The 111,768-nt window shown below is 71.7% G+C and carries 106 protein-coding genes, 1 tRNA gene and 4 pseudogenes (1 of these 111 only partly in view); 63 read left to right on the top strand and 48 right to left on the bottom strand.

The annotated features are described in order from the left end of the window. A pseudogene (locus LCH29_RS35845) lies at positions 1 to 27 on the top strand (antibiotic biosynthesis monooxygenase) (its annotated part extends 105 nt beyond the left edge of the window); the annotation flags it as partial. A 338-nt stretch (positions 28 to 365) separates the two neighbouring features. Here LCH29_RS35845 and LCH29_RS35840 read toward each other — a convergent pair. From LCH29_RS35840 to LCH29_RS35830, 3 genes and pseudogenes are all read right to left on the bottom strand, one after another. After that, complete coding sequence (locus LCH29_RS35840; protein WP_446465850.1) at positions 366 to 659, bottom strand: putative quinol monooxygenase; 294 nt, start codon at positions 657 to 659, stop codon at positions 366 to 368. Positions 660 to 823: 164 nt separating this feature from the next. Beyond that, positions 824 to 989: pseudogene (locus LCH29_RS35835) on the bottom strand (IS5/IS1182 family transposase); the annotation flags it as partial. A 71-nt stretch (positions 990 to 1,060) separates the two neighbouring features. Continuing rightward, complete coding sequence (locus LCH29_RS35830; protein ID WP_446465849.1) at positions 1,061 to 1,957, bottom strand: arginase family protein; 897 nt, start codon at positions 1,955 to 1,957, stop codon at positions 1,061 to 1,063. A gap of 130 nt (positions 1,958 to 2,087) precedes the next feature. Here LCH29_RS35830 and LCH29_RS35825 point away from each other — a divergent pair, with 130 nt between their 5' ends. The 5 genes from LCH29_RS35825 (at position 2,088) to LCH29_RS35805 (ending at position 6,336) form a co-directional block, all read left to right on the top strand. Further along, positions 2,088 to 2,825, top strand: a complete 738-nt coding sequence (locus LCH29_RS35825; protein WP_446465848.1) for a response regulator transcription factor — start codon at positions 2,088 to 2,090, stop codon at positions 2,823 to 2,825. 8 nt (positions 2,826 to 2,833) lie between these two features. Continuing rightward, positions 2,834 to 3,580, top strand: coding sequence for a sensor histidine kinase (locus LCH29_RS35820; protein WP_446465847.1), 747 nt, complete (start codon positions 2,834 to 2,836; stop codon positions 3,578 to 3,580). Positions 3,581 to 3,680: 100 nt separating this feature from the next. Next, positions 3,681 to 4,925, top strand: coding sequence for a cytochrome P450 (locus tag LCH29_RS35815; protein ID WP_446465846.1), 1,245 nt, complete (start codon positions 3,681 to 3,683; stop codon positions 4,923 to 4,925). Between the two features lie 23 nt (positions 4,926 to 4,948). Further along, on the top strand, positions 4,949 to 5,149 hold the full coding sequence (locus LCH29_RS35810) for a ferredoxin (protein WP_446465845.1): 201 nt from the start codon (positions 4,949 to 4,951) through the stop codon (positions 5,147 to 5,149). Next, entirely contained in the window at positions 5,146 to 6,336 is a 1,191-nt protein-coding gene (locus LCH29_RS35805) for an NAD(P)/FAD-dependent oxidoreductase (RefSeq protein WP_446465844.1), read from the top strand. Before LCH29_RS35810 ends, LCH29_RS35805 begins: the two co-directional genes overlap by 4 nt. 34 nt (positions 6,337 to 6,370) lie before the next feature. Here the strand turns inward: LCH29_RS35805 and LCH29_RS35800 are convergent, their stop codons facing one another. The 3 genes from LCH29_RS35800 to LCH29_RS35790 form a co-directional block, all read right to left on the bottom strand. Further along, on the bottom strand, positions 6,371 to 6,709 hold the full coding sequence (locus LCH29_RS35800; RefSeq protein WP_009718330.1) for a P-II family nitrogen regulator: 339 nt from the start codon (positions 6,707 to 6,709) through the stop codon (positions 6,371 to 6,373). Next, on the bottom strand, positions 6,706 to 8,013 hold the full coding sequence (locus LCH29_RS35795; RefSeq protein WP_446465843.1) for an ammonium transporter: 1,308 nt from the start codon (positions 8,011 to 8,013) through the stop codon (positions 6,706 to 6,708). Before LCH29_RS35795 ends, LCH29_RS35800 begins: the two co-directional genes overlap by 4 nt. A gap of 143 nt (positions 8,014 to 8,156) precedes the next feature. Then, positions 8,157 to 9,617 (bottom strand): PepSY-associated TM helix domain-containing protein, encoded by a 1,461-nt coding sequence (locus LCH29_RS35790; protein ID WP_446465842.1) that lies wholly within the window; start codon positions 9,615 to 9,617, stop codon positions 8,157 to 8,159. A gap of 159 nt (positions 9,618 to 9,776) precedes the next feature. On the opposite strand from LCH29_RS35790, the gene LCH29_RS35785 reads away from it, so the two are divergent. The 3 genes from LCH29_RS35785 to LCH29_RS35775 all read left to right on the top strand — a co-directional run bounded on the left by LCH29_RS35785 (position 9,777) and on the right by LCH29_RS35775 (position 11,907). After that, positions 9,777 to 10,448 carry a hypothetical protein gene (locus tag LCH29_RS35785; RefSeq protein ID WP_446465841.1) on the top strand — a complete coding sequence of 224 codons (672 nt, stop codon included), beginning with the start codon at positions 9,777 to 9,779 and terminating at the stop codon, positions 10,446 to 10,448. Between the two features lie 59 nt (positions 10,449 to 10,507). Continuing rightward, positions 10,508 to 11,098 carry a sigma-70 family RNA polymerase sigma factor gene (locus LCH29_RS35780; RefSeq protein ID WP_446465840.1) on the top strand — a complete coding sequence of 197 codons (591 nt, stop codon included), beginning with the start codon at positions 10,508 to 10,510 and terminating at the stop codon, positions 11,096 to 11,098. Positions 11,099 to 11,181: 83 nt separating this feature from the next. Then, positions 11,182 to 11,907, top strand: a complete 726-nt coding sequence (locus LCH29_RS35775; RefSeq protein ID WP_446465839.1) for a DUF1775 domain-containing protein — start codon at positions 11,182 to 11,184, stop codon at positions 11,905 to 11,907. 99 nt (positions 11,908 to 12,006) lie between these two features. Here the strand turns inward: LCH29_RS35775 and LCH29_RS35770 are convergent, their stop codons facing one another. Together LCH29_RS35770 and LCH29_RS35765 are read right to left on the bottom strand one after the other, a co-directional pair. Then, on the bottom strand, positions 12,007 to 12,453 hold the full coding sequence (locus LCH29_RS35770; RefSeq protein ID WP_446465838.1) for a hypothetical protein: 447 nt from the start codon (positions 12,451 to 12,453) through the stop codon (positions 12,007 to 12,009). Further along, positions 12,450 to 13,091, bottom strand: a complete 642-nt coding sequence (locus LCH29_RS35765; RefSeq protein ID WP_446465837.1) for a hypothetical protein — start codon at positions 13,089 to 13,091, stop codon at positions 12,450 to 12,452. The genes LCH29_RS35770 and LCH29_RS35765 overlap by 4 nt, the downstream gene beginning before the upstream one ends. A gap of 131 nt (positions 13,092 to 13,222) precedes the next feature. Between LCH29_RS35765 and LCH29_RS35760 the strand changes: the two genes are divergently transcribed. After that, complete coding sequence (locus LCH29_RS35760) at positions 13,223 to 13,753, top strand: GNAT family N-acetyltransferase (RefSeq protein ID WP_446465836.1); 531 nt, start codon at positions 13,223 to 13,225, stop codon at positions 13,751 to 13,753. A gap of 35 nt (positions 13,754 to 13,788) precedes the next feature. On the opposite strand, the gene LCH29_RS35755 is transcribed toward LCH29_RS35760, so the two are convergent. Beyond that, positions 13,789 to 15,840, bottom strand: a complete 2,052-nt coding sequence (locus tag LCH29_RS35755; protein WP_446465835.1) for a DHA2 family efflux MFS transporter permease subunit — start codon at positions 15,838 to 15,840, stop codon at positions 13,789 to 13,791. Positions 15,841 to 16,027: 187 nt separating this feature from the next. On the opposite strand from LCH29_RS35755, the gene LCH29_RS35750 reads away from it, so the two are divergent. Together LCH29_RS35750 and LCH29_RS35745 are read left to right on the top strand one after the other, a co-directional pair. Beyond that, the gene (locus tag LCH29_RS35750; RefSeq protein ID WP_446465834.1) at positions 16,028 to 17,371 is read left to right on the top strand and encodes a peptidoglycan-binding domain-containing protein; all 1,344 of its coding nucleotides are present in this window, start codon (positions 16,028 to 16,030) and stop codon (positions 17,369 to 17,371) included. 177 nt (positions 17,372 to 17,548) lie between these two features. Then, positions 17,549 to 18,202, top strand: coding sequence for an HAD-IA family hydrolase (locus tag LCH29_RS35745; RefSeq protein WP_446465833.1), 654 nt, complete (start codon positions 17,549 to 17,551; stop codon positions 18,200 to 18,202). A 40-nt stretch (positions 18,203 to 18,242) separates the two neighbouring features. Here the strand turns inward: LCH29_RS35745 and LCH29_RS35740 are convergent, their stop codons facing one another. Continuing rightward, entirely contained in the window at positions 18,243 to 18,824 is a 582-nt protein-coding gene (locus LCH29_RS35740) for a TMEM165/GDT1 family protein (protein WP_446465832.1), read from the bottom strand. A gap of 483 nt (positions 18,825 to 19,307) precedes the next feature. Here LCH29_RS35740 and LCH29_RS35735 point away from each other — a divergent pair, with 483 nt between their 5' ends. From LCH29_RS35735 to LCH29_RS35710, 6 genes are all read left to right on the top strand, one after another. Next, positions 19,308 to 19,967, top strand: a complete 660-nt coding sequence (locus LCH29_RS35735) for an HNH endonuclease family protein (RefSeq protein WP_446465831.1) — start codon at positions 19,308 to 19,310, stop codon at positions 19,965 to 19,967. A 103-nt stretch (positions 19,968 to 20,070) separates the two neighbouring features. Next, positions 20,071 to 21,738, top strand: coding sequence for an alkaline phosphatase D family protein (locus LCH29_RS35730; RefSeq protein ID WP_446465830.1), 1,668 nt, complete (start codon positions 20,071 to 20,073; stop codon positions 21,736 to 21,738). Between the two features lie 128 nt (positions 21,739 to 21,866). Next, positions 21,867 to 23,828: an FAD/NAD(P)-binding protein gene (locus LCH29_RS35725; RefSeq protein WP_446465829.1), complete on the top strand. Its 1,962-nt coding sequence runs from the start codon at positions 21,867 to 21,869 to the stop codon at positions 23,826 to 23,828. 141 nt (positions 23,829 to 23,969) lie between these two features. Then, complete coding sequence (locus LCH29_RS35720) at positions 23,970 to 24,449, top strand: DoxX family protein (protein ID WP_446465828.1); 480 nt, start codon at positions 23,970 to 23,972, stop codon at positions 24,447 to 24,449. Between the two features lie 207 nt (positions 24,450 to 24,656). Further along, positions 24,657 to 25,322 (top strand): DedA family protein, encoded by a 666-nt coding sequence (locus LCH29_RS35715; protein ID WP_446465827.1) that lies wholly within the window; start codon positions 24,657 to 24,659, stop codon positions 25,320 to 25,322. Between the two features lie 110 nt (positions 25,323 to 25,432). Beyond that, entirely contained in the window at positions 25,433 to 26,104 is a 672-nt protein-coding gene (locus tag LCH29_RS35710; RefSeq protein ID WP_446465826.1) for a lytic transglycosylase domain-containing protein, read from the top strand. On the opposite strand, the gene LCH29_RS35705 is transcribed toward LCH29_RS35710, so the two are convergent. Continuing rightward, positions 26,085 to 26,867 carry an alpha/beta fold hydrolase gene (locus LCH29_RS35705; protein WP_446465825.1) on the bottom strand — a complete coding sequence of 261 codons (783 nt, stop codon included), beginning with the start codon at positions 26,865 to 26,867 and terminating at the stop codon, positions 26,085 to 26,087. The genes LCH29_RS35710 and LCH29_RS35705 overlap by 20 nt on opposite strands. A 265-nt stretch (positions 26,868 to 27,132) precedes the next feature. Between LCH29_RS35705 and LCH29_RS35700 the strand changes: the two genes are divergently transcribed. Together LCH29_RS35700 and LCH29_RS35695 are read left to right on the top strand one after the other, a co-directional pair. Continuing rightward, positions 27,133 to 28,134 carry an MASE1 domain-containing protein gene (locus LCH29_RS35700; RefSeq protein WP_446465824.1) on the top strand — a complete coding sequence of 334 codons (1,002 nt, stop codon included), beginning with the start codon at positions 27,133 to 27,135 and terminating at the stop codon, positions 28,132 to 28,134. A 266-nt stretch (positions 28,135 to 28,400) separates the two neighbouring features. Beyond that, entirely contained in the window at positions 28,401 to 28,988 is a 588-nt protein-coding gene (locus LCH29_RS35695; protein WP_446465823.1) for a histidine phosphatase family protein, read from the top strand. On the opposite strand, the gene LCH29_RS35690 is transcribed toward LCH29_RS35695, so the two are convergent. The 3 genes from LCH29_RS35690 to LCH29_RS35680 form a co-directional block, all read right to left on the bottom strand. Beyond that, a complete protein-coding gene (locus tag LCH29_RS35690; protein ID WP_446465822.1) occupies positions 28,955 to 29,293 on the bottom strand; it encodes a hypothetical protein in 339 nt (112 codons plus the stop codon). The two genes, LCH29_RS35695 and LCH29_RS35690, sit on opposite strands and share 34 nt — an antisense overlap. A gap of 35 nt (positions 29,294 to 29,328) precedes the next feature. Continuing rightward, positions 29,329 to 29,841, bottom strand: a complete 513-nt coding sequence (locus LCH29_RS35685; RefSeq protein ID WP_446465821.1) for a DinB family protein — start codon at positions 29,839 to 29,841, stop codon at positions 29,329 to 29,331. 210 nt (positions 29,842 to 30,051) lie between these two features. After that, a complete protein-coding gene (locus LCH29_RS35680) occupies positions 30,052 to 30,978 on the bottom strand; it encodes a phosphotransferase family protein (protein WP_446465820.1) in 927 nt (308 codons plus the stop codon). 82 nt (positions 30,979 to 31,060) lie between these two features. Between LCH29_RS35680 and LCH29_RS35675 the strand changes: the two genes are divergently transcribed. Both LCH29_RS35675 and LCH29_RS35670 read left to right on the top strand, forming a co-directional pair. Then, on the top strand, positions 31,061 to 31,717 hold the full coding sequence (locus LCH29_RS35675; protein ID WP_446465819.1) for a restriction endonuclease: 657 nt from the start codon (positions 31,061 to 31,063) through the stop codon (positions 31,715 to 31,717). 85 nt (positions 31,718 to 31,802) lie between these two features. Then, positions 31,803 to 32,276, top strand: coding sequence for a nitroreductase/quinone reductase family protein (locus LCH29_RS35670; protein ID WP_446465818.1), 474 nt, complete (start codon positions 31,803 to 31,805; stop codon positions 32,274 to 32,276). A gap of 18 nt (positions 32,277 to 32,294) precedes the next feature. Here the strand turns inward: LCH29_RS35670 and LCH29_RS35665 are convergent, their stop codons facing one another. From LCH29_RS35665 to LCH29_RS35655, 3 genes are all read right to left on the bottom strand, one after another. Further along, positions 32,295 to 32,660, bottom strand: a complete 366-nt coding sequence (locus tag LCH29_RS35665) for an MmcQ/YjbR family DNA-binding protein (RefSeq protein WP_446465817.1) — start codon at positions 32,658 to 32,660, stop codon at positions 32,295 to 32,297. Between the two features lie 139 nt (positions 32,661 to 32,799). After that, a complete protein-coding gene (locus tag LCH29_RS35660; RefSeq protein ID WP_446465816.1) occupies positions 32,800 to 33,486 on the bottom strand; it encodes an NUDIX hydrolase in 687 nt (228 codons plus the stop codon). Positions 33,487 to 33,492: 6 nt separating this feature from the next. After that, positions 33,493 to 35,022, bottom strand: a complete 1,530-nt coding sequence (locus tag LCH29_RS35655) for a hypothetical protein (RefSeq protein WP_446465815.1) — start codon at positions 35,020 to 35,022, stop codon at positions 33,493 to 33,495. A 216-nt stretch (positions 35,023 to 35,238) separates the two neighbouring features. Here LCH29_RS35655 and LCH29_RS35650 point away from each other — a divergent pair, with 216 nt between their 5' ends. After that, on the top strand, positions 35,239 to 35,910 hold the full coding sequence (locus LCH29_RS35650) for an MBL fold metallo-hydrolase (protein WP_446465814.1): 672 nt from the start codon (positions 35,239 to 35,241) through the stop codon (positions 35,908 to 35,910). Between the two features lie 54 nt (positions 35,911 to 35,964). On the opposite strand, the gene LCH29_RS35645 is transcribed toward LCH29_RS35650, so the two are convergent. Continuing rightward, a tRNA-Val gene (locus tag LCH29_RS35645) sits at positions 35,965 to 36,039 on the bottom strand. 157 nt (positions 36,040 to 36,196) lie between these two features. Here LCH29_RS35645 and LCH29_RS35640 point away from each other — a divergent pair. The 3 genes and pseudogenes from LCH29_RS35640 to LCH29_RS35630 form a co-directional block, all read left to right on the top strand. Continuing rightward, the gene (locus LCH29_RS35640; RefSeq protein ID WP_446465813.1) at positions 36,197 to 37,453 is read left to right on the top strand and encodes a hypothetical protein; all 1,257 of its coding nucleotides are present in this window, start codon (positions 36,197 to 36,199) and stop codon (positions 37,451 to 37,453) included. A gap of 87 nt (positions 37,454 to 37,540) precedes the next feature. Further along, complete coding sequence (locus tag LCH29_RS35635) at positions 37,541 to 37,762, top strand: FmdB family zinc ribbon protein (protein ID WP_446465812.1); 222 nt, start codon at positions 37,541 to 37,543, stop codon at positions 37,760 to 37,762. An 89-nt stretch (positions 37,763 to 37,851) separates the two neighbouring features. Further along, positions 37,852 to 38,418: pseudogene (locus LCH29_RS35630) on the top strand (DUF4383 domain-containing protein); the annotation flags it as partial. 307 nt (positions 38,419 to 38,725) lie between these two features. Here LCH29_RS35630 and LCH29_RS35625 read toward each other — a convergent pair. Next, complete coding sequence (locus tag LCH29_RS35625; protein WP_446465878.1) at positions 38,726 to 39,337, bottom strand: O-methyltransferase; 612 nt, start codon at positions 39,335 to 39,337, stop codon at positions 38,726 to 38,728. 91 nt (positions 39,338 to 39,428) lie between these two features. Then, complete coding sequence (locus LCH29_RS35620) at positions 39,429 to 39,896, bottom strand: hypothetical protein (protein ID WP_446465811.1); 468 nt, start codon at positions 39,894 to 39,896, stop codon at positions 39,429 to 39,431. A gap of 96 nt (positions 39,897 to 39,992) precedes the next feature. Between LCH29_RS35620 and LCH29_RS35615 the strand changes: the two genes are divergently transcribed. Continuing rightward, positions 39,993 to 40,664 (top strand): DedA family protein, encoded by a 672-nt coding sequence (locus LCH29_RS35615; protein WP_446465810.1) that lies wholly within the window; start codon positions 39,993 to 39,995, stop codon positions 40,662 to 40,664. Here LCH29_RS35615 and LCH29_RS35610 read toward each other — a convergent pair. The 3 genes from LCH29_RS35610 to LCH29_RS35600 are packed head-to-tail and all read right to left on the bottom strand — an operon-like array spanning position 40,633 to position 45,626. Further along, positions 40,633 to 41,493, bottom strand: a complete 861-nt coding sequence (locus LCH29_RS35610) for an HAD family hydrolase (protein WP_446465809.1) — start codon at positions 41,491 to 41,493, stop codon at positions 40,633 to 40,635. The genes LCH29_RS35615 and LCH29_RS35610 overlap by 32 nt on opposite strands. A gap of 34 nt (positions 41,494 to 41,527) precedes the next feature. Further along, positions 41,528 to 44,437, bottom strand: coding sequence for a phosphoribosyltransferase domain-containing protein (locus LCH29_RS35605; protein WP_446465808.1), 2,910 nt, complete (start codon positions 44,435 to 44,437; stop codon positions 41,528 to 41,530). A 1-nt stretch (position 44,438) separates the two neighbouring features. Beyond that, positions 44,439 to 45,626, bottom strand: coding sequence for an HpcH/HpaI aldolase/citrate lyase family protein (locus LCH29_RS35600; RefSeq protein ID WP_446465807.1), 1,188 nt, complete (start codon positions 45,624 to 45,626; stop codon positions 44,439 to 44,441). 223 nt (positions 45,627 to 45,849) lie between these two features. Between LCH29_RS35600 and LCH29_RS35595 the strand changes: the two genes are divergently transcribed. Continuing rightward, positions 45,850 to 46,932 (top strand): TerD family protein, encoded by a 1,083-nt coding sequence (locus tag LCH29_RS35595; RefSeq protein ID WP_446465806.1) that lies wholly within the window; start codon positions 45,850 to 45,852, stop codon positions 46,930 to 46,932. A 206-nt stretch (positions 46,933 to 47,138) separates the two neighbouring features. Here the strand turns inward: LCH29_RS35595 and LCH29_RS35590 are convergent, their stop codons facing one another. From LCH29_RS35590 to LCH29_RS35565, 6 genes are all read right to left on the bottom strand, one after another. Next, positions 47,139 to 47,864: a TerD family protein gene (locus LCH29_RS35590; RefSeq protein ID WP_446465805.1), complete on the bottom strand. Its 726-nt coding sequence runs from the start codon at positions 47,862 to 47,864 to the stop codon at positions 47,139 to 47,141. 144 nt (positions 47,865 to 48,008) lie between these two features. Further along, on the bottom strand, positions 48,009 to 49,178 hold the full coding sequence (locus tag LCH29_RS35585; RefSeq protein WP_446465804.1) for a DUF475 domain-containing protein: 1,170 nt from the start codon (positions 49,176 to 49,178) through the stop codon (positions 48,009 to 48,011). 51 nt (positions 49,179 to 49,229) lie between these two features. Next, a complete protein-coding gene (locus LCH29_RS35580) occupies positions 49,230 to 49,805 on the bottom strand; it encodes a TerD family protein (protein ID WP_446465803.1) in 576 nt (191 codons plus the stop codon). 160 nt (positions 49,806 to 49,965) lie between these two features. Beyond that, positions 49,966 to 50,541, bottom strand: a complete 576-nt coding sequence (locus LCH29_RS35575) for a TerD family protein (protein WP_055550596.1) — start codon at positions 50,539 to 50,541, stop codon at positions 49,966 to 49,968. 138 nt (positions 50,542 to 50,679) lie between these two features. Further along, on the bottom strand, positions 50,680 to 51,138 hold the full coding sequence (locus tag LCH29_RS35570; protein ID WP_009718271.1) for a peroxiredoxin: 459 nt from the start codon (positions 51,136 to 51,138) through the stop codon (positions 50,680 to 50,682). A 109-nt stretch (positions 51,139 to 51,247) separates the two neighbouring features. Further along, on the bottom strand, positions 51,248 to 51,688 hold the full coding sequence (locus LCH29_RS35565; protein WP_009718270.1) for a DUF3052 domain-containing protein: 441 nt from the start codon (positions 51,686 to 51,688) through the stop codon (positions 51,248 to 51,250). 495 nt (positions 51,689 to 52,183) lie between these two features. Between LCH29_RS35565 and aceE the strand changes: the two genes are divergently transcribed. After that, on the top strand, positions 52,184 to 54,913 hold the full coding sequence (aceE, locus tag LCH29_RS35560; RefSeq protein WP_446465802.1) for a pyruvate dehydrogenase (acetyl-transferring), homodimeric type: 2,730 nt from the start codon (positions 52,184 to 52,186) through the stop codon (positions 54,911 to 54,913). A 584-nt stretch (positions 54,914 to 55,497) separates the two neighbouring features. Here aceE and LCH29_RS35555 read toward each other — a convergent pair. Further along, positions 55,498 to 55,872 carry a peptidase inhibitor family I36 protein gene (locus LCH29_RS35555; protein WP_446465801.1) on the bottom strand — a complete coding sequence of 125 codons (375 nt, stop codon included), beginning with the start codon at positions 55,870 to 55,872 and terminating at the stop codon, positions 55,498 to 55,500. Positions 55,873 to 55,994: 122 nt separating this feature from the next. Further along, positions 55,995 to 57,596 carry an MFS transporter gene (locus LCH29_RS35550; RefSeq protein ID WP_446465800.1) on the bottom strand — a complete coding sequence of 534 codons (1,602 nt, stop codon included), beginning with the start codon at positions 57,594 to 57,596 and terminating at the stop codon, positions 55,995 to 55,997. Between the two features lie 117 nt (positions 57,597 to 57,713). On the opposite strand from LCH29_RS35550, the gene LCH29_RS35545 reads away from it, so the two are divergent. The 8 genes from LCH29_RS35545 (at position 57,714) to LCH29_RS35510 (ending at position 65,526) form a co-directional block, all read left to right on the top strand. Continuing rightward, complete coding sequence (locus LCH29_RS35545) at positions 57,714 to 58,373, top strand: TetR family transcriptional regulator (RefSeq protein WP_446465799.1); 660 nt, start codon at positions 57,714 to 57,716, stop codon at positions 58,371 to 58,373. A 124-nt stretch (positions 58,374 to 58,497) separates the two neighbouring features. Then, positions 58,498 to 59,703 (top strand): alpha/beta hydrolase, encoded by a 1,206-nt coding sequence (locus tag LCH29_RS35540; RefSeq protein WP_446465798.1) that lies wholly within the window; start codon positions 58,498 to 58,500, stop codon positions 59,701 to 59,703. 149 nt (positions 59,704 to 59,852) lie between these two features. Next, the gene (locus LCH29_RS35535; RefSeq protein ID WP_446465797.1) at positions 59,853 to 60,908 is read left to right on the top strand and encodes a DUF4429 domain-containing protein; all 1,056 of its coding nucleotides are present in this window, start codon (positions 59,853 to 59,855) and stop codon (positions 60,906 to 60,908) included. Positions 60,909 to 61,037: 129 nt separating this feature from the next. Beyond that, positions 61,038 to 62,387, top strand: coding sequence for a sensor histidine kinase (locus LCH29_RS35530; protein ID WP_446465796.1), 1,350 nt, complete (start codon positions 61,038 to 61,040; stop codon positions 62,385 to 62,387). After that, positions 62,384 to 63,064 carry a response regulator gene (locus LCH29_RS35525; RefSeq protein WP_009718262.1) on the top strand — a complete coding sequence of 227 codons (681 nt, stop codon included), beginning with the start codon at positions 62,384 to 62,386 and terminating at the stop codon, positions 63,062 to 63,064. The genes LCH29_RS35530 and LCH29_RS35525 overlap by 4 nt, the downstream gene beginning before the upstream one ends. A 14-nt stretch (positions 63,065 to 63,078) precedes the next feature. Further along, the gene (locus LCH29_RS35520; RefSeq protein ID WP_446465795.1) at positions 63,079 to 63,573 is read left to right on the top strand and encodes a GNAT family N-acetyltransferase; all 495 of its coding nucleotides are present in this window, start codon (positions 63,079 to 63,081) and stop codon (positions 63,571 to 63,573) included. Positions 63,574 to 63,587: 14 nt separating this feature from the next. Further along, positions 63,588 to 64,208, top strand: coding sequence for a hypothetical protein (locus LCH29_RS35515; protein ID WP_446465794.1), 621 nt, complete (start codon positions 63,588 to 63,590; stop codon positions 64,206 to 64,208). A gap of 127 nt (positions 64,209 to 64,335) precedes the next feature. Beyond that, positions 64,336 to 65,526 carry an alpha/beta hydrolase gene (locus LCH29_RS35510; RefSeq protein ID WP_446465793.1) on the top strand — a complete coding sequence of 397 codons (1,191 nt, stop codon included), beginning with the start codon at positions 64,336 to 64,338 and terminating at the stop codon, positions 65,524 to 65,526. 72 nt (positions 65,527 to 65,598) lie between these two features. Here the strand turns inward: LCH29_RS35510 and LCH29_RS35505 are convergent, their stop codons facing one another. Both LCH29_RS35505 and LCH29_RS35500 read right to left on the bottom strand, forming a co-directional pair. Then, a complete protein-coding gene (locus LCH29_RS35505) occupies positions 65,599 to 66,612 on the bottom strand; it encodes an aldo/keto reductase (protein ID WP_446465792.1) in 1,014 nt (337 codons plus the stop codon). A gap of 28 nt (positions 66,613 to 66,640) precedes the next feature. Further along, on the bottom strand, positions 66,641 to 67,120 hold the full coding sequence (locus LCH29_RS35500) for a MerR family transcriptional regulator (RefSeq protein WP_446465791.1): 480 nt from the start codon (positions 67,118 to 67,120) through the stop codon (positions 66,641 to 66,643). A 126-nt stretch (positions 67,121 to 67,246) separates the two neighbouring features. On the opposite strand from LCH29_RS35500, the gene LCH29_RS35495 reads away from it, so the two are divergent. The 4 genes from LCH29_RS35495 to LCH29_RS35480 all read left to right on the top strand — a co-directional run bounded on the left by LCH29_RS35495 (position 67,247) and on the right by LCH29_RS35480 (position 71,044). Continuing rightward, a complete protein-coding gene (locus LCH29_RS35495; protein ID WP_446465790.1) occupies positions 67,247 to 68,056 on the top strand; it encodes a serine hydrolase domain-containing protein in 810 nt (269 codons plus the stop codon). A gap of 158 nt (positions 68,057 to 68,214) precedes the next feature. After that, complete coding sequence (locus tag LCH29_RS35490) at positions 68,215 to 68,364, top strand: hypothetical protein (RefSeq protein ID WP_446465789.1); 150 nt, start codon at positions 68,215 to 68,217, stop codon at positions 68,362 to 68,364. A gap of 137 nt (positions 68,365 to 68,501) precedes the next feature. Then, the gene (locus LCH29_RS35485) at positions 68,502 to 70,127 is read left to right on the top strand and encodes an IS200/IS605 family accessory protein TnpB-related protein (RefSeq protein ID WP_446465788.1); all 1,626 of its coding nucleotides are present in this window, start codon (positions 68,502 to 68,504) and stop codon (positions 70,125 to 70,127) included. Between the two features lie 182 nt (positions 70,128 to 70,309). Further along, complete coding sequence (locus LCH29_RS35480) at positions 70,310 to 71,044, top strand: SDR family oxidoreductase (protein WP_446465787.1); 735 nt, start codon at positions 70,310 to 70,312, stop codon at positions 71,042 to 71,044. Between the two features lie 48 nt (positions 71,045 to 71,092). On the opposite strand, the gene LCH29_RS35475 is transcribed toward LCH29_RS35480, so the two are convergent. Beyond that, entirely contained in the window at positions 71,093 to 71,758 is a 666-nt protein-coding gene (locus tag LCH29_RS35475) for a pirin family protein (RefSeq protein WP_446465877.1), read from the bottom strand. 112 nt (positions 71,759 to 71,870) lie between these two features. Here LCH29_RS35475 and LCH29_RS35470 point away from each other — a divergent pair, with 112 nt between their 5' ends. The 5 genes from LCH29_RS35470 (at position 71,871) to fabF (ending at position 76,827) form a co-directional block, all read left to right on the top strand. Beyond that, on the top strand, positions 71,871 to 73,055 hold the full coding sequence (locus tag LCH29_RS35470; RefSeq protein WP_446465786.1) for a PucR family transcriptional regulator: 1,185 nt from the start codon (positions 71,871 to 71,873) through the stop codon (positions 73,053 to 73,055). An 89-nt stretch (positions 73,056 to 73,144) separates the two neighbouring features. After that, the gene (locus LCH29_RS35465; protein WP_446465876.1) at positions 73,145 to 74,113 is read left to right on the top strand and encodes an ACP S-malonyltransferase; all 969 of its coding nucleotides are present in this window, start codon (positions 73,145 to 73,147) and stop codon (positions 74,111 to 74,113) included. 12 nt (positions 74,114 to 74,125) lie between these two features. Next, positions 74,126 to 75,160 carry a beta-ketoacyl-ACP synthase 3 gene (locus LCH29_RS35460; RefSeq protein ID WP_446465785.1) on the top strand — a complete coding sequence of 345 codons (1,035 nt, stop codon included), beginning with the start codon at positions 74,126 to 74,128 and terminating at the stop codon, positions 75,158 to 75,160. 82 nt (positions 75,161 to 75,242) lie between these two features. Beyond that, a complete protein-coding gene (locus LCH29_RS35455; RefSeq protein WP_009718247.1) occupies positions 75,243 to 75,491 on the top strand; it encodes an acyl carrier protein in 249 nt (82 codons plus the stop codon). A gap of 70 nt (positions 75,492 to 75,561) precedes the next feature. Further along, positions 75,562 to 76,827 (top strand): beta-ketoacyl-ACP synthase II, encoded by a 1,266-nt coding sequence (gene fabF / locus LCH29_RS35450; protein ID WP_446465784.1) that lies wholly within the window; start codon positions 75,562 to 75,564, stop codon positions 76,825 to 76,827. Between the two features lie 55 nt (positions 76,828 to 76,882). Here fabF and LCH29_RS35445 read toward each other — a convergent pair whose 3' ends face one another. Continuing rightward, a complete protein-coding gene (locus LCH29_RS35445; RefSeq protein ID WP_446465783.1) occupies positions 76,883 to 77,821 on the bottom strand; it encodes an NAD(P)-dependent oxidoreductase in 939 nt (312 codons plus the stop codon). Between the two features lie 149 nt (positions 77,822 to 77,970). Next, the gene (locus tag LCH29_RS35440) at positions 77,971 to 78,465 is read right to left on the bottom strand and encodes a DUF3145 domain-containing protein (RefSeq protein ID WP_446465782.1); all 495 of its coding nucleotides are present in this window, start codon (positions 78,463 to 78,465) and stop codon (positions 77,971 to 77,973) included. Positions 78,466 to 78,791: 326 nt separating this feature from the next. On the opposite strand from LCH29_RS35440, the gene LCH29_RS35435 reads away from it, so the two are divergent. Next, on the top strand, positions 78,792 to 79,679 hold the full coding sequence (locus tag LCH29_RS35435; protein ID WP_446465781.1) for an SGNH/GDSL hydrolase family protein: 888 nt from the start codon (positions 78,792 to 78,794) through the stop codon (positions 79,677 to 79,679). Between the two features lie 4 nt (positions 79,680 to 79,683). On the opposite strand, the gene LCH29_RS35430 is transcribed toward LCH29_RS35435, so the two are convergent. After that, on the bottom strand, positions 79,684 to 82,194 hold the full coding sequence (locus tag LCH29_RS35430; RefSeq protein ID WP_446465780.1) for a beta-glucosidase H: 2,511 nt from the start codon (positions 82,192 to 82,194) through the stop codon (positions 79,684 to 79,686). Positions 82,195 to 82,321: 127 nt separating this feature from the next. Between LCH29_RS35430 and LCH29_RS35425 the strand changes: the two genes are divergently transcribed. Beyond that, the gene (locus LCH29_RS35425) at positions 82,322 to 82,948 is read left to right on the top strand and encodes a TetR/AcrR family transcriptional regulator (protein WP_446465779.1); all 627 of its coding nucleotides are present in this window, start codon (positions 82,322 to 82,324) and stop codon (positions 82,946 to 82,948) included. 6 nt (positions 82,949 to 82,954) lie between these two features. On the opposite strand, the gene LCH29_RS35420 is transcribed toward LCH29_RS35425, so the two are convergent. From LCH29_RS35420 to LCH29_RS35405, 4 genes are all read right to left on the bottom strand, one after another. After that, positions 82,955 to 85,705, bottom strand: coding sequence for an ABC transporter substrate-binding protein (locus tag LCH29_RS35420; RefSeq protein WP_446465778.1), 2,751 nt, complete (start codon positions 85,703 to 85,705; stop codon positions 82,955 to 82,957). A gap of 103 nt (positions 85,706 to 85,808) precedes the next feature. Next, positions 85,809 to 86,336 carry a DUF6299 family protein gene (locus LCH29_RS35415; RefSeq protein ID WP_446465777.1) on the bottom strand — a complete coding sequence of 176 codons (528 nt, stop codon included), beginning with the start codon at positions 86,334 to 86,336 and terminating at the stop codon, positions 85,809 to 85,811. A 92-nt stretch (positions 86,337 to 86,428) separates the two neighbouring features. Continuing rightward, on the bottom strand, positions 86,429 to 87,613 hold the full coding sequence (locus tag LCH29_RS35410) for an HTTM domain-containing protein (protein ID WP_446465776.1): 1,185 nt from the start codon (positions 87,611 to 87,613) through the stop codon (positions 86,429 to 86,431). A gap of 1 nt (position 87,614) precedes the next feature. Then, a complete protein-coding gene (locus tag LCH29_RS35405; protein ID WP_446465775.1) occupies positions 87,615 to 88,355 on the bottom strand; it encodes a DUF5819 family protein in 741 nt (246 codons plus the stop codon). 45 nt (positions 88,356 to 88,400) lie between these two features. On the opposite strand from LCH29_RS35405, the gene LCH29_RS35400 reads away from it, so the two are divergent. From LCH29_RS35400 to LCH29_RS35360, 9 genes are all read left to right on the top strand, one after another. Further along, positions 88,401 to 88,736, top strand: a complete 336-nt coding sequence (locus tag LCH29_RS35400) for a hypothetical protein (protein WP_446465774.1) — start codon at positions 88,401 to 88,403, stop codon at positions 88,734 to 88,736. 435 nt (positions 88,737 to 89,171) lie between these two features. Beyond that, positions 89,172 to 90,332, top strand: coding sequence for a mandelate racemase/muconate lactonizing enzyme family protein (locus LCH29_RS35395; protein WP_446465773.1), 1,161 nt, complete (start codon positions 89,172 to 89,174; stop codon positions 90,330 to 90,332). Beyond that, entirely contained in the window at positions 90,329 to 91,342 is a 1,014-nt protein-coding gene (locus LCH29_RS35390) for a zinc-dependent alcohol dehydrogenase (RefSeq protein WP_446465772.1), read from the top strand. Before LCH29_RS35395 ends, LCH29_RS35390 begins: the two co-directional genes overlap by 4 nt. Before the next feature lie 101 nt (positions 91,343 to 91,443). Further along, the gene (locus tag LCH29_RS35385) at positions 91,444 to 92,469 is read left to right on the top strand and encodes a hypothetical protein (RefSeq protein ID WP_446465771.1); all 1,026 of its coding nucleotides are present in this window, start codon (positions 91,444 to 91,446) and stop codon (positions 92,467 to 92,469) included. 32 nt (positions 92,470 to 92,501) lie between these two features. Continuing rightward, positions 92,502 to 93,611 (top strand): multiple monosaccharide ABC transporter substrate-binding protein, encoded by a 1,110-nt coding sequence (gene chvE, locus LCH29_RS35380; RefSeq protein WP_446465770.1) that lies wholly within the window; start codon positions 92,502 to 92,504, stop codon positions 93,609 to 93,611. A gap of 15 nt (positions 93,612 to 93,626) precedes the next feature. Beyond that, positions 93,627 to 95,195, top strand: a complete 1,569-nt coding sequence (gene mmsA / locus LCH29_RS35375; RefSeq protein ID WP_446465769.1) for a multiple monosaccharide ABC transporter ATP-binding protein — start codon at positions 93,627 to 93,629, stop codon at positions 95,193 to 95,195. Next, on the top strand, positions 95,192 to 96,424 hold the full coding sequence (gene mmsB / locus LCH29_RS35370) for a multiple monosaccharide ABC transporter permease (RefSeq protein WP_446465768.1): 1,233 nt from the start codon (positions 95,192 to 95,194) through the stop codon (positions 96,422 to 96,424). Before mmsA ends, mmsB begins: the two co-directional genes overlap by 4 nt. Before the next feature lie 48 nt (positions 96,425 to 96,472). Beyond that, positions 96,473 to 97,636, top strand: coding sequence for an aldose epimerase family protein (locus LCH29_RS35365; RefSeq protein ID WP_446465767.1), 1,164 nt, complete (start codon positions 96,473 to 96,475; stop codon positions 97,634 to 97,636). An 85-nt stretch (positions 97,637 to 97,721) separates the two neighbouring features. Continuing rightward, the gene (locus LCH29_RS35360) at positions 97,722 to 98,978 is read left to right on the top strand and encodes a pyroglutamyl peptidase (RefSeq protein ID WP_446465766.1); all 1,257 of its coding nucleotides are present in this window, start codon (positions 97,722 to 97,724) and stop codon (positions 98,976 to 98,978) included. Positions 98,979 to 98,984: 6 nt separating this feature from the next. Here LCH29_RS35360 and LCH29_RS35355 read toward each other — a convergent pair whose 3' ends face one another. The 4 genes from LCH29_RS35355 to LCH29_RS35340 are packed head-to-tail and all read right to left on the bottom strand — an operon-like array spanning position 98,985 to position 102,658. Then, positions 98,985 to 99,437 carry an NUDIX hydrolase gene (locus LCH29_RS35355; RefSeq protein ID WP_446465765.1) on the bottom strand — a complete coding sequence of 151 codons (453 nt, stop codon included), beginning with the start codon at positions 99,435 to 99,437 and terminating at the stop codon, positions 98,985 to 98,987. After that, positions 99,434 to 100,222, bottom strand: a complete 789-nt coding sequence (locus LCH29_RS35350) for an EI24 domain-containing protein (protein WP_446465764.1) — start codon at positions 100,220 to 100,222, stop codon at positions 99,434 to 99,436. Before LCH29_RS35350 ends, LCH29_RS35355 begins: the two co-directional genes overlap by 4 nt. 18 nt (positions 100,223 to 100,240) lie before the next feature. Next, complete coding sequence (locus LCH29_RS35345; RefSeq protein WP_446465875.1) at positions 100,241 to 101,557, bottom strand: jacalin-like lectin; 1,317 nt, start codon at positions 101,555 to 101,557, stop codon at positions 100,241 to 100,243. Between the two features lie 51 nt (positions 101,558 to 101,608). Further along, positions 101,609 to 102,658: a pectate lyase family protein gene (locus LCH29_RS35340; protein WP_446465763.1), complete on the bottom strand. Its 1,050-nt coding sequence runs from the start codon at positions 102,656 to 102,658 to the stop codon at positions 101,609 to 101,611. Between the two features lie 323 nt (positions 102,659 to 102,981). On the opposite strand from LCH29_RS35340, the gene LCH29_RS35335 reads away from it, so the two are divergent. Together LCH29_RS35335 and LCH29_RS35330 are read left to right on the top strand one after the other, a co-directional pair. Further along, positions 102,982 to 103,761 carry an intradiol ring-cleavage dioxygenase gene (locus LCH29_RS35335; protein ID WP_446465762.1) on the top strand — a complete coding sequence of 260 codons (780 nt, stop codon included), beginning with the start codon at positions 102,982 to 102,984 and terminating at the stop codon, positions 103,759 to 103,761. A 238-nt stretch (positions 103,762 to 103,999) separates the two neighbouring features. After that, positions 104,000 to 104,701 (top strand): FadR/GntR family transcriptional regulator, encoded by a 702-nt coding sequence (locus LCH29_RS35330; protein WP_446465761.1) that lies wholly within the window; start codon positions 104,000 to 104,002, stop codon positions 104,699 to 104,701. Between the two features lie 209 nt (positions 104,702 to 104,910). Here LCH29_RS35330 and arfA read toward each other — a convergent pair whose 3' ends face one another. Further along, positions 104,911 to 106,419: an arabinosylfuranosidase ArfA gene (gene arfA / locus LCH29_RS35325; protein ID WP_446465760.1), complete on the bottom strand. Its 1,509-nt coding sequence runs from the start codon at positions 106,417 to 106,419 to the stop codon at positions 104,911 to 104,913. A gap of 108 nt (positions 106,420 to 106,527) precedes the next feature. Continuing rightward, positions 106,528 to 106,956 (bottom strand): annotated as a pseudogene (locus LCH29_RS35320) (family 43 glycosylhydrolase); the annotation flags it as partial. Between the two features lie 178 nt (positions 106,957 to 107,134). Here LCH29_RS35320 and LCH29_RS35315 point away from each other — a divergent pair. Together LCH29_RS35315 and LCH29_RS35310 are read left to right on the top strand one after the other, a co-directional pair. Further along, complete coding sequence (locus LCH29_RS35315) at positions 107,135 to 108,532, top strand: glycoside hydrolase family 30 protein (protein ID WP_446465759.1); 1,398 nt, start codon at positions 107,135 to 107,137, stop codon at positions 108,530 to 108,532. A 155-nt stretch (positions 108,533 to 108,687) separates the two neighbouring features. Continuing rightward, positions 108,688 to 109,821 carry an FAD-dependent oxidoreductase gene (locus LCH29_RS35310; RefSeq protein WP_446465758.1) on the top strand — a complete coding sequence of 378 codons (1,134 nt, stop codon included), beginning with the start codon at positions 108,688 to 108,690 and terminating at the stop codon, positions 109,819 to 109,821. An 11-nt stretch (positions 109,822 to 109,832) separates the two neighbouring features. Here the strand turns inward: LCH29_RS35310 and LCH29_RS35305 are convergent, their stop codons facing one another. After that, positions 109,833 to 110,852, bottom strand: a complete 1,020-nt coding sequence (locus LCH29_RS35305; protein WP_446465757.1) for an NADP-dependent oxidoreductase — start codon at positions 110,850 to 110,852, stop codon at positions 109,833 to 109,835. Between the two features lie 90 nt (positions 110,853 to 110,942). Between LCH29_RS35305 and LCH29_RS35300 the strand changes: the two genes are divergently transcribed. Beyond that, positions 110,943 to 111,371 carry a MarR family winged helix-turn-helix transcriptional regulator gene (locus tag LCH29_RS35300; protein ID WP_446465756.1) on the top strand — a complete coding sequence of 143 codons (429 nt, stop codon included), beginning with the start codon at positions 110,943 to 110,945 and terminating at the stop codon, positions 111,369 to 111,371. A gap of 75 nt (positions 111,372 to 111,446) precedes the next feature. After that, positions 111,447 to 111,768 (top strand): ATP-binding cassette domain-containing protein (locus LCH29_RS35295; protein ID WP_446465755.1); only part of this gene is annotated, 322 nt, incomplete at its 3' end.

The following is a 111,768-nucleotide window of genomic DNA, read 5'->3' as shown; positions in this document are numbered from 1 at the left end:
CAGCAGGCCGCCCCGAAGCAGGGCTGACACTGGCCCTGCACACGTCGCGAACCCTCTGAACCTCTGCCAGAGGGCTCGCGGTGCTGTGTTTTCACGCGTCGCCGTAGGTCGTGTACAACTTCGACCGCTCGACGCACCAGGAGCACTGACACGGTGGCCACGCCGATGTCTCCATCGGCTTCAGAGGATCGGTAGGGAGCCTTACGCCGGTCCGGCGAATCGGGCGGGTCTGTGGTCCTGCCCGCGTTCGCCACCGACCGGCCCCCTGTTCTTGGAGGCTCGCCCCGTGGTGGCTGCCGGATCATCACAACGCCCTCGCCAGACGATTGCCCTACAGGCGAGGGCCATACCTGCGGAGGAATTCATCAGTCGAAGGGCGGCCCGGTATGCGAGATCTCGTGCTTGAGTACCTGGTCGCCCTTGATGTCGACGGATACGGAGGGGCGCGGCGCCACCGCTCGGAAGGCGTCGAGGGCCTCCTGCGACTCCCAGTGCTCGAAGTTGTTCACGCGGCCCGGCTCGATCGGGTCGGGCGAGATGGACAAGTCGAGGCAGCCTGGGCGACTGCGGGCCGCCTCCATGATGGAGTGGCACCCCTCGATGAAGCGGTCCCTGTCCTTGGGATCCACATACAACTTACCGGCCACGATCACCGACATACTGCTCTTCCCTTCTCTCGCATCCCAGGGACGTAGCCCCCAGCAAGGGTCGGCCGAATAGCTGCAACCCACGTCTGTGGACTTCCGACATCCACGAAACTCATCGCCCGGCCGGTGGTGCCGCACCATCGCGTCGGGCTCTCTTTTGACGAGCGTGTTCGCTGGTGAGTGAATCGGCGGTAGCAGATGAGGGCTGCCGAGATGCTGGCGAAGGCCAGGAACGATCGGCTTTGCGTTCGTAGGGGCGGTGCAAGCCCAGCGGCCCCCGGACAGCCAGGCCACCGTCCGCTCCACGATCCAACGGTGGCGGCCCAGCCGTTGAGACTGGTCCTTCGAGGTCGTCCAGCAGGCCGCGCCCAAGCAGGGCTGAAGCGCCACCCCGCCCACGGCTGATCGCGGGGTCAGCCGTGAGGGAAGGCCGACTCCAGCAGGTCGGCGAGGAGGGCCGCGCAGGCGCCGTCGGGGTCGAGGTCGGGGTCGTAGATGGTGAGGTTGAGGCCCACGCAGCGCTCCGACCGCACCAGGCCCCGCAGCAGCGGGGCAAGCTCCTCGGGCAGCAGCCCGCCGGGGTCGGGGCTGTCGACGGCGGGCATGACGGACGGGTCCAGCACGTCCGCGTCCAGATGTACCCAGAAGCCTTCGGTCGCGGGCGCTTCGAGGCTCCGCAGGACCGTGTCCGCGGCTTCCTCGGCGCCCCGCTTCCGGATCTCCTCGACCGTCATGTTCGCGATCTTCAGCGCGGTCAGCTCGGCCCGTTCCGTGTCGTACTCCCGGATCCCCAGGAGCTGGACGTCCTCGTCCTTCAGGTACGGGCGGAGTCCTTCGATGTCCGTCAGGTCCGCCTGGCCCCGGCCGGTCGCGAGGGCCAGCTCCTCGCCGCCCGCCGCGCCGATCCGGTCGGAGTTCCCGGGGTGCCGGAAGTCCGAGGAGCCGTCGATGACGGCGAGTCCGTACCGCCCGATGCGGCGGAGCGCCACCGAGGCGCCGAGCTGGATGGAACAGTCCCCGCCCAGCACGAGCGGGAAGTCCCCCGCCCGGACGTGGCGTTCGACCCGGTCGGCGAGCTTGCGGGTGTACGTCGCGATGGCCTCGGCGTTGAACACGCCGTCGCCCTCGCGCCAGTCGCCGCGGTCATAGCGGGGCGGCACGACGACGCCACCCTCGACCGTCCCGAGCCGCTCCAGCACCCGCTGCTCCCGCAGCGCGCCCGCCAGCTTGTAACACCCGGGCACGGTCCCTTCCCGGGGCGGCCGGAGGCCGAGGTTGGAGGGGGCGTCGATGACGACAATGCGGCGCATCCCGCCATTCTGACCGCACCGTCCGACAAGGGTCCACCGAACTGGGGGCATACGCGCCCCTGTCCTGAAGTCGTCGGTGGGGGTCGGGGCACCGGTGCCGTGGAACGGGCGGTTCAACTAGGGTCTTCTCGTGTACGGGAGTGTCAGCGAGAAGCCGGTGCCCGCCCGCGGGGACGGGCAGCGCATTCTGGTCGTGGACGACGAGTCCAGGATCGCCGAACTGCTCTCGACCACCCTGGAGCTGGCCGGGTATCAGGTCGGCACCGCGGCCACCGGGGGTGAGGCGCTGGACCGGGTGGGGCGGGAGCGGCCGGATCTGGTGATCCTGGATGTGATGCTGCCCGATGTGGACGGGTTCACGGTGTGCCGGCGGCTGGTGGCCGCGGACGAGGACCATCCGCCCGTTCTCTTCCTCACCGCACGCGACTCGCTGGATTCGCTGGTCACGGGGCTGGGCATCGGCGCGAACGACTACGTGACCAAGCCGTTCCGGATCGCCGAGGTGCTGGCCCGGGTGCAGGTGCTGCTGCGCGGGCGGCGGCGCGGGGTGCGGGCGGAGGAGCCGCCGCGGTACGCGGATCTGGTGCTGGACGATACGACCCGGCAGGCCCGGCGGGGCCGCCGCGCGCTGGACCTCACCCCGGCCGAGTACCGGCTGCTGCGCTATCTGCTGGTCAACGCCGGGCGGGTGGTGTCCAAGGAGCAGATCGGCGAGCATCTGTGGTTCAAGGACCACCGGGCTTACGGGGACAACGCCATCGAGAAGCTGATCTCCCGGCTGCGGCACAAGGTCGACGAGGCGGAACCGGCGCTGATCCACACCCGCCGTGGCTTCGGCTACTGGCTCGGCCGGCTCACCGCCGGATGAACGACCGCATGAACGACCGCATGAGCGACCGCATGAGCGACGGCCCGCACGGGGACGAGCGGCAGCAGCGGGTGGAGGTGCTGCTGCACGAGCTGCGCACCTCCCTGACGACCATCCGCGGCTGGGCCGAACTCCCGCTCCAGGGGCTCAGCGACGACCCCGAGCTGATGGTGCGCGCCCTGCGGCGGATCCAGGACGAGGCCGACCACATGTACGAGGGGATCCAGCGGGTGTTCCCCCGTGCGCACGCCACCTGGGAACGGCCGCCGCACCTGGAGCCGGTGGATCTGCGGGACGTGGCCGACGAGGCGGTCGCGGACCTGGGGCTGCTCGATCCCGAACGCCCCATCGCCCGGGAGGACTCCGGCCCGGCGACGCTCGTCGCCGATGCCCGGCTGCTGCGGCACGCCGTCCGCAATCTGCTGGGCAACGCGCTCCAGCACACCCCCGCCGGTTCCCCGGTGACGGTGGCCGTGCGCGGCCCGGTGGGCGGGCCCGGCGGGAAGCCGCGGGTCGAACTGTCGGTCGGCGACCGGGGCCCGGGCATGGACCCGCGGGCGATCGCCCGGCTGACCACGCCGTACCAACAGGACGGCCACGGCGAACCAGGCGGCGGAGGCGGCGGGCTGGGATTGACCATCGTGCGGCGGGTGGTCGACCTGCACGGCGGCGAGGTGGCCGTGAGCAGCGCGCCCGACCGCGGTACGACGGTCACTGTGGCCTTGCCCACAGTCAGGGTTTCGTCAGGCAACTGACCGGGCGGCGTCAGGTCGGCGGGGTTCGCTGGTCATCACGTCCCCGGTGCACACAGGTTCACGCTCCGCTCCTGTCGGAATCCCCCACCCGAGGAGAGACATGACCGAGACGCTGGCAGAGACCACGCCCCATTCCGACGAGCCGATCCCGGCGTACCCGATGCCGCGGGCGTCCGGATGCCCCTTCGACCCGCCGCCCACCGCGCAGGCGCTGCACGCCGAACGGCCCGTCGCGAAGGTGCGGATGTGGGACGGCAGCACGCCGTGGCTGGTGACCGGGTACGCCGACGGGCGCGCCCTGCTCGCCGACCCGCGCGTCAGCTCCCAGTCCACGCTGCCCGGCTTTCCGCATCCGAGCGCGGGTTTCCGCGAGAACGCCGAGCGGCGGCGTTCCTTCATCGGCATGGACGACCCCGAGCACGCGCGGATCCGCCGCATGGTGACCGCCCCGTTCGCCATCAAGCGGGTCGAGGCGCTGCGGCCCACCATCCAGAAGATCACCGACGATCTGATCGACACGATGCTGGCCGGGCCCGCCCCGGCCGATCTGGTGCGCACGCTCGCGCTGCCGCTGCCGTCCCTGGTGATCTGCACGCTCCTCGGGGTGCCGTACGAGGACCACGAGTTCTTCCAGGAGAAGAGCTCGCTCATGATCAACCGTTACTCGTCGGCCGAGGACATGATCAGCGCCAGCGACGCGCTGACCGACTATCTGGACGAGCTGATCGGGGTCAAACTCGCCGAGCCCGCCGAGGACATGCTCTCCGAGCTGGCCACCCGGGTCAGCAGCGGTGAGCTGACCCGGCGCGAGGCCGCCACCATGGGCGTCCTGCTGCTGATCGCCGGTCATGAGACCACGGCCAACATGATCGCCCTCGGCACCGTCGCCCTGCTGGAGAACCCCGACCAGCTCGCCGTCCTGCGGGAGACCGACGACCCGAAGGTGGTCGCCAAGGCGGTGGAGGAGCTGCTGCGCTATCTGACGATCGTGCACAATGGGCGGGGCCGGGTCGCGCTGGAAGATATCGAGGTCGGCGGCGAGACCATCCGCGCGGGGGACGGCATCATCGTCTACTCCGGCACCGGCAACCGGGACCCTGAGCTGTTCCCCGAGCCCGACCGGCTGGACATCGGCCGCGACGCCCGCCGCCACATGGCGTTCGGCTTCGGCGTCCACCAGTGCCTGGGCCAGCCGCTCGCCCGGGTGGAGCTCCAGGTCGTCTACGGCACGCTCTACCGCCGCATCCCCACCCTGCGGCTGGCCACCGGCGCCGGGCAACTGCCGTACAAGCACGACGGCCTGGTGTACGGCGTCTACGAACTGCCCGTCACCTGGGACGCGTGAGCGAAGGAGACAAGGGAGTCACCATGCGAGTGGAAGTCGATGTTCCCAAGTGTGTCGCGTCCGGACAGTGCGTGATGATCGCACCCGATGTGTTCGACCAGCGGGACGAGGACGGATTGGTCGTGCTGCTGGACGAGAGGCCCGGCGCCGAACTCCACGACGACGTACGGGAGTCCGCGATGATCTGCCCGGCGGCGGCGATCCGGGTGGTGGAGGAGGAGTGAGACGCGTCGTCGTGGTCGGCGCCTCCGCCGCCGGGCTCGCGGCGGCGGAGACACTGCGCCGGCAGGGTTACGACGGCACCCTCACCCTCGTCGGCGACGAACCCCACCCCCCGTACGACCGGCCGCCGCTGTCCAAGCAGATCCTCGACGGGCGGTGGGACGCCGGACGGCTGCCGCTGCGCGGCCGGGACCAGCTGGACGCGCTCGGGCTCGACCTGCGGCTCGGTACCGCCGCGACCGGGCTCGACCCGGCCGGGCGTACGGTCGCGCTCGCCGACGGGGCCGAGGTGCCGTACGACGGGCTGGTCGTCGCCACCGGTGTACGGCCACGACGGCTGCCCGGCGATCAGCGGGGCTGCCATGTGCTGCGCACCCTGGACGACGCGCTGGGCTTAAGGGACCGGCTGACGGCGGGGACGCGGCTGGTGGTCGTCGGCGCCGGGTTCCTCGGCGCCGAGGCCGCCGCCGTCGCGCGCGGACTGGGCGCGGAGGTCACCCTGCTGGAACCGGCGCCGGTGCCGCTGGCGCCCGCGGTCGGCGAGGACGTCGGCCGGGTGCTGTCGCGGGCGCACCTCGACCACGGCGTGGACCTGCGCACCGGGGTCACGGTGGCGGAGGTGACCGGCGGCGGGGTGCGGCTGGCGGACGGCGGGCTGGTCGCGGCGGACGAGGTGCTGGTCGCGGTCGGTTCGGTGCCCAACACCGAGTGGCTGGAGGGCAGCGGCCTCGCGTTGGGCAACGGGCTGGAGTGCGACGAGTTCAGCGCCGCCGCGCCCGGTGTGTATGGCGCGGGGGACGTCGCGTGCTGGCACAACCCGCTGTTCGGGACGGCGATGCGGATCGAGCACCGTACGAACGCCACCGAGCAGGGCGTGGCGGCGGCCCGCAATCTGCTCGCCCCGGCGCCGGAGGCGCGGCGGCCGTATCAGCCGGTGCCGTACTTCTGGTCGGACCAGTACGGGCTGCGGATCCAGGCGTACGGCCATCTGCGGGGCCATGACGAGGTGGTCGTGGTCGAAGGCTCCCTGGACGAGGGGGCGTTCCTGGCCGCGTACCGCCGCGGGGACCGGCTGACCGGGGTGCTGGCCGTGGGCGTGTCGCCCAAGGTGCTGCGCGGCCGGCGGCAGTCGATCGCCGCCGGTGCGCGGTGGGCGGACGCGGTGGACCGGGCCGCGACGGCGGCGTAACGCCCCCGTGCGGGAGGGGCGGGGCGGGCGGGGGTCAGACCGCGTCCGGTCCCCGCTCCCCCGTGCGGACGCGCACGAAGTCGTCGACCGGGACGGCCCACACCTTGCCGTCGCCGATGCGCCCGGTGCGGGCGGCGTTCACGATGGCGTCCATGACGGCGTCGGCCTCGGCGTCCTCCACGACCACCTCGATGCGCGCCTTGGGCACGAAGTCGATGCGGTACTCGGCGCCGCGGTAGACCTCGGTGTGGCCGCGCTGCCGACCGAAGCCGCTGGCCTCGGTGACGGTGAGGCCCTGCACACCGATCTCCAGCAGCGCCGTCTTCACATCGTCCAGCTTGAACGGCTTGACGATCGCCGTGATCAGCTTCATGGGGTGGGGGTCCTGTCCGGGTGATGCGGCGGGCGGTGGACGGCGTTCTGCGGCACGCCGTGGCCCAGAACCCCGTGATCATAGGCGCTCTCGGCGTGGACGGCGAGGTCGAGTCCGGACCGTTCGTCCTCCTCCGACGCCCGGAAGCCCATGGTCCGGTCGATGAGCTTCCCGATGCCGTACGTCATGACGAACGCGTACGCGCCCACCGCCAGCACCGCCACGATCTGCTTGCCCAGCTGTCCCACGCCGCCGCCGGACAGCAGCCCGGTGGGGCCGTCGGTCATCGCGGAGGTGGCGAACACGCCGATCAGCACGGTGCCCACGATCCCGGCCACCAGGTGGACGCCGACGACGTCGAGCGAATCGTCGTAGCCGAAGCGGAACTTCCAGCCCACCGCGTACGAGCAGAGCACCCCGGCCGCGAGCCCGATCAGCAGCGCCCCGGCGACGCCCACGGAGCCGCACGACGGGGTGATCGCGACCAGCCCGGCGACCGCGCCGGACGCGGCGCCGAGGGTGGTGGCGTGGCCGTCGCGGACCTTCTCGACCACGAGCCAGCCGAGCAGCCCGGTGCAGCCCGCCGCCTGGGTGTTGACGAACGCGGCGGCCGCCAGGCCGTTCGCCCCCAGCGCCGACCCGGCGTTGAACCCGAACCAGCCGAACCACAGCAGCCCGGCGCCGAGCAGCACCAGCGGCAGGTTGTGCGGCCGCATGGCCTCCTTCTTGAAGCCGATCCGCGGCCCGAGCAGCAGCGCCAGCGCCAGCCCCGAGGCCCCGCAGTTGACTTCCACGACGGTGCCGCCCGCGAAGTCCAGCGCCTTGAGCTTCTCCAGGATCCAGCCGCCCGGCCCGAACACCCAGTGCGCCACCGGAACGTATACGAGCAGCGTCCACACCGCGACGAACGCCACCCACGCCCCGAACCGGGCCCGGTCCGCGATCGCCCCGCTGATCAGCGCGGCCGTGATGATCGCGAAGGTGAGCTGGAAGGCGGCGTGGAGCAGCGTCGGCACCGACCCGGTCAGGTCCGTCGGGCCGATCCCGCGCATCCCCGCGTATTCGAGGCCGCCGAGCAGCCCGGCGCCGCCGAGGTCCTTGCCGAACGCGAGGCTGTAGCCGACGAGCAGCCAGACCACGGTGACGACGGCGATGGAGACGAAGCTCATCATCAGCATGTTCAGCGCGCTCTTGGCCCGCACCATGCCGCCGTAGAACAGGGCGAGCCCCGGCGTCATGAGCAGCACGAGGGCGGTGCTGGCCAGCAGCCAGGCGGTGTCGCCGGCATCGAATCCGGTCGGCATGTCGATAAGTCACCTTCCCAGTCGTCATGGCTCGCATCGACGGGTGCTCGATGGCCATCAGGGAAGGTTCACGTCCGGTCGTTTCCACCAGCGCACGGACGTGTTTCCTCGATGTTTCGTGTTGCGTCGGCGTTTCCTCCCGCTCACCGCCCGTATTTCCCTTTCTCTGCGGGCCGGGCCCGCCGGGCGGCGATGCGGCCTGCCGCGATGTCCACGGCCAGGAACGCGGCCAGCGGGATGCCCAGCAGCGGCAGGTAGTAGCCCACCACGGCGATCCCGACGGCCAGCGGGGCCAGGACGTACCCCGGCACCTGCCGCCAGGCGCCGCGCGGGAGGGGGCGGCCGAAGGCGCCGGTGCGGCCGCGCTGCCACCACATGCGGTAGCCCCACACGATGAGCAGGATGAGGGAGAGGGCGAGGGCCGCGAGGGCGAGTTGGTTGACGATGCCGAAGAGGATCCCGGTGTGGAGGTCGATGCCCCACCGGCTGAGCTTGGCCAGCAGCGGGTAGTCGGCGAACCGCACGGTGTCGGTGACCTCGCCGGTGGCGGGGGCGACGGCGACCGCGTCCTGCTTCTCCGGCCAGCTGCGCTGGATCTGGCTGACCGTGTACGCGGCGCTCGGGCCGGACGGCGGCACGATCTCCACCGGGTCGCCCAGGCCCTTCGCCCGGGCGGCCTTCAGCACGGTGTCGTAGCCGACGTCGGTGTTCTGGTGCCCGCCGCCCGAACCGCCCATGTCCATCCCCGGCATGGCGCCGTGACCGGCGTGTTCACCGGTGAGCCCGGAGGCCACGGCCGGGGTGGACTGGTTGACCGCGGCGCGCAGGTCGGTGACGTTCGCCCCGGCGTACGTGGACCAGGTGAGCCCGGTGGCGGACAGGAAGAACAGCCCCGCGGCCACCCATACGCCGAGGCCGCCGTGCAGGGCCAGGGTGCGGCGGCGGCCGGTGGTGGGGGCGGCGGTGTCGGCGGCACGCTTGTTACGGCGGCGGGCGAACCAGAGCAGCAGCCCGCCACCGGTGATCACCCACAGCCAGCTGGCGGCGAGTTCGCTGTAGAGGCGGCCGCTCTCACCGAGGTGGAGATCGCGGTGGAACTCGTCGATCCAGGTGCGCAGCGGCAGCGCGCCGGTGCTGCCGTACTGCTCCAGCGCGCCGCGCACCTTCGCGGTGTACGGGTCGACGAACACGGCGCGGGTGTGGCCCTCGGCGACCCCCTTCACGCCGGAGAGCATGACCCGGGTGGTGGCGGTGTCGTCCGGCGACGGGCGCACCGCGCTGATCGTGCCCTCCGGATGGGCCTTGCGGGCCGCGTCGATCTGCCGGGAGAGGGGCAGCTTGGCGTCACCGGCCGGGACGCGCAGCTCATGGCCGTAGACGAGCTTCTCGGCCTGGTAGGAGCCCGCGTACAGCAGTCCGGTGGTGGCCGCGATCAGCAGGAACGGGGCGACGAGGACACCGGCGTAGAAGTGCAGCCGCAGCACCAGGGGGCGCAGCACGGACCAGGCCGAGCGGGCGGGGGCGTCCCGGTCGGCCGCGTCGTCGACGGCGGCGCCGGCGTCAGCGGCGTCGTCGGCCGGGGCGACGTGTTCGTCGGTGGACATGGACGGCCCTCCAGGCTCGGGGTGGTGCGAGGCGTGCTCGTCCAGTAGTCGGGGCGGAGGAGGGGTGAGTTCCGAGAAGTTTTTGTGGCCTGCGTCACATGCGCGCGCGTTTTATCAACTTGGGACGAGTTCACACCGTCGACCGAGGTGGGTGACACGATGACCGGCATGACACCCGGCCCAGCTCTCCGCACCACGCGTGCCGCGATCTTCGCGGTGGTGTGCGTGGTGATGGCGGCGGTGGGCCACGCGGTGATGTCCGGCGGGTCCGTACCGGGTTGGATGCTGGGCGGGGCGTTCCTCGCCACCGCCTCCGCGGCGTGGTGGCTGACGGGGCGCCAGCGCGGGGGCGCGGTCGTGACGGGGGCGACGGTGGGGGCGCAGCTCGCACTGCACCTGCTGTTCCACTTCGCGCAGTCCGCGCCGATGACACAGGCATCCATGCGACACGGCACGCACGGCGGCGGGGGCATGAGCGGCGGCCCCGGCGCGCACGGCATGGAGGGCATGGCCGGGATGGCCGACGCGCACATGACGTCGGCGGCGGACGGCATCACCCCCGGCATGCTGCTGGCCCACGCGCTGGCCGCGCTGGTGTGCGGGCTGTGGCTGTGGTGCGGCGAGGCCGCCGCGTTCCGGCTGGGCCGCACGCTCGCGGCCGCCCTCTTCGTACCGCTGCGCCTGGTCCTGCGGCTGCTGGGCGCGGACGCCCTGCCGCTGCCGGTCCGCCGCCTTCCGGCGCGGCCGGGGGCGGGGCGGGCGCTGCGCGCGGCGCTGCTGCACTACGTGGTCGCCCGGAGAGGTCCCCCAGAGGGTCTCGTGCGCATCTGACCCGCCTGTCGCGACCGGTGACGGGCGGAAGCCCGTGACTTCCCGGAGGACATCAGGCGATGACCCCTGCCCTCGTACCGGATCGCGATCAGCAGATCACCGCATGGGCGCTGGCCGCCCGCGACGGCGACGCTGACGCGGTCGAGCACTTCATCCGCGCCACCCATCTCGACGTCTGGCGCTTCGTCGTCCACTTGAGCGGCGATGTGCACGGCGCCGACGACCTGACCCAGGAGACGTATCTGCGGGCGCTGGCCGGGCTGCCCCGGTTCGCCGGGCGCTCCTGCGCCCGCACCTGGCTGCTGTCGATAGCCCGTCGTGCGGTCGCCGACCGCTACCGCGCCGCGGCGGCCCGCCCCCGTATCGCCGAGACGACCGACTGGCGGACGGTCGCCGAACGGGCGCAGCCCGCCGGGCTGCCCGGCTTCGAGGAGGGCGTGGCGCTGCTCGAACTGCTGGCGACGCTGGACGCCCCGCGCCGCGAGGCGTTCGTCCTCACCCAGCTCCTCGGGCTGCCCTACGCCGACGCCGCCTCGGCCACGGGCTGCCCCGTGGGGACGGTGCGGTCCCGGGTGTCCCGCGCCCGCGAGCACATGACCGCGCTGCTGCGGGCGGCCGAGGACAGCCGCCCGCTGACGGCTGCCCGCTGACAGCCGTCCCTTGACAGCTGTCCACCGACAGCTGTCCGCTGACACATTTCACTATCTGTCATCTGCTTTGAGGAGTCTGTCCGATGTCAACTGTGCGTACGATGCGCCGTCTCGGTGCCGTGAGCGCCGCCGCGATCGCCGCGACGATCGCCTTCGCGGGGCCCGCGTCCGCCCATGCGGAGGTCACGGCCTCCAACGCCCAGGCGCTGGCCAAGGACGTCGTCCTCACCTTCACGGGCGAGGCCGAGTCGGAGTCCGGCGGCTTCACCGAGGTGCGCGTGGTGCTGCCCGAAGGCATCGCGCCGGGGGACGTCACGCTGGACGAGGCGCCCGAGGGCTGGAAGATGAAGTCCACGAAGGACGGCTACACCCTCAGCGGGCCGAAGCTGGCCGTGGGGACGAACGCCGTCCACAAGGTCAAGGTGCGGCAGCTGCCCGACGCGAAGTCGCTGGCGTTCAAGACCATCGAGACCTACAGCGACGGCAAGGTCTCGCGCTGGATCGAACTGCCCGGCGACGGCCCGGAGCCGGAGGAGCCCGCGCCGGTCCTCGAACTGAAGGCGGCGGCCGCCGGAGCCAAGCCCGCGAAGTCCCCCTCCCCGTCGCGGGACGCCGCGGACAAGACGTCCGGCAAGGCATCCGGCACGAGCGACAAGGCGTCCGGCGACAGCGGCACGACGGAGAAGAAGGCGGACGAGGAGGAGAGCAGCAACGCGGGCGCCGCCACCGCGATCGGCATCAGCATCGGCGTCCTGATCGTCGCGGGTGCGGGCCTGTGGGTGTTCAAGCAGCGCCGCTCGGCCGAGTGACCCGTCAGCCGCTCGCCTCCGCCGGCTGCTTGTAGAAGAAAAGGGCCGCCGCCCGGAGCGAGGTCCGGGCGGCGGCCCTGGGGAGGGGAGGCGGAGGGCTCAGACGCTGAGCAGCCGCTCCAGGACGTTGCGGTAGCCGCGCATGGCCAGGCGCAGCTCCTCCGTCTCCTCGGTGCCCGCGGCGTCTTCGTGCCAGGCGGCGCGGAGGGTGCGGCGGCGTTCGGCGAGGAGGTCGACCAGCCGGGCGGAGACCTCTTCGAGGAGGGCGTCCGCCTCTTCCACCGAGCCGCGCGGGGCGTCCACGAAGCTGCTGACCGCGTACCGCAGACGCTGGTTCAGCTTGTCGTGCTCGCTCGTCGGCAGGACGGGGAAGCTGGGCCCGTCCGGGGTGGCCGTCTGCTCCACACCGCCGCCGCCCATCGGTGGGCCCGGAGGCGGCACTTCGTGCTTCTCCAGGCCGTGCCGACGGTCGCCGTTGGTGTGCTCGGGTCCGGGGCTGTAGTCCGCCCCCAGGCCGATGTTCCGCTCGGGTCCGTGGTCCGTCATCGTGCACCGGCCTTCCCGATGTGCCAGGCGTGGGTCTTCCGCCCCGCCCTACCGGTGTGCCTGTGATGCCCCTGGGGCCCGTCGGGCGCGTGGTGGGGCGGTTTCACCAGCTCCTCGAAGAAGGGCCGGGCGTGCACCACCGCCTCCCGCAGCTCCTCCGTGTCGGCCCGGCCCATACGGGCGCGGGCGGCCGCGACGTGGACCTGCCGGTAGCCCTGCACACAGTCCGCGTGGTGCACGGACAGGGCCGCGACCTGCTCCTCGTAGCGGTCGGACGGATAGCCGCGGTCCCGCGCGAGGCGGGCGAGCAGCTGGTCGGCCCCGGCCACCGCACGCTCCGGGGACTCGATGAACTCCTCCTGGGTGCCCACCCACTCGGCCAGGTAGTGCTCGCGCAGCTCCCCGGAGAGGGGTTCGGTCTTGAGGTCCTGATACAGCCGCAGTCGTTCGTCGAGTTCGCGCTCCGCCGCCTTCGTGTCGCCCGCGTGCTCGGCGACGTTCAGGTCGTACTCGGGTCCGAAGTGGCGTCGCAGAGCATTCTTCCTGCCGCCCCCTCGCGCACGTACGACGACCGCGGCGAGCAGGGTCACCAGGACGACCGCAGCGGCAACCACGATGATGATCGCGCCAGTTGACATGGTCTGCTTCTGCCTTCCCGCAGGTGCCCCCCTGTTCGGGGGCTCTACGGCGCCGGGTAGCCCGCTCCTCCGTGCTCAAACTGCGTCAAATTCCGATACGGCCCAGACGGACACATGCCAGGATGCCTACCATGCCCCGCCCGTCCTGGGCCGTCGCCGAGCGGCCCGTCACCGACCCGGTCGCGGTCACGCTGCTGCGCGAGTACATGACCGACGTGGCCGACCGCTACTACCGGCTGCACGAGGGGCGCGACGCGACGCCCGAGGAGATCGAGCGGGCACTGCGCGAGATGCCCAGCGACGACCTGGCCCCGCCGGACGGGGTGCTGCTGGTGGCCCATCACGACGGCGACGCGGCCGGGTGCGCGGGCCTGCGGCGGCGGGACGGCCACACCGGGGAGGGCCACACCGGGAAGGGCCGCACCGCCGAGCTGAAGCGGGTGTTCCTGCGCCCCGGCAAGCGCGGGCTCGGCGGGGGCGCCGCACTGCTCGCCGCCATCGAGGCGGCCGCGGGCGAGCTGGGCGTCGTACGGATCGTGCTGGACACCCGGCGCGATCTGGTCGAGGCGCGGGCGCTGTACGCACGCCACGGCTACCGGGACGTACCGGCGTTCAGCGAGGGGCCGTACGCCGAGGTGTGGATGGCCAAGGACCTCGTGTGACGGACGCCGTACGGCTCACGGGGGCGCCGTACGGCTCACGGGGGCGGCTCGCGGCGCCAGGGGCGCTCCGCGTCGGAGCCGCACATCTCCCGCGTCAGCTCGTCCACCAGCTCGACCAGGTCCGTCGGCCGGTCCGGTGACCACCAGTCGCCCAGCAGCTCGGCCAGCGACGCCTCGCGCGCGCGGAAGAGGCGGTCCGCGACCTCCCGGCCCTTGGGGGTCAGGGTCAGGTCGAGCCCGTACCGCGCGCCGAGCCCGCGTTCCTCGATCTGGCGCGCCGCGCCGAGGATGGCCCGCAGCGGTACGGGCGTGCGCTCGGCCAGGACGGCGGGCTCGACCGAGCCGTAGTGGCGGATGCGCAGCAGCATCCAGCTGGCGGCCGGGAGCAGGTCGAGCCCGGCGCGCTCGGTGATGTCGACGTAGACCTTCCGGCGGCCCTCGCGGCTGCCCAGCAGCGACAGGGCCCGCGCGCATTCGTCGTACGAGGAGCGTTCGACGGGGTTGCTGGCCAGGACCTCGCCGCCCTCGGGCGCGGTGACGCTGGCACGCAGCGGCTCCTCCCGCAGGAACCAGGCGAGGACGAAGGCGAGCAGCACGACCGGGACCGCGTAGAGGAACACGTCGGTGATGGAGAGGGCGTACGCGTGCACCACCCCGGCGCGGTCGCCCGGTGGCAGCCGCCCGAGGGCGCGGGGGTCGGCGGCGAGCCCGCCGGGGGTGACGCCCGGCGGCAGCGGCCGCCCGCCGAGCGCGTCGGCGATCTTGGGGGTGAGGTTGCCCGCGAAGATCGAGCCGAAGACGGAGACGCCGAAGGAGGCGCCGATGGAGCGGAAGAAGGTCGCGCCGGAAGTGGCGACGCCGAGGTCCTGGTAGCTGACCGAGTTCTGCACGATCAGCACCAGCACCTGGATGACCAGTCCGAGCCCGCAGCCGAAGACGAAGAAGTAGAGGCTGGTCTCGATGGTCCCGCTGGTCTCGCGCAGCTGGTGCAGGAGCAGCAGCCCGATGCCGGTCACGGCGGTGCCCAGGATCGGGAAGACCTTGTAGCGGCCGGTGCGGCTGACCAGTTCGCCGGAGACGGTGGAGCACAGCAGCATGCCGAGGACCATCGGCAGCATGTGGACGCCGGAGAGGGTCGGCGAGACGCCCTGGACGATCTGGAGGAAGGTCGGCAGGTAGATCATGCTGCCGAACATCGCGAAGCCGACGACGAAGCCGATGACCGCGCAGAGCGTGAAGGTGCGGCTGCGGAAGAGCTTCAGCGGCAGCACCGGTTCGGCGGCCCGCCGCTCCACGTGGACGAAGGCGACCAGCAGGACCGCGCCGAGCGCCGCGAGCCCGAGGATCTGCCAGGACCCCCAGCCGAAGCTGACGCCGCCGAGCGAGGCCATGAGCACCAGGGCGGCGGCCACCCCGGCGATGAGGCCGGTGCCGAGGTAGTCGATGGTGTGGCGGGTGCGGCCGACCGGGATGTGCAGGACGGAGGCGATGACGAGGAGCGCGACGACGCCGACGGGAAGGTTGATGTAGAACACCCAGCGCCAGCTGAGGTGGTCGACGAAGAGCCCGCCGAGCAGCGGCCCCAGCACGCTGGTGCAGCTGAAGACGGCGCCGAAGAGCCCCTGGTAGCGGCCGCGTTCACGGGGCGGGACGATATCGCCGACGATGGCCATCGACAGCACGATCAGCCCGCCGCCGCCCAGCCCCTGGAGCCCGCGGAAGGCGATCAGCTGGCCCATGTCCTGGGCGAGCCCGCACAGCGCCGAGCCCGCCAGGAAGATGACGATGGCGGCCTGGAAGAGCTTCTTGCGCCCGTACTGGTCGCCGAGCTTGCCCCACAGCGGGGTGGCGGCGGTGGAGGCGAGCAGATACGCGGTCACCACCCAGGACAGGTGGTCGAGACCGCCGAGGTCGCTGACGATGGTCGGCAACGCGGTGGAGACGATGGTCTGGTCGAGCGCCGCGAGCAGCATGCCGAGCAGCAGGGCGCCGATGGCCACCAGGACCGTGCGCTTCGGCCGCCCCTGCTCGGGGCCTGGAACCAGGGGGTCCGGGACCGGAGCCGGGCGGCCGGCGTCCTGCGCCATGACGACTCCTCGGACTCCTCGGCTGCTCGCCCTCCCATCCTCTCCCCAACCCGCCCTTTTTGCCCTGTTACGGTCCGCCGGGTCGGGTGCGTCCGTGACGCACCCGGCACCCCTCCTGACGACGAACGCATGCGCGGAAGCCGATCAGATGCGCATAATCGCAGCGAATTACAGGGAGGGAAATTTCGTGACGGCAGATTCCTGCCCGCACTGCTACGCACCGTTCCGCGCGAACGGTCGGCCCAGCTGTGCGTGCGCCGCACGCGCCACCACCGCGGGCCCGGCGATCGGGCCCGTGACCGGCGACACCAGTGCGCAGACCACCGACGACCAGACGACCGACGCCCGGGCGGCCGCCCCGCGGGCCGACGACCAGCCGCGCGCGGTCCGTCCGTATCTCAGGCTCTCCGGCGAGCGCGGGAGCGGACCCCGCCCGCGCGACGTGGGGAAGTTCTTCCGTAAGTCGAAGGGCGAGACGGAACCCGCCGCAGGGGAAACCGCCGCGACGGAAGCCGCCGCAGCGCCTCGGCACGGCCGGGAGTCCGGGCAGCGGACCGGGCCGCCGCCCGGGCTGCGGACCGGCCGGGTGCCCGGCGGGGAAGGGAACGCCGCCGACGAGACCCAGGCGATCGACCGCATCGCGCCCATCACCCCGGCCGACCGCATCACCCCCGGCGGTCCCGTCGACCGCACCCGGGTGATCGACCGCATCACCGCGGCGGGCCGCCGCGACAGCGCCGCCCGGACGGCCGCCGGAGGAGCCACGGGCCCCGTCACGGGAGCCGTCACGGGAGCCGCCCACGGAGAGGGGCACGGCGGCGGGTCCGACAGCGAGACCGTCAGCAGCTCCGATGGCGGCGGTGGCCGCCGCCGCAAGAACCGCCGCAAGCCCGTCGCCACGGCGGTCGCGGGGGCCGCCGCGGTGGTCGTGGCCGGAACGCTGGCGTTCACCACCGGCCTGCTGGGCGGCAACAAGGACGGCGGCGGCAAGCGCGGCGACAGCGCGCTCGGCGATACGCAGACCAGCGTCCCGGACGAGCCACCGACCGAGGACGAGGGCGCCACCCCGTCCCGCCGCTCCACGCCGAGCAAGAAGCCCAGCGCCTCGCAGTCCCCCGCGAAGCCGCCGAGCGCGAGCCGCAACCAGGACCGCGCGACACCCCCGGCGCCCCGTACGCCCTCGGCGCCGCCCACGACCCGTCCGACCACCCCACCGGCGCCGGACCGGCCCAGCACCCCGGACAAGCCGCGGCAGCCGACCAAGCCGCCGACCACCGAACCCCCGAAGACCCCCGAGCCCACCGGCCCGCCGGTGCTGCGCGAGGGCGACAGCGGGGCCGAGGTCACCGAGCTCCAGAAGCGGCTGACCCAGCTGCTGCTGTTCATCGGTACCGCGGACGGCGAGTACGACGACGTGGTGAAGAACGCCGTCGTGGCGTACCAGGAGCGGTACGACATCAAGGGGGACCCGGAGGGCGTCTACGGCGAGAACACCCGCCGGGACCTGGAAGCCCGCACCGACGAGCCATAGAAATCGGGGGGCCGCGTCGAAAGACACCCCCGGCCCCTGGCGTACGGGCGGGCCGCTTTGTATCGTGGAGGAACAAAGTGGTTCCGCCCGTTTTCCCTGACCGGCGGGCGGAGCCACTTGTGTCTCTTCGGCCTGCCCGCGCCCTGCCCGCCTCCCGCCGCGCCCTGGAGTCCCCCCATGCCGCTCACCGCCCGCGCCCTGCTGCTCGACATGGACGGCACACTGGTGAACTCGGACGCCGTGGTCGAGCGCTACTGGCGGATCTGGGCCGCCGACCAGGGCCTGGACCCCGACGCCGTGCTCCGGGTGGTCCACGGCCGCCAGGCACACGCCACCATGGCCGCGCTGCTGCCGGACCGGCCCGTGGAACAGAACCTGGCCGACAACCGGTGGATGCTCGAACGGGAGACCACCGACCTGGACGGCGTCGTGCCGATCACCGGCGCGCCCGCCTTCATGGCCGCGCTCGACGGCCTGCCGCACGCCCTCGTCACCTCCGCCGACGACGGCCTCGCCCGGGCCAGGATGGGGGCGGCCGGACTGCCGCTGCCCGCCGTCCTGGTGACGGCGGAGCGGGTCGGGGCGAGCAAGCCGGACCCGGAGGGCTTCCTGAAGGGCGCCGCCGAACTGGGCTTCGCGCCGCACGACTGCGTGGTCTTCGAGGACTCGGAGGTCGGCATCGCGGCGGGCCGGGCGGCCGGGATGCGCGTGGTCGGCGTCGGGCCGCGCGCCGCGGCCCACGCCCCGGACGCCCATGTGACGGATCTGACACAGGTGCGGATCGAGGCGCTGCCCGGCGACGGCGGCCTGCGGCTGCACGTCGCGGACTGAGCGCCCCGACGCGCCCCGACACCCCGTAGAGCTCAGCGGCTCACGCCGCCACCGCCTCGTACAGGCTGAAGCCGCCCAGCGCCAGCATCACCAGCGCCGCGACCTTCGTGATCAGCCGCAGCGGTACGTACTTCATCAGGGTGCGGCCGCCCAGGATGCCCAGCCCCGCGACCGCCCACAGGGCCAGCACCGCGCCCAGGCCGACCGACAGCGGATCGTCGTAGCGGGCGGCGAGGTTGGCGGTCATGATCTGGGTGAGATCGCCGAACTCGGCGACCAGGATCAGCGTGAAGCCCGCCCCCGCGACCTTCCAGAAGGACTGGTCGGCGGGCTTGCTGATCTCCTCCTCGTCCTCGTCCTTCTTCATCAGCAGCATCGCCGCGCCGCCGAGGAAGAGCACGCCGACGACCGTCTGGAGCAGCCGGTGCGGCAGCAGGCCGAGCACGCTGCCCGCCGCGATGGCGATCCCGACGTGGAGGGCGAAGGCGGCGGCGACGCCCGCGAAGACGTACGAGGCGCGGTAGCGGGTGCCGAGCATCAGCCCGGCCAGGGCGGTCTTGTCGGGCAGCTCGGCGAGGAAGACGACGCCGAAGACCACGGCGGCGACGGTGAAGCTGAACACGGGCTGGATACCTCATAGGGTCGGGCCGCACCGAGGGGCCCGGGGAAAGGGGTCGCTTCGGCACGGCAGCGTCGGACACTGCGGCCGAAGGTCTCGCTGGCGTACGCGACCCGCCTGATGCGGCGGCCGCCTCGTACGCTCCGGGCGCCGGCCCGCACCTCGAGGGGCGGGCAGTATGTCGACGGTCCGGCGAGGAGCTACTCCCCTTCTGCTGCCGACCAGCCTACGGGACGCCTCCCGCGCGCCGGTCCGGGGGGCCACCACCAGCGGCGATGGGGGTGACGCGGCGGGGCACGCGGCCACGCCGCGGTGGGCGACGGCGGCTCCGGAGCGCATCCCGCGTCCCGCCTCCTTTCTGAAGCCCCTTGCGTTGACATGACCGCGTCGCCACTCTGTTACCTGGCGCCTGCCCCACGTCCACCTGGCGCCACCACGATGGCCGCGTTGGCGTGGCCAACGACCCCCCACTCCAAGGGAGTTCGCATGTCGCACATGCACGACCGTCGGCGCGTCTACGCGCGTCGCGCCGCCGTCTTCGGCGGGTTCGCCGGGCTGCTGGGCACGCTGATGCTCAGCGGACCGTCCGCCGAGGCGGCCCCGCCCACCCCGCCGAGCGCCGCCACCGCCCGCACCCAGCTGGCCGCGCTGACGGTCAAGGCCGAGGGGTCATCCGACGGTTACAGCCGGGACAAGTTCCCGCACTGGATCACCCAGAGCGGCTCCTGCAACACCCGTGAGGAGGTCCTCAAGCGCGACGGCACCAACGTCCAGACCGACTCCAGCTGCGCGGCCACCAGCGGCACCTGGAAGTCCGCCTACGACGGCGAGACCTGGACCGCCTCCTCCGACGTGGACATCGACCACGTCATCCCGCTCTCCGAGGCGTGGAAGTCCGGCGCCAGCAGCTGGACCACCGCCCAGCGCCAGGCCCTCGCCAACGACCTGACCCACTCGCAGCTGATAGCCGTGACCGACAACGTCAACCAGGCCAAGGGCGACAAGGACCCTGCCGAGTGGCTGCCGCCGCTGGCGTCGTACCACTGCATGTACGCGCGCATGTGGGTCTCGGTGAAGTCCGCCTACAAGCTCAACGTCGACTCGGCGGAGAAGGCCAAGCTGAGCGACATCCTGAGCGGCTGCTGACCGGCTGACCGGCTGACCACCCAGCGGAACCGTAACGCCGCCTCCGACGTTCCGTACCGTACGACGCGTACGGTACGGACGCGGAGCGACGGAGGAGGGCCGGATGGCCGGGCTGCGCCTGGGACCACTGCTGCGGCACGTGGACTGGGAGACGGGGACGGACGCGACCGTCTGGGTGGAGGCCGACCGGCCCTGCGACGCCGAGGTGCGCTGCGCCGACGGCGCGGGCGGCACGGCCCGCACCTGGCAGATCGCCGGACACCACTACGCGCTGATCCCGGTCAGCGGGCTGCGGCCGGGCGCCGAGACGGCGTACCGGGTGCTGCTGGACGGCGAGCAGGTGTGGCCGCTGCCGGACTCCCGCTTCCCGGATTCCACGATCCGCACGCCGGACGTGTCCGGGAACTCCGCCTCGGGTCCCGTGCGGGTCGCCTTCGGCTCCTGCCGGTGGGCCGCGCCGCCGTCCGACGCCTCGCACGACCCAGTGGGCCCCGACGCCCTGGACACCCTCGCGCACACCCTCGCCACCTCGCCCGGGGCCGCGCGCCCCGACGTGCTCGTCCTGCTGGGCGACCAGGTGTACGCGGACGAGACGTCCGCCGAGACCCGCCGCTGGCTGGCGACACGCCGCGATCTGTCGGAGCCGCCGGGCGACCAGGTCGCGGACTACGAGGAATACACGCGGCTGTACTACGAGTCCTGGCTCGACCCCGAGGTGCGGTGGCTGCTGTCCACCGTGCCCAGCTGCATGATCTTCGACGACCACGACGTCATAGATGATTGGAACACCAGCGAGGCGTGGCTGAACCGGATGCGCGGCACGCCGTGGTGGCGCGAGCGCATCCTGAGCGGCCTGATGTCGTACTGGGTGCACCAGCACCTCGGCAACCTCTCCCCCGCCGAACTCGCCGCCGACGGGCTGTATGCGGCGGTGCGGGACAGCAAGGACGGTACGGAGGCGCTGCGGGCCTTCGCCGCCCGGGCCGACGCCGACCCCGCGTACACCCGGTGGAGCTACCGCCGCGACTTCGGCCCGGTGCGGCTGCTGATGGTCGACACGCGCGGCGCCCGCGTGCTGGGCGAGGGCGCGCGGGAGATGGTGGAGGCCAAGGAGCTGGCCTGGGTGCGGCAGCAGGCCCTGGACGGGGCCGGGACGTACGACCACCTCCTCATCGGCACCTCCCTGCCCTGGCTGCTGCCGCACTTCGTGCACGACGTGGAGGCGTGGAACGCCTCGGTGTGCGGCGGGCGGCGCGGGGCGCGCTGGGCGCGGATCGGCGAGGATCTGCGGCAGCGCGGCGACTTGGAGCACTGGGCCGCCTTCCCCGAGTCCTTCGCCGCCCTGACCGATCTCATCGCCGAGGCCGGCGAGGGGACCGACGCGCCCGCCACGATCAGCGTGCTGTCGGGTGACGTCCACCACGCGTACATCGCCGAACCGGACTGGTCCCGCTGGCCGCGCCGCCCGGTCAGCGAGGTCCGGCAGCTGACCTGCTCCCCCGTGCACAACAGCATCCACGCCTCGATCCGCGTCGGCTTCCGCTTCGGCTGGAGCCGGGCGGGCCGCGCGCTGGGCCGCGTCTTCACCCGCCACGGCCGCGTCCCGGCGCCCCGGCTGAGCTGGCGCAAGACGGGCGGCCCCTGGTTCGGCAACCAGCTGATGACCCTGACGCTCCAGGGCAGATCCGCGCAGCTGCGCCTCGACCAGGCCGTCCAGGCCCCGCAACCCCATCTGGTCACGCCGCTGCGGACGTCCTGGCCGGAGGGCTAGGGAGCCTTCCCCCGGACGGTGATGTGACCGGCGTCGGGGTCGAGGACCGCGGGTGCCGCCGGAGTGATACGGGACACAACGGAGGGGGACGTTCCGGCCCGCGGGTGGAAACCCGCGGAGCGAACGGCATGATGGGCGAAATCCTGCGTCACATCTGCCCCGGGAGAAACACCTTGGCCGGAGACCCCCACGCCATAGCCATCGTCGGGGCCGGTCCCCGCGGCACCAGCGTGCTGGAGCGCCTCTGTGCCTCCGCGCCGGAGCTGATACCGGGGACCAGGCTGACCGTGCACCTCGTGGACCCGTCCCCGCCGGGCGCCGGGCGGGTGTGGCGGACGGCACAGCCGCGCGAGTTGCTGATGAACACCGTCGCCTCCCAGGTGACGCTGTTCACCGATGACAGCGTCGAATGCGACGGACCGATACGCACCGGGCCGAGCCTGTACGAATGGGCCACCACCGGCGACGACGCCCCCGCCCCTTCCCTCGCCCCGGACGACTATCCGAGCCGCGCCCTCTACGGCCACTACCTGGAGTGGGTGTTCGCCGAGGTCGTCCGCACCGCCCCCGGCACCGTCACCGTCCGCCCGCACCCGGCCCGCGCCATCGGCCTGGAGGAGACACCGGACGGCATGCAGACCCTGGCCCTCGACGACGGCACGCGGCTCGATGGACTGCGCGCCGTCGTTCTGGCCCAGGGCCATCTGCCCCGGACCCCGGACGCGACGGAGAAGCGGCTCGGCGCCCACGCGGCCCGCCACGGACTGCGCTACTACCGGCCCGCCAACCCCGCCGATGTCGACTTGTCGTCCATAGAGCCCGGCGAGCCCGTGCTGCTCCGCGGCCTGGGCCTCAACTTCTTCGACCACATGGCGCTCCTCACCGAGGGCCGCGGCGGTTCGTTCACGACCGTCGAGGAAGGGCTGGTCTACCGCCCCTCGAGCCGCGAGCCACGGCTGTACGCGGGTTCGCGCCGTGGCATCCCGTACCACGCCCGCGGCGACAACGCGAAGGGCGCGCACGGCCGTCACACCCCGTTGCTGCTGACCCCGGACGTCCTCGACACCTTCCGCAAGCGGGCGGACTCCGGCGATCCGCCGGACTTCCGCGCGGAGGTGTGGCCGCTGGTGGCCAAGGAGGCCGAAACCGTCTACTACGAGGCCCTGCTGTCCCGCCAAGACCCGGGCACCCCACCACACTTCCGGCGTCACTTTTTGGCCACTTCCCACGGCTCCTCCGAAGAGGCCGATGTCCTGCTGGCGTTCGGTATTCCGACAACCGGGCGATGGTGCTGGGAGACGATCTCCCAGCCCCACCGCGAACAAAACTTCACCACGCGTGACGCCTTCCGGCGGTGGCTGCTGACGTACGCACGTGCGGACGCGGCCCACGCCCGGCTCGGCAACGTGGCCGGTCCGGTCAAGGCCGCGCTCGACGTCCTGCGCGACCTCCGCAACGAGGTGCGGCTGATCGTCGACCACGGCGGGCTCTCCGGGGTCTCGCGCCGGGCGCATCTCGACCGCTGGTACACCCCGCTGAACGCGTTCCTGTCGATCGGCCCGCCGCGCCGCCGGATCGAGGAGATGGCCGCGCTGATCGACGCGGGGGTGCTCGACATCCTGGGTCCAGGTCTGGACGTCACGGCCAAAGCACCTGATGGCCCGTCAGATCGACCGGGCTTCGCCGCCCGCTCGACCCTCGTTCCCGGCCCTCCGGTGATCGCCCGGACGCTGATCGAGGCGCGGCTGCCGGAGCCGGATCTGCGCCGTACCGCCGACGCACTGCTGAGCGGACTGCTGCGCGACGGGCAGTGCCGACCGCACCGGGTGGAGGGCTACGAGACGGGCGGACTGGACGTCACCCCGGCCCCGTTCCGGATCGTGGACGCGCAGGGGCGCCCGCATCCGCGCCGGTTCGCGGTCGGGGTGCCGACGGAGGGCGTGCACTGGGTGACCGCGGCGGGGGCGCGCCCCGGCGTGAACTCCGTCACCCTGTGCGACACGGACGCGGTGGCGCGGGCGGTGCTGCGTCTCGCGGCGGCGCCCGAGCCGCACCCGAAATCCGCGCCGATGTGCGCCGCGGGACTCTGAGGAGCGGCCCCGGACACAGCCTCGAAGGCCCTTCCCGGGTCCCCACATTGGCAGGTTCTTGAACTTGCAACAAAAGATGAGGGGAACCTAACCTGTCGGTCCGTTGTTTCTCCGTCCCCAGGAACAAGGAGCAATCCCCTCATGTCTCCCGACACCTCCCCCCGCTCGCTCGACGGCCTGCTGGAAACCGGCAGGCCGTACGTGCTCTCCCTCTTCCGGATCGTCGTCGGCCTGCTCTTCTTCTGCCACGGCGCCTCGTCGCTGCTCGGCTGGATGGGCGGCGCGATGGGTACCGGCAAGACCGTCGAGGCGGGCGCCTGGCCCGGCTGGTACGCCGCGGTCATCCAGCTCGTCGGCGGCGCCCTGGTGATGCTCGGCCTCGGCACCCGCATCGCCGCGTTCATCTGCTCGGGCTCCATGGCCTACGCGTACTTCCACGAGCACCAGCCGGAGAAGCTGTGGCCGCTCCAGAACGGCGGCGAGGCCGCGGCCATGTTCTGCTGGGCGTTCTTCCTCATCGTCTTCACCGGCCCCGGCCCCTGGGCACTGGACCGGATCTTCGGCTCGTCCCGCGCGTCCGCGGCGGCCGCCGAACCGCAGCGCCAGCCGAGCGCGGTCTGACCCCCTGGAGTGTCAGATCTGTGAACGTGCGGTGAATCGCGCCATGCGGGGCCACGTGCCCCGCATGGCGCGATTCGAACAGCATCGTCACCCCTTACCGGTATCCTCGACGGTCACAGGCGTACGCTGTATGGCTGTACAGGCCGCTCCCGTCCGCCCCGCGCGGACGAGACGCGGCGGCGGGGGAACGGGATCGGGAGAAGAACGTTGTTGGAACATTTGGGGTCGCTGACCAACACCCCATGGATCTACGCAGTCATCGCCATTTCGGTCCTACTCGACGTGTTCCTGCCCGTTCTGCCGAGCGGCTTCATCGTCATCACGGCCGCCACAGCCGCCGCGGGCACCACCGTCGACCCGGTCGGCGTGGTGCGCCAGGCGGACGCGGCCGACTTCCCCGCGATGTTCGCGCTGCTGCTGTGCGCCGCGACCGCCTCCGTCCTCGGCGACATGGTCGCCTACCGGCTGGCGTGGCGCGGCAGCGACCGGCTCGACCGGGCCATCGCCCGCTCCCGCCGACTCACCTCCGCGCAGGAGAAGTTGGGCACCGCGCTGGTGCGCGGCGGCGGTCCGCTCGTCGTCATAGCCCGCTTCGCCCCCGCCGGACGGTCCGTCGTCAGCCTGAGCGCGGGCGCCGCCCACCGTCGGGTGACGGAGTTCCTGCCCTGGTCGGTGGTGGCCGGTCTGGCCTGGGCCGCGTACAGCGTGGCGCTCGGCTACGTCGGCGGCCAGTGGCTCGGCGCCGGCTGGCTGGGCACGGCGGTGTCGGTCCTCGCGCTGTTCGCCGCGGGTGCGGGTGCGGCGTATGTGATGAAGCGTCCGGCCGAGGACGAGCCCGGACAGCTCGCGGGCCCCGTCGCCACGGCGCCGTAGAGTCGCACTCCGATTACGGATCATCCCGCGATTGCGGTTACGGTCCTCCCCATGCGACTCATGCGTCCCATGCGTCACTTCGTCCCCCCGGTCCCGGCACCGGCCCCGGCATGCTGAGCCGTGCGGCCGGGATGTTCGCGGCGTTCGTCGCCGGCCTCGCGCTGGTCGTCGCCGCCGTCCTCGTCGTACGGCAGATCATGGCGTCCTCCGAGCCCGAGCTGCCCGTCGTCCCGGACGCGCGGCGCCCGATCGTGGAGCGGGCGGCGAAGGTCTGCTCGGCGCTGAGCGTGCCGCTGCTGGCCGCGCAGATCCACGCGGAGAGCAACTGGCGGCCGGACGCGGACTCCGGACACGCCCAGGGCATCTCGCAGTTCGCCCCGGACACCTGGAAGGAGTGGGGGCGGGACGGCAACGGCGACGGCAAGGCCGACGTCTGGGAACCCCGGGACGCGATCCCCGCCCAGGCGCACTACATGTGCCACCTGTACGGCGTGGTCGGCGAACTCCCCGGCAACCGGACCCGGCTCGCCCTGGCCGCGTACAACGCGGGACCGGGCGCGGTGGTGAGGGCGCGCGGCATCCCGACCATCCACGAGACCCGCGGCTACGTGGACCGCATCGTCAACACGCTGCTGCCCCAGTACCGGAAGAGCGAGAAGCGCTACCAGCGGAGCGAGGCGAAGCGCAACCGCGCGCGCTCCGCCTCACCGTCCGCCTCCGCCTCGTCCTCCCCCAGCCCGCCCGCGCCCCTCTCCGCACGGACTACCCGCCGGCGGCTATGAAGTCCTCCACGGCCCGGACGAGTTCCAGCGGCGTCTCGTCGGCGGGGTAGTGCCCCGCCGACGCCAGCTCGACCAGATCGGCATTGGCGTACCAGCGCAGCCACGTCCGGCGCATCACCTCCGCGGTGAGCGCCGGATCGTGGGCGCCGACCACCACCCGCACCGGCAGCTGGGAGCCGTCCACCTCCTCGTGGAAGTCCTCCAGCGCCCAGGAGTCCAGCCACGCCCGGAACGCCTTGGCGTCGCTGTGCTCCAGCGAATGCCGCACCATCAGATCGAGCCAGGCGTCAGGATGACGGCCGCCCGTGGTGAGGTCGATGATCGCCCGACGGCTCTCGGGCCGGTCGGCGGCCGACGCGAACAGCTCCCACTGCTCACCTTCCATCGGCACCCCGCTCGCCGGTACGGGAGCCACCCCGACCAGCCGCTGGACGCGGTGCGGGGCCGCCGCCAGCACGCGCTGGACGACGGCGCCGCCCATCGAGTGCCCGATCAGCGAGAACCGCTCCCACTCCAAATGGTCGGCGAGCGCGAGCAGATCCCGGCCCGCCTCGCTGGTGGTGTACGCGCCGGGGACGTCACGCGCCTCCCCGTAACCGCGCAGATCGGGCAGTACGTAGGTGAAGGCGCGCCGGTCGATGTGCGGCAGCATCGCGGCGTAGGCGGCGCGGTCCGAGAACCAGCCGTGCACCGCCATGACGTGGTGCGGTCCTTCGCCGACGGTCTCATATGGTGGAACGAGGGGTGGAACAAGCGGTCCCATGGCACCTCCGGTCCCAGTCGAATGCGGGCACGCGGCGCGCGCCCGCTGGTGGACAACGGTGGCGTCTCGCGCGGAAGTGGGCAAGCCCGGTGCGCATATGCGCCGGGTGTCCCCCGTACGGGTCACCCATACGGCCCACCGTGACGGCGCGCCCTGAGGGTCTCGGCGGCTCACCCTGACGGCTCGCGCCGGGGCTCACCCGTACGGCGGGCCGCCCGCGCCGCTCAGCGTGTCCGGTCGTACCCGCCGAGCCGCCCGTAGTGTCATGACCGCTGTGGTGCGCGACGGCGGGGACGAGAGCGGCAGCGGGGTGCCGCGGAGCCGCACCCCCGCATCCCCGCGCACCGCCCTCGTGGCCCTCGCCGTGGCCGCCGTCTACTACGCGGGCGCCCAGCTCGGTCTGCTCCAGGAACTCGTACGCGGCCAGGTCACCCCGCTGTGGCCGCCCACCGGCATCGCGCTGGCCTGCCTGCTCCTGCTGGGCCCGCGCAGCTGGCCCGGGATCACCCTCGGCGCCCTCGCGGTCAACGCCCCCATCGGCCCCGCGCCCCTCGCCGTCCTCGCGATCGTCGCGGGCAACACCCTGGCCCCGCTGTGCGCGTATCTGCTGCTGCGGCGGGCGGGCTTCCGTACGGAGCTGAACCGGCTGCGGGACGCGCTGGCCCTGGTCTTCCTCGGCGCCCTGGCCGGAATGCTGATCAGCTCCACGCTGGGCACCGCCGTCCTCGTCCTCGCGGACGCCCTCCCCGCGAGCGCGTTCTGGCCCACCTGGTCGGTCTGGTGGACCGGGGACGCGATGGGCGTCCTGGTCGTCACGCCCCTGCTGCTGGCCGCCCGCCGGGCCCGCCTCCCGCGCGGCGTCAGCCCGTACCGCTGGCTGGAGGCGGCGGCGCTGCTGCTGGGCACGGCGGGCGTCATGCTGGTGGCCACCCGCTCGGCCGCCAGTCTGCTCTTCCTCGTCTTCCCCTTCCTCATCTGGGCCGCGCTCCGCTTCCAGCTCCCCGGCGCCGCGCCCTGCTCGCTCATCGTCACCGTCCTCGCGATCCAGGCCACCGCCGAAGGCGTCGGCCCCTTCACGGGCCACTCGCTGCTGGCGCGGATGGTCACCCTCCAGGCCTTCAACGGCTCCACGACGCTGACCGCCCTCCTCCTCGCGGCGATCATCGCCGAGCGCGACCACACGCGGCGGCAGATCGAGCAGGTGTGCGTCCAACTCGCCGAAACGGTGGTGCGGCTGACCCCGGACGAGCCGGAACCGGGCCGCTAGGGGGTGTCTTGTCGATCAGGCCGGATCAGCGAGCGGCGTCAGGGGGCACCTCCCGGCGGTAGCTGGGGGAGCGGTACATCTCAACCCGCGTGAGGAGAGCGCAGGGGGCACCTCGGGGAGCGACGAGCGCGGGGCCGCGAGGTGCCGCCCGCCGCGGCAGCGGCTGATGTCACAGCGGCGTCGGGAACCCGGCATGATCGGCGAGACACCCCCTAGGAACGGCATCTACCCGTCCGTACGCTCACACCCGGCTTCCGAAGGAACCCATGACCGCGACGGCAACCCGCCACCTCTATCTGACCCGGCACGGCGAGGCGACCCCGGACGAGCGCGCGCTGACGGACGACGGCCGCCGCCAGGCCGTCCTGCTCGGCAAGCGGCTCCGGAACGTACCGCTGACCGCCATCCACCACGGCCCGCTCCCGCGCGCCGCCCAGACGGCACGCCTGATCGCCGCCCAGCTCGACGCCGTACCCGCGCACGCCTGCGAACCCGCCGGGGACTACGTCCCGCATACACCGGAGCGCGACGAACTCCCGCCCGAAGCCGCCGACTTGCTCCTCGACTTCGTCCACCGCGTCCCCGCGGACGAGCGCGCCCACGGCCCGCGACTGGCCCACGAAGCCCTGGAACGCTTCACCGGGCCGGTGCCCGGCGCCGAGGACCGCCACGAACTGGTCGTCACCCACACCTTCCTCATCGGCTGGCTCGTCCGGGCCGCGCTCGACGCACCGCCCTGGCGCTGGATGGGCCTCAACCACGACAACGCGGCCCTGACCGTCCTCCGCTACCGCCCGGGCCTCCCCGTCTCCCTGGTCTCCTACAACGACACGTCCCACCTGCCCGCCGTATAACCGGCCGCCCAGGGGACCGGGCAGGGCGAGGCGTGCGCGGGATCCGGGCAGACAACCCGGGTCAGCGCCTCGCGCAGTGCGTCCATCCGCGGGCGCCCGGCCCGCACCCCGACCCGGACCTCATGCACCCGCCGCTCCCCCGGATCGGCACCCGGATACTGGCACCGCCACTGGTGCGGCAGCTCCTCGTACAGCTCGCGGTCCGCCACCGCGACCACCGCCAGCTCGTACGCCTCCGGGCCCTCGTCCAGCAGCCGCCGGAACCCGTCGACGATCCGCGCGAGGTCGTCCTCGGTCGCGTACACCCCGATCCGTAAGACGAAGTCATCTACCCCGGTGCTCAGTAGTACCCCCTCCCCCCGTCGATCAGCTCCCGCATCGCGTCCATGTGACCGGCGTGCCGGGCGGTCTCCTCGATCATGTGGAACAGGATCCACCGCACCGAAGCGGCGGCGTCGGACAGCGTCGGATGCCGCCCGACGTCGTCCAGCGCATGCTCCGCGATGATCGCGTCCGACACCGCGCACTGCTGCTCGTACTCGGCGAGCAACCGGTCCAGCGGAACCCCCGCCACCCGCATGTCCGCGTCCTCGACCCCCTCCTCGAACCGCGGCCCCTCCGCCGCCCGGCCCATCAGGACGATCTCGAACCAGAGGTGCTCGACCCACCGCATATGGGACACCACACCGGCCATCGTCATCAGCGGCGAGGCGGGCAGCACCGCCCGATGGGCATCCTCGGGGGACAGCCCCTCACACTTCCAGTGGACGATCGACCGCTGCATGTCCAGCCAGCCGACCAACTGCGTCCGCTCATCGGCCCCGTACGCGGGCCGTACCCGTGCAGGAATCATGCCCGCCGACGCTACCCCCTCCCCCTGCACCCCGCACCGGAGTTTCCGTGCGGGCGAATGAGTACCGGACGAAGGCCGGACCCGTGCTGTAGGGCCCGGCCTTCCGCATCCGAGTCACGTGCAGCCCAGCAACGTGAATAAGGACAGGCATCACCGTACGGCTCCCCACCGACAACCGCGGGAGCCTGTGGATAACCCCACCCCCACGGGTCACGGGGCCGCTGACAGTTCCTCGTGCAGCCCTTCCAGGGCGGTGTGGTCGTCCTCGCTGCCGGTGTGCGGAGCGGCGAACCAGCGGGCGTACTCGTCGATCTCGGACAGCCGCCAGTCCAGCGCGAACAGCTCGACCATCGCGGGGTCGGCGTCCAGGCGGTCGCCCGCGTCCGCGGTGAGGAGGTCGGCGTAGTCCCGCTCGCGCGGTGCGAGGGCCAGCGACTCCCAGTCGACCAGCCTCAGCCCGTGGGCGTCCACGACCTGGTTGTCGTTGTGCGGCTCGCCGTGGGTCGGCACCCAGGAGCCCTGGTGCGCGAGGGCGAGGTCGGCGAGTTCGTGGTACCGGCGCGTCCAGTGCGTGATCGCGTCGCCGTGGTCGGCGAGCGCGGTGCGGGCCTCCTCCGCCAGCGGGCCGGACGTCCAGGGCCGGACGGCGGTGCGGGCCCGCAGCTCGTCGGGGAAGCCGGGGCCGACGCGCGGGGCCCAGCGCCGCAGGCCGTCCGGGGGCGCGGCGCCGTGCAGCGCGGCCAGCGCGGCGAGGACCTCCCGCAGGTGGCCGGGCTCGCGCGCCTCCGCCTCCGTCGGGGTCCGCCCCTCCAGCCACGGCGTCACGCTGAGCATTCCGGCCCCGACGTCGGCGGTGAACCGCCCGGACCGGGCGGGCAACGGCGCGCACACCACGTCCAGCCCGGCGCCCGCCAACGCCGCGGCCCCCGCGTAGGCGGCCTCCAGCGACGCGGCGGTGTGCCGGGGCTCCAGTTGGTCCAGCGTGACGAACAGGGTCGTCCCACCACCGGCCACCCGCCAGTGGTGGGCGCCGAATCCCCAGGGCAGATAGCCCACCTCGGCGACCTCGGGCAGCCAGTGGGCGGCGACCGCACGCGCGACCGCGTCGTCAGTGAGGAAAGAGGGACGGGACAACATAAGGCCCACCCTAGAAACGACGCGCGTCGCCGTCACCGGAATTTCCCCGGCTCGCGAAGGGGAGAGAGGGGAGAGAGACGTGGTGACGACACGACGTGGACGTAAGCGGTCCTTACCCCGCGGAGCCTGGCCCACCGGCGCCGCACTGCTGCTCATCCTGGCCCTGACCTGGGACGCGGTGTGGCCGTACGTCCTCGGAGCGGTCCTCGTGGCGCTGCTCGGCGGCGCCGTCCGGTGGCTGCGTACGACCCACCGCACGACGGTCGCCGGACATCGCGCCTGGCAGGCCGAGGAGGAGAACAAGGCGCGCGAGCGCTCCATGGCCGAGGTCGACGCCATGACGTGGCAGCGGTTCGAGCTGTACGTCGCGGAGCTGTGCCGCCGCGACGGCTGCACCCAGGTCGTCGTCTCCGGAAAGTCGGGCGACCTGGGCGCCGACGTCACCGGCCTGATGCCGGACGGCCGCCGACTGGTGATCCAGTGCAAGCACTACGCGGCGCACCGCACCGTATCGAGCGGGGACATGCAGAAGTTCCTGGGCACCGCGAAGGCCGAACACGGCGCGGACGTCGCGGCCTTCGTCACCACGGCCGACTTCACGCGCGCGGCCCGGGCCCTGGCCGTGAAGCACGGCATCCTCGCCCTGCACCGCAACCTGCTCGGCGCCTGGGTCAGGGGGGCCACGCTGGAGTCCCTGATCCCGCTGAACGGAGCGGGCAGCGGCCCACCGCGTCGTTGAGGCGTTGTCAGTGCTGGGAGGACACCCCTAGGTTGGCGAGCGGACGATGTTCGACGGGACGAGCGCGAGGAGGAGTCCGTCACCCATGGCTCGCACGCGATGGCATCCGCCGGAGCGCTTCTTCAACGCCGCGAACCGCGTGGTCCGGCCGCTTCTCCGATCCCGGCTGCACCCGCTCGTGAGCGGCCGGATCATGCTGCTCACGTACGAGGGCGCCAAGACCGGGCGTACGTACGCGATTCCCGTGGCGTACTACCGCCCGGCCCCGGACGAGGTGTGGGCCTTCGGCGCGCGGACCGGCTGGATGAGCAACTTCCGGAACCGTCGCACCGTACGCCTGCGGCTGCGCGGCCGGGAGGTACGCGCCGAGGCCACGGCCGTCGAGGACCGGGAGCAGGTGGCGCGCCTGCTGGAGGAACTCGTCCAGCGCAAGGGCCCCGGGGCGATCCGGGACCCGTTCGTCGGCTTCCCGCGCGACCGCCAGCCGACGCACGAGGAGGCGCTGGCCGCGGCGGACCGGGTACGTATCGCGCGCTTTCACCTGTCGGCCAAGCCCTGAAGGCTCGGTGCCCGGGCCTCAGGACCGGTCGAGTCGAAGCCGCTCGGCCCTCGGCAGCCCCGCGACCACCAGATCGTAGGAGTCCTCGATCAGCTCCCGGACCAGCTGGTCCGGAAGGCCGCCGTCCACCGTCACCGTGTTCCAGTGGCGCTTGTTCATGTGCCACCCCGGCACGATCAGCCCCGGGTGGTCCTCGCGCAGCCGCATCGCGGCCTCCGGCTCGCACTTCAGGTTCACCGTGAGGGGACGCGCGTCCAGGGTCGTCAGCGCGAAGATCTTGCCGCACACCTTGAAGGCCGAGACCTCCGGCACCCGGGGGAAGGGGAACTCCTCCGCGGCCGCGTTGAAGGACACGCAAAAGGACCGCAGCTGCTCGGGGGTCACTCCAGGTCTCCTCGATCTCGGCCGTTCGGGATGGCACCACAGCTCTACCAGCCCCGCGGTGGACTCTGCCACATCTTCCACCATGGGCCCCGGCACACGCCCACCGTCCATCCGTCCCGGCCGACGCACCCCGCCTCCGTCACGGGGTGTCGTCGTCCGGGTCTTTCGCGAAAAGGCCGGCCAGCCGGGCGCGGGTGACCACGGCGATGGTGAAACCATCGGTGATGTCTCCCTGGCCGATCAGCTCCTCCGCCCGACTGAAGGGCATCACGACGGCCCGTCGGATGCCCTCCGCCCTGTCCAAGGTCCCGACTCCGGGGATGCGAGCCGCGTACAGCTCGGTGTGGCCACCGAGTAGTCCGCTGTCGGCGTGGACCGTGCCGAGCGGGATCAGGTCCCCGGCCCGGACGCCCAGCTCTTCCTCGAGTTCCCGGATCGCATTCGCCGGTCCGCCCTCCCCCTCTTCCCCCATGCCGCGGGGCGCCTCCAAGTGCCAGGCTCGGGTGGCGTGCCGGTAGTGCTCGACCAGGACGATGTCGGAGCCGGTGCCGATCAGCGGCAGGACCACCACCCCGGGGGCGCCTCCCGCGGACAGCGTCCGCACATACAGGCCCAGGCTGCCGTCAGGGAAGCGAACGGCGTCGCGAACGACCGTGATGAACCGGTCGGCGTACACCACACCGACCGGCTCATCGGACCCGGTGCTGCGCCGGGCCGCCTCGATATCGACCGGGTCGAGCAGGATCTCGATCCCGCCCGGCACGTTGACGAACATCTCGGGATGCTTCCGGCGCAGGTCCTCGTAGGACGTGTCGGGAGACTTCACGGTGCTTCAGTACTCCAGTACATCGTCGTTCTCCTGGATGGTGGTCGAACTGGTGGCCGATGGAGCGACGTGGTTCTCCGTATATCCCGGAAGCCTCCGGGCCAGATCGCGGAACTCGTTCCACTCACGTTCGCTGTCGAGCCGGACGGAGGCGATCTCGCGGGCGAATTTCTGCTCCCGCTGTCCGGCCGCCCGATTACGCAGGATCATCTGCACGGAACCACCGAGCGACCCCACCGACGTGGCTCCGAGGCTCGCTGCCACGGACCACCCCTCGGCACCGGTCAGCGCGGTGAATACCGCCCCGCCCACCGTGAGGACGACTTCGAGGACAGGTGACCACTTGTTCGCCTCGGCCTGGGAACCCCGACGGGCCTCGACAAGCCGGACGATTTCGGAATTGAGCCGGACGTAGCGATCGAATACGTCTCCGACATGGGAATGGAAGGCGGCGGGGTCGGCCGTCAGCGAACTGAACGCTTCCATGTAGCGATGCCACGGCCCGCTCTGCCGAAGCGACCAGATGTCTTCGAGGGCCAACGTGTCGATTTCCGAGGGGGTGAGGCGGTCCTGAACGGTGGAGAACGCCTGCCGCTGGAGGAACTTCACCAACTGCTCGGGGTCGCGAACGGTAGCGCCTGCCGAAGCGACGCGTACGTCCCGCCACTCCTGTAACGCCACCCGGCGCAGACTTCCGGTCGGAGTCAGCGGATACATGCCCAGGGCGTCCGCGAGATTGACGTTGTAGATGAGGTCCAGCAGGTGCTTGACCTCGGCGGAGAAGGGCTTGCTGCCGTCATACCTGCCTTCGGAGACGGGCGAACCGTCCACGCACACGAACTCCTCGTACAACAGGTTCCGGGTGACCGCGGCGTCGCGGATGCGCTGCCTGTTGCTGAACTCGACGACCTCGCCGACCCGCTCCACGAACGCCGGCACCTTGTCGTTCGGCACACCCACCTGAGAGGCGAGCAGCGGGAGGTCCTTCGCGGTCAGCCCCTGCACCCGGGCGGCGAACGGGTTGATCAGAGCGGACCTGCTGTCCCTGGCATTCTCCTGGTCGTTCCAGGACAGACGGACGCAGGTGACCTTCTCCGTGGCAGGCATCTCCGCCAGGGTTTCCCGCCAGGCATCGAAAGCGTCCTCGTCCAGATCCACGCCTTGCGGGCGGTCGGTGGGCTCCCGCTCCCTGAGCAAGAAGGGCACCAAGGAGCTGTCCGCCAGCAGCTTCTGATGAGCCCTCCTGGCTTCTCCGCCGTCGACCAGATCACGGCTCACGGCAGGGTTGTTGTAGAAGAAAACCCTGTTCACAACAACCTGCCGAGTATTGATGAGGCTACGGAAGTACTCGGCTCGCACTTGGTCGTTACGGAGATCCTGGATATCCCGCAGGGACTTGCCTTTCGCGATCATCTTTCGCGTCAGGTCCGCACTGACCCACTGGTTGTCCAGCGACTGCGCGATGACCGCCCCCGGATCCAGATTCTCAGGACGCGCGCGGGTCAGCGCGCCTTCGCCGTCATGGCTGCCACTCATGATCTCTCCCCCTGACTCAAGGCCCCACGGATGGAATCCGTTCTCGGGCGGGATCGGCCCCAAAACGCCGAATCGCCGAGCAGAGAGCAATCTGCCCAGAACCACCTGCCGCCAAGCTGACCCGTGCAGCAGACACCTTGTCGGCGGTGGCCGCCCTCACTCTGCCCTCGGCGAAGGACCGGACGACCGTGCGGGCGGTCGTGCAGGCTGCGTCGTATGGAGGTCATCGAGGTACTACCGCGCCTGCGCATGCTCCGCTTTCCCGTGGGGGCCGCCTACCTGTGGCGGGACGGCGACGAGCTGACCCTCATCGACACCGGGACGGCCGACTGCGCGGCGGGCATCGAAGCCGCCCTGGACGGGGCATTGCGGCGGATCGTGCTGACGCACTGGCACGAGGACCACACCGGCTCGGCGGCCGAACTGGCCGAGCGGCACGGCGCGGAGGTGGTCGCGCACCGGCTGGAGGCTCCGGTGATCCGGGGTGAGGCGGTCGGGGCGCCGCCGGTGCTGGAGGAGTTCGAGGTGCCGATCAAGGCGGCCGTCCCGCCGCTGCCGCCCGCGCCGCCGTGCCGGGTGGACCGCGAGGTCGAGGACGGCGATGTGCTGGCGTTCGGCGGCGGCGCGACGGTCGTCGCGGTGCCCGGGCACACGGACGGCTCGCTCGCGCTCCACCTGCCCGGGCCGCGGGTGCTGTTCACCGGCGACGCGGTCGCCAACGTCGGCCGGACCATGCTGGGCGTCTTCAACACCGACCGCGCCCGGGCCATCGCGTCACTGCACCGGATGGCCGAGCTGGACGTCGACACGGCGGCCTTCGGCCACGGCGACCCGATCACCCACGGCGCCGCGGCCGCCTTGCGGGAAGCGTCGGCCGCGGCCACGTGACGTTTACGGTGCGTGAAAAGACCCCCAGCCGGGACCGGCTGGGGGTCTTCGGGGTGGTGGGCGCAGACGGGTTCGAACCGCCGACATCTGCCTTGTAAGGGCAGCGCTCTACCGCTGAGCTATGCGCCCTGAGCGAGCTGTCAGCCTACCTTGTTCGCGGGGTGGCGCCGCAATCCGGTTCGGGGTGGGAAGAAAGCCGGAGACGCGAACCGTACCGACCTCTGTGTTCGTCCCTGGTGGGTGGGAGAATGACATCCGGGCCCGGGCGATCCAATGGGAGAGGTAAGTGGCGGCGACACCTGCGCGGCGGTGGTTCGGGGGACGCGGGGAGAGCCAGCGGGCGGAGGCGCAGGCGGCGAAGGATGCCGCGGCGGACGCGTTCTACGAGCTGGACACCGCGCAGCGGGATCTGCGGATCTCGATCGAGACGATCACGGCGGTGGACGACTCCCCCGCCGCCCGCCGGGCCGCCGCCGACTTCGCGGCGCTCGGGCAGCGGATCGACCAGGTCAGCCACGGCTACATCACCGCGGTGGACGCGCATGACCTGGACCGTGACGGGCTGGACGCGGCGGCGGCCGGGCGGGCGCGGGCGGAGCTGACCCGGGCGCGGGACGAGCTGCGGCGGACCAAGGCGGACCTGGACCGGTTCGGGCAGGGGCTGGGGTCGCTGCTCCAGCAGGCCGAGACGCAGCTCGCGCGGCTCGCGCCGGCGGTGGAGCGGGCGCGGCAGGCGCTGCTGGCAGCCACGAACGCGCTGGACGAGGTGCGCGGCTCCGGGCTGCGGGCGGACGATCTCGCCGCGCGGCTGGCGGCGCTGTCGCCCGAGCTGACCAAGCTGAACCAGGGCGCCGGGCAGCACGGTGTGCAGGAGACCATCCGGCGCGCGGACGATGTGCTGCGGCGGGCGGAGGCCGTCCGCGGGGAGGCGGAGCGGCTGCCGGAGCGGGCGGCCGAGATAGACCGGCGGCTGGTGTCGCTGCGTACCCGCGCCCAGGCGATCACCACCCGGGCCGCCCAGGTGGAGCCGGTGCTCAGTGAGCTGCGCCGCCGTTACAGCGCGGCCTGCTGGCAGGACCTCCAGTCGGTGCCCGGGCAGGCGGCGCGGGACGTGGCGCAGGCGGAGGCGAAGCTCGGCGAGGCGCGGACGGCGCGCGAGGAGCAGCGCTGGCCGGACGCCACGGCCCTGCTCGGTACGGTACGGGCGCTGCTGAACACCACGGACGAGGCGGTGTCGGCGGCCGGGGACCGGTTGCGGCGGCTGGACGAGGTGTCGTTCAACCAGGACAAGGAGATCGAGCGCACCCGTTTCGCGATCCGCGACGCGCAGCGGCTGGCGATGGCCGGGCGCAGCACCCCCGACCCGCGCCACGCCCGCCCGCTGGACGACGCGGTGGCGCGGCTGGAGCGGGCGATCGCGGGGCTGGAGGGGCGGCACCCGGACTGGTGGCACTTCCTCACCGAGACGGAAGCGGTCCGGCAGACGGCCGCCCGGGTGGTGCAGGAGATCCGGGATGAGCTCGGGGGCGGGGCCGGGCACTGAGCCGGGGCGGCCGGGCACTGAGCCGGGGCGGGACCGGGCACTGAGAAATGGGGTTCTGGGGGCGTTCGGGCTGGTTATGCTCCTGACATGCCTCGCTACGAATACCGCTGCCGCGCCTGCGGGACCACCTTCGAGCTGAACCGGCCCATGGCCGAGTCCTCGGCGCCCGCCTCGTGCCCGGACGGGCATGACGACACGGTGAAGCTGCTGTCGACCGTCGCCGTCACCGGCGGCTCCGCCGCCTCCTCGGCGCCCGCGCCGCCCGCCGGTGGCGGGGGCGGATGTTGCGGGGGCGGGTGCTGCGGCTGATCCTGGGAGGTACGTCATCGGGGGTGCGTATACGGCACGTACCCCCGCGTACCCACCGCGGGTACGGCCTCGCCGGTTAGGAGGCCGACATGGCTACTGGCCGCCCCTCCCCCATCGGTCCGCACCCCGCCGGCACCGCCCGGCACTTTCCGGAGCGGATCGGCGGGCACACCAAGCTGGATGAGCATCTGCCGGTGGACCACCGGCTGAGCCGGGTCTATCGCCTCGGTGCGGGGCTGATGGGCCTGGTCCTGCTCGCCTTCGGGATCCTCGGGCTGACCGACAACATCGGGTTCTTCGACACCGGTGGCGCGACCGTCGCCGAGCTGAACACCAACGGTGCGCTGAGCGTGCTGTCCATCGCCATCGGGGGGCTGCTGTTCGTCGGCATGGTCATGGGCGGCAACTTCGCCTCGACGCTCAACATGGTGCTCGGGCTGCTGTTCCTGCTGAGCGGGTTCGTCAATCTCGCGCTGCTGGAGACCAGCTTCAACTTCCTGGCCTTCCGGCTCCAGAACGTGCTGTTCAGCTTTGTGGTGGGCCTGATGCTGATGTGGTTCGGGATGTACGGGCGGGTCAGCAGCAAGCTGCCGCACGACAACCCGTACTGGATCTCCCGCCACCCCGAGCAGGCCCGGCGCGAGGCCCGGGCCCGCGAGATCCTGGCCGCCCGGCGGCGGGCTGCGGAGGGCGGCGCGGAGCAGCCGGGGCGGCCGGAGCAGCCGGGGCGGCCGGAGCAGCCGGAGCAGCGGAGCGCGGTGGACCGGGCGGGGGGCGAGGAGGCCGTCGACCGGGCAGCCGACCAAGGACAGCCGCCGCCAGGGAAGTGGGGGAAGCTGGACCGGGCGCCGGACGAGGCCACGGCCCCGCCCGAGGCGGCCGCCCCGCCCCCGCCCGGCCGGGCCCACCGGCACCGCTGGCCCCACCTCCCCCGCCGCCACCGCGGCGCGGGCGCGCGGCAGGTCAGCGGCGGCGAGCCAGGGTCAGGCCGTCGGCGATCGTGAGCATGACGGCCTCCATGCGGTCGTCGGCCGCCACGTGGTCGTTGAACTCCTTGATCGCGGCGCCACCCCCGGTGGCCGCCGGGTCGACGACGTCACCGTGGTAGAAGACGTTGTCCGCGACGATCAGCCCGCCCGGGTTCAGCCGCGGCACCAGCTCCTCCCAGTAGGGGATGTAGTTGCCCTTGTCCGCGTCGAGGTAGGCCAGGTCGATGTGCGGCTCGGCGGGCATCGCGCGCAGGGAGTCCAGGGCGGGCGCGATCCGCAGGTCGATACGGTCGGCGACGCCCGCCTCGGCCCACGCCGCCCGCCCGTACGCGGTCCACTCGTCCGATACGTCGAGGGCGACCAGGGTGCCGTCGGCGGGCAGGGCCTGTGCCATGGACAGCGCGGAGAAGCCGGTGAAGGTGCCGACCTCCACGATGTGGCGGGCGCCGGTCAGCCGGACCAGGAACGCCAGCAGCGGGCCCTGTTCCTCGGCGGACTGCATCCCGGCGTACTGCGGCAGCTGGGCGTGCGTCACCTCGACCAGCTTGCGCTGTACGGGGTCGAGCGGCGGGTTGTGGGCCAGCATGTAGCCGTACAACTCGCTGGTGATCGGAGTGCTCTTGCTCTCGGCCACGAGGTGGGTCTCCCTCTCTTGCCGGACTTCTGTCCGGGGGCGTCTAGCTTCCCAGGTAGCGCAGTACCGCCAGAACGCGGCGAGAGTATCCCGAGCTGCCGAGCACGGGCACGCCCCACAGCAGCAGCGAGCCGAATCCGGCGCCGATCGCGGCCAGCACCGGCACCACGCCGCCGAGGAGGCCCAGCGCCCAGCGCGTGGCGACGTAGCGCAGGGCCTGCTCGCCGCCGTACTCGGGGGTGATCCGGGCGTCGAGGAACCGGGCCAGCCTGCGGCGTTCCGCCTCGGTGAGCCATCGGGCGCCTGCCGTCAGCGGGCGCAGAACGCGGGCGCGCGGCCGGGCGCGCGGCCGGGTGGTCGCCCGGGTGGTCGGCCGGGTGGTGACGCACAGCAGGGTCAGCCCGGCGGCCACGGTGTACAGCAGCTCGGCGACGGCGGTGCCCGCGCCGATCAGCAGCCCGGCCACCAGCCGCAGCCCGTGCCGTAACCACTTCCCCGCCGATGTCCCCATGGACCGCAACGCTAGCCGCCGCCACCCACCCGCACACTGAGGATTTCCGCAGGGTGTGGCTGCGGTGCGGGCCCGTACGACCGGGCGGTCGGCCTCATGGTCCGGCGGGTGGGCCGATTCCTACCGTTCCGTGCCATGACCGATCGCATCACCGACTGGGCCACCGGCCTCATGGACGCCCTCGGGGCGCCGGGCGCGGGCGCCGCCATCGCACTGGAGAACCTGTTCCCGCCGCTGCCCAGCGAGGTGATCCTGCCGCTCGCCGGGTTCGCGGCGGGTCAGGGGCGGATGAACCTGTACGCCGCGCTGCTGTGGACCACGGCCGGTTCGGTCGTCGGCGCGCTCGCCCTGTACGGGGTGGGCGCGCTGCTCGGCCGGGACCGGACCCGCGCGATCGCCGCGCGGCTGCCGCTGGTCAAGGCCGCCGACATCGACCGGACCGAGCGGTGGTTCCTGCGGCACGGCACCAAGGCGGTCTTCTTCGGCCGCATGATCCCGATCTTCCGCAGCATGATCTCGGTACCGGCCGGCGTCGAGCGGATGCCGGTCCCGGTCTTCCTCGCCCTCACCACCCTCGGCAGTCTGATCTGGAACGCGGCGTTCGTGCTGGCCGGTTACGCGCTCGGCGACCACTGGCACCGGGTGACGGACTACGTCTCGGCGTACTCCAAGGCCGTGCTGGGCGCCGCCGCACTCGCGGCACTCGGCTTCGCCGTCACCCGGCTCGCGGCGCTGCTCAGTCCCGGCCGCGGGAAACGGCGCGGATGACCTCGCGGCGGGCCTTCGCCCAGTGCAGGGAGGCGTGTTCGGACAGGGCGCGGGCAATCGCCTCGCCCGCCGCGACGCCCTGCTCCTCGACCGCCGTGACCTGCGGGGCCGTCCAGCCCGCGGTGGCCAGTTCGCCGTGTCCTGGGCGCCAGGCGTGGTCGGCGGCCTCCAGCAGGTCGGCGTCGAGGAAGGAGTCGCCCGCGGTGAGCACCTCGTCCGCGCCGGTGCGGCGCTTGACCTCGGCGAGGGCCGCGCTCTTGGTGAGCGGCTTCGGAACGGCGTAGATCTTGCGGCCCTGGAGCGAGACGGTCCAGCCGCGCGGCTCCGCCCACACCGCCAGCTCCTTGACGTAACTCCGGGGCAGCAGCTTCCGCTCCACCACGAGGTACGCGAACAGGTCCTCCGCGACCCGCTCCTTGAGCAGCCAGGCCGGGTCGGCGGTGGCGGTGAGGTGGGCGCGGACCTCCTCCAGCGGGGCGCAGGCGTCGGCCAGGGCGTCGCGCACGCCCGCGTGCCACTCGGGGTCGGACTCGCCGTCGACCAGCAGATGGCCGCCGTTCGCGCAGATCGCGAAGCGCGGGGGCGGGCCGGGGAGATGGACCCGCCGGTACTGCTCGGGGGTGCGGGTGGTCGTCGGTACGAAGACGGCGGTACGGCCCAGCTCCGCGACCAGCCCGGCCGCGGCCTCCGTCAGATACGACAGGGGCTTGCCCTGGTACACCTCGACGCACAGCAGCCGGGGCGCCTCGGCGTCGGGCATGTCGAGGCCGAGCGCCGCCGCCGAGTAGATCAGCGTGCGGTCGAGATCGCTTGCCACCAGAACGGTCATCGGGCCGCCTCCGCCGGGTAGGTCGTCATTGCGTTCATCTCGCCGCCACCGCCTTGCCGTCCGCGCCCGTGGCGCCGCGGGTGTAGCGCGGGTGGATCAGCCCCACGCAGGTGTACGGCAGGCCGTCCGTCTCCTCGACCGGCACCCCGCGCTGCTCGGCGAGCAGCCGTACGTGGTCCAGGTCCGCGCCCGCGCCCCGCTTGGCGAGGATCTTCCAGGGGACGCGGCGCAGCAGTACGCGCGTCGTCTCGCCGACGCCCGGCTTGACGAGGTTGACGTCGTGGATGCCGTACTCCTCGCTGATCCGCTCGACGGCCCGCCACCCCTCCCAGCTCGGGGTGCGGTCGGCGGCGGCCAGCTCCTTCACGTCGGCCGCCACGTCGTCGGCGACCTCCTCGAAGCGGGCCGTGATGGCGTCGAGGAAGTCACCGGAGAGGTCGGCACCGGCCAGCTCGCGGTAGAACTTCGCGCCGTGGAAGTCGTCCGGTCCGACGAGGTCGGAGCGGAGCACGGTGCGCGATATCAGCCCGGAGACGGTCGAGTTGAGGCACGCGGAGGGGACGAGGAAGTCGTCGCGGGTGCCGTAGGTGTCCACGCAGCGGCCCGGGTCGGCGAGGACGGCGATCCGCGGGTCGAAGCCCGGGTACGGGGCGAGGGCGTCCGACAGCTCGCGGGTGATCGCGCCCTTGCCCGTCCAGCCGTCGACGAAGACGACATCGGCCGGGTCGTGGTGGTCGGCCAGCCAGCGCAGCGCGGCGGTGTCGATGCCGCGGCCGCGCACGATGGAGACCGCGTAGTGCGGCAGGTCGAGCCCGTGGGCGTGACGCGCCCAGCGGCGCATCAGCACGCCGACGGGGGTACCGGCGCGGGCGAGCGAGACCAGGACGGGGCGCGGGGAGCGCTCGGCGAGGACCGTCTCGGTGACGGTGCCGACCGCGCGGGCGATGCGGGCGGCGGAGGTGTCGAGCGCGGCCCGGAACAGCTCCTGGTACTCCTCGCTGGGCTGGTACTCGACGGGCAGCGACTCGGCGTAGTGCGCCCCGCCGCTCTGGATCGCCTCCTCGCGCTCCTCGGTGGGGGCTTCGAGGGTGACGTGGGAGAAGTCCTGGAGCAGCCAGCCGACGTCGTCGGGGGCGTAGGACGAGAATGCGGGACCGCGCAGCGGCTCGGGCGGCGGTTGGTGCATGGAGGGGGCCTGTCGTTCGGGGACGGGAGCGGTGGCTGTGGGGGGTGGCGGTACGTGGGAGGGGACGACGGCCAGCAGCAGCCGGTCGGTGTGCGGGGCCAGCCGCGCGAGCAGCCCGTCGGGGGCGTGCAGCGCGGGGGTGTCGGCGGCCGAGTCCACGACGGCGACGACCGCGTCGAAGCGGCGCGCGGGGTCGGCGCCGGGCGCCACGTTGTAGGCGTGGCGCGGGCCGGGCCCGTCGGCGGGGGCGTCATGGGCGGGGAAGGTGAGCGCGGTACGGATCGCGTACCCGGGGTCGTCCACGGCGAGCACGGGCGACCGCGTGGTGGTCGAGTACCGCACCTCGGCCCCGTCGAGTACGTCGTCCAGTGCCCCGGCGAGCCGCAGCGGGGCGTACATCAGCTCCTCGAAGCCGAGCACCAGGACGCTGCGCGGCTCGGCGGCGGGGGGTGTTCGGTCCGGCAGCCCGGAGGCATCGGCGGCACCCACCGCCCCGTCCGGTTCGGGCGCCGGCCCGGTGGGCGCCAGCCCGTCGGCAGGCGGCACGGCGGGGGCAGGCGAGCCCGGCCGTGCCTCGGCCGGTGCGGGTTCCGGCCCGGAGCCGGGGTCGGCGGTCAGCGCCTGCGCCAGGCGCGCCGCCATGGCCGGGAGCGCGGCCTCCAAGCGGGCGCGGTGGGCGGGAGTGAAGCCGTGGCGGCCGCCGTCCGGCAGCCCCTCGGGCCAGCCCAGCTCGACCCGGACGGCCTCCGGGGCGCCCACGGGAGCGGTGCCGGGGGGCTCGTCGGTCACGTCGGCGGGTGTGGTCGAAGGGCGTACGGCCTCGGCCGGCCCGGCGTTCCGGGCAGCCGGTCCGGAGCCCGAGCCCGGCGCGACAGCCACAAGGCCCGAGCCCGCGCCCCCGGCCGCCGCCGGGGTGGGCGGGATGGTCGGTGACGCGGAGGGCGCCACGGGCACCGCAGAGCCCGGCGAGGCCGTCCCGGCATCCGCCGCGGGCGCCGCGAGGCCCGAAGCGGAAGCCCCCTCTCCCGGCGCGCTCGGCTCGTGGGCCGCCACCAGGGCGCGGCCGCGCTCCAGGACGTCGTCCGGGAGGTGGACCGTGCCGGTCGCGGCGGAGACGAGGTCCACGCGGGCGCCCAGGTCGGACGCGAAGGCGTCCAGGCGGGCGCGGTCCTCGGGGGAGCGCATGTCGACCAGGGCGACCACCACGTAGTGGTCGCGGGGGAAGCGGCGGTGGAGGGCGGCGATGGTGTTGAGGACGGTGCGGCCGGTCGAGAACTCGTCGTCCACCAGGACCAGCGGGCCGTCCGTGGCCAGCAGCCGGGGGTCTTCCGGGAGCAGCAGATGGGATGTGGCGTGGCTGTGCTCCTCCTCGAAGCCGCCCACCGTGGGCACGCCCGCGACCGGGCGGCGGGTCGAGTGCAGGTACGGGGCGAGGGCCAGGCCGTCCGCGACGCTGTGGCCGAGGCCGGTGGCCGTCTCGGCGTAGCCGAGGACGACGGCGCGGGCCGCCGCCTCCTCGCCCAGCAGGGCGCGCACCTCCTGCCCGAGTGCCACGCCCGCGCCGTGGACGGCGGCGGGGCGCTGGGGGACGTGTTTGCCCAGCACGTTCGACACGAGCAGATGCGCCCGCTTGGGGTTGCGCCGCAGCGCGAGCCCGAGCAGCCCGGGCAACTGCCCGTCGCCGTCGAGCCGTACGCCGAGCCGGTCCGCGACCCACTGTCCCGACCACACCACGCTGCCTGCCTCGTTTCGTCTCACGTCACGCGGTCCGCAGGCCGGCGGCCAGCAGTTCCACGAAGCTCACGTCCTCCCGGGCGACGCCGAAGACCTCGGCGCGCTGCAAGGTCCGCTCGGCCCAGGCCCGGTGCGGTTTCACCTCGTTCATTTTGTTGGTGTACGCGGAGCGCAGCACACCGCCCCCGCCGCGCTCGGGTTCGAGGATGTCCACCGCGTCGCTGAACTCCTCGTGGCTGACGACGGACAGGGCGTGCACCGGGGCGACGTGGGTGGGGTGGATGCAGGTCTTGCCCTGGAGTCCGTTGGCCCGGTCCAGTTCGATCTCGCGCAGCAGCCCGTCCATGTCGTGCTCGATGAGCGCGGCACGCAGCGATTCGGCCCGCCCGGAGAAGGGGCTGAGCCGCAACTGAGGCTTGAACATGCGCTCGTGCTGCTTGAAGTACTCCCACACCGGTCCGGTGACGGTGAATCCGGTGCCGTCCGCCCGGCCCAGCATGTTCACCACGTCGCCGATGACGGAGGCGACGAGCTGGACGTCGTACGCGGTCATGTCGGGCGCCCGGCGCAGCCCGTACGCGGAGCACAGGTCGGTGACCCCGAGCCGCAGTGCCAGCACCCGCTCCCGGTATTTGTCGACGATCCTGCCGATCCCGGCGAGGGTGTCGGTGCGAGTTTCACGATGCATCAGCTCCGGCGACTCCAGGACCGGCATCGCGTACAGCCGCCGGCCGCCCAACACCTCGGCCACCTCGCGGTTTTCGGCCGATATCAACGCCTCGAGGAACGGAACGCCGCGCTCCTCGGTGAACTTGGGCAGTACGAATCCGGACAGCAGCCGAACGGCCGGCCCGAGCCGCCGGACGAGGTCGACGATCTGTTCGGGGGTGCGGACCCGGATGAAGAGCAGCGGCAGATCGGTGTCCACGACGCGCCGCGCGAGGGTGGCGAACTGCCGCACGAGGTTCTCCTCGGCGCCCGGCACCTCGGCGTCGTGGATCGAGTCCTCCAGGCACAGCACCATGGAGACAACGCCCCGACCTGCCTGTTTGACGATGTCCTCGGCCAGGGCGGGCCGGGTGGCGGGACTGTAGAGGGTGGCGCCGAGTGCGACGGCGAGGGTCCGGGCCGGTGTGTCGACCGAGAATTCAACGGGCTGCTGGTGGAAGAGGCGCGTCCGTACCTCGTCCGGCAGATGTCCAAAATGCCGCATATTGCTCCCCGCACTGCCGGTATCCCCACCCGGGCCACACGACCTTCGAGTGGCCGATTATCGTACGTCCGAGCCCGGGTCAAAAGTTCCCCAAGGGCGTGAAAATCACGTAACTCCTGTGCGTCACTCCGGTATCCGGCATGCCCGTCCCGCCACATCCCACCAGCACTGCCCCGCCCCCCTGCGTTGTCCCGGCACCGGGCGGGAGGGCAGGATTACGGCCATGACGCACGCGATGCTGAAGGGATCGAACATCCCGCTGGACGCCACGGCCATACGCGCGGTGCTGCGCTGGACCCCCGGCACGGACGTGCCGGACGTCGACGCCTCGGCGCTGCTGCTGGGCGGGGACGACCGCGTGCGCTCGGACGAGGACTTCGTCTTCTACAACCAGCCACGGCACCCCTCGGGCCTGGTCCGGCACCTGCCCAAGAAGCGGGCGCCCGAGGGGCTGACGGACACCATCGAGGCCGATCTGACCGGGCTGGAGTCGGAGGTGCACCGGGTGGTGCTGGCGGCCTCGGCGGACGGTGGCACCTTCGGGCAGGTCCGGGATCTGAGCCTGCTGCTGTACGACGCGTCGCCGTCGGCCTCCGAGGAGCCGCTGGCGATCTTCGCGGTGCTGCCGGAGACCGGCAAGGAGGCCGCCCTGATCTGCGGCGAGCTGTACCGGCGAGGGGACAGCTGGAAGTTCCGCGCGCTGGGGCAGGGCTATGAGACCGGGCTGGTCGGGCTCGCCACGGAGTACGGCATCTCGGTGGACGACGGCGAGGGCGCGGACGCGGTCCGGGACCGGGGCGCCGGACAGGGCGCCGAGGAGCCCGAGGCCGCCCCCGAGCCGCTCTCCGCGTCGTCTGCCGCGCCTGCGTCCCCGCCCGCCCCGCCGACCCCCAGCCAGGCCGAGACTGCCGCTCTGCCGCAGCCACAGCCCCTGCCGCAGCCCGACCCCTGGGACCCGCAGGCGACCCAGCCGCTCGCCGCCGGGCAGGGCGCCACCCCGACCGGCGCCCCGGGCGACGGCGACTACTACCTGCCGCCGCAGCCCCCCGTACCGCCGCAGGCGCCGCCGCACGCCACCCACGCCCCGGCACCGGCCTATCCGCAGCCGCCCGCCCAGCCCCCGGCGCAGGGGCCCGGCTACGGCTACCCGCAGCAGCCGAGCTACGGCTACCCGCAGCCGCCCGCGTACGGCTATCCGCAGCAGGTGCAGCGCACCGATCCGCCGCCCCCGCCGCCGCTGCCGATGCCGTTCCCTGACCCGAACTTCACCCTGCCGCCGCAGGGCCCGCAGTTCCAGAAGCGCTAGGGAGTGTCTTGCCGATCATGCCGGGCTCCCGACGCCTGGCACGGCACCTCGCGGCCCCGCGCTCGTCGCGCGCAGCGCCTCCCCCAGCTACCGCTGGGAGGTGCCCCCTGCGCCCCCAGCTACCGCTGGGAGGTGCCCCCAACACCGCTCGCTGATCCGGCCTGATCGACAAGACACCCCCTAGCGCGACAGCCGGGGGGCTCCGGCTACACCTTCGACTTGTAGCCGCGGCCCCACTGGAGGCCCCACCCGTAGAGCCGGTCCAGCTCGGCCTGGAAGCCGTACACGTACTTCACCTCGCGGCGGACGATGATCTCGCCCTTGACGTTCTCCAGCATGACCACGGCGCAGGAGCGGGCCTGCGGGGCCCGCTCGTCGAGCGCGATCTCCACCCGCGGACCGTTGCTGGGGAACAGCGTGACCATGCCGTGCGTACGGTCGAAGGCGGGGGTGCCGTCGTAGATGTAGACGAAGACGAGCAGACGCTTGATGTCGTCCTTGTGGTCCAGGTTGATGTAGATCGTCTCGCCCATGCCGGAGCCGAACCGGTCATCCCCGCTGAGCTTGACGTACGGCGCCTCGTTGAGGTTGCCGAAGAAGTCGCCGAGTGGCTGGACCACGCCCTTGGCGCCGCTCTTCAGCTCGTACATGACGGCCAGGTCCAGGTCGACGTTGACCATGGCGGGCCCCTGGGCCTGCACCACCTGCGGCTTGAACATCTGGAGCGGGTGCCGCAGCAGGCTGGGCCCCTTGCTGTTGAAGTCCGAGGTGCGCATCTGCCAGGACAGGTTGATCCGCAGGTTGCCGCTGGCGGCACCCTGTTTGGTCAGCGAGATGGTCGAGTTCCGCTTGGTCAGCTCGACCGCGCCGGTCGCGTCGCCGCTGTCGAACTCGCGCCACGCGGACCGCCCCCAGTTGCTCCAGAACGCCATCGTGCGCACCCCCACCCTTCGTGGCTCCCACTGCCTCAAAGCTGCTCAACCGCAGCGGGGCGGCCGGGAGGTCGGAAGACCTCGGCCGCCCCGCTGAGAGCGTTCCTCAAACGCCGGTGCGTCACACCCCGGCGGTCGGACTGCTCAGACTCCGGACGTCACTTCCGTTTTCTCCTCCGATCCGGCTCCGCCGCCGTGTCCCTCCCGGCGGTTGCGGATCACCGAGGACCAGTACGAGGCGCCGATGAGGGCGACACCGATCACGCCGGTGATGACCTCGTTGATCTCGTACTTGATGGTGGCGAGCAGGATCACGGCCAGCGCACCGATGGCGTAGTGCGCGCCGTGCTCCAGGTAGACGTAGTCGTCCAGGGTGCCCTGGCGGACCAGGTAGACGGTCAGCGACCGGATGTACATCGCGCCGATGCCCAGACCCAGCGCCATCTCGAAGATGTCGTTGGTGATCGCGAAGGCGCCGATCACGCCGTCGAAGGAGAACGAGGCGTCGATGACCTCGAGGTAGAGGAACATGAAGAACGCGGCCTTGCCGGCCAGCCCGACCACCGTGGCGCCGCTGCTGCCGCGTCCACCGCCGCTCTCGGCGGGCTTCCTCTCGTCGGCCTCGTCCTCGCCGTCTGCGCCGTCTTCCTCGTCCTCGTCCTCTTCGAGCTTGTCCTCGAAGAAGCCGGAGATCCCGTTGACGATCAGGTAGGTCATGAGACCGGCGACCCCGGACAGCAGCACGGTCGCGCTCTTGTCGCCGCCGCCGTGCGCCACGTCGGTGGCGACGGTGGTGGCGGTGACCAGCAGCACGGCCAGGGCGATGACGGCCGAGAAGGTGTCCAGCTTGCCGAGCTTGGACAGCGGCTTCTCCAGCCAGCCCAGCCAGCGGATGTCGCGCTCCTCGAAGATGAAGTCGAGGAAGATCATCAGCAGGAACATCCCGCCGAAGGCGGCGATCGCCGGATGGGCGCCCGTCACCAGGTGTTCGTACTTTTCCTTGTCGTTGATCGCAAGGTTCACGGCCTCGATCGGGCCCAGCTTCGCCGTGATCGCGACGATGACCACCGGGAAGACCAGACGCATGCCGAAGACGGCGATGAGAATGCCGACGGTCAGGAAGATCTTCTGCCAGAAGGCATTCATCTTCCGCAGGATGCCCGCGTTGATGACCGCGTTGTCGAATGAGAGCGAGATCTCCAGGATCGAGAGGATCCCGACAATCGCGAGCCCCTTCCACCCCCAGAGGACGCCGGCCAAGGCCAGACCGCCCGCCGTGACGGCGAACGACCAACCAAAGGTTTTGAGGAGCACTGGCAACCCAATCCTTCTTCGAACGGTCTCCCCCGCGCCTTGTACGCGGCTTTACGAAACGTTGACCCCGAAGTCTAGAGCGATGCCCCGGAGGCCTGACGCGTACCCCTGCCCCACCGCACGGAACTTCCATTCGCCGTTGTACCGGTAGACCTCGCCGAAGATCATCGCGGTCTCGCCGGAGGCGTCCTCGGAGAGGTCGTAGCGGGCCAGCTCATTGCCGTCGGCCTGGTTCACCACCCGGATGAACGCGTTGCTGACCTGGCCGAACGTCTGGCGCCTGGCGTCGGCGTCATGGATCGAGACCGGAAAGACGATCTTGTCCACGCGCTCCGGGACCTTGGTGAGGTCGATCACCAGCGACTCGTCGTCGCCGTCGCCCTCGCCGGTGAGGTTGTCGCCGGTGTGCTCCACGGAGCCCTCGGGGCTCTTGAGGTTGTTGTAGAAGACGAAGTACTCATCGCCGAGCACCCGCCCGGACTCGCACAGCAGCGCGCTGGCGTCCAGGTCGAACGGTGCTCCGGTGGTGGAGCGCGCGTCCCAGCCCAGGCCGACGAGCACCTGGGTGAGATTCGGCGCGGCCTTGGAAAGGGAGACATTGCCTCCCTTGGCGAGCGTGACGCCCATGATCAGGTCCCTCCCCGGGGTAGTGCGTGGTGCGACGCGCGTGGTGCGACGCGCATCCGGCGCCGCACTCCCGCCTGTCGAGTGCAGGGGTGCGGCGCCGGACGTGGGCCGCGGCGTGCCCGGCCGACGCCTCATGGCCCGGCCGGGCGCCACGGCCGGTTCAGACGTTGACGCCGAAGTCCTGCGCGATGCCACGCAGCCCCGAGGCGTAGCCCTGACCGATGGCGCGGAACTTCCACTCCGCCCCGTTCCGGTACAGCTCACCGAAGACCATGGCGGTCTCGGTGGAGGCGTCCTCGGAGAGGTCGTAGCGGGCCAGCTCGTTGCCGTCGGCCTGGTTCACCACGCGGATGAACGCGTTCCGCACCTGGCCGAAGCTCTGCTGACGGGTCTCGGCGTCGTAGATCGACACCGGGAAGACGATCTTGGCGACATCGGCCGGGACCCCGGCCAGGTTCACCTTGATCTGCTCGTCATCGCCCTCGCCCTCACCGGTGATGTTGTCACCGGTGTGCTCGACGGAGCCGTCGGGGCTCTTGAGGTTGTTGAAGAACACGAAGTTCTGGTCGTTGGCGACCTTGCCTTCGGTGTTCGTCAGCAGGGCACTGGCATCGAGGTCGAAGTCGGTGCCCGTGGTGGTGCGGGCGTCCCACCCCAGACCGACGACGACCGCGGTCAGGTTAGGGGCTTCCTTGGTCAGCGAGACGTTGCCGCCCTTGCTGAGGCTGACTCCCACGAGTCCTCCCAATAAGGTTCGTCAGGAGCACTGCGTGCCCCTATCTCCATGAGGTTTCACACCAGGATCAACGCGTCGATCCTAGTGAGCGGTTCCCGCCCGATACAGGCGTCGTCCCTGCCTGATTCGGGCCGCCCGTCACAGGCTCTCGAGCGCCTTGGCGTAGTCGTTCAGGTCCCGGGCGTCGGGGAGGCCGTTGACGACCGTCCAGCGGACGACGCCCTCCTTGTCGATCACGAAGGTGCCGCGCACCGCGCAGCCCTTCTCCTCGTCGAAGACGCCGTAGGCGCGGCTGGCCTCGCCGTGCGGCCAGAAGTCCGACAGCAGCGGGTACTCCAGGCCCTCCTGCTCGGCGAAGACCCGCAGGCTGAAGGGCGAGTCATTCGAGACCGCGAGCAGCTGCACGTCGTCGTTGACGAACGTGGGCAGCTCGTCGCGGAGCGCGCACAGCTCGCCGGTGCACACGCCGGTGAAGGCGAACGGGTAGAAGAGCAGCACGACGTTCTTCTCGCCGCGGAAGTCGGAGAGCCGGACCGACTCGCCGTGCTGATTCTTCAGCTCGAAGTCCGGAGCCTTCGTACCGACCTCTATGGCCATGGGAGCCATCCCTTCACATCACATGTCGATTGATCACGGACCACCCTACGCGCCGAGCCCCCCACCGAAAGGGAACGGCAGGGGGCTCGGTTGTGTAGGTCCTTCGGCCTCAGCGCTTGCCCGAACGGGCGGCCTTCGGAGTGACCAGGCGGCTGCCGGTCCAGTCCTTGCCCGCGTTGAAGCTCTTCGTCTGGGAGAGGCCCGCGGTGGTCGCGGCCTCGTTGATGTCACTCGGCTCGACATAGCCGTCACGGCCGGTCTTGGGCGTCAGCAGCCAGACCGGTGCGCCGTCGTCGATCATCTGGATGGCGTCCACCAGCGCGTCCGTCAGATCGCCGTCGTCCTCCCGGAACCACAGCACAACGGCGTCGGCCACATCGTCGTACTCCTCGTCGACGAGCTCCTGGCCGGTGATCTCCTCGATGGCCTCGCGGAGCTCCTGGTCGACATCGTCGTCGTAGCCGATCTCCTGGACCACCTGCTCGGGCTGGAAACCCAGCCTCGCGGCAGGGTTGGTCCGCTCCTCCGCGTGGTCCGCGGTCGCGCTCACGGATTGCCTCCTGTCATCTTTCGTTCACTCTTCGAGTCTGTCAGCGCCCCGCGCGCGTACGCGAAGCATTGGGGCGTAGTCCACACGGGCCGGGCGGATCGCGCAAGTACCCGGCCAGCGATCCCGCCCAAACGTTGACGTGTCGCCCCAACTCCCATCATGGAGGAACGGCACGGAACGGTGCGTGACTGCCCGGATTACCCCACTATGCCCAGCTTACGTGTGTGTATCGACACCCTACGCCGCCCGGCGCCGAACGGCCGTACGCAGGTGCCCCCGGACGTGGGCGTAAGGTTGCGATTTGGCCGTCGCGACGCCGGTCGCACGCCGACCGGTGCCGTCCGGCCCGGCGGGCGCCCGTCTCACCAGGTGTGGGTTACCACTCGGTAGAGGTGACGTATCCCGCACCCGAGGTACACGATGGAGAGCGGCGCGACAGCAGCAGAGCACGAATCCATGTCCGTGCACAGCACGACCGAAAAGCGAAGGAACAGCGTGGCTTCCGGATCAGATCGCAACCCGATCATCATTGGCGGCCTTCCCAGCCAGGTCCCGGACTTCGATCCCGAGGAAACCCAGGAATGGCTCGACTCGCTCGACGCAGCCGTCGATGAGCGAGGCCGGGAACGTGCCCGCTACCTCATGCTTCGGCTGATCGAGCGCGCCCGCGAGAAGCGGGTGGCCGTGCCCGAGATGCGCAGCACGGACTACGTCAACACCATCGCCACCAAGGACGAGCCGTTCTTCCCCGGCAACGAGGAGATCGAGCGCAAGGTCCTGAACGCGACCCGCTGGAACGCGGCGGTGATGGTCTCCCGTGCGCAGCGCCCGGGCATCGGCGTCGGCGGCCACATCGCCACCTTCGCCTCGTCCGCCTCGCTGTACGACGTGGGCTTCAACCACTTCTTCCGCGGCAAGGACCAGGACAGCGGCGACCAGATCTTCTTCCAGGGGCACGCCTCCCCCGGTATCTACGCCCGCGCCTTCCTGCTCGACCGGCTGTCCGAGGACCACCTGGACGGATTCCGTCAGGAGAAGTCCAAGCTCGGTCACGCGCTGTCCAGCTATCCGCACCCGCGGTCGATGCCGGACTTCTGGGAGTTCCCGACCGTCTCGATGGGCCTCGGCCCGCTCGGCGCGATCTTCCAGGCACGGATGAACCGCTACATGGAGGCGCGCGGCATCGCCGACACCTCCGACTCCCACGTCTGGGCGTTCCTCGGCGACGGCGAGATGGACGAGCCCGAGTCGCTGGGCCAGCTCTCCCTGGCCGCCCGCGAGGGCCTGGACAACCTCACCTTCGTCGTCAACTGCAACCTCCAGCGGCTCGACGGCCCGGTGCGCGGCAACGGCAAGATCATGCAGGAGCTGGAGTCGCAGTTCCGCGGCGCCGGCTGGAACGTGATCAAGCTGGTGTGGGACCGCACCTGGGACCCGCTGCTCGCCCAGGACCGCGACGGCGTGCTGGTCAACCGGCTCAACACGACGCCCGACGGCCAGTTCCAGACGTACGCCACCGAGACCGGTGCGTACATCCGCGAGCACTTCTTCGGTGACGACCACCGGCTGCGCAAGATGGTCGAGAACATGACCGACGACCAGATCCTGCACCTGGGCCGCGGCGGTCACGACCACAAGAAGATCTACGCGGCGTACGCGGCGGCCAAGGCCCACAAGGGCCAGCCGACCGTGATCCTCGCCCAGACCGTCAAGGGCTGGACGCTCGGCCCGAACTTCGAGGGCCGCAACGCGACCCACCAGATGAAGAAGCTGACGGTCGACGACCTCAAGGGCTTCCGCGACCGGCTGCACCTGCCGATCCCGGACAAGGAGCTGGAGTCCGGCGTTCCGCCGTACTACCACCCGGGCCGGGACTCCGAGGAGATCCAGTACATGCACGACCGCCGCAAGGCGCTGGGCGGCTACGCGCCGACCCGTGTCGTGCGCGCGAAGCCGCTCCAGCTCCCCGGCGACAAGGCGTACGCGGCGGTCAAGAAGGGCTCCGGCCAGCAGCAGATCGCCACCACCATGGCCTTCGTGCGGCTGCTGAAGGACCTCATGCGGGACAAGGAGATCGGCAAGCGCTTCGTGCCGATCGCGCCCGACGAGTACCGCACCTTCGGCATGGACTCGCTGTTCCCGTCGGCCAAGATCTACAACCCGCTGGGCCAGCAGTACGAGTCCGTCGACCGTGAGCTGCTGCTCGCCTACAAGGAGTCGCCGACCGGGCAGATGCTGCACGACGGCATCTCCGAGGCGGGCTGTACGGCCTCGCTGATCGCGGCCGGTTCGGCGTACGCCACCCACGGCGAGCCGCTGATCCCGGTCTACGTCTTCTACTCGATGTTCGGCTTCCAGCGCACGGGTGACCAGTTCTGGCAGATGGCCGACCAGCTCGCGCGCGGCTTCGTCCTGGGCGCGACCGCCGGCCGTACAACCCTGACCGGTGAGGGCCTCCAGCACGCGGACGGCCACTCCCAGCTGCTGGCCTCGACCAACCCGGCGGTCGTCGCGTACGACCCGGCGTTCGGCTTCGAGATCGCCCACATCGTGCAGGACGGTCTGCGCCGGATGTACGGCGAGAACAGTGAGGACGTCTTCTACTACCTCACCGTCTACAACGAGCCGATCAAGCACCCGGCCGAGCCCGAGAACGTCGACCGCGAGGGCATCCTCAAGGGCCTGTACCGCTTCAAGCAGGGCGAGAGCGGCACCCACCCGGCCCAGATCCTCGCCTCCGGCGTCGCGGTCCCGTGGGCCCTGGAGGCCCAGCGGATGCTGGCCGAGGACTGGGACGTCCGCGCCGACGTCTGGTCCGCCACCTCCTGGAACGAGCTGCGCCGCGACGCGGTGGAGACCGAGGAGCACAACCTGCTCCACCCGGAGGAGGAGCAGCGCGTCCCCTTCGTCACCCGCAAGCTCAGCGACGTGGAGGGCCCGAAGGTCGCCGTCTCCGACTGGATGCGCGCGGTCCCGGACCAGATCGCCCGCTGGGTGCCCGGCACGTACCAGTCGCTCGGCGCCGACGGCTTCGGCTTCGCCGACACGCGCGGCGCGGCGCGGCGCTTCTTCCACATCGACGCCGAGTCGATCGTGCTGGGCGTGCTGACGGAGCTGGCGAAGGAGGGCAAGATCGACCGCTCGGCCCTGAAGCAGGCGATCGACCGCTATCAGCTCCTGGACGTGGCGGCCGCCGACCCGGGCCCCGCGGGCGGCGACGCGTAAGCCGTCCGCGACGGCGCTGACCGAAAGGGTCGGGCGAGCTGGAACACCACCAGCCCGCCCGGCCCTTCGCCGTACCCGGGCCGCCGCGGTAGGGGGGGCGCGGAGGTGGGCTGGGACTCCCCCGCCCCGCCCCTTCCCGCAGCGTCCGATATGCGGCTCCGCCGCGTGGCGGGGCTCCGCCCCGGACCCCGGCACGGGACGGGGCGCCACACCCCGGGGCCCCACGACCTGCGCCCGCCCAGGCGCGGTTCACACCGACCCCCGGTCCGGGCACCGGCCCCCGGTCCGGGCACCGGCCCCGCCCCTCGAGCCCGGGCCCTGAAGCCTCCACGGCCCACGGCCACCCAGGGCACGTGCCAACCCCGGCCCCGCAACACCCGATCTACGGACCACCCGGGGTCCAGGGGCAGGCCCCTGGTTCGGGAAGGGGCGGGGTGGGGGAGAAACCCCGGCCGCACCGAGCCGCACCCCCGGCGCGCATCCCCGACCCCGCCAAACCCCGGGACCACCCGGAGTCCAGGGGCAGGCCCCTGGTTCGGGAAGGGGCGGGGTGGGGAAAGAAGCCCCGGCCCCGCCCCGGGCCATCACCGCTCCCAGATCTTGAAGGCCCGTACCTGGTAGGCCGTTTCGGGGCTCCAGGAGCCGGTCGGGTAGGTGCGGAATTCGCCCGTCTCGGCGCACTCCGCGCTCTGGTACGCCGTCACCGGGCGTCCCGTGCGGTTGGCCAGGGACGCGGCCGAGGCGCCCCTCGGCAGGGGGACGCAGCTCTCGATGTCGGTGTCGGCCAGTTCATGGACCTGGCGCGCCCCCGTGAAGGCCGCCTTGGGCCAGAGGCACAGCTGCCCCGTGGCGCAGCTGCCGAGCCGGGGCCCGGGCGCCGCTTCCCCGGCAGAGGCGGCGGCAGGAGTCAGGGCACAGGCCAGAGCGAGGGTCGCCGTGGCCAGGATGGTCTTGCGCATGTGGATCACACCCCGTGTGGAACATCCGGAAATACGAACGGGAGCCAGCCTGTCGGCCGACTCCCGTCTCCACCACGGGGTCGATCAAGGTCCACCCGGATAGGGGGCTTGACCCTGAGGGGTCAGATGTGTACGCCCCCGCCACCCGCTTCCGCGTTGTCACCGCTCTTGGTGAGCACCGCGACCAGCGCCGCGACCACCGAGACGACGGCGGCGACGCCGAAGGCGAGCCCCATCCCCGACACGAACGTGTCATGCGTGACGCTCGTGATCTTCCCGAGGATCTCCGGCGGGGTGCCCTTCGGCGCCGGCGGGATGCCGACCGCGACGGCGTCGGACGCCTTGGCCGCCTGCTCCGGCTTCATGGGCGGCAGTCCGGCCTCGGCCCACTTCTCCGGCAGGGTGTCGTCCACCTTCCCGGCCATGATCGCGCCGAGGACCGCCGTACCGAGGCTGCCGCCGACCTGCATGGCGGCCTGCTGGAGGCCGCCCGCGACACCGGCGTGCTCGATGGGCGCGTTGCCGACGATGACCTCGGTGGCGCCGACCATCACGGGGCCGAGGCCGAAGCCGAGGAGGGCGAACCACACGGACATCTCGACGGTGCCGGTGCCGACCTCCAGCCGGGAGAGCCCGAACATCGAGACGGCGGTCAGCGCCATGGCCGTCACCAGCGGCACCCGCGCCCCGAACCGGGTGATCAGCGCTCCGGCGATCGGCGAAGAGACGATCATGGTGGCGGTCAGCGGCAGCAGATGCAGACCGCTGTTGACCGGGGTCATGCCGTGCACGTTCTGAAGGTAGAAGGTGACGAAGAACAGCCCGCCCATGAAACCGAAGGCCATGAGCACCATCAGGACCGTACCGGCGGTCAGCGGCACCGAACGGAAGATGGACATCGGCAGCAGCGGTTCGCGCGTCCGCTTCTCCCAAAGCACGAAGACGAGGAAGAGGACGGCCGCGAGGCCGAGGAACCCCAGCGTCTTCGCGCTTCCCCACTGCCAGTCGGTGGCCTTGATGAGTGCCCAGATCAGGCAGAACATCGCGCCGGACAGCAGCACGATGCCGGGGAGGTCGAAGGACCGCGGGGCGTTCTCGGCCCGGTGGTCCACGAGGATGATCAGGCCGAGGACGAGGGCGAGGACACCCACGGGCAGGTTGATGAAGAAGACGGACTGCCAGTTGACGTGCTCGACGAGCAGCCCGCCGACGATGGGCCCGGCGGCGGTGGAGGCGCCGATCACGGCGCCCCAGATGCCGATCGCCATGTTGAGTTTCTCGACGGGGAAGGCGGCCCGCAGCAGGCCGAGCGCCGCGGGCATCAGCAGCGCCCCGCACAGGCCCTGGAGCACCCGGAAGCCCACGACGAGCGCCACGTCGCCGGAGAAGCCGATGGCGGCGGAGGAGGCGGCGAAGCCCACGACGCCGATGAGGAAGGTCTGCCGGTGGCCGAAGCGGTCACCCAGCTTGCCCGCGGTGATGAGCGCGACCGCGAGGGCCAGCAGATAGCCGTTGGTGATCCACTGGACGTCGGCGAGCGAGGCGCCGAGGTCCTTCTGGATGGCCGGGTTCGCGATGGCGACGATCGTGCCGTCGAGGGCGACCATCGTCACACCGATGGCGACGGTGAGGAGCGTCAGCCAGGGATGACCCCGCAGCCCCTTCGGGGGATCCGATATGGGAGGTTCCGGCGCCGTATCGGCGACGGTGGTCTCAGACGTCATGCTCGGAGGCTAATGTCAGCGTCTGACAATTGACAAACCGATTCATCAGCTGGTCTCTGTCGAGTGGGCCACAGGTAGGGTGGCCAGCCGAAACGCGAAAGAAAGCGAGCACGAGAGGTGACAGCGGACGAGGCGGTGGCACCGCCACCGACCGGACTGCGCGAACGCAAGAAGCAGCGGACCCGCGGCGCGCTGGTGCGCTCGGCGCTGGATCTGTTCACCTGCCAGGGGTACGACCACACGACGGTGGACGAGATCGCGGAGGCGGTGGACGTCTCGCAGCGCACCTTCTTCCGTTACTTCGCCAACAAGGAGCAAGTGGCCTTCGCCACCCAGGACTCGGCGGAGTCGCACTTCTTCGCGGCGCTGTGCGCGCGCCCCGCCCACGAGTCCCCGCTGGCCGCCCTGCGGGGCGCGGTGCTCGACGCGTGGAGCACCATGGGGGACTCCGTCGAGCAGTTGGTTCCGGCCGAACTCCACATGCGGATGTACCGGGTGATCGAGTCGACGCCCGCGCTGCTCGCCGTCCATCTGCGCCGCACCGCCGAACTGGAGGAGCGGATCGCCTCGGAGATCGCCCGCCGCGAGGGCCTCGACGTATCGGTGGATCCCCGGCCGCGGCTGCTGACCGCGATGTTCGGCGGTGTGATTCAGATCGCAGGGAAGCTGTGGGGGGTGGGCGACGACGAGTCCATGGACGCCCTGCGGGACATCACCGCGTTTCACCTGGATCATGTGGGTCCGGCCCTCGCCGAGAACTGGCGCACCGAGCAGTAAAACCGACAAGTATCACTAAGTGCATCAAATCCGACATAAGCTTCCGTCAGAACCACGCTCTCAAACGTGATACACGTCACGGTATTTGGCACCTGTGGGCGCGCTTCTCCTAGGGTGTCCCGCGGTGACTTCCTTCTCGGAGCTCGGTTCTCCCTCCCCCGGTTCCACCGCTTGGCGCGCTCTGCTCGCCCTGGCGGTGGTGTTCGTCCTGCTCGCCACCACCGGCTGGACGGCCATACGGAGCCACAGAGGAGACTCGGATCCGCTCTCCGTGTCGGTCAACGCCTGGCGCCACGGCGCCCTCGACGGTCACGCCCTGCCCGACCCGTACGCGTCGCCGCGCTTCCTCGGCCGCTGGCTGGATTCGCTCACCAAGGCGCAGCGCGACCGGCTCGTCCACCGCTACCCGCTGGTCGTCGGCAACCTCAACGGCGCTCCGGCGGCGCTGCGCTACCGCGCCAACCGGATCGCGCTGACCCAGGCCCGGGACATCGAGCGTCGGCGCATGCACAACGCCGAGCTGACCCCGATGGGGCGGCATGACGCCGGGCGGCGCATGCACCGGTACGAGGACCTGCTGAGCGGGAAGCGGCAGATCCTCTCGTTCGATCCCTCGGGCGCCGGGCGGGCCGCCGAGGTCTTCGGCGACCTCGCCCATGCCAGCCGCGTCTCGGTCGTGGTGCCGGGTGTGGACACCAACATCCTGACCTTCCAGAAGTCCGACCGGCCGTACACCGCCACCGTCGGCATGGCCCGCGCGCTCTACCACAACGAGCGCACCGAGGCCCCGGACACCAGGACCGCCGTGATCGCCTGGGCCGACTACACCTCCCCGGCCGGTATCGGCATGGACGCGGCCACCGGCAAGCTCGCCGCCCAGGGCGCACTGCGGCTGCGCGCGCTGGTCAACGGGCTGCCCGAGGCGGCCCGGGTCTCGCTGATGTGCCACAGCTACGGCTCGGTGGTGTGCGGGGTCGCCGCCCGCGATCTGCCGTCCAAGGTCACCGACATCGCGGTGGCGGGCAGCCCCGGCATGCGTGCCGACCGCGCCTCCGAGCTGGGCGGCAACCGCCGGGTGTGGGCGATGCGGGACTCCGGCGACTGGATCCAGGACATCCCGCACCTGGAGGTCGGCGGCCTCGGCCACGGCGCCGACCCGCTCTCCTCCGGCTTCGGCGCCCGCGTCCTGTCCGCCGCCGGCGCCGAGGGGCACGCCGGGTACTTCAACCCCGGCACGACCAGCCTGGACAACTTCGCGCGGGTCGGGGTCGGCCGGGTCAAGACCGTGAGCTGCGGGGACGGTGCCGCGTGCACCGCCGGACTGACCTGACCCCGGCTGACCTGGGCTGACCTGCGGATGAGCGTACGAGAAGCGGGTGGTGAGCACGTGGACCCCACCCACCGGCCGCGAGGAAGACGTTTGACGCGCGTAGCGCTCAAGGGGGGACGGGCGGGCCACCGCCGCATACGATGAGCCGCATGGGTGATGTGCTGGCCGGTTTTCAGACCGTCTGGGAGTTCGACACCGACTCCGTGCTCATCCGCTTCGAACGGGGGATCCGCACGCCGAAGCTGCTCCAGGCGCTCGGCGAACGCCACATCCCCTACGAAGCGCTGTCCGCGGTCGAGCTCGCTCCCGGTAAACGCGGAACGGTGGTGCTGCGCGCGGTGCCCAGACCCGGCGCCGATCCGCTGATGGACGTCGCCGACGGGCAGCTCAGGGAGGGGTACGACCCGTACCGCCTGGTGCTGCCCGCCGAGCGCGCGCCCCTCGCCGAGTACTACGCCGAGGAGATACGCGGCGCGCTCGGGCCCGATACGGACACCGCCGCCGAATCCCATCTGGTGGCGGCGCCCGCGCCGCCGCTGTCCTTCAAGGCGTACGACGGCAAGGCGTCCTTCGACGGCAAGGCGGTGTCGTTCCGCTGGTTCTGGACCGGCGCGTCCTCCACCAAGTGGAAGGCCGGGGACCAGCGCTTCCGGATCGACGAGCTGGCCGGGGTGGAGTGGCGCTCGCCCGAGAACAAGAGCTCGGGCGGCGCGGCCGCGAAGGCGGCGGGCCCGGCACCGGCGGACGATCCGGAGGCGCAGGGCGGGGACTCGAAGGGCGCGGCGGGGAAGGCCCAGGCCGGGAAGAGCACGGGATCCAAGGGTTCCGGTGCCAAGAACTCCGGTTCCAAGGGCTCGACCTCCAAGAGCGGCTACGGCCATCTGCGGCTGGTGCCGCGCGGCGCCGAGGACCACCCCGCGGGCCGCCCCGACCACGACCCGGCGGCCGTGGTGTTCGGGATGGGGTACGGGCTGGTCCACGAGTCCCTGCCGTTCGCCGCCGCCGTCCTGGAGGCCGTCCGGGCGTCCGCCCCCGCACCGATTGCCGAGGGCTCCCCCGCACCCACCCGCACCCCGGCCCCGGCGCGCCGCGACCCGGCCGACATCGCCGACCGCATCCGCCACCTCGGCGAGCTGCACACGGCGGGGCTGCTGACGGACGAGGAGTTCAGCGCGAAGAAGGCCGAGCTGCTGGCGGAGCTGTAGGCGGGGGCATCACCGGGTGTCAGGAGGGGGGTACAGGGGGCGGGCCGGGCCCCCTACCCAGGTATGAGCCACAAGTCGGCTCCCAGGTATGACGTGCGCCAGGGGCGCCGCCCCTACGCTGAGGCGACCATGCCCTCACCCTCCTTCACGGGGATCTCCCCCGGCGCCGCGTCCACCGCGCACGAGAGCCTGCCCGCGGCCGCCCGGCGACAGGCGGGCAGCCTCGCCCGGGCCCTGACGACCCCCAGCTATCCGGCGACCCCGCTGCTCGCGGGTGCCTCCCGGCCCTGGCGACGGAAGGTGCCGTACGCCGTCGCGATGATCCTCACCGCCGTCCTGGTCCCGGTCACGGCCCAGCTCCTGACCAACGACTACGGGGTGAGCGGGGGGCTCGCCACCCTGCTGGGACTGGCCCAGGCCACGCCGCTGCTGCTGGCGGTCACCCGTCCCCTCCAGGCGTGGTGGATCGTCTTCCTCGCCGATGTGATGACCGCGCTGGTGGTGCTGGGCACCTCCGACCTCCAGCACCGCGTCTGGCCCTGGCAGCCGCCCGCCATCATCGGCTACCTCTTCCTCCTCCTCGCCCTCGCGCTGCGCGAGCCGCGCCGCACCCTGGTGGCGGTGTGGCTGGTCACCGGCGGCGCCGGGCTCGCCCTCAGCATGGCGTTCCAGACCAAGAGCGACGGCAGCAACGTGCTGCTGTTCGTGCTCAGCGGAGTGGTGCTGCTGGTCGGCGGCGCGCTGCGGGAGCGCGGCGACGTGCAGCGGCGGCTGGCCGAGCAGGAGACCATCAGCGAGGCCGAGCGCGCCCACCGCACGCTGCTGGAGGAGCGCGCCCGCATCGCCCGCGAACTCCACGACGTCGTCGCCCACCACATGTCGGTGATCACCGTGCAGGCGGACAGCGCCCCGTACCGGATCGGCGGGCTGCCGCCCGAGGCGGAGCAGGAGTTCGGCACCATCGCCGCCACCGCCCGCGAGTCCCTCGCCGAGATGCGGCGGCTGCTGGGCGTGCTGCGCAGCGAGGAGACCCGCGGCGAGCGCACCCCGCAGCCGGGGCTGCGCCAGGTGCCGCAGCTGGTCGAGGCAACGGTGCGGGCCGGGATACCCACCGAACTGTCCCTCGGCGACGAGGTGGCCGGACTCGGCGCGCTGCCGCAGGCCGTGGACCTGTCCGCGTACCGGATCGTGCAGGAGGCGCTGGCCAACGTCGTGCGCCACGCGCCCGGCGCCGCCACCCGCGTCTCGGTCTCGGCCGCCGAGGACGGCTCCGGGCTGACCCTCCTCATCGTCAACGGCCCCCCGGCCGAGGGCCCGGCCACCCCCCTGGAGACCAGCGGCACCGGCCACGGTCTGGTGGGGATGGTCGAGCGCGTCCGCCTCGTCGGCGGCTCGCTCGACACCGGCCCGCTGCCGGACGGCGGCTTCCGGGTGGCGGCCCGGCTCCCCCTCGTCGACCTGGAAGAAAAGGCCTCATGACCATCCGCGTGATCATCGTCGACGACCAGGCCATGGTCCGGGCGGGCTTCGCCGCGCTGCTCGCCGCGCAGAGCGACATCGACGTGGTCGGCGAGGCCCCGGACGGACGCCAGGGGGTGGACGTCAGCCGCAACACCCACCCGGACGTCGTCCTCATGGACGTCCGCATGCCCGAGATGGACGGCCTGGAGGCAGCCCGCCAGCTCCTCGAACCACCCCGCGGCGTCACCCACCGCCCGAAGGTGCTCATGCTCACCACCTTCGACGTGGACGACTACGTCTACGAGGCCCTGCGCGCCGGAGCCAGCGGCTTCCTCCTCAAGGACGCCCCACCGGCCGACCTGATCTCGGCGGTCCGCGTCGTCGCCGCGGGCGAGGCCCTCCTCGCCCCCTCCGTCACCCGCCGCCTGATCGCCGAATTCGCCCGCCAGCGCCCGGCCCCCCGCCGCAACAGCTCCCTGCTGCGCCGCAGCGGCCTCACCCCGCGGGAGACGGAGGTCCTGGAACTGATCGCGCGCGGCCTGTCCAACCAGGAGATAGCGGAGTCGCTGGTCCTCGCCGAACAGACCGTCAAAACCCACATAGGCCGGGTCCTCGCCAAACTGGGCCTGCGCGACCGCGCCCAAGCGGTGATCTTCGCCTATGAATCGGGCCTGGTGACCCCGGGCAGCGGCTAGTTGGAAGGAACCTCGTGCCCCACGTTTCCGTGCGCCCCGCCAGCGCCGCCGACCGGTCCGTGGTGGAGCGGCTGTGGCTGATGTTCCGCCATGACCTGTCGGAGTACGACGAGATCCTGCCGGACGCCGACGGGACGTTCTTCGCCGAGCGGCCCCGCACCGCGCTCGCCGACGCCGACTGGGCGGCGTACCTCTTGACGACGGGCACGCGCCCGGCCGGTCTCGCCCTGGTCCGGGGGCTGACCGGTCCGAAGCGCGTGCTGAACACCTTCTTCGTCGTTCGCGGCGCACGCCGGACGGGGGTCGGCCTGGACGCCGTTCAGCAGGTGGTGGCCCGGCACCCGGGGCCGTGGGAGGTCGCCTTCCAGGACGCGAACGCGGCAGCGGTCCGTTTCTGGCATAGGGTCGCCACGGAGATCGCCGGGGACGCGTGGACCGAGGAGCGCAGGCCGGTGCCGCATCGGCCGGACCTGCCGCCCGATGTCTGGATCTCCTTCGAGCAGCGCTGACGGGGGGGTCGTTCATGGGAATGTCCAGTTTCTGGGCGGTGGGTGCGCTCGGCGATGAGGACGTGGCGGAGTTGGCGCCGCGCGCGGTCCCGGCGATCGAGGCCACGGCGGCCCGCGCGCTCGCGGTGGGCGCCTGGAAGCGCTGGGAGCGGGACGTCGCCCGCGGCGGCGGGGCAGTGCCGGTGTGGCGGCCTGACGGGTACAACACCGAGGAGGCGCTGCACCTTAATGGTCTGGTCGACGGCTCCGCCTTCGACGCCATGGACTCGGCGTGTGAGCTGCACGTGATGGAGTGGTGGGACCGTTTCGAGGACAGCGTCGATCCGTACATCACGTCCGTCCGCAAGGGCAATCCGGTGGCGGCCCTCTTCCACGGCCTCGGCCCCGTCCGGGCGGCGGCGCTGCCCGGGTGGGCGGGCGACGCGGTGTTCACGTCCGCCGAGGTACGCCGCTCGCTGCCCGCGGTCGAGGGGGTGCTGGCCCTCGCGGGGCCCGAGCGCGACCGGGTAGTGGCCAGGATCGACGACTGGCTGTGCGACGAGGGGCCGGAAGAACTCCTCGACGGGCCGCTGCGGGTGTGGCGGGACGCGGCCGGGGCCGGGTTGGGGCTGCTGGCGTCCCGCATCTGGTTCTGAGTGGCAACGACCCGCGCACCCCCTACCCCGGTATGACATCCGACTTGGCACCGGGGGTTGACGCCCCGCCGCATGTCCGCTCCCTACGTTTCCCTCCGCCACCGAACGGAAGAGGGAAACCGCGGCCATGTCCCAGACGCTACGCACCCGGCACTACGCCCGACGGCTGATCACAGCGGCACTCACGATCACCGTCATGGCGGGAACCGCCGGGTGGACCGTGGCGCACGAGGAGCAGGCCATCACGGGGCCGCCGCCGGGGACCGGGCGGTGGCTGGCCGACCACTCGCTGGGCGGGCGCGAACTGCCCGACCCGGAGAGCGCGTCGCCCGCCCGCATCGCCCGGTTCTTCGGCGGGCTCGGCCGCGCCCAGCGGCAGGCGCTGGTCATCCGGCACCCCGAGGTCGTGGGCAACCTCGACGGGGCGCCGCTCGCGCTGCGTTACGCGGCCAACGCCCGGGCCATCCGGGCGGCGCGGGACGCGGAGCGGAAGACGGACCCGGACAGCGCGCTGGTCGAGCGGTACGACGCGCTGCTCGCGCCCGGGCGGCAGATCCTGGCCTTCGATCCGCGCGGGCGCGGACAGATCGCCGAGGTGTACGGGGACCTGGCGGCGGCGCGGCGTACGGCGGTCGTCGTGCCGGGGTCGGACATCGACCTGGCCAACTTCGACCGTACGCACGACCGTTACGGCGCCCCCGCCGGGATGGCGACCTCGCTGCGGGCGCAGCTGGCGCGGGACGCGCCGGGGACCCGTACCGCCGTGGTGGCGTGGGTGGGGTACACCACCCCGGTCGGGCTCGGGCCGGACGCGGCGACCAGTCGGCTGGCGAAGGCGGGCGCGCCGCGGCTGGACCGTTTCCTGGCGGGGCTGGCGGTGACCACGGCAGGGACCGCCGAGGCGCCGCCCGCCGTGTTCTGCCACAGCTACGGTTCGGTGGTGTGCGGGGTGGCCGCGGCCGCGATGGACCGCACCCGGGTGTCCGATCTGGTGGCGTTCGGCAGCCCCGGCATGGGCGTGGACGACGCCGAGGAGCTGGGCACCGAAGCCCGGGTGTGGGCGGCGCGGGACGGCTCCGACTGGATACGACGGGTCACCGGCTACGACTTCATGGGGCTGGGCCACGGCGAGGACCCCACGGCCTCCGCCTTCGGCGCCCGCGTCGTGTCCGCCGAGCGCGCCGACGGCCACACCGGCTACTTCGCCCCGGGCACGGACTCGTTGCGCAACTTCGCGCGGATCGTCCTCGGCGACTTCGGATCGGTGCGCTGCGGCCACCCCGCGCAGGAGGAGGACTGCCGTCATGACCTCGTATGACGCCACGTATGACGCCACGTATGCGGCGAACGCGAACGAGGCCTGTCGAGGGAAGCCGCGGCAGGGGTACGCCTACGCGCGGTCCTCGCTCGTCGGCGCCATGTTGCCGTAGCGCGCGCCCGTGACCTTGGCCGCGATCGGCTCCAGGGCGGCCAGTTCGTCCGCGGTCAGCTCAAGCCGGGTCGCGTCCGTGTTCTGCTCGACGCGGGCGCGGCTGCGGGTGCCCGGGATCGGGATCACGGGCAGGCCGTGGACCTGGGCGCGCTGCTGGACCCAGGCCAGCGCGACCTGGGCGAGCGTCACACCGCGCGAGGTGGCGATCTCACGGACAGGGGTCAGCAACGCGGCGTTCGCCGCCGCGTTGTCGCCCGTGAAGCGGGGCTGCCGGCGGCGGTAGTCGTCCTCGGTCAGCTCCTGCTCGGCCTGTACGAAGGAGCCGGTCAGGAAGCCGCGCCCGAGCGGCGAGTACGGGACCAGGGCGACGCCCAGCTCACGGGCCGCGGCCACGACGCCGTCCTCCGGGTCGCGGCTGAACAACGACCACTCCGACTGCACCGCCGCGATCGGGTGCACCGCGTGCGCCGCGCGCAGCTCGTCCGCCGTGACCTCGCTCAGCCCGAGATGCTTGACCTTGCCCTCGGCCACCAGCCCGGCCATCGCGCCGATGCTCTCCTCCAGCGGGACGTCGGGGTTGCGGCGGTGCATGTAGTACAGGTCGACGTGGTCGACGCCGAGCCTCCGCAGGCTGCCCTCGATGGCCTGGCGGATGTACGGGGGGTCGTTGCGGATCTGCTGCCTGCCGAAGGGGTCGTCCTCGGTCCGCACGATGGAGTACTTGGTGGCCAGGGTGATCCGGTCCCGGTTGGCCCGGACGAAGGGAGCGATGAATTCCTCGTTCCGGCCGAAGCCGTAGACATCGGCGGTGTCGAAGAGGGTGACGCCCAGCTCCAGGGCCCGGTCGAGGGTCGCCCGCGCCTCCTCCTCGTCCCGCGTCGGGCCGTACGCCCAGCTCATGCCCATGCAGCCGAGGCCCTGGACGCCGACCTGGGGGCCGCCGGTGCCGAGTGCGACGGTCGGTATCGTCATCGTCTTACGCTCCCTCGTTCATGCGCTCTCATGTCTCGCTCCGAACCCGTCGGGCGGCATAGGTGTCGATCTTGAAGTCGAGGACGTCGAGCGTGCTCTCCAGCTCGGCGATCCGTTCCCGGACGTTCTCGCGGTGCGCGGTCAGCAGCTCCTCGCGTTCGGCGAAGGTCTGCTCGCCCTCCCGTACCAGCTCGGCGTAGCGGACCATGTCCGCCACCGACATGCCGGTCAGTCGCAGCTTGCCGACGAGGTCGAGCCAGTCGAGGTCGCGGTTGGTGAAGCGGCGCTGCCCGGTGTGGGTGCGGTCCACGTGCGGCATCAGCCCGATCCGCTCGTACCAGCGCAGGGTGTGCGCCGTGAGCCCGGTGTGCGCGGCGACCTCGCTGATCGTGTACCGGTCCTGGCCGGTCGGCCGGGGATGCGGACGGCGCCCCACGCATGCCCGCGGCCTCGCCAACGCCGGAGCCCGCTCCAGGTCCTGCTTCAGTTCCTGCTCCATCACGGTCATGCCGATTCACCCTCTCGCCGTCGCCGATGCACGAAGCCCTCGACGATCTCAACGCTAGGAGGTTCGAGTGCACTCCAGGCAAGCGCGGATTTGGCGGAAACTTGGCCGACGATAGGCTCGGGCCCCATGGAGAGCCTTCGGATGATCGAGAACTGGCCGGTCCCGACGGCGGCGACCGCCGTCGTACGCGCGGACGGCACCGTGGCAGGATCCCACGGTCCGGTCGGCCACAGATTCCCGCTGGCCTCGGTGACCAAGCCGCTCGCCGCGTACGCGGCGCTGGTCGCGGTGGAGGAGGGCGCGGTCGAGCTGGACGAGGCAGCCGGGCCCGAGGGCGCCACGGTGCGCCATCTGCTCGCCCACACCTCGGGGCTCGCCTTCGACGAGCACCGGACGGTCGCCGCGCCCGGCAACCGGCGGCTGTACTCCAACGCCGGGTTCGAGGTGCTCGGCGATCACATCGCCAAGGCGACGGACATCCCCTTCGGGGAGTATCTGCGCCAGGCGGTCCTGGAGCCGCTGGGCATGACCGCGACCGAGCTGACCGGCTCGCCCGCCAAGGACGCCGTCTCGACCGTCGACGACCTGGTGCGCTTCGCCGCCGAGCTCCAGGCGCCGCGGCTGCTGGCGGCCGAGACGGTGGCGGAGGCGACGGCCGTGGTGCATCCGGGCCTGACCGGGGTGCTCCCGGGCTACGGGCACCAGAAGCCGAACGACTGGGGGCTCGGCTTCGAGATACGCGACGGGAAGTCGCCGCACTGGACGGGGTCGTCGTCCTCGCCCCGCACCTTCGGGCACTTCGGCCAGTCCGGCACGTTCCTCTGGATGGACCCGGAGGCGCACGCGGCGTGCGTCGCCCTCACGGACCGGGCGTTCGGCCCGTGGGCGATCGAGGTCTGGCCCGCGTTCACCGACGCGGTACTGGCGGAGCTGTAGCCCCGGCGAGGAAGCACCCCCGCGCCTTCCTGGCCGCTCTGGCCGCTCAGGCCGCTCAGGCCAGGAAGCGCCGCGGCGGCACCTGGGGAGGGCTCGCCGCATGAGGGTCGCCGAACGCCCTCGCGAACCTCTCGAACGAACTCCGGAGGTGATCGGCCATGGCCTCCTCGGCCGCGCCCGGCTCGCACCGGCCGATCGCCGTGCTGATCCGCCGGTGCTCCACGACGGTATTGGCCGTGTCGATCTCCTCGGGTTGTGAACAGGTGGCGATCGACGGCGCTCGAGTGCGTTCTGGTGTGTATGAGTGAGTGTTCGGGCTATGGCAGAGGCGTTCTTGTTGGCGGGGAACGAGAGTTCTTGTGTCGAATGCGTGACCTTCGCCCGATGGTGGTCGTTGGGCGTGGTGAGGGGGCTTGCTGAGATACCGGTGTTCGGGGGTGACAGGGTGGGCGGGTTGCGGGAGGTGGCGGCATCGTTCGTGGTGCCCGGCCCGTCGGGGGTGGCGATCCGTACCCGCCTCAAGGGCCTGACCGGTGAGGATGAGATGGTCCTGCGCCTGGTTGGGGGTCATCTGGGCACGCTGGCTGCCCGTGACCTGAAGGCACGGTGCGCGGCCGGTCTGGACCACGACGGTGAGCAGTGGGCGGAGCGCAAGCGTGTACTGACCCGGGAGTCCTCTTCCCGCTGGGCCGGGTCGGTCACGAAGGCCAGCCATGATCAGTGGGCGCTGGCCCGGCGCGGCCAACACGCACACATCAAGAGCCTTCAGTCCGGGATCGCCACGATCACCCACCGGCTGTCGCTGCCCGTGGGCGAGAAAGGCACCAAGCGGGCACCCGGTGGCTACCGCTCCCGGCGGGAGTGGTTCGCCAAGTCCCGCCGCCTGCACGTGCTCGAAAACCGGCTCCACGCCATGCGGACCAACTGGGAAGCCGGGGTGGTGAGCGTGGTGCGCGGCGGGAAACGGTTGCTGAACACGCGCCACCACCTTCAGCAGGCCGGGCTGAGCGAGACCGACTGGCGGGCCCGCTGGCAGGCGTCGCGCCGGTTCCTGGCGGCGGACGGGGAGTCCGGCAAAAGGTTCGGCAACGAGACCCTCCGTGTCGCTCCCGGCGGGGAGGTCTCCCTCAAGCTCCCCGCATCGCTGGCGTATCTGGCGAACGCCCCGCACGGCCGCTACGTCCTGGCCGGCCATGCGGGATTCACACACCGCGGTGAGCAATGGGCCGACCGCGTCAGCGCGAACCGAGCCGTGGCCTACCGCATCCACGAAGACGTGCAGCGTGGCCGCTGGTACCTGACCGCCACCTGGACCGTCCCCACAGCCCCGACCGTTCCCTTGGCAGCGGCCCGCGCCCACGGCATGCTCGGTGTGGACACTAACGCCGATCACCTGGCCGCCTGGCGCCTGGATGCACACGGCAACCCCACCGGCGCGCCCCTGCGCTTCGCCTACAATCTCACCGGTACGACCGCCCACCGCGACGCCCAGGTCCGCCACGCCCTGATCCGCCTGCTCCACTTCGCCGCCCGGCACCACCTCGCCATCGCGATCGAGGATCTGGACTTCACCGCCGAGACCACCCGGGAAAAGCACGGCCGCCGCGCACGCTTCCGCAACCTGATCTCCGGCATGCCCACCACCCGGCTGCGGGCAAGGCTGGTGTCCATGGCTGCCGAATTCGGCATCACCCTCGTCGCCGTCGACCCCGCCTACACCAGCCGTTGGGGCGCCCAGCATTGGCACAAACCCCTCACCAGCACAACTAGGAAGACCACCCGTCACGACGCAGCCGCCGTGGCGATCGGCAGACGCGCCCTGGGGCACCCGATCCGGCGACGGACGGCACCGCCCCGTGCACACCAGAGCGATGTGCACGGGCATCGGACCGTCCAGGCCCGACCGGGCACCCCGGGGTGTGAGGGACCCCGCCCCTGCATTCCCGGACCACGGACACGATCCGTGCCGCCGGACGCGGAGCGAACGCGGGCGACCAGGACACCCAACACCGTTCGGGATCTCCGCAGTGACCAGGAATGGGTCCAGGACTCACTCCTGCTCACTGAATAGGAACGGTAGAGCCGGAAGGTGTGCAGATCGCCCACGCACCTGCTCCACCACTGAATTGCCCAACGCCGTGATGACAGCCGCGCGGAACGCGGCGTCGTGGCCCACCAGCTCCTGACGGATGTCCTTGACCTCCGGGCCTCCCTTCTCCCAGTGGCCAGAGTCCCCTCGAAGTCGTCCCGCTGTTGGCCGAGCGCGGCTCCGGGGTTGGTCCGCCGGTCCACCGCCGCCCGCCCGCGCCGCCCACGGCTCGAGGCCAAGAGGCCGACGCGGGCTACCGCTACGTCAAGCTGGATGACGACGTGTGGCAGTGTGCCATCGCATGGGAGGTCATCGGCGATGACGCAGCGCTGATGATCGACGCCAACCAGGTTTGGGACATCCCCGAGACCACCGACTGGGTCGGCGCGCTCGCCGAGTTCAAGCCGTTGTGGATCGAGGAGCCCACCAGCCCCGACGACATCCTCGGACACTCCCGGGCGCGAGGCGGTTGCCCCCATCGGGTGACCACCGGAGAACACGGCATGAACCAGATGCTGTTCAAGCAGCTCGTCCAGGCCGAGGCCATCGACCACTGCCAGCTGGACGACTGCCGCCTCAGCAGCGTCAACGAGGTGCTCGCCGTGCTGTTCATGGCCGCGAAGTCCGGCATCGCCGGGCTGACCAAGGCGCTGGCCAACGAATGGGCGGCGCACGGGATCGGCGTCAACGCCATCGCCCCGGGCTACATCGCCACCGACAACACCCAGGCGCTCCGCGACGACAGCGAGCGGTCGCGCGCGATCCTGGAGCGCATCCCGGCCGGCCGGTGGGGTCGGCCCGAGGACATCGCCGGGGCGACGGTGTTCCTCGCGAGCGCCGCGTCGGACTACGTCTCGGGCACGGTGCTCCCGGTCGACGGGGGCTGGCTGGGCCGCTGATGCCCCCAGATGCGTACGCCCGGCATGCCCGTGCCGGGCGTACGCCCCCTAGCCGTACACCGGCTCCGCGCGCATCTCCCACACCAGCAGCTCCGCCGCTCCCATCGCGCGGGCCTCCAGGTCCCGGGCGTCCGTGGCGCGGGCCGCGTCGCCCGCCGCGAGGGTCTCGTCGCCCACGCGCACCTCACCGCGCACCACGTGGGCGTACACCCACGGCGCGTCCGGCAGCGCGGTGCGCTCGCCGTCGGTGAGCCGCCGCACGTGGAGCACCGCCTCGGCGCGGGCCAGGGCGTACGGGGTGCCGTCGGCGATGCCGCGGACGACCTCGTACTCCGGCTCGGCGCCGACCGCGCCCGAGGCCAGCCACATCTGGACGAAGGTCAGCGGTGCGTCGGACTCGTTGCGCTCGGAGTGGCGCACGCCGCCGCCCGCGCTGAGCCGCTGGACGTCGCCGGGGCGGACCACGGTCCGGTGGCCGGTGGAGTCCTCGTGGGTGAGTGCGCCGTCGACGACCCAGGTCACGATCTCCAGGTCGCGGTGGGGGTGTTCCGCGAAGCCCGCGCCGGGGGCGAGGCGCTCCTCGTTGCAGGCGACGAGGAGCCCGAACCGCACGTTGTCCGGGTCGTAGTGTCCAGAGAAGGAAAAGGCGTGGCGCGTCTCGACGCCCGCTCCGTCCCCGCCCCGATACCGTGCACCGGACCGCTGTACCCACATCACCCGGTCCACGGTAGTGCGCCCCCGGACCGGCCCGTCCCCGCCCCCGTCCCTACCTGCGCGTAGCCTCCCGACCCCAGCGTTCACCCTCCGATAAGGCAGTCTTGTCCTCGTGCCTGAACCAGCCGCGAACACCCCGCATCCGCACAGCGCCACCCTGCGACGCCTGGAGAAGTCGTCCGGGAAGCTCGCCGCCGCCGCCATCGCGCGCATGGACGAGCAGCTGCCGTGGTACCGGGCGATGCCACCGGAGAACCGCTCGTGGATCGGACTGGTGGCGCAGGCGGGCATCGCGGCCTTCACGGAGTGGTTCCGGCAGCCGGAGGCACCCCAGGCGATCAGCACCGATGTGTTCGGCACGGCGCCGCGCGAGCTGACCCGGGCGATCACCCTGCGGCAGACGGTGGAGATGGTCCGTACGACCATCGAGGTCATGGAGTCGGCCATCGACGAGGTGGCAGCTCCCGGCGACGAGGCGGTGCTGCGGGAGGCGCTGCTGGTGTACGCGCGGGAGATCGCCTTCGCCACCGCCCAGGTGTACGCGCAGGCCGCCGAGGCGCGGGGCGCCTGGGACGCCCGGCTGGAGTCGCTGGTGGTGAACGCGGTGCTGTCCGGGGAGGCCGACGAGGGCGCGCTGTCCCGGGCGGCGGCGCTCGGCTGGAACTCCCCCGAGCACGTGTGCGTGGTGCTGGGCACGGCGCCCGACGGGGACAGCGAGCTGACCGTGGAGGCGATCCGGCGGGCCTCCCGCCACGCCAAGCTCCAGGTGCTCACCGGGGTGCTCGGCAACCGGCTGGTGGTGGTGGCGGGCGGTTCGGACAATCCGCTCCAGGCGGCGAAGGCGCTGATCGGGCCGTTCGCCTCGGGTCCGGTGGTGGCCGGTCCGGTGGTGTCGGACCTGCTGGCGGCCACCCGCTCGGCGGCGGCCGCCGCGGCCGGTCTCAAGGCGTGCACGGCCTGGCCGGACGCCCCGCGTCCGGTACTGGCGGACGATCTTCTTCCGGAACGCGCGATGGCCGGGGACCCGGCCGCCCGTGCCCAGCTGGTGGAGGAGATCTACAGACCGCTGGAGGAGGCGGGCTCGGCGCTGCTGGAGACGCTGAGTGTGTATCTGGAGCAGGCGAGCAGTCTCGAAGGCGCCGCCCGGATGCTTTTTGTTCATCCCAACACCGTGCGCTACCGGCTACGACGTGTGACCGACGTCACCGGATGGTCACCTTCTGACGTGCGGTCGGCGTTCACACTACGGATAGCCCTGATCCTCGGACGACTTGCCGACGGAGATATCTTTCCGTAGCTGTTTGTTGGACCCCGACAATTCCCTTGACCGTTCTTCGTCCTTGTCCTCACGGGCGGGCGGGACCACCCACAAGAGAGAGTGTGAGAGTGCTCGTACTCGTCGCTCCCGGCCAGGGCGCCCAAAAGCCCGGCTTCCTGACCCCCTGGCTCGACCTCCCCGGCGTCACCGAACGCCTGCGGTGGTGGTCGGCCGTCTCCGGCCTGGATCTGGTCCACTACGGGACCGAGGCCGATGAGGAGGCGATCCGCGACACCGCGGTGGCCCAGCCGCTGCTGGTGGCCGCCGGACTCGTCTCCGCCCAGGCGCTGTTCGCCGAAGGGCCGCACCGCGTCCGGGACGTGGTCGGCGCCGCCGCGGGCCACAGCGTGGGCGAGATCACCGCCGCCGCGGCCACCGGCGTGCTCACCGACGAGGCGGCCATGGTCCTGGTGCGCCGCCGCGGTCTGGCGATGGCCGAGGCCGCGGGCCGCGCCGAGACCGGCATGGCCGCCATACTGGGTGGTGAGCAGGAGACCGTCGTCGCCCACCTCGACAAGCTCGGGCTGACCCCGGCCAACGTCAACGGCGCCGGGCAGATCGTCGCCGCGGGCACCGCCGAGCAGCTGACGGCGCTGGCCGAGGACAAGCCGGAGGGCGTGCGCCGTGTCGTTCCCCTGAAGGTGGCCGGCGCGTTCCACACCGACCACATGGCCCCGGCGGTGGCCACGCTGGAGGACCTGGCCGCGGGCGTGCCGATCGCCGACCCGGGCACCGCGTACGTGTCCAACCGGGACGGTGAGGTCGTGGCGTCCGGCGCCGAGGTGATCCAGCGCATGGTCGCCCAGGTGTCCAACCCGGTCCGCTGGGACCTGTGCATGGAGACGTTCCAGAAGCTGGGCGTCACCGCGATGATCGAGGTGGCTCCGGGCGGGACGCTCACCGGCATCGCCAAGCGGGCCCTGCCGGGCGTGGCGACCCTGGCGCTCAAGACTCCGGACGACCTCGACGCGGCACGCGCGCTGATCGCCGAGCACGCCGTACCCGCCGCCGACACCCCGGCCGCAACAGCCGAATAGGAGTTCCGAGGCATGACCGCGAAGATCAGGCCCAGCAAGGGCGCCCCGTACGCGCGCATTCTCGGCGTCGGCGGCTACCGCCCCACCCGGGTGGTGCCGAACGAGGAGATCCTCAAGCACATCGACTCCTCGGACGAGTGGATCCGCAGCCGCTCCGGCATCGCCACCCGCCACTGGGCCGGTCCGGACGAGACGGTCGCCCAGATGTCCGTCGAGGCGGGCGGGAAGGCCATCGCCGACGCGGGGCTGACGCCCGAGCAGATCGGCGCCGTGGTCATCTCCACCGTCTCGCACTTCAAGCAGACCCCGGCGGTCGCCACGGAGATCGCCCATCTGCTCGGCACGGGCAAGCCCGCCGCGTTCGACATCTCCGCGGGCTGCGCGGGCTTCGGCTACGGGCTGACCCTCGCCAAGGGCATGGTCACCGACGGCACCGCGGAGCACGTGCTGGTCATCGGCGTCGAGCGGCTCTCGGACCTGACCGACCTGGAGGACCGGGCGACGGCCTTCCTGTTCGGCGACGGCGCGGGCGCCGTGGTCGTCGGCCCGTCCCAGGAGCCCGCGATCGGCCCGACCGTCTGGGGCTCGGAGGGCGACAAGTCCGAGACCATCACGCAGACGGTGCCGTGGAACGGATTCCAGATCGGCGACGTGTCCCAGCTGCCGCTCGACAGCAAGGGCAACGTCAAGTTCCCCGCCATCACCCAGGAGGGCCAGGCGGTCTTCCGCTGGGCGGTGTACGAGATGGCGAAGGTCGCCCAGCAGGCCCTGGACGAGGCGGGCATCAGCGCGGACGAGCTGGACGCGTTCATCCCCCACCAGGCCAACATGCGGATCATCGACTCGATGGTCAAAACCCTCAAGCTGCCGGAGCACGTCACGGTCGCCCGTGACGTGGAGACCACCGGCAACACCTCCGCCGCCTCCATTCCGCTCGCCATGGAGCGGCTGTTGGCGACGGGGCAGGCGAAGAGCGGCGACACCGCGCTCGTCATCGGCTTCGGGGCGGGTCTCGTCTACGCAGCGACGGTCGTTACTCTCCCATAGGCTCTCTAGCCCAGAACCACGCAGCCCCGGACGAGTCGGGCGCTGCTCACCCACCGCAACACACCGAAGAAGGAGCGCCGCAATGGCCGCCACGCAGGAGCAGATCCTCGAAGGTCTCGCCGAGATCGTCAACGAGATCGCCGGTATCCCGGCCGAGGACGTCGCGCTGGACAAGTCCTTCACCGACGACCTGGACGTCGACTCGCTGTCCATGGTCGAGGTCGTCGTCGCCGCCGAAGAGCGCTTCGACGTGAAGATCCCGGACGACGACGTCAAGAACCTGAAGACCGTCGGCGACGCCGTCGACTACATCCTGAAGCACCAGGGCTGAGCGAAGCGTCTGTCGCCACCCACGCGGTGGCAGAGGTCCAGCACCTGCTACGTAGGAGTGAAGAATTCCTGTGAACTCGACCAATCACACCGTGGTCGTCACCGGTGTTGGTGCCACGACGCCGCTGGGTGGCGACGCCTCATCGACCTGGGAAGGGCTGATCGCCGGTCGCTCCGGCATCAGCCTCATGGAGCAGGACTGGGCGGCCGAGCTGCCCGTCCGGATCGCCGCGAGCATCGCGGTGGACCCGGGCACCGTCCTGCCGCGCCCGCAGGCGCGCAAGCTCGACCGGTCGGCGCAGTTCGCGCTGATCGCGGCCCGTGAGGCATGGGCCGACGCGGGCTTCACCGGCAAGGCCGGCGAGGACCCGTCGGTCGACCCGGACCGGCTGGGCGCGGTCGTGGCCTCCGGTATCGGCGGCGTGACCACCCTGCTCGACCAGTACGACGTGCTGCGCGAGAAGGGCGTCCGCAAGGTCTCCCCGCACACCGTGCCGATGCTGATGCCCAACGGCCCGGCGGCCAACGTCGGCCTGGAGGTCGGCGCCCGGGCCGGGGTCCACACCCCGGTCAGCGCGTGCGCGTCCGGCGCCGAGGCCATCGGCTACGCCATCGAGATGATCCGCAGCGGCCGTGCCGACGTGGTCGTCGCGGGCGGCACCGAGGCGTCGATCCACCCGCTGCCCATCGTCGCCTTCGGCAACATGATGGCGATGTCCAAGAACAACGACGACCCGCAGGGCGCCTCGCGTCCCTTCGACGTCAGCCGCAACGGCTTCGTGATGGGCGAGGGCTCCGGCGTGATCGTCCTGGAGTCGGCGGAGCACGCCGCCGCGCGCGGCGCCCGGGTGTACGCGGAGGCCGTCGGCCAGGGCATCTCGGCCGACTCCCACCACATCACCCAGCCGGAGCCCTCCGGCAACGGCATCGCGCACGCGCTCCAGAACCTGCTGGAGAGCACCGACCTGAAGCCCGCCGAGGTCGCGCACATCAACGCGCACGCGACCTCGACGCCGCAGGGCGACGTGGCCGAGATCAAGGCGCTGCGCAAGATCTTCGGCGACGATGTGGACCACATGGCGATCTCCGCCACCAAGTCCATGACGGGTCACCTGCTGGGCGGCACCGGCGGCGTGGAGACCGTGGCCAGCGTGCTCGCGCTGCACCACCGGCTCGCCCCGCCGACGATCAACCTCGACGAGCTGGACCCGGAGGTGGACGCGGACGTCGTGCGCGGCGAGGCGCGGCCGCTGCCGGGCGAGGGCCCGCTCGTGGCGCTGAACGACTCGTTCGGCTTCGGCGGCCACAACGTGGTGCTGGCCTTCCGCACCGTGTGAGGCAGCCGAACGAGTGAAGGGCGTGCCCCCGGCCGGGGGCACGCCCTTCGGTGTATCAGCCCTCGGTGCGTCCGGTGCCGCCGCCCTCAGCATTTTCAGCGCCGTCCGCGCCGTCGAAGCTGGCGAAGTACGAGGCGATCATGTCCTCGTCGCCGTGACCCTGTCCGACGGCCCGCCGGAACCGCTCCGCGCCCGCGGCCGCCAGGTCCAGCCGTACGCCGGACCGCTCCCCCGCCTCGACGATCAGCCGGGCGTCCTTCTCGGCGGTCTTGGCGGCGAAGCTGGGTTCGAGGTTGCCGCCGAGCAACTGGCCCGCCTTGGCGTGCAGATAGCCGTTGTCCAGCGGTCCGCCGGCGATGGCGTCGAAGAAGCCCTGCGGCTCCACGCCGAGCCCCTTGGCGAGGGCGAGCGCTTCGGCGGTGCCGTGGGTGATGGCGAGGATCCAGCTGTTGACGACGAGCTTGAGCCGGGTGGCCGCGCCCTCCTCCCCGGCCTCGCCGACCCAGACCGTACGGCTGCCGATCGCGTCGAAGACCGGCCGCACGGCGGTGCGGGCGGAGGGCGGACCGGCGGCGAGGACGAGGAGCTGGCCGCTCTCGGCGGGCTGCTTGGTGCCGAGGACGGGCGAGTCGAGAAGGGTCAGGTCCTGCTCGCGGGCGAACGCGGCGAGCGCGTCGAGCCCGTCGAGGCCCGCGGTGGTGGCCTGGGCCCACACCGTTCCGGGGCGCAGTGCCGGGGCGGCCTGGCGCATCGTCTCCAGGGCGGCCGGGCCGTCGTGGAGGATCGTCAGGACGACGTCGGCGCCGTCCACGGCCTGTGCGGGGGTGTCGGTGACGCGTACGCCGTCGGGGCTGAGTGGTTCGGCCTTGGCGCGGGTGCGGTTCCAGGCGCGGACGTCGAGCCCGGCGCGGGCGAGGTTGCGCGCCATGCCGGAACCCATGATGCCGGTGCCGAGGACCGCGACGGAGGTTGCTGCCGGGAGTTGTTCGGTCATGCCGTCACGCTAGGGGGTGTCTTGTCGATACCTCCCAGCGGTAGCTGGGGGAGGCGCTGCGCGCGACGAGCGCGGGGCCGCGAGGTGCCGTGCCAGGCGTCGGGAGCCCGGCATGACCGGCAAGACACTCCCTAGGGGCGGAACGGCGGTCAGACGACCTGGTGCAGCCAGCGGACGGGGGCGCCCTCACCCGCGTAGCGGAACGGCTCCAGCTCGTCGTCCCACGGCTTGCCGAGCAACTTGGCGATCTCCGCCTGGAGATCGCCCTCGCCCCGGGCGGAGCGGGCCAGCGCGGCGCGCAGCCGGTCCTCGGGGATCAGGATGTCGCCGTGCATGCCGGTGACGGCGTGGAAGATGCCCAGTTCGGGGGTGGAGCTGTAGCGCTCGCCCTCGGCGGTGGCGCAGGGCTCGGCGGTCACCTCGAAGCGCAGCAGATGCCAGCCGCGCAGCGCGGAGGCCAGCTTGGAGGCCGTGCCGACCTCGCCCTGCCAGGAGAACTCGGCGCGCCAGGTGCCGTTGGCGGCGGGCTGCTTGATCCAGTCGAGGGTGACGCGCACACCGAGTACGCCCGCGATGGCCCATTCGACGTGCGGGCACAGCGCGCGCGGAGCGGAGTGCACATACAGAACTCCACGTGTCGTCACCGGGGCCTCCTGTGCGGTTCGAGGTACGCCTTCCCCAGCGGCCTCGTGCCCGTACCGGTCACGCCCGGGACAGCACACGTCATTCTGCCCTAATGATCACCCTCGCACCAGTCCCGAGGTTACCTGCGGTGAAATTTATCGGGCAGAATTCTCTAGAAAAGGGACAGGATGTGACGCAGCGTAATGTGACGGTATCGCAATGCTCTTCCTGGTGCTGGGCTGTCGCCCAACTGCCACAAGAAAAACGTACCGCGCGGACCGGCCACAGGAGTGACGTACCGTCGGTCCCGGATAGATATCACCCAACAGTCGGAGGGGGAACAGCCATGCGGGCCAGCGCACCACGCCGGAAGCAGCGGACCACCGCGTCGATGCGCACCGGTGTCGTCCTGCTCACGACGGCCGCCGTCATGAGTTCGGCGGGCTGCTTCGGCAGCTCCGAGGACCCCTCGCGGAGCGGGCCGAGCAGGGGCGGCAAGCATGCCGAGGGGCCCGCGTGGAACACCCGCCCCAGCTCCATCGTCTCCCTGGGCGACTCCATCACCCGCGGCTTCGACGCCTGCTCGGTGCTCTCCGACTGCCCCCGGGTCTCCTGGTCCACCGGCACCGAGGTGGACAGCCTGGCCCAGCGGCTGCGCTCGGGCGCGCGCAGCTGGAACTACGCCAAGACCGGCGCGGTCATGGCCGATCTGCCCGGCCAGATGGAGGCGGCCGCGACGCGCAAGCCGCAGCTGGTGACCGTGATGATCGGCTCCAATGACGCCTGCCGGAACTCGGTCGACGACATGACCCCCACCGACGAGTTCCGCTCCGTCTTCACCTCGGCCCTCACCCGGCTGCGGCGCGAGGTGCCGAAGGTTCAGGTGTACGTCGCGAGCGTCCCGGATCTGAAGCGGCTGTGGTCGCAGGGGCGGAAGAACGTGCTGGGGCGGCAGATCTGGAAGCTGGGCATCTGCCCATCGATGCTGAAGGACTCCGACGCGATGGACGCGGCCTCGACGGAGCGGCGGCAGCGGGTGGACGACCAGGTGGACGACTACAACCAGGTACTGAAGGACGTGTGCGGGAAGGACCTGCTGTGCCGCTACGACGACGCGGTGCACAAGTACCGCTTCACGGAGCGCGAGTTGAGCAAGTGGGACTGGTTCCACCCCAGCAAGGCGGGTCAGCAGCGGCTGGCCGCGATGGCCTACCGCCGCATCACCAGCCCCTGACCTCTCAGGACACCACCACCGCTGCCGTGAGGCGCAGGTCGGCCACGCTGCGGCCCGCCTCCGCCGCGTACGAGCCCGGGACCAGGCGCCAGGCGTCCGCCTCCTCGTCCCAGATCTCCGCCGCGCGGCGCCGCACCGGGATCGCCACCTCCGCCGTCTCCCCCGGGCCCGCCTCCGCGGCCGCGAAGCCCGCCAGGCACCGGGCGGGGCGGCCCTCCGCGGTGACGACGGAGTCGGCCCCCGGGGCCAGATAGAGCTGGACCACCTCCCGGCCCGGCCGGGAGCCCACGTTGCGCACCCGGACCGTGACCGTGCCCAGCTCGCCCGCCGAGCCGTCCGCCGAGTCGCCCGCGGGGGTGAAGTCCACCGCCTCGTAGGCCCATTCGGTGTACCCGAGCCCGTGCCCGAACCAGTACGCCGGAGCGGCCCCCTCCTGCCGCTCCCACGCCCGGTAGCCGATGAAGACGCCCTCGTCGTAGGAGAGTTGGCCATCGCTGGGGGCCACCTGGCTCACCGGCGCGTCCGTCAGCCGGACCGGCCAGGTCGTCGGGAGGCGGCCGCCCGGCTCCTCGGCGCCGAGGAGGACGTCCGCGAGGGCGGCGCCCGCTTCCTGGCCCGGGAACCAGCTGAGGAGGACCGCGGCGACGTCCTCACGCCACGGCATCTCCACGGGTGAGCCCGCGTTGACGACCACGACGGTCGGGGTGCCGGTGGCGGCGACGCGGCGCACCAGCTCGTCCTGGCGGCCCGGCAGCCGCAGGTCCGTACGGTCGAAGCCCTCGCTCTCGACGCTCTCCGTGGTCGCGACCACGACCACGGCGGTGTCGGCGGCGGTGGCCGCGGCGACGGCCTCCTCGATCAGCTCCTGCGGATCGCGCTCCGGGGCGCGGTGCACCAGGCTGAAGCAGACGGCCTGCCAGTTCGCCTCCGCCGTCTTGGCGACCGTGCTGATGAGGCTGACCTCGACCGGTTCGCCCTCGGTCAGCTCCGCCCGCCCGCGCGGCACGGGCGAGCCGAAGAAGGCCTCGAACGGGTCGTCGGTCTCGTCCATCGCCTGGTGCCCGTCGAAGAGCACCTCGCCGTCCACGACGAGCCGGAAGCCGCCCAGCCCCCGGGTGCCGAAGGAGTGCGCCCCGCTCTCCCGCGGGGTGAAGGTGCCGGTGACCTCGACGGTGTGCAGCTCCTCGTACGCGACTCCCTCGGGGAAGTCGCCGAGCCACTGCACCTGACCGCTGGGCAGCCGGGACTCGCCCAGCACCCGCCCGTCCTCGGCCCGGACGACGGCGCGCAGCGCGAAGCCCTGCCCGGCGGGGGCGAGTTCGTCGGTGGGGTCGGCGCCCACGGCGTAGCTCAGCCGGACGTCTTCGGGCAGCGCGGCGCGCAGCCCGTCCAGCGGGGAGACCACATGGTCGGGGAAGACCAGCGCCGAGCCGCCGCCGAGCACCCGGGCGTCCCGCGCGGCGGCGCCGATGAGCGCCAGGGACCGGATGCCGGAGGGCCCGCCCGGGGTGAGCGGCAACGCCTCCGTCTCGTTGCGCAGCAGCACGAAGGACCGCCGGGCGATCTCCCGGGCGAGCGCGTCGCCGTCGATCGGTCCGGGCCGGTCGGCGGGGGCGACGGCGGGCTCCGCGCCGTCCAGGGCGCCGACCCGGGCGGCCAGGGTCAGCACCCGCCGCACCGCGTCGTCGACGTCCGACTCGGCGACCAGGCCGTCGCGCACGGCGGCGGCCAGCGTCTCGCCGTAGACGGTCTGCGGGCCCGGCATGGCGACGTCGAGCCCGCCCGCGAGCGCCCCGGCGGTGTCCCGGGCGGCCGTCCAGTCGGAGACGATGAAGCCGTCGAACCCCCACTCGCCGCGCAGCACGCCCCGCTGGAGGGCCCGGTGCTCGGTCATCGTGGCGCCGTTGACCCCGTTGTAGGCGGCCATGACGCCCCACGGACGGGCGTCTTTGACGATGGCTTCGAAGGGCGCGAGATACAGCTCGCGCAGCGCCCGCGCACCCACCCGGTTGTCGACGGTGAAGCGCTCGGTCTCCGCGTCGTTGGCGACGAAGTGCTTGACGGTGGTGCCCACACCGCCGTCCTGGACACCGCGCACATAGCCGGTGCCGATCGCGCCGGTGAGATACGGATCCTCGCTGTACGCCTCGAAGTGGCGGCCGCCCAGCGGCGATCGGTGCAGGTTCACGGTCGGGGCGAGCAGCACGTGCACCCCCTTGCGCCGCGCCTCCTGGGCCAGCAGCCGCCCCGCGCGGCGGGCCAGCGCCGGGTCCCAGGTGGCGGCGAGGGCGGTGGGGCTGGGCAGGGCGATGGAGGGGTCGTCGGCGGTCCAGCGCACGCCCCGGACGCCGATCGGGCCGTCCGACATCACCAGGGAGCGCAGCCCGATGGCGGGGACGGCGGGCAGGGACCACATGTCCTGCCCGGCGAGCAGCCGGGCCTTGGTCTCCAGGTCGAGCGCGCCGAGCGCTTTCTCGACGACACCGCTCACGCCCGCACTGCTCGCATCTGCCACGACTCGGCCTCCTCAACAGGTCCGGACGCTCTCCACGCCATCGGCGGGGCCCATCGTGGACCCGTTTCCCTGTATTCGGGTAGGTACCGTTATTGCTTCGTTACCAAACCTGCTCTACGGTACTCCCATGGACAGGCTGGACAGGCCGACGGACGACGGCTCCCCGACCGCCACCCGGCGCGGCCAGGAGCGGCGCGCGGAGATCGTCCGCTGCGCCCTCGACGTCATCGCCGAGCGCGGTTACCGGGGCGCCACCCTGAGCGCGGTAGCCGAGCGCGCCGGGCTCACCCAGCAGGGGCTGCTGCACTACTTCCCCACCAAGGACGCCCTGCTCATCGCCGTGCTGGCCGAGCGCGACCAGTGGGACACCGGCGCAGCGCGGCGCGACGGCGGCGGCACCTGGCCGCTGGAACTGCTCGCCTCCCTGGTGGAGTACAACGCGATGCGCCCCGGCATCGTGCAGACCTTCTCCGCGCTGCTGGGCGAGAGCGTCACTCAAGGCCATCCCGCGCGCGACTGGTTCGCCCGCCGCTACGAGCGGGTGCGCGCCGACATGGCGGACACCCTGCGCGCCGAGTTCGGGGACCGGCTGCCCGGCGGGCTCACCCCGGAGGCCGCCGCGCCGCTGCTGGTCGCGGTGCTGGACGGGCTCCAGTTCCAGTGGCTGCACGACCCGGACGCGGTGGACATGCCCGCCCTCTTCCGTACCTTCGTCTCCCTGCTGGGCCGGGGAGACGAAGGTACGGCGCGGTAGTGCGCGTCAGTCGACGGGCACCGGGCAGGAGTACCGCTTCTCCGGTCCCCACTTCTTCAGGATGTCGGTCGCCGTCACCGCCCCGCACAGCAGCGCGGGCCGCGGCGCGCGCTCGGGCGCGCCGTGCAGGATGGCGACCAGCTTGTCGGCGGTCAGCCGCCCGCCCCCGGCCACGCCGTGGGCATCGACCCGGCCGGTCGCCCCGTTGAAACCGCCGCTGCCCAGGCCCTGGTAGAGCACGGCCTGCACCAGCGCCCGGTCCAGCCGCCCGTCCCGCTTCCCGCTGCCCACCCAGGCCTCGTCGATGGCCTGGGACAGATAGCACAGGGCGTCCCAGGCCAGCGGGGAGTGCCCGTCGAGCCGCATCGCCCGGGCCAGCACCCCGCGTTCGCGGCCGTACTGCGCGTCGTACGCCCGCAGATACGCCTGGGCGCTCTCCGCCCGGACCCGCGACGGCTCGCCGTGCGAGACGTAGTACAGGTTCAGCCCCTGGAAGATCGCCCAGGGGTTCTGGCCCAGCAGCAGCGCGTTGGTGACGTCGTCGCCGCCGAGCACGCTGACGGTCGGGCAGTCGTCGGCCATCCTGCTGTACTCGGACAGGAAGGTGACGAACTGGCTGCCGCGGGCCGTCCATACGACGCCCGTCGGCTCGCCGCCGCCCGCCACCCGGCACACCCGCTCCGCGAAGTCCTCCATCGTGTCGTACGACCGCCCGGCCGGTCCGGTGGCGCCCCCGCCCGTCCCCAGCAGCAGCGTCTCGACCGGACCCGACCGGTATTCGGTACGGAACGAACGGGCCAGACCGGAGCTGTACGGGTCCTTCGGATCGGCGATCAGCATCACCCGGCGCGCCTTCACCGGCGCCTGTCCGGGCCCGGTCACCATCGCCGCCTCCCGGACGAAGGCCGCCATGACCTGGGCGGCACGGGAGTCGACGGGCGCGAGCTGGTAGTAGTGCGGGCCCTGGGAGAGCAGGGAGTCGGCCGTGCCGGAGGTGCCGACCATGGGGATGCCCGCCGCGTCCAGCTTGCGGATCGCGGAGTACGTGGAGCCGCGGCTCTGGCCGAGGCCGACGGCGCCCACGATCGACGGGTCGCGCCGGGCCAGTTGGACGATGGAGTCGGCGACGGCCGGGGCGTCCTCGAAGAGATGGCCCGCGTTGGCCACCAGCACCCGCACCGGAACCCGGTCGTCCGACGTCAGTGCCAGGGCGTTGACATGGGCCTGGGCGAGCGCGATCCCGCGCAGCTCGGGCAGCGTGCCGCCGCGCACCGGGTCGTCGGCACCCGCGCCGCCGCTGAACGGGCCGATGTAGACCACGGTGCGATAGTGCGGCGACGCCTCCTCGCGGCGGCTCTTCGCCGCGTCCACCTCGCCGTTCTGCCGGTCGATCTGCTCCAGCACCTCGCTGACCTGCCGCTCGTTGGTGCCCTGGGCGAACCGCTGCGTGCCCGTCGTCACCCCGACGCACTGGCCGTCCTTGCCCAGGAAGGTCTGGCCCGCGCAAGAGTCGTCGCCCCCGCCCCACAGCGGCCGGTAGAAGCCGCCGGCCACCAGCCCCAGCGCGACCAGCACGACGACCGCCGCGCCCCCGATCTCGGTACGCGGGCCCCAGCGGCGGGAGGGCGCGACCAGGGTGGGGCGGCGGCCGAGCCAGTACGACGCCCGCTCGTCGTCCTCCGGCCCCTCGCTCACCGGCACCACGATCCCGGTGGGCTGGCCCGCACGCATGCCCTGCCGCTCGACCAGCTCCAGCTCGGCGCCCGCGTGGGCCAGGTCGGCCGCCTCGATGTCGGGGATGCGGGACGCCAGCGAGCGCGCCCCGGCCGCGATCGCGATCACCGACGTACAGCGCAGGTCCTCGACGGCGGAGCGCAGTTCGCGCAAGAAGCGCTGCACCCGCGAGTCCAGCGCCCCGGCCTCCTCGAAGAGCAGCACGAACCGGGTGGTGCGGCGCATCCGCCACGGGTTGAAGCGGCGGCGGCGCACCGCCCCGTCCAGGTCCGCGAGCAGCGCGTGCATCAGCACCCGGTCCAAGCGCTCCGGGTCGCTGCCCTCGCCGCCCGGGACGTGGTCGAGCGCGGAGCGGAAGAAGTCGGTGGGCGGGGTGCCGCGCTGGAGCCGCGCCCACTCCGCGTACCAGCGGCGGTGGCGGCCGCGGCCGAGCATCCGGCGGCTGGACCGGACGCCGAACAGCCAGCGCGGCAGGGTCTGGCACAGCGGCCCGGCCACGAAGTTCCACAGCAGCTCCACGACCGAGCCGCCGCTGGCGTGGTCCCGGCCGCCGATCCGCCACAGCGTGTTGGCCGTGCGCGACCAGCGGCGGTGCTCGTCGTAGCAGTGGTTGCGCAGATCGCGGTGGCGGTGCTCGATGGGCCCGTCGATGGCCGGGGCCGTGACCACCGAGTGCAGCAGCCGGTAGCCCGGCAGCCGCAGCTGCCCGGTGTCCACCGGCATGCACTCCGCGAGCTGGAGCGCGATCTGCTCGAACAGCTCCAGCGGCGGTGGCTCGCCGCCGGGCGGGAGCGCCGGTACGTACGCGTGCGGCGCCAGCACCTGGCTGCGGCCGCGCAGCCGCGACCGCAGCCCTCCCACGATCCTCCGGCCGGCCCGCCCGGCGCCCTCCTCCGTCAGCAGCACCACCGGCACCCTGCTGCGACTGCGCCGCTGCTGGATGACCAGCTTGTCGAACGCCTCGACGAAGCGCTCGACACCCGGATACGCCGGGATGCGGTCCTGTGGGTCCCCCGTCGCCATCGTCCCCGTTCCCCCTCTCCCCGCCCGCCTCTGCACAAAGGCGGTGGAAACAAGGGATATCCCCCGTGGGGGAGGGGCTCAAGCGCGGCGACAGGGGCGGGTATCACAGCTCGCGCGCCTCCAGCATGATCGCGCGCTCCCCCACGGCCGCGGTCCGCGGAAGCGGAATGGGCTGCTGGCCCACCTCGAACGTGAGCAGGCTGCCCTCCACGAGCGCCGGGCCCGGCACGAAGCGCACGCCCGCGCCGTCCTGCACCGACCAGGAATGTGTGAGGCCGTCGCAGATCGCCGGCCCGCCCCCGAGCCCGTACCGCGCCTGTCCCTGGGTGAGCGTGACGAGGATGTCGGCGCGCGGGACGGTCGCTCCGTCCCGCAGACAGCGGTACGTGCCCGACAGGGCGACGGTGCCGTCGCTGCTCACGTAGCCGACGCGGTTCACGGTGACGTTGTTGCCCCACGGCAGCGGCAGGCTCTGCCTCATCTGCGGCATCCCGGGGACCCCGGCCTCGCCGGACGAGGCGGCGGGGGCCGGTGCGGGAGACGGGGCCGGGGCCGCCTGGGCGGCGGGGGCGAGCGGGGCGGCGATGAGCAGGCCGGTGACGGCCCCGAGGAAGCGGCGACGGTTGCGCATGGGTACGGACCTCCGTGAGCGGGGGGCGGATTCCCTGTGGGGGACGAAGTCCCTGTACAGCTATCCGGCCCGCCCCGCGGCCTGCGGGAACGTCACCCCCGTGCGGCGTGTCCGATACCGCTGGGCGGGTGCTCCCGCGACGGCGCGTTGACCGCCGCGCCCGTCATGCGCCGGGCCCGGCGGGCGCAGTGCGTGCCCAGCAGGATCAGGAAGGACGTGGGCAGGAAGACCGCGTCCGAGACGATCATCACGGCGGACAGGAACGGGATACCGAGGACGACGCCGATCGCCAGGTGCTCCAGCATCATCGCCGCCAGCAGGACGTTCTTGAGCCGCCGGTAGCCGAGCAGGAAGGGGAAGGCCGCCTGCACGATGACCGTCCCGTAGCTCAGCGAAAAGACCACGAGCATGCTGTGGGCGAGCAGCCCGCCGAGGGCGGGCCACGGCATGAAGTAGTCGAGGTGCAGGGCGTAGTGCAGCCCGCTGCCCTCCTGCCACAGGGCGCCCTGGATCTTGTACCAGCCCGCCGTCCCGTAGATCAGGCAGACCTGGACCGCGATCACCAGCATGGCGCAGTTGTGCAGCATCGCCGTCGCCGCGTCGAGCAGGTCGCGCGCCTGGTGCCCCCGAGGCCACCGGTGCGCCGCGTACCACAGGCCGTGGGCCGCCCAGAACGCCCAGAGGACCGCCGCCCACGCGGTGTGCGGGAAGCCGTCGGACACCCACAGGAGCAGCACCCCGAGCGCCTGCCACATCGCCATCCCGGCCCGGTCGTCCACCGGCTTGCCCTGCCGCCGGGCCCGGGCGCGGCGGCGCGCGTCGAGCGACCAGACCGCGCCACAGCGGGTGAACGCCAGATACAGGGCCATCACCCGCAGCGCGTTGTCCCCGGCGTCACCCAGATAGATGTTCCGGCTCTCGATCGAGAGCACGGCCACCAGGAACACCACCGAGGTCGCCCGGGTACGCCAGCCCAGCATCAGCAGGACGGACGCCACGATCGCGCCGTGGTAGACGAGTTCGAACCACCCGTGGCCGCCGGACCACAGCAGCACGCTGAACCGGTGGTCCTCCTCGACGACCCGGGCCGCCATCTCGGTCGACCAGGGGCTGCGGTCGCCGTACAGCAGCCGCCGGTGCGGCCACTCCCGCAGCAGGAAGGCGGCCGCGATCCCGCCGAGGCCGATGCGGAACAGGGCGGCCTGGTACGAGGCGTGGGGGCGGGCGGCGAAGGTGATCAGCCGGGTCAGCCGGTCCAGCGGGGCCAGTCGGTTCACGTCACAGTCCCCTGTGGTCGTCGTCCGTCACCGGCCACCAGGGCAGGGTGCGGTGCGGGGTGTTCCGCACGGGCGCGCGGTCGCTCCAGTGCGGGGGCGGTACGGGAACGGCCCGGCTGCGCATCTGGAGCGCGGTGATCCGGGCGCCGTGGGCGGCGGGCGCGAGGCGGCCCAGGGCGATCCGCTTGAGGTACTGGGCGGAGAGCGCGCCCCGCGCGTCCGTGGGCATCTCCCGCCGGTCGTGGGTGTCCCGGTAGAAGTCCCAGGCGCGGCGCAGCAGGTTCTGATCCGCATGGCTCGGCAGCGGGCTGTGCCGAATGGCCGCGATGTCCTGGGCCGTGAGGCTCGTCCAGCGTCCCGTCCGGCGCGCCCCGGAACCCTCCACGGTCCGCACCCGGGCCTCGACCCGGACGTTCGCCTGGAGCGGCTGGGGTGCGAACAGCTGCCAGTCCTGGCCGAATTCGGGATTCACGTGCGCCTCGATGGCGCTCGCGTACGTCCGCTGCACCGGACCGGGCGGCGCGATGCTCAGGAACACCAGGGCCAGATGCCACAGCGCCGCGCCGAGCAGCACGGCGGCGGTCACCGCCAGCAGGGCGAGGGAAGGGCCGGACCAGGTCCGTCCGGCCTCGACCGGCCCCTCCAGCACGGGCGCCCGGGGCGCACACACCCGGGCGGTCGTCTGCCGCCCGGCGCCTGCGCCCCCGGGCCGCCCGGCGGGGGCCTTGGTGGGCTGTTCCATCACGCTCCGCTCACCGCGACCGGTTACCAGTGCCGCTATCCGCGGATGTTGCGGCAGTTCGCCCCGACGCCGCCGGGCGCGGCGTTGGGCGCGACGCTGAACGCGGCGAGGGACATACCGCCACTGCTACTGGCGCCACTGCTCCCGCTACTCCCGCTACTGCCGCTGGTGCCGCTGGTGCCACTGGTGCCACTGGTGCCACTGCTACCGCTGGTGCCACTACTGCCGCTGGTCCCGCTGCTGCCACTGCTCCCGCTACTGCCGCTGGTGCCACTGCTACCGCTGCTGCCGCTACTGCCACTGCTCCCGCTACTGCCACTGCTGCCGTTGGCGCCCCCGGTGACCTGGCCCCCGAACCGGGTGTCGCAGTCGTTGTCCTGAGTCGATCCGCCCTGGATGAAGGTGCGGAGCAGGTCGTCGGGGTTCGGAACCTGCTGTGCCCGAGTGGCGTGGGTGCCACCGTCCTGGTGGATGCCGCCGAAGGCAACTGCCGCCGCAACGCAGCTACTCAGCAGGATGGTTCGCAGTACTCTTTTCATCTGACCGCCTCTCTCGATGAAAACCTTCGCCGTCAGCGGCGCAGCTTGCCGCCCGCCGGAACGGGGTCACGGCATCGACACGACCGCGTCCGCCAAATGGCCCGGAGTGAGGAGGTCGGGGGGTGATCGGCGTCGTTCGCGCGCTGGGCTTCGTCCCGGCCGCCGTTCGATAACCATTCGACGCAGGACCATTGACACCTCTGACGCCCGGTGATTACCGTCACGCCAAGATTTCGAACGTGTGACGAAATATCGAACATCGCGAAGGGTCATAGCCTTGCGCATCACCGGAATCAGCACGCATGTCGTCGGCACCCCCTGGCGCAATCTCACCTACGTGCAGGTCCACACCGATGAGGGCATCACCGGCGTCGGCGAGACCCGCATGCTCGGCCACACCGATGCGCTCCTCGGCTATCTCCACGAGGCCGAGAAGAACCACATCGCCGGGTCGGACCCGTTCGCGGTCGAGGACCTGGTGCGCCGGATGAAGTACGGCGACTACGGCCGCGCGGGCGAGATCGTGATGTCCGGCATCGCCTGTGTCGAGATGGCCTGCTGGGACATCAAGGGCAAGGCGCTCGGCGTGCCGGTCTGGCAGCTGCTCGGCGGCAAGGTGACCGACAAGGTCAAGGCGTACGCGAACGGCTGGTACACGGTCGAGCGCACCCCCGAGGCGTTCCACAAGGCGGCCACCACGGTGGTCGAGCGCGGCTACCGTGCGCTGAAGATGGACCCGTTCGGCACCGGCCACTTCGAGCTGGACCACGCCGAGACGCTGCACTCGATCTCGCTGGTCGAGGCGGTGCGGGACGCGATCGGGCCGGACGCGGAGCTGCTGGTGGAGATGCACGGGCGGTTCAGCCCGTCGACCGCCGTGCGGATCGCGGGCGAGCTGGAGCGGTTCCGGCCGTCGTGGCTGGAGGAGCCGGTGCCGCCGGAGAACCTGAAGGCGCTGGCGAAGGTCACGGAGAAGACGAACCTGCCGATCGCGACGGGTGAGCGCATCCACGACCGGATCGAGTTCCGCGAGCTGTTCGAGTCGCAGGCCGTCGACATCATCCAGCCCGACGTCGGCCACATCGGCGGCATCCTGGAGACCCGCAAGCTGGCCGCGACCGCCGAGACCCACTACGTGCTGGTAGCGCCGCACAACGTCGGCGGCTCGGTGCTGACCGCCGCGTCGCTCCAGGTCGCTGGCTGCACCCCGAACTTCAAGATCCTGGAGCACTTCAACGACTTCGCCGACGCGGAGATCAAGAAGGTGGTCAAGGGCGCGCCACAGGTCGTGGACGGCTACTTCGAGCTGTCCCACGAGCCGGGCCTCGGCGTCGAGCTGGACACCGACGCGGCCGCCGAATTCCCCCAGCAGCAGGCGCACTTCGACCTGTGGGCCGAGGGCTGGGAGAAGCGGGACCCGAAGGGCGGGCAGCAGTGACCGCGCTCGTCCTCGACGCCCCCGGCGCGTTCCACCTCACCGAGACCGCCCCGGCCCCGCCCGGGCCCGGGGACGCGCTGGTGCGGGTCCACGCGTCGGGCATCTGCGGCAGCGACCGCGAGGTGTACGAGGGCAACCGGCCCGAGGGGTACGTGCGGTATCCCGTCACCCCCGGCCATGAGTGGTCCGGGACGGTCGAGGCGGTCGGCGCGGGCGTCCCCGGGGCGCTCGTCGGCCGCAAGGTCGTCGGAGAGGGGTTCCGCAACTGCCAGGTGTGCGAACGCTGTCACGCCGGGGAGACCACGCTGTGCACGGCGGGGTACGAGGAGACCGGCTTCACCCAGCCCGGCGCGATGGCCACCACCCTGACCCTGCCCGCCCGGCTGCTGCACCCGCTGTCCGACGACGCCGATCTGACCGCGGCCGCCCTGCTGGAGCCCGCCGCGTGCATCGCCGCCGCCGCGCTCAAAGCGAACGCGCAGCCCGGACAGCGGGTCGCGGTGGTGGGCACCGGGACGCTCGGCATGATCGCCGTGCAGTTCCTGGCCGCCGTCTCCCCCGCCGAGCTGCTGGTGGTCGGGACCCGGCCGGACCGGGAGCGGCTGTCGCTGTCCTTCGGCGCCACGTCGTTCGTGACGAACGACCGGCTGGAGGACGTTCACGGCGGCTTCGACGTCGTCATCGAGACCGCCGGGTCCGCCCCCGCCGCCCGTACCGCCGCGGCCCTGCTGCGGCGCGGCGGACGGCTGGTGCTCACCGGGATCCCGGCGGCGGGCACGGCGGACGGGCTCGACCCGACCGACCTGGTCGTCCGGCAGCTGGAGGTGCAGACCGTGTTCGGGGCCGCGCCGGACGCGTGGGCGCACGCGGTGCGGGTCTTCGACGCGGGGCTGCTGACGCTGCTGCCGCTGGTGACCCACGAACTGCCGCTCATCGACTTCGCCACCGCCATCGAGCTGGTGGGAAGCGGTGATCCGAAGGTGGGCAAGGTGCTGCTGCGGCCCGCCTGACCTCCCGTAGCCCGCCGGGGAGCCCCCGCGCACCCCGAAAACCTGAACGGTCCTCAAAGACGAGGGCTTCACCTAGTCCTTACGGCGATACAAGGAGCACCGTGACCACCGCCGCCTCCGCCCTTCCCTCCGGCCCCCGCCGTCCCGCCGACGCCGCCCTCGCCCCGCTCGGCCACGCGGCGCCCGCACCCGACCCCGCCGACGCCTCCGCGCACTCCTTCCCGGACGGCGGCACCTGGCGCACCGAGATCCCGTCCGTCGAGGGCCCGGAGGCGCTGGCCACCGTGTTCAAGGAGGCCGGGCGGCTCGACGTACCGATCCACCGGATCAGCCAGGGCAGCGGTGTGTGGATGCTCACCGACGCCGAGATCACCGAGATGGTGGAGTCCTGCGCGGAGCGCAACGCCGAGCTGTGCCTGTTCACCGGGCCGCGCGGCACCTGGGACATCGGCGGCGCCACCCGTTCCGACTCCGGCGGCGGCGGCCTGCGGGCCCGCGGCCACGACGCGGTCGCCGGATGCGTGGAGGACGCGCTGCGGGCCGCCTCGCTCGGCGTGAAGTGCCTGCTGGTCGCCGACGAGGGCGTGCTGTGGCTGCTGCACCAGCTGCGGACACGCGGTGAGCTGCCCGCGGACACCACCTTCAAGCTGTCCGCGCTGGTCGGCCCCGTCAACCCGGCCTCGTTCGCGGTGTACGAGCAGCTGGGCGCCGACTCGATCAACATCCCCTCCGATCTGACGCTGGAACACCTCACCGAGATCCGCCGGGTCTCCCGCGCCCCGATCGACTTCTACATCGAGGCCCCGGACGACCTCGGAGGGTACGTACGGCTCTATGACGCGGCCGAGTTGATCCGCCGCGGCGCCCCCATCTATCTGAAGTTCGGGCTCAGCAAGTCTCCGGGGATCTACCCCTACGGCGCGCAACTGCGGGACGTGGCGCTGAACAGCGCGCGCGAGCGGGTGCGCCGCGGCCGGCTCGTGCTCGATCTGCTCGCCCGGCTGGGGGCGGACGGCGGGCTGTCGCCGCTGGGCTCCCGGCTGCCGGGACCGCTGCGGCGCTTCCCCGTCACGGAAGCGTCGGACATGTCCGGTGCGGCAGTCGGCACGGCCCCCCAGAAGTCCTGAGCAATGACGCCCCAGGGAAGGACCCCATCACCATGCGTACGGTAAGAGGCGCACGAGTCGCGGCGATAGGCGCCGGCCTCCTCGCGCTCTCACTGACCGCCACGGCCTGTGGCCAGGAGGCGGTCGGTGGCAGTCGGTACAAGAGCAAGGAAAAGGGAGGGACGATCGGCATCGCGATGCCGACCAAATCCTCCGAGCGGTGGATCGCCGACGGCCGGAACATGGCCAAGCAGTTCCAGGCGGCGGGCTACAAGACGGACCTCCAGTACGGCGAGGACGACGTCCGCCAGCAGGTGTCCCAGATCGAGAACATGATCACCAAGGGGCACCGGCTGCTGGTGATCGCGCCGATCAACGGCGGGGCGCTCTCCGACGTGCTGAAGCAGGCCCACGAGGCCAACATCCCGGTGATCTCCTACGACCGGCTGCTCCTGGGCACGAAGAACGTCGACTACTACGCGACCTTCGACAACGAGAAGGTCGGCAGGCTCCAGGGCCAGTACATCGCCGACAAGCTGGGGCTGACCAAGGGCCGCAAGGGACCGTTCTCCATCGAGCTGTTCGCCGGGTCCTCGGACGACAACAACACCAAGTACTTCTTCAACGGCGCGATGAGCGTGCTCAAGCCGTACATGGACAAGGGCGAGCTGGTCGTCCGCTCCAAGCAGACCAAGCTGAACCAGCTCTACACCGAGAAATGGAGCGGAAGCGCCGCGCAGGACCGCATGGAGGACCTGCTCAACAAGGCGTACAGCAACGACGACGTCGACGCCGTGCTCTCCCCGTACGACGGCATGTCGATCGGCATCCTGTCGGCGCTCAAGGGCGTCGGCTACGGCACGAAGTCCAAGCCGTACCCGGTGGTGACCGGGCAGGACGCCGAGCTGGCCTCCGTGAAGTCCATCCTCCGGGGCGCGCAGAAGCAGACCGTCTACAAGGACACCCGCAAGCTGGCGAAGGCCACCGTGCAGATGGCCAAGGCGAAGCTGACGGGCGGCAAGCCCCCGGTCAACGACACCACGTCGTACGACAACGGCGAGAAGGTCGTGCCGACCTACCTGCTCAACCCGGTCAGCGTCGACAAGTCCAACACCCAGGTGCTGGTCGACCAGGGTTACTACACCGCGTCGCAGCTGAAGTAGGGCGGGGTACGGACTATGAGCACCATTCTCGAACTGCGCTCCATCACCAAGACCTTCCCCGGCGTCAAGGCGCTCTCCGACGTCAACCTCCGTGTCCGCAAGGGCGAGATCCACGCCCTGTGCGGGGAGAACGGCGCGGGCAAGTCCACCCTGATGAAGGTGGTCAGCGGCGTCCACCCGCACGGCAGTTACGACGGCGAGATCCTCTTCGACGGCGAGACCTGCTCCTTCAAGGACATCCGCGCGAGCGAGCAGCGCGGCATCGTGATCATCCACCAGGAACTGGCGCTGATCCCGTACCTGTCCATCGCCGAGAACATCTTCCTCGGCAATGAGCACGCCACCCGCGGTCTGATCAGCTGGAACGAAACCCTCAAGCACGCCAACGCGCTGCTGAAGCGGGTGGGTCTGACGGATTCGCCGCAGACCCGGGTCACCGACATCGGCGTGGGCAAGCAGCAGCTCGTGGAGATCGCCAAGGCGCTCTCCAAGGAGGTGAAGCTGCTCATCCTGGACGAGCCGACCGCGGCGCTCAACGACGAGGACAGCGGCAAACTCCTCGATCTGCTGCTGGAGTTCAAGGCCCAGGGCATCTCCTCGATCATCATTTCGCACAAGCTGAACGAGATCCGCAAGGTGGCCGACTCCGTCACCATCCTGCGCGACGGCCAGTCCATCGAGACGCTGACGGTGCGGGAGACCCCGGAGTCCACGCCGGAGGTTTCCGAGGACCGCATCATCCGCGGCATGGTCGGCCGCGACCTCGACCACCGCTTCCCCGAGCGCACCCCGTACGAGGGGAAGGACGCCTCCGAGGTGGCCATGGCCATCGAGGACTGGACCGTGCACCACCCCATCGACCAGCAGCGCAAGGTCGTGGACGGGGTGTCGCTGAACGTCCGGCGCGGCGAGATCGTGGGCATCGCCGGGCTGATGGGCGCGGGCCGCACCGAGCTGGCGATGAGCGTCTTCGGCCGGACGTACGGGCGCTACGCGGGCGGCCGGGTCCTCCGCGACGGCCAGGAGGTCCGTACCCGTACCGTGCCGGAGGCCATCGACCACGGCATCGCGTACGTCACCGAGGACCGCAAGACCTTCGGGCTGAACCTCCAGGACACCATCAGCCGCAACGTCTCGCTCTCCTCGCTGCCGAAGGTGGCCCGCCGCGGCGTGGTCAACGAGCACGAGGAGTCGCAGGTCGCCGAGCGGTTCCGCACGACCATGAACATCAAGGCACCGACGGTCTTCGAGCGGGTCGGCCGGCTCAGCGGCGGCAATCAGCAGAAGGTCGTCCTCAGCAAGTGGATCTTCGCCGGTCCCGAGGTGCTCATCCTCGACGAGCCCACCCGTGGGATCGACGTCGGGGCCAAGTACGAGATCTACACGGTCATCAACGACCTGGCGGCGCAGGGCAAGGCCGTCGTCTTCATCTCCTCCGAGCTGGGCGAGCTGCTGGGGATGTGCGACCGGATCTACACGATGGCGGCCGGTCAACTGACCGGGGAGGTTCCCCGGGCCGAGGCGACCCAGGAAGTTCTGATGCGCCACATGACCAGGGACAGGGACAGAGGAGACGAAGGATGAGCACGGCCACCCAGAAGACCGAGAGCCCGGCCCCACCGCCGGCCGAGGGCTCCAAGAGCCTCGGGACGCTGCTGCTCCAGGGCATGCGGACCAACATGCGGCAGTACGGAATGCTGGTCGCGCTCGCCCTGATCATCGTCATCTTCCAGATCTGGTCGGACGACATCCTGCTGCGCCCGCTGAACGTCACCAACCTGGTGCAGCAGAACGGCTACATCCTGATCCTCGCGATCGGCATGATGGTCGTGATCATCGCGGGGCACATCGACCTGTCGGTCGGTTCGCTCGTCGCCTTCATCGGCGCGGCCGCCGGCGTGATGATGATCAAACACGATATGCCCTGGGGCCTCGCCGTGGTCCTGTGCCTGCTGCTCGGCGCGGTGGCCGGGGCGTGGCAGGGTTTCTGGATCGCGTACATCGGCATCCCGTCCTTCATCGTCACCCTGGCCGGCATGCTGGCCTTCCGCGGTGGCACCCAGATCCTGCTGGACGGGCAGTCCCTGTCGCCGTTCCCCGACGGCTTCGAGAAGATGAGCACCGGCTTCATCCCGGAGATGGGCCCGTACACGCAGTACCACAACCCCACGATGGTCATCGGCCTCGTCGTGTGCGCGGCCGCCGTCTGGCAGGAGTGGCGCGGCCGGCAGCAGCGCGCGGCCTATGAGCTGGAGGTCGTGCCGCTCGGGCTGTTCTTCGTCAAGTGCGCCGCGATCGTTGCCGCCGTGATGGCCTTCACCATGACGTTGTCGAGCTGGCACGGGGCACCGTACGGCCTGCTGATCCTGGCCGTGCTCTTCGTGATCTTCAGCTTCGTCATGCGCAACACCGTCGTCGGACGTCATGTGTACGCCCTCGGCGGCAACCAGTCGGCGGCCAAGCTGTCGGGTGTCCGGGACAAGCGCGTCACCTTCATGGTGTTCGTCAACATGGGCGTGCTGTCCGCCCTCGCGGGTCTGGTCTTCGCCGCCCGGCTGGGCGCCGCCACCCCGAGCGCGGGCCTCAACTTCGAACTCGAGGCCATCGCCGCGGCGTTCATCGGCGGCGCCTCGGCCAGCGGCGGTGTCGGCACCGTGCTGGGCGCCATCATCGGTGGTCTGGTGCTCGGCGTGCTCAACAACGGCATGTCGCTGGTGGGTATCGGCACCGACTACCAGCAAGTGATCAAGGGACTGGTCCTGCTGGCGGCGGTCGGCTTCGACGTCTGGAACAAGCGCCGGGTCGGCTCGTAGCCCGCCTCCCCCACTCCCCCTGACGCATCGACTTCTATGGAGCCGCACATGACCACGAGCAGACGCACGGTGATCACGGCCGCGGCGGCGGCCGCCGGAGTGGCGGCCGCGGGCCCCGCGTACGCGAGCACCGGCACCACCCGGAAGGGCGAGGGACACGCGGTGAAGGAACACTTCGGCACGCTGGCCGACGGCACGAAGGTCGACCGCTGGACGATCGAGAACGGCCGCACCAAGCTGAGCGTGCTGTCGTACGGCGGCGTCGTCCAGACCCTGGAGATCCCCGACCGCCACGGCCGCCGGGCCAACGTGTCGCTGGGCTTCGCCGACCTGGACGCGTACGTCGCCAGCAGCCCGTACTTCGGCGCCCTCATCGGCCGCTACGGCAACCGCATCGCCCGCGGTACGTTCACCCTCGACGGCACGAAGTACCAGCTGCCCGTCAACGACGGCCCCAACAGCCTCCACGGCGGCGACAAGGGCTTCGACAAGCGGGTCTGGACCGTCGAGCCCTTCCGCAAGGGCGCCGACGTCGGCCTCACCCTCCGCCGGGTCAGCCCCGACGGCGAGATGGGCTACCCGGGCGCGCTCACCGTGCGCGTCGACTACACCCTGACCGCGGCGGGCGACTTCCGCATCGACTACGAGGCCACCACCGACAAGGCCACCGTCGTCAACCTCACCAACCACACCTACTACAACCTGGCCGGGGAGGGCTCGGGGTCCATCTACGACCACCGCCTCCAGATCGCCGCCTCCCGCTACACCCCGGTCGACAAGACCCTCATCCCCACCGGCGAACTGGCCAGGGTGGCCGGGACCCCGTTCGACTTCCGCCGCGCCAAGGAGATCGGCCGGGACATCCGGGAGGCCCACCAGCAGGTGCTGTACGGGCAGGGGATCGACCACAACTTCGCCCTCGACAAGGGCCTCACCCGCCGCCCCGAGCACATCGTGACGGTGACCGAGCCGGAGTCGGGCCGGGTCATGAAGATCGCGACCACCGAGCCCGGCGTGCAGTTCTACACGGGTAACTTCCTGACCGGCACCTTCGCCGGAACGTCCGGCCAGGTCTACCGGCAGGGCGACGGCTTCTGCCTGGAGACCCAGCACTTCCCGGACTCCCCCAACCAGCCGTCGTTCCCCTCCACGGTGCTCCGCCCGGGCGACACCTACCGCTCCACGACGGTGCACTCCTTCTCGACCCGCTGAGCGATCCGTTCTCCCCTCCCACCCCGTCACGCGCACGGGGCGGGAGGGGTTCGTCGTTTCCGCTGCCGTCTCGAAAGGCCCTCGCATGACACCGATACGCGCCCTCCTGGCCCTCACCCTGGCCGCTCTCCCCCTGGCCCTGACCACCACCCCCGCGACCGCCCGGGACCGCACCCCCACCGCCGAAGAGCAGCGGCTCGACCGGGCCGCGCCCCAGGAGATCCTGCGCCGCAGCGGCTTCGACGAGGTGGCGCCGGACTTCGCCCGGGATCTGGCGGGCGTACGGTCCGCCGCGGAGGCCGAGCGCGTCGTACGGCGGGACGGGGGGCGGCTGTGGCGCCGGGCGGTGGACCGGGTGCAGGGCCGGGGGCCCGCCGGTGGCGACCTCAGCCGGGACGACGACCGGCCGCTGTACTGGGCCCGGCTCGGGATGACCCGGGCACTCGGCGAGTGGCGGCCCGGCTTCCCGCTGAGCGAAGCCCGCCGCGCCGAGCTGCTGACCGCCCTGGAGCGCGGCTCCCGCGGGCAGGACTCCCTCGACCTGCCCGCGGGCAAACACATCAAGCGCATCGTCGTCACCGGCTTCGACCCGTTCCAGCTGGACGCCGACGTCCGCCGCTCCAACCCCTCCGGCGCGGCGGCGCTCGCGCTGGACGGGATGACGCTGCGTACGCCCCAGGGCCCGGCGCGCGTCGAGACCGCCGTCTTCCCCGTCCGCTGGGCGGACTTCGCGGACGGCACGGTCGAGCACACCCTGCTGCCGGTGTTCCGCCCCGGCCCGCGCCGGGTGGACGCGTTCATGACGGTGAGCCAGGGCCGGGTGGGCCGCTTCGACGTCGAACGCACCAACGGCGCCTGGCGCGGCGGCTACCCCGACAACGCCAACGTCTCCCGGACGGAGACGGTCCCCGTCCCGGCCGGTGTGCCGACACCGCGCCCGCAGCCGCAGTGGACGACGACCACGCTCCCGTACGCGGCGATCGTCGCCGCGAACACCGGGCCGTTCCCCGTGCGCGACAACACCGGCGTCACCGAGATCCCGGCGGGCGCCACCACCCCGGTGGTCCGCCCCGACGGCCCGACGCCCGGCTCGACGGCCCGTGCGGGCGGTGGCGGCGACTACCTCTCCAACGAGATCGCCTACCGCGCCACCCTGCTGCGCGACGCCGTCGGCCTGAAGGTGCCGGGCGGCCATCTCCACACCCCGGTGCTGCAATTCGGCCCGGACAACACCGACCCGGCGACGGGCCGGATCACCGACCCGGACTTCGTCCGCAACCGCCAGACCATCACCGCCCAGGTGCGCGCGGTGCTCACCGTGGTCGCGGCCACTCCCCGCTGAGGTTCGTCATCCGGCGGGTTCGTCGGCTGACCGGGACGGTCCGTGGGCGAGCAGCAGGGCCAGGGGCCCGGCGGGCAGGAGGAAGCGCCCCTGCGCGGCCGCGTCGATCGCGTCGGCCATCGGCCACCAGGACAGTGTGAAGTCCCGTTCGGTGGGGCTCAGCTCCTGCGGCCCGCAGATGAGGCGCCGCGCCTCGAAGAGGTGCACGCGGGCGGTCGAGGCGAGCGTGATGGCGTACGAACCCAGCGGCCGCCACACCTCGGCGGTGATCCCCGCCTCTTCCCGCAGCTCACGCCGCGCGCACTCCTCCGCCGTCTCCCCGTCCTCCCGGCGCCCGCCCGGCAGGAAGAGGTACTCGCCACCGTGGCGGGGGAAGGGGGCGCTCAGCAGGGCCACCAGCCCGTCCGTGTCGCGGGCCACCACGACGGAGGCATCGCGGGCCGGGTGGTGGTCCGTCACGCGCTGCCCAGCGCTCCCGCCGCGGTGTCGCCCCGGGCCGGGGCGGCGGCCTCGGCCGTCAGGTCGCGGACCAGCAGGGTCGCGCCCGCTACGGCGCCCGGCATGAGGAAGACCGAGACCAGGGGGAGCAGGAAGAGCACGGCGAGGGGGAGGCCGAAGCCTACGGTGAGGAGGCGGCGGCCGCGGAGCATGCGGCGGCGCTCCTCGAGCAGGACACCGCGGCGCAGCAGGGCGACCGAGGTCAGCTCCTCGGCGAGGAAGAAGCCGGTCACGCAGAGGGCCAGGGCGGGGATCACGGTCTGGCCGACGACCGGGACGAAGCCGAGCGCGAAGAAGAGCACGCTCCACAGGGTGACGCGGATGAGCAGGGCGATGGCCTCGCGGATGCCGATCCACACCTCCTGCCAGGTCGACAGGCCCGATTCGGGGACCTCGCCGCCTTCGGAGCGGTCGACCTCCTCGGAGAGGGATTCGTAGAAGGGCTGGCCGACCAGGAGCGTGACCGCGGTGAACGTGATCACCGCGAGGAAGAGGCAGGCGGCGGCGAAGAGGATGGCGAGGGCGCCGCGGAAGACGCCGAGCCAGGGTGAGGCCCAGTCGTCGGCGAAGGGGGTGGCCCAGGCGATGACGTCGTCGGTCCAGAAGAAGAGGACGACGAGGGCCGCCGCGTAGCCGACGAGGGTGATGAGGGCCGGGAGCATCCCGATCCCCCACCACCTCCCGTGCCGGGCCACCCAGCGTTGGCCCTTCACCAGATAGCCGATGCCCACTCCAAGATCACGCATGGGCGGAAGCCTACTTGGCTAGCGTGACGCGTAGATGACGCCCAGCTTGTCGATCTCGTCACCGGCGCGGCCGGTGAAACCCACGATCTGCCAGCCGTCGGGAGCGGTGAACGTGGCGGTGTCGGAGGTGGGGGTTCCGGCCGACACGGTGCGGCCCTTGTCGGTGGTGAAGGCCGCGGAGAAGAGACGGGTGCGGCCGTCCTTCCGGCCGCGGCTGAGGGTGGCGGAGGTGAGGTGTTCGCCGGAGCCGAGGGTGAGGGAGGCCGGGGTGCCGCCGCTGCCGCCGTGGGAAAGGGTTTTGCCGCCGTTCAGGGTCAGGGATACGCCGTCCAGTCGGGAGCCGCCGCGCAGGGTGAGGGTGCGGGGCGCGGGGGTGGCGGGCAGGTCGTCGGCGTCGTTGAAGGCGGTGCCGTGCGGCCCGCCGAACTGGTCCCCGGCGCGGAGCCCGTCGGCCGCCTTCCACGAGAAGTCCACGGTGTGCGGGTAGTGGTCGGACAGCGGCTTGCCCTCGGCGTCGAGGAAGTCGGTGTTGTCGTTGTTGTAGCGGGTGGCGGTGAGGGAGAGGAGCGGGCCGGAGCGGTAGAGGACCTTGTCGACGACCTCGCAGGTGTTGGTGACGTTTTCCGGGTCGCACACGAGCGCGTCGGACCCGGCGGGCGGGGCCGAGCCACCGCGGACGAGGTTCACCCAGGCGTCGGTGAGGCCGTTGCGGGTGGCGAGGTCGCGGATGTTGTCGGCGGCGCGGGTGTAGCGGGTGTTGGTGTCGCCCATGACGAGGACGGCGTTTCCGGCCGAGTTGGCGGTGATGAAGTCGGAGAGCTGGGTGATGTTGGCGCGGCGGGCGGCGAGGTCGGCGTCGGTGGTGCCCGCGTTGGTGTGCACGTTGTAGAGGTCCAGGTACGCGCCTTCGGCGAGCCGCACCCGGGCGAGGGAGAAGCCCTTGGGGGTGAGGCAGTCGGTGCCGTTGCACTTGCCCCACTTCACCCGCTCGAAGTCGTCGTACGGCAGGTCGGAGAGGGTGTTGAGGCCGTCGCCGAAGGCCGCGCCACCGCTGGTGGGGGTGCGGTACGGGTGGTCGTCACCGGCGTAGAGCGCGGCGTGGTAGTTGAAGTCCTCCTGGACGTTGACGATGTCGTACGCGCCCAGGCGGGGCGAGATCAGCGGGGTGTTCTTCTCCGGGTGGCCGGAGGACAGGCCCTCGGGGAGTCCGGCCACGTTGTACGTGAGGACGTTGAACGAACCGGAGGGGGCGGCCTTGGCCTCCGCCACCGCGGGCGTGGTGGCGCCGAGCGTGCCCGCGCAGGTGGCGAGGGCCGCCGCGGCCGCGACGGCCATGCGGCGTCCGATGAATCTCACGAAAAGTGTCCTCTCGGGGAGTTGCGAAGGTCAGAGCTTGCCGGTGCCCGCCTGGGCGGTCACCGAGGCGACCACCGACGACGCCGGTTCCGCCGTGTACGCGTACGGCGGCTTGGTGAAGGTGCCGGGCTGGGAGACCTCGGTGGCGCCGCCGCCCAGGTCGTTTCCGCGCAGCACCGCGTAGCCGTCGACGTCGCTGCTCCGGCTGGTCGTCACGGCGATCTTGGTGTCGCGGAACACGTTGTTCTCCACCAGCATCTGCGCGCCCATCCGGGAGTGGACGGCGGTGTCGGCGCCCTGGACGTAGTTGTCGTAGAAGTGGCCGGTGCCGAAGCGGAGGCTGGGGATGCGGGAGTGGACGTTGCTGAACCAGTTGTGGTGGTAGGTCACCTTGAGGTGCCCGGTGTCCTCGCCGGCGTTCTTGTCGCTGTGCCCGACCAGGCTGCCCTTGAAGTGGTCGGCGAATGTGTTCCAGGAGACGGTGATGTTGTCGGAGCCGTGGTTGATGTCCAGCAGGCCGTCGTCATAGTCCTTGTCGTGGTCGCGGTCGGCGGAGAACGTGTTGTGGTCGATCCACACCCTGGTGGACTCCTGGACCGTCACCCCGTCGGACGGCTTCCTCGGCTTGCTGATGGCGAGGTTGCGGATGATGACGTTCGTGGCCTCCTTCAGCCGCAGGCCCCCGCCGGTGAATCCGGAGCCCGAACCGACGCCCAGCACGGTGGTGTTGGAGCCGATGTCCACCTGGCCGGTGAGGGAGAGCAGACCGGACACCTTGACGACCTTGGCGCCGTCACCGGCGACGGCGGCCTGGAAGGCGGCGAGGGTGGTCACGGTGGTGGCGGTGGCGTTGCCACCGCCGGTGGTGCCCGCGCCGAAGCCGATGGGGGTGTCCGCCACCGCGGCGGCTCCGCGCGGGGCGGCGTCCGCGTCCTGCGCCGAGACCGCGGCCAGGCCCCCGAGCGCGAGGGTGGCGGCCACGCCCGCGGCGATGGCCGTCAGCCGGCGCCGGTTGTGGCCGATGCCGGGGCCGGGTCCGGTGGTGGTGTCCGTCGTGAAGTGGTCACCTGTGGAGTTCATGAAGGATCCCTCTCGGTCGGAGGATCCCCACCCGGAGGGGCAGTCGCTTGCGGGAGCGCACGGCAAGCACGTCGGTCACCGGGGCCGGTGGAGATCGTCAAAGGTGCGGCTCTGACGGTGTCTGACGGTGGCGTCATGCGCTGCCCGGACGCGGTGTGGTCAGGACCGTCCCAGCAGATGACAGCCATCACAGGAGAAGCTAGTAAGCGCTTGTTCGTGGTGTCAACACCGCTGACTCATAAGGGAGTTGGCGATAAGAAGAGTTGACGCGCGGAGACTTTGCCGAACTGACAGGCGCCCCACAGAAACCGCCCTTATTTTCCATGCCCATGACAGACTCATCCCCCGTCCCCATCGGGCGACGCAGAGTACTGATCGCCGGAAGCGCCGCCGCCGCGGCCGTCGGAATCGGCGCCGGAACCGCCGCCACCCGCCCCGGGGCGGCCGCCACCGGCGCCACGGACGCGGTCCCCGCCGCCCACGCGATCTGCACCCTCACCAAGCAGCTCACCGAGGGCCCGTACTACCTCGACCACGCCCTCGTACGGGCCGACGTCAGCGAGGACAAGCAGGGCGTACCCCTGGAGCTGGTCCTCCCCGTCGTCGACAAGGACACCTGCGCACCGCTCAACAAGGCGCTCGTGGAGATCTGGTACTGCGACGCGCTCGGCGAGTACTCCGGCTTCGTCGGCAACAACGGCCACCAGGAGCCGGACAACGGTAAGTTCCTGCGCGGCGGTGTGCTCACCGGCACCGACGGCGTGGCCAAGCTGAAGGGCATCTACCCCGGCTGGTACCGCGGCCGCTGCATCCACATCCACATCAAGGTGCACACGGGCGTGACCCTCACCGCCGACGGCTCGTTCACCGGCGGCAACGAGATCCACACCGGTCAGCTCTTCTTCGACGAGAAGATCACCCAGGCGGTCGCCAAGCTGACCCCGTACTCCACCAACACCGTCCCCCGCACCCCGCTCTCCTCCGACGGGATCTACGGCAACGGCGGCACCGCCGCCGGGCTGATGGCTGTGACGGCGCTGGGCAGCACCCCGTCGGCCGGATATCGCGGCACCCTCACCCTGGGCATCGACGCGGACGCCTGACCGCACCCCTGGCCGTAACGCCGCACGAAAACATCCCCACGTACGTCGTCCCCCATCCGTCCCCTACCGCTCGGTCCGCCTGCCCCCTCCACATCACGCCCCGCCCGGATCCCCCGGGCGGGGCTCGCCTTTGCGCCAGGAAGCCTCCCGGGGGTCTTGACGATGACCGAAACCCCACCTACGTTTCCTGGACATCAGATGTCTGATGTCCGAGCTTCCGGCAAGGAGGTCGACAGCAATGCCGCTGTCCGACGACATCGCCGAGGCGCTGCTGACCTCGATCATCGACGGCCACTATCCGCCCGGCACGGCCCTCCCCCCGGAGGGCGTACTGGCCGAGCAGCACGCCGCCAGCCGACTCACGCTGCGCGAGGCGATCAAGGTCCTGCGCTCGCAGAACGTCGTCCGCATCCACCGGGGACGCGGTACGTACGTCAACAATCCCGACCAGTGGACCGCACTGGAGCCGATGATCCGCGCGGCCGCCACCGGGCCACGGGCGGGCGGGGCGATCTCCGAGAAGCTGATCGAGGCCCGGCAGATGATCGAGGTCGGCGCCGCGCAGCTGGCCGCGGTCCGGCGCACCGACCACGACTTGGCCGAACTCGCCGAGCTGCTGGACGAGATGCGGGCGGCGGCCGCGGCCGGGGACACCGAACAGTTCGTGACCGCCGACATCGCGTTCCACGACGTGGTGATGCGCGCCTCCGGCAACGCGTTCGTCCCGCTGCTCTTGGAGCCGTTCGGACAGCTGCTGATCGAGGGCCGTCGGCAGACCTCCGCCGTGCCCCAGATCCGCACGAACGCCATCGCCCACCACGAACTCGTCCTGGAGGCGCTGCGCGGCGGGGACCCCGAGAAGGCCCGGCGCGCGATGGCTGCCCACATGACGCAGACCGCGGGCGACCTCCGGACGCACGTCATCGAGCCGCGCCGCTAGCCCCTCCCCCTCTCTTACGCACATCGCCGCACCGGCGGTGCGCTCCGGCCTGCCCGGAACGTACGATCGCGCCGGGCTCCGAGAGAACACGTTCCATGGTGAGGGCCGCCCGGAAGCTGCGGCCCACCGCTGATGTCCACCCCTGTATCTCGCGCACCGTACTCATATAAGTGCACTATACAAATTGTTTGCCGCTCATCCCAAACGGATCACCCCAAACGGATCACGTTCCAGGACATCGGCTCCAGCGTGGCGGTCAGCACCCCGTCCGCGAGCGCCGTGCCCGCGCCCACGTGCGGGGTGACGCGCTCGGGGTCGGCCAGGGTGTTGCGGGCCTCCGGGTCGGCGTCGGCGAGGACGCTGTGCTCGACGACCCGACCGAGCGCGAGACCGTGCAGCGCCACCTCCAGCGGGAGCGGCCGGTGCTGGTCGCGGTTGACGGCGAAGACGGTGACCTCGCCGGTCTCCTCGTTCGTCACGGCCGTGGCGTGCAGCAGCGGCACCTCGCCGTACCGCGCCGTCTCGTGCGCGGGGCTGTCGACGGCGACCTGGAGCACCCGGCCGCGGCCGTACGCCGAGGCCTGGGCGAAGGGGAAGAAGGTGGTCTGGCGCCAGGCCGGGCCGCCCGGTTCGGTCATGATCGGGGCGATGACGTTGACGAGCTGGGCGAGGCAGGCGACCGTCACGCGGTCGGCGTGGCGCAGCAGCGCGATGAGGAGCGAGCCGAAGACGACGGCGTCGGTGACGGAGTAGTTGTCCTCCAGCAGCCGCGGCGCCTCGTCCCAGTTGGGCGGCTCGGCGGCGTGGAAGCGGGCCTGGTACCAGACGTTCCACTCGTCGAAGGAGAGGTTGATCTTCTTCTTCGACTTCAGCCGGGCGCCGACGTGGTCGCAGGTCGCGATCACGTTCTCGATGAAGGACTCCATGTCGACGGCGGAGGCGAGGAAGGAGTCGCGGTCGCCGTCGCGCTCCTCGTAGTAGGCGTGCAGGGAGATGTAGTCGACCAGGTCGTAGGAGTGCTGGAGGACCGTGGCCTCCCAGGCGGCGAAGGTCGCCATGCCCTGGTTGGAGCTGCCGCAGGCGACGAGTTCGACGTCCGGGTCGATCTGCCGCATGGCGCGGGCGGTCTCGGCGGCGAGCCGTCCGTACTCCTCGGCGGTCTTGTGGCCGGTCTGCCAGGGGCCGTCCATCTCGTTGCCCAGACACCACAGCCGGATGCCGTACGGCTCCTTGTCGCCGTGGCCGACGCGGCGGTCGGACAGGGCGGTGCCGGACGGGTGGTTGGCGTATTCCTGGAGCTCCAGGGCCTCGGCGACGCCGCGCGTGCCGAGGTTGAGCGCCATCATGGGCTCGCCGCCGACCTTGCGGACGAAGTCGATGTACTCGGAGAGCCCGAAGCGGTTGGTCTCGGTCGAGCGCCAGGCGAGGTCGAGGCGGCGGGGGCGCTCGTCGGCGGGCCCTGTGCCGTCCTCCCACTTGTAGCCGGAGACGAAGTTGCCGCCGGGGTAGCGGAGGGCGGTGACGCCGAGTTCACGGATGAGATCGAGGACGTCGGTGCGCAGCCCGGCCTCGTCGGCGGCGGGGTGGCCGGGCTCGTAGATCCCGGTGTAGACGCAGCGGCCGAGGTGTTCGACGAACGAGCCGAAGAGGCGCGCGTCGACGTCGCCGACGGCGAAGGCGGGGTCGAGGGTGAACCGGGCGGGGGCGGTCGACTGCATGGCGGCGCCTCTCTACTGCTCTGTTCGATATGCCGGATAGGGGTCGCATATCCGAACGTGACGGTAAGAGCTGGTCGCCCGCGCGTCAACGCCTCCCGCCCGCGTGCGTCAGTACGCGGTCGGCCAGCCGCCGCTCCAGCTGAGCAGGTTGACGCCGAGCTTGGCGGTGCCGCCCGCCTGGCCGTCGTAGTAGTGGTAGACGAGCAGGTCACCGTCGGTGTCGCTCATGATCGACTGACCGCCGGGGCCGATGTAGCGGCCGTGGGACTCCAGGACCGGGGAGCCGCCGTTGTTCATCATGGCCACCCCGTTCTTGTCGCAGTACGGCCCGGTGGGCCGGGTGGCGCGGCCGACCTTGATCTTGTACGTGGAGCCGGTGCCCGCGCAGCAGGTGTCGTAGGACGCGAACAGGTGGTAGTACCCGCTGCGCTTCACGACGGACGGCCCCTCGACCGCCTTGGTACCGGTGGGCCGGGAGGCGATGCCGTAGACCGTCTTGTCGCCCCCGTACTGCTTGCCGGTGGCGGGGTCGAGGCGGGCGGGCAGGGCGAGCCATCTGGTGCGGTGACGCGTTGTCATGCGGCGTGTTTCCTCTCATGTGCTCATGAGCCGTGCGGTGTGTGCTCTCTTGACCGGGCTGGGGGCCGCCTCTAGCGTGCGGCCGACGTTACGGAAACGTTCCGGAAGTTTTCGGAGCCTGGGAAGGGAAGTTTTCGTGATCAAGACGGTCCGTACCGCTCTCGTCGGCGCAGTCGCCGCCGCCCTGATCCCTCTGGCCATGCCGTCCGCCGCCGCTGAGCAACCTTCCACCCCCGGCGCGGATTTCGGAAGGCCTCTCCAGCCGATCGATGGCTTCGGTTTCTCGGAGGCCTTCCAGCGCGCCGATCTGATGCGGGGCGCGGGCGGGCTCACCCCCGAACACCGGCGGGAGGTGCTGGATCTGCTGCTGAACCGGCGCACCGGCGCGGGGCTCAGCATCCTGCGGCTCGGCATCGGCTCGTCCTCGGACGAGGTCTACGACCACATGAAGTCCATCCAGCCCACCGACCCGGGCGGCCCGGACGCCCCGCCGCGCTATCAGTGGGACGGCAAGGACGGCGGCCAGGTGTGGCTGGCCAAGGAGGCGAAACGGTACGGCGTACAGCGCTTCTACGCCGACGCCTGGAGCGCGCCCGGCTACATGAAGACCAACGGGACGGACGCGAACGGCGGCACCCTGAAGCCGGAATGGCGGCGCGCCTACGCCGACTACCTCGTCCAGTACGCGAAGTTCTACCGCCAGGAGGGCATCCGCATCACCGACCTCGGCTTCACCAACGAGCCCGATCTCGCCACGTCGTACGCCTCCATGCAGTTCACGCCGGAGGAGGCGGCCGAGACCGTGAAGGCCGTCGGCCCGGCGGTCCGGCGCGCCGGGATCGACCTGGTGTGCTGCGACGCGGCCGGATGGAAGCAGCAGGCCGAGTACAGCGCGGCCATCGAGGCGGACCCGGAGGCGTCACGGTACGTGGGCACGCACACCGGCCATCCGTACGTCACGCCCTCGGACCAGCCGCTGCCGACGACGCGGCGCACCTGGATGTCGGAGTGGAGTCCCAACGGCACGACGTGGAACGAGGCGTGGGACGACGGCAGCGAATATGACGGCCTCACCGTCGCCGAGGCGATCCACACGACGCTCGCGGACGCGCGGGCGAGCGCGTACGTGTACTGGTTCGGCGCCTCCGTGGGCGCGACGCGGGGGCTGATCCAGCTCGACGGCGCGGACTACCACGTCTCGAAGCGGCTCTGGGCGCTCGCCGCGTACAGCCGCTTCATACGCCCCGGGGCGGTGCGGGTGGCGGCGTCGGTCGGGGCGGCCGCGGCGGACGGCGTGAAGGTGACGGCCTTCCGCAACCGGGACGGGGGCCGGGTGCTGGAGATCCTGAACACGGGCCGGGAGGCGGTCCGTACGGACTTCGCGGTGAGCGGCGGACGCGGTGGCGTACGCGGCGAGGTGTACCGCACCGACGAGACGCACTCGCTGAGCCGGGTCGGCCGGGCGGTGGTGCGGGGCGGCACGCTGGACGTGGACCTTCCGCCGCGCGCGCTGACGACGGTGGTCCTGCCGTAGGGGTGCCGTGGTGCCGGGGTGCCGTGGTGCCGGGGTGTCGGGCAGATATCAGGGCCGACGGTCCGGTGTCGGCGGCCTGTCGGCGGGGTTTGGGACGTTTCCGGTGACCCCGCCGGGCGCCCGCCCGGCACCCGTGCGACACACAGGGAATCACCATGACCCCTCACGTCACGATCGTCGGCGCCGGGCTCGGCGGACTGACCCTCGCCCGCGTCCTGCACCTCCACGGCATCCCGGCCACGGTCTACGAGGCGGAGACCTCACCGACGGCGCGCGCACAGGGCGGGATGCTCGACATCCACGACTACAACGGCCAACTGGCCTTGCAGGCAGCGGACTTGATGGACGAGTTCCGCAGCCTCATCCTGGAGGGCCGTCAGGCGATGCGGTTCCTCGACCGGGACGGAACCGTCCTGTTCGACTCCCCCGACGACGGCACCGGGGGCCGCCCCGAGGTGCAGCGCGGCGAGCTGCGGCAGATCCTGCTCGACTCGCTCCCGGCCGACACCGTCCGGTGGGGGCACAAGGTCAGCGGCGTCCGTGCCCTCGGTGAGGGCCGCCACGAGGTGGCCTTCGCCGACGGCACCACCGTCGTCACGAACCTGCTGGTCGGCGCGGACGGCGCGTGGTCACGGGTCCGCCCGCTGCTCTCCGACGCCACACCCGCGTACACCGGCAGGTCGTTCGTCGAGACCTACCTGTTCGACGGCGACACCCGCCACCCGGCCGCGGCGAAGGCGGTCGGCGGCGGGTCGATGTTCGCGCTCGCGCCGGGCAAGGGGATCCAGACCCACCGGGAGAAGGGCGGCACCCTGCACACCTACGTGGCGCTCACCGAGCCGCAGGACTGGTTCGCCGCCATCGACTTCACCGACGCGGCCACGGCCGCCACCCGGATCGCCGAGGAGTTCGACGGCTGGGCGCCGGAGCTGACCTCGCTGATCACCGACAGCGACACCGCGCCGGTCCTGCGCCCGCTCTACGCCCTGCCGATCGGCCACCGGTGGGACCGGGTGCCGGGCGTGACCCTGCTCGGCGACGCCGCGCACCTCGCGGCCCCGAACGGCGAAGGCGCCAACCTGGCCATGTACGACGGCGCCGAACTCGGCAAGGCCCTGGCCGCCCACCCGGACGACGTCGAAACCGCCCTCACCGCGTACGAGCAGGCCATGTTCCCCCGTGGCGCCAAGGCCGCCACCGACGGCACCCGACTCCACGAGTACCTCTTCGGCGACGACGCGCCCCATGGCCTGATCACCGCGTTCACCGACGCCGAGCAGACCCCATGAGGGCCAGCGTCTCAGTCGTCGAGGGCGACGATCATCTTGCCGATGTTCTCGCCGCGGAGCATGCCCAGGAAGGCCTCCACCGCGTTGTCCACGCCCTTGACGACGGTCTCGCGGTAGCGCAGCTTGCCCTCCCGCACCCAGGCGCCGACCTCCTCGAAGAACTGCGGCTGGAGGTGGTTGTGGTCGTTGACCAGCATGCCCTGCATGCGCAGCCGCTTGCCGATGAACAGCGCCATGTTGCGCGGGGCGGCGGGCGGCTCGGTCTCGTTGTAAATCGAGATCATGCCGCAGGTGGCGATGCGGCCGTGCACCTTGAGGCTGCTGAGGGCCGCTTCGAGGTGCTCGCCGCCGACGTTGTCGAAGTAGACGTCGATGCCGTCGGGGGCGGCCTCCTTCAGTTGCTCGGCTACGGGTCCGTTCTTGTAGTTGAACGCCGCGTCGAAGCCGTACTCGTCGATCAGCAGCCGCACCTTCTCGTCCGAGCCCGCGCTGCCGATGACCCGCGAGGCGCCCTTGAGCTTGGCGATCTGGCCGACCTCACTGCCGACCGCGCCCGCCGCGCCGGACACGAACACCGCGTCGCCCTCCTTGAACGACGCGACCTCCATCAGCCCCGCGTAGGCGGTCAGCCCCGTCATCCCGAGCACCCCGAGGTACGTGGTGAGCGGGGCGACCTCCGGGTCCACCGTCACCGCGCGCTTGCCGTCCACCACCGCGTACTCGCGCCAGCCGCCGAAGTGCAGGACGTGGGCGCCGACCGCGATGCCGTCCGCGTTCGAGGCGATCACCGTGCCGACCGCGCCGCCCTCCATCGGCTGGTCCAGCTGGAACGGCGGTACGTACGACTTCACGTCGTTCATCCGGCCGCGCATGTACGGGTCCACCGACATGTACAGGTTGCGGACCAGCACCTGGCCCGGGCCCGGCTCGGCCACCGGGGCCTCGCGCAGCGCGAAGTCCTCCGGCTTCGGCCAGCCCTCCGGGCGGGCGACGAGGTGCCATTCACGGCCGGTGGCGGGGATCGCGGACATGGGGGTGCCTCCTCATACTTACTTCATCATCTGAAACAATCATGGGCCTGGATATTTCATGCTGTCAAGTAAACGGGTAACCTGAGGGGCATGACGTCCCGCACCGACCCGCTGACCCTCGAGGTCGTCGAGCTCATCGGCACCATCGTGGCCCGCTATCACGAGGAGTACGAGGAAGCCGCCGCCAAGCACGCCCTCACCGGCGCCCAGGCCCGCGTCCTGGGCCTGCTCTCCCGGGGGCCGACGCCGATGCGGCGGATAGCGCAGCAGCTCAAGTGCGAGCCGTCGAACGTCACCGGCATCGTGGACCGCCTGGAGTCCCGCGGACTCGCCGAGCGCCGCCTCGACCCCGCCGACCGGCGCGTCAAGCTCGCCGCCGCGACGGAGGCGGGCCGCGAGACCGCCGAGCGGCTGCGCGGCTCGCTGGACTTCGCGCGGGAGCCGTTGGCCGGGTTGTCCGCCGATGAGCGGACGGTGCTGCGGGACCTGCTGCAACGGATGCTGGGCGTCACGCCGTAGCCGGAGTCCTCGGTTCCAGGGCACTGAAACCGCGCTGAAGCCGCGCTGAACCCACCGCGCCGCAAGCTGTGCGGCATGACGACGACATCGAGCGCACTCGCCATCGCGGCCAAGGGGCTGCGCAAGTCCTACGGCGACAAGGTCGTCCTCGACGGCATCGACCTGGCCGTCCCCGAAGGGACGATCTTCTCCCTGCTCGGCCCCAACGGCGCCGGGAAGACCACCGCCGTCAAGATCCTCTCCACCCTCGTCACCGCCGACGCCGGCGGCCTGCGGGTCGGTGGCCACGACCTGGCCGCCGACCCGCAGGCGGTGCGTGCCGCGATCGGCGTCACCGGGCAGTTCTCCGCCGTCGACGGCCTGATCACCGGCGAGGAGAACATGCTCCTCATGGCCG

The organism is Streptomyces sp. BRA346 (genome assembly GCF_052851135.1).
The sequence above is the reverse complement of the archived record's forward strand: the minus strand, read 5'-3'. Positions and strand labels throughout refer to the sequence as shown.

Excerpts from the sequence above, each read along its gene's own strand:
- chvE (WP_446465770.1), top strand. The coding sequence starts at position 92,502 with ATGCGTACGGTAAGAGGCGCACGAGTCGCGGCGATAGGCGCCGGCCTC.
- LCH29_RS35365 (WP_446465767.1), top strand. The coding sequence starts at position 96,473 with ATGACCACGAGCAGACGCACGGTGATCACGGCCGCGGCGGCGGCCGCC.
- LCH29_RS35570 (WP_009718271.1), bottom strand. The coding sequence starts at position 51,138 with ATGGCCATAGAGGTCGGTACGAAGGCTCCGGACTTCGAGCTGAAGAAT.
- LCH29_RS35810 (WP_446465845.1), top strand. The coding sequence starts at position 4,949 with ATGCGAGTGGAAGTCGATGTTCCCAAGTGTGTCGCGTCCGGACAGTGC.
- LCH29_RS35345 (WP_446465875.1), bottom strand. The coding sequence starts at position 101,557 with ATGGCCGTCGCGGCCGCGGCGGCCCTCGCCACCTGCGCGGGCACGCTC.
- LCH29_RS35685 (WP_446465821.1), bottom strand. The coding sequence starts at position 29,841 with ATGATTCCTGCACGGGTACGGCCCGCGTACGGGGCCGATGAGCGGACG.
- LCH29_RS35580 (WP_446465803.1), bottom strand. The coding sequence starts at position 49,805 with ATGGGCGTCACGCTCGCCAAGGGAGGCAATGTCTCCCTTTCCAAGGCC.
- LCH29_RS35720 (WP_446465828.1), top strand. The coding sequence starts at position 23,970 with ATGTCTCCCGACACCTCCCCCCGCTCGCTCGACGGCCTGCTGGAAACC.
- LCH29_RS35620 (WP_446465811.1), bottom strand. The coding sequence starts at position 39,896 with ATGGGGACATCGGCGGGGAAGTGGTTACGGCACGGGCTGCGGCTGGTG.
- LCH29_RS35500 (WP_446465791.1), bottom strand. The coding sequence starts at position 67,120 with ATGACCGTGATGGAGCAGGAACTGAAGCAGGACCTGGAGCGGGCTCCG.
- LCH29_RS35745 (WP_446465833.1), top strand. The coding sequence starts at position 17,549 with ATGCCGCTCACCGCCCGCGCCCTGCTGCTCGACATGGACGGCACACTG.
- LCH29_RS35475 (WP_446465877.1), bottom strand. The coding sequence starts at position 71,758 with ATGTGGGTACAGCGGTCCGGTGCACGGTATCGGGGCGGGGACGGAGCG.
- LCH29_RS35725 (WP_446465829.1), top strand. The coding sequence starts at position 21,867 with ATGATGGGCGAAATCCTGCGTCACATCTGCCCCGGGAGAAACACCTTG.
- LCH29_RS35820 (WP_446465847.1), top strand. The coding sequence starts at position 2,834 with ATGAACGACCGCATGAGCGACCGCATGAGCGACGGCCCGCACGGGGAC.
- LCH29_RS35735 (WP_446465831.1), top strand. The coding sequence starts at position 19,308 with ATGTCGCACATGCACGACCGTCGGCGCGTCTACGCGCGTCGCGCCGCC.
- LCH29_RS35420 (WP_446465778.1), bottom strand. The coding sequence starts at position 85,705 with ATGGCGACGGGGGACCCACAGGACCGCATCCCGGCGTATCCGGGTGTC.
- LCH29_RS35305 (WP_446465757.1), bottom strand. The coding sequence starts at position 110,852 with ATGTCCGCGATCCCCGCCACCGGCCGTGAATGGCACCTCGTCGCCCGC.
- LCH29_RS35555 (WP_446465801.1), bottom strand. The coding sequence starts at position 55,872 with ATGCGCAAGACCATCCTGGCCACGGCGACCCTCGCTCTGGCCTGTGCC.
- LCH29_RS35655 (WP_446465815.1), bottom strand. The coding sequence starts at position 35,022 with ATGAGTGGCAGCCATGACGGCGAAGGCGCGCTGACCCGCGCGCGTCCT.
- LCH29_RS35310 (WP_446465758.1), top strand. The coding sequence starts at position 108,688 with ATGACCCCTCACGTCACGATCGTCGGCGCCGGGCTCGGCGGACTGACC.
- LCH29_RS35625 (WP_446465878.1), bottom strand. The coding sequence starts at position 39,337 with ATGCTGGCCCACAACCCGCCGCTCGACCCCGTACAGCGCAAGCTGGTC.
- LCH29_RS35360 (WP_446465766.1), top strand. The coding sequence starts at position 97,722 with ATGACACCGATACGCGCCCTCCTGGCCCTCACCCTGGCCGCTCTCCCC.
- LCH29_RS35730 (WP_446465830.1), top strand. The coding sequence starts at position 20,071 with ATGGCCGGGCTGCGCCTGGGACCACTGCTGCGGCACGTGGACTGGGAG.
- LCH29_RS35405 (WP_446465775.1), bottom strand. The coding sequence starts at position 88,355 with ATGGAACAGCCCACCAAGGCCCCCGCCGGGCGGCCCGGGGGCGCAGGC.
- LCH29_RS35695 (WP_446465823.1), top strand. The coding sequence starts at position 28,401 with ATGACCGCGACGGCAACCCGCCACCTCTATCTGACCCGGCACGGCGAG.
- LCH29_RS35425 (WP_446465779.1), top strand. The coding sequence starts at position 82,322 with ATGGACAGGCTGGACAGGCCGACGGACGACGGCTCCCCGACCGCCACC.
- LCH29_RS35765 (WP_446465837.1), bottom strand. The coding sequence starts at position 13,091 with ATGTCAACTGGCGCGATCATCATCGTGGTTGCCGCTGCGGTCGTCCTG.
- LCH29_RS35530 (WP_446465796.1), top strand. The coding sequence starts at position 61,038 with ATGCCCTCACCCTCCTTCACGGGGATCTCCCCCGGCGCCGCGTCCACC.
- LCH29_RS35400 (WP_446465774.1), top strand. The coding sequence starts at position 88,401 with ATGTTGCGGCAGTTCGCCCCGACGCCGCCGGGCGCGGCGTTGGGCGCG.
- LCH29_RS35710 (WP_446465826.1), top strand. The coding sequence starts at position 25,433 with ATGCTGAGCCGTGCGGCCGGGATGTTCGCGGCGTTCGTCGCCGGCCTC.
- LCH29_RS35795 (WP_446465843.1), bottom strand. The coding sequence starts at position 8,013 with ATGCCGACCGGATTCGATGCCGGCGACACCGCCTGGCTGCTGGCCAGC.
- LCH29_RS35495 (WP_446465790.1), top strand. The coding sequence starts at position 67,247 with ATGGAGAGCCTTCGGATGATCGAGAACTGGCCGGTCCCGACGGCGGCG.
- LCH29_RS35415 (WP_446465777.1), bottom strand. The coding sequence starts at position 86,336 with ATGCGCAACCGTCGCCGCTTCCTCGGGGCCGTCACCGGCCTGCTCATC.
- LCH29_RS35615 (WP_446465810.1), top strand. The coding sequence starts at position 39,993 with ATGGTCCGGCGGGTGGGCCGATTCCTACCGTTCCGTGCCATGACCGAT.
- LCH29_RS35700 (WP_446465824.1), top strand. The coding sequence starts at position 27,133 with ATGACCGCTGTGGTGCGCGACGGCGGGGACGAGAGCGGCAGCGGGGTG.
- LCH29_RS35455 (WP_009718247.1), top strand. The coding sequence starts at position 75,243 with ATGGCCGCCACGCAGGAGCAGATCCTCGAAGGTCTCGCCGAGATCGTC.
- LCH29_RS35525 (WP_009718262.1), top strand. The coding sequence starts at position 62,384 with ATGACCATCCGCGTGATCATCGTCGACGACCAGGCCATGGTCCGGGCG.
- LCH29_RS35785 (WP_446465841.1), top strand. The coding sequence starts at position 9,777 with ATGACCGGCATGACACCCGGCCCAGCTCTCCGCACCACGCGTGCCGCG.
- LCH29_RS35535 (WP_446465797.1), top strand. The coding sequence starts at position 59,853 with ATGGGTGATGTGCTGGCCGGTTTTCAGACCGTCTGGGAGTTCGACACC.
- LCH29_RS35840 (WP_446465850.1), bottom strand. The coding sequence starts at position 659 with ATGTCGGTGATCGTGGCCGGTAAGTTGTATGTGGATCCCAAGGACAGG.
- LCH29_RS35590 (WP_446465805.1), bottom strand. The coding sequence starts at position 47,864 with ATGGCGTTCTGGAGCAACTGGGGGCGGTCCGCGTGGCGCGAGTTCGAC.
- LCH29_RS35595 (WP_446465806.1), top strand. The coding sequence starts at position 45,850 with ATGACGCACGCGATGCTGAAGGGATCGAACATCCCGCTGGACGCCACG.
- LCH29_RS35350 (WP_446465764.1), bottom strand. The coding sequence starts at position 100,222 with ATGCGTGATCTTGGAGTGGGCATCGGCTATCTGGTGAAGGGCCAACGC.
- LCH29_RS35330 (WP_446465761.1), top strand. The coding sequence starts at position 104,000 with ATGCCGCTGTCCGACGACATCGCCGAGGCGCTGCTGACCTCGATCATC.
- LCH29_RS35635 (WP_446465812.1), top strand. The coding sequence starts at position 37,541 with ATGCCTCGCTACGAATACCGCTGCCGCGCCTGCGGGACCACCTTCGAG.
- LCH29_RS35445 (WP_446465783.1), bottom strand. The coding sequence starts at position 77,821 with ATGACCGAACAACTCCCGGCAGCAACCTCCGTCGCGGTCCTCGGCACC.
- LCH29_RS35830 (WP_446465849.1), bottom strand. The coding sequence starts at position 1,957 with ATGCGCCGCATTGTCGTCATCGACGCCCCCTCCAACCTCGGCCTCCGG.
- LCH29_RS35650 (WP_446465814.1), top strand. The coding sequence starts at position 35,239 with ATGGAGGTCATCGAGGTACTACCGCGCCTGCGCATGCTCCGCTTTCCC.
- LCH29_RS35600 (WP_446465807.1), bottom strand. The coding sequence starts at position 45,626 with ATGCGGCATTTTGGACATCTGCCGGACGAGGTACGGACGCGCCTCTTC.
- LCH29_RS35610 (WP_446465809.1), bottom strand. The coding sequence starts at position 41,493 with ATGACCGTTCTGGTGGCAAGCGATCTCGACCGCACGCTGATCTACTCG.
- LCH29_RS35760 (WP_446465836.1), top strand. The coding sequence starts at position 13,223 with ATGCCCCGCCCGTCCTGGGCCGTCGCCGAGCGGCCCGTCACCGACCCG.
- LCH29_RS35705 (WP_446465825.1), bottom strand. The coding sequence starts at position 26,867 with ATGGGACCGCTTGTTCCACCCCTCGTTCCACCATATGAGACCGTCGGC.
- LCH29_RS35775 (WP_446465839.1), top strand. The coding sequence starts at position 11,182 with ATGTCAACTGTGCGTACGATGCGCCGTCTCGGTGCCGTGAGCGCCGCC.
- LCH29_RS35790 (WP_446465842.1), bottom strand. The coding sequence starts at position 9,617 with ATGTCCACCGACGAACACGTCGCCCCGGCCGACGACGCCGCTGACGCC.
- LCH29_RS35670 (WP_446465818.1), top strand. The coding sequence starts at position 31,803 with ATGGCTCGCACGCGATGGCATCCGCCGGAGCGCTTCTTCAACGCCGCG.
- LCH29_RS35510 (WP_446465793.1), top strand. The coding sequence starts at position 64,336 with ATGTCCCAGACGCTACGCACCCGGCACTACGCCCGACGGCTGATCACA.
- mmsA (WP_446465769.1), top strand. The coding sequence starts at position 93,627 with ATGAGCACCATTCTCGAACTGCGCTCCATCACCAAGACCTTCCCCGGC.
- LCH29_RS35780 (WP_446465840.1), top strand. The coding sequence starts at position 10,508 with ATGACCCCTGCCCTCGTACCGGATCGCGATCAGCAGATCACCGCATGG.
- LCH29_RS35460 (WP_446465785.1), top strand. The coding sequence starts at position 74,126 with ATGACCGCGAAGATCAGGCCCAGCAAGGGCGCCCCGTACGCGCGCATT.
- LCH29_RS35515 (WP_446465794.1), top strand. The coding sequence starts at position 63,588 with ATGGGAATGTCCAGTTTCTGGGCGGTGGGTGCGCTCGGCGATGAGGAC.
- LCH29_RS35340 (WP_446465763.1), bottom strand. The coding sequence starts at position 102,658 with ATGAACTCCACAGGTGACCACTTCACGACGGACACCACCACCGGACCC.
- LCH29_RS35755 (WP_446465835.1), bottom strand. The coding sequence starts at position 15,840 with ATGGCGCAGGACGCCGGCCGCCCGGCTCCGGTCCCGGACCCCCTGGTT.
- LCH29_RS35815 (WP_446465846.1), top strand. The coding sequence starts at position 3,681 with ATGACCGAGACGCTGGCAGAGACCACGCCCCATTCCGACGAGCCGATC.
- LCH29_RS35800 (WP_009718330.1), bottom strand. The coding sequence starts at position 6,709 with ATGAAGCTGATCACGGCGATCGTCAAGCCGTTCAAGCTGGACGATGTG.
- LCH29_RS35435 (WP_446465781.1), top strand. The coding sequence starts at position 78,792 with ATGCGGGCCAGCGCACCACGCCGGAAGCAGCGGACCACCGCGTCGATG.
- LCH29_RS35300 (WP_446465756.1), top strand. The coding sequence starts at position 110,943 with ATGACGTCCCGCACCGACCCGCTGACCCTCGAGGTCGTCGAGCTCATC.
- arfA (WP_446465760.1), bottom strand. The coding sequence starts at position 106,419 with ATGCAGTCGACCGCCCCCGCCCGGTTCACCCTCGACCCCGCCTTCGCC.
- LCH29_RS35550 (WP_446465800.1), bottom strand. The coding sequence starts at position 57,596 with ATGACGTCTGAGACCACCGTCGCCGATACGGCGCCGGAACCTCCCATA.
- LCH29_RS35505 (WP_446465792.1), bottom strand. The coding sequence starts at position 66,612 with ATGACGATACCGACCGTCGCACTCGGCACCGGCGGCCCCCAGGTCGGC.
- LCH29_RS35680 (WP_446465820.1), bottom strand. The coding sequence starts at position 30,978 with ATGTTGTCCCGTCCCTCTTTCCTCACTGACGACGCGGTCGCGCGTGCG.
- LCH29_RS35335 (WP_446465762.1), top strand. The coding sequence starts at position 102,982 with ATGCCCATGACAGACTCATCCCCCGTCCCCATCGGGCGACGCAGAGTA.
- mmsB (WP_446465768.1), top strand. The coding sequence starts at position 95,192 with ATGAGCACGGCCACCCAGAAGACCGAGAGCCCGGCCCCACCGCCGGCC.
- LCH29_RS35490 (WP_446465789.1), top strand. The coding sequence starts at position 68,215 with ATGGCCTCCTCGGCCGCGCCCGGCTCGCACCGGCCGATCGCCGTGCTG.
- LCH29_RS35770 (WP_446465838.1), bottom strand. The coding sequence starts at position 12,453 with ATGACGGACCACGGACCCGAGCGGAACATCGGCCTGGGGGCGGACTAC.